The 115,343-nt window shown below is 57.8% G+C and carries 103 protein-coding genes, 2 other RNA genes and 2 pseudogenes (1 of these 107 running past the window's edge); 39 read left to right on the top strand and 68 right to left on the bottom strand.

Translation table 11 applies throughout. The annotated features are described in order from the left end of the window. From ACQZ51_RS08690 to ACQZ51_RS08670, 5 genes are all read right to left on the bottom strand, one after another. Positions 1–191: the 5' portion of a hypothetical protein gene (locus ACQZ51_RS08690; protein ID WP_448776446.1), read on the bottom strand. Its footprint begins 481 nt before the window's first position; 191 of the gene's 672 nt are visible here — the first part of the coding sequence; it begins with the start codon at positions 189–191; the stop codon falls past the left edge of the window. A 173-nt stretch (positions 192–364) separates the two neighbouring features. After that, entirely contained in the window at positions 365–715 is a 351-nt protein-coding gene (locus ACQZ51_RS08685) for a helix-turn-helix domain-containing protein (RefSeq protein ID WP_448776445.1), read from the bottom strand. Between the two features lie 344 nt (positions 716–1,059). After that, the gene (gene ilvC, locus ACQZ51_RS08680) at positions 1,060–2,079 is read right to left on the bottom strand and encodes a ketol-acid reductoisomerase (RefSeq protein ID WP_042616040.1); all 1,020 of its coding nucleotides are present in this window, start codon (positions 2,077–2,079) and stop codon (positions 1,060–1,062) included. A gap of 46 nt (positions 2,080–2,125) precedes the next feature. Continuing rightward, positions 2,126–2,782 carry a TetR/AcrR family transcriptional regulator gene (locus tag ACQZ51_RS08675; protein WP_448776642.1) on the bottom strand — a complete coding sequence of 219 codons (657 nt, stop codon included), beginning with the start codon at positions 2,780–2,782 and terminating at the stop codon, positions 2,126–2,128. Positions 2,783–2,954: 172 nt separating this feature from the next. After that, on the bottom strand, positions 2,955–3,362 hold the full coding sequence (locus tag ACQZ51_RS08670; RefSeq protein WP_192064073.1) for a winged helix-turn-helix transcriptional regulator: 408 nt from the start codon (positions 3,360–3,362) through the stop codon (positions 2,955–2,957). 135 nt (positions 3,363–3,497) lie between these two features. On the opposite strand from ACQZ51_RS08670, the gene ACQZ51_RS08665 reads away from it, so the two are divergent. Further along, entirely contained in the window at positions 3,498–4,385 is an 888-nt protein-coding gene (locus tag ACQZ51_RS08665; RefSeq protein ID WP_448776443.1) for an SDR family oxidoreductase, read from the top strand. Between the two features lie 73 nt (positions 4,386–4,458). Here the strand turns inward: ACQZ51_RS08665 and ACQZ51_RS08660 are convergent, their stop codons facing one another. Both ACQZ51_RS08660 and ACQZ51_RS08655 read right to left on the bottom strand, forming a co-directional pair. Further along, the gene (locus ACQZ51_RS08660; protein ID WP_448776442.1) at positions 4,459–5,724 is read right to left on the bottom strand and encodes an NAD(P)/FAD-dependent oxidoreductase; all 1,266 of its coding nucleotides are present in this window, start codon (positions 5,722–5,724) and stop codon (positions 4,459–4,461) included. Between the two features lie 77 nt (positions 5,725–5,801). Then, positions 5,802–6,557: a pyridoxine 5'-phosphate synthase gene (locus ACQZ51_RS08655; protein WP_448776441.1), complete on the bottom strand. Its 756-nt coding sequence runs from the start codon at positions 6,555–6,557 to the stop codon at positions 5,802–5,804. Between the two features lie 146 nt (positions 6,558–6,703). Here ACQZ51_RS08655 and ACQZ51_RS08650 point away from each other — a divergent pair, with 146 nt between their 5' ends. After that, positions 6,704–7,507: a MerR family transcriptional regulator gene (locus ACQZ51_RS08650; RefSeq protein WP_448776439.1), complete on the top strand. Its 804-nt coding sequence runs from the start codon at positions 6,704–6,706 to the stop codon at positions 7,505–7,507. A 30-nt stretch (positions 7,508–7,537) separates the two neighbouring features. Here the strand turns inward: ACQZ51_RS08650 and ACQZ51_RS08645 are convergent, their stop codons facing one another. Then, positions 7,538–8,665: an ATP-dependent DNA helicase gene (locus ACQZ51_RS08645; protein ID WP_448776438.1), complete on the bottom strand. Its 1,128-nt coding sequence runs from the start codon at positions 8,663–8,665 to the stop codon at positions 7,538–7,540. A 343-nt stretch (positions 8,666–9,008) separates the two neighbouring features. Between ACQZ51_RS08645 and ACQZ51_RS08640 the strand changes: the two genes are divergently transcribed. Continuing rightward, positions 9,009–10,997: a methyl-accepting chemotaxis protein gene (locus ACQZ51_RS08640; RefSeq protein WP_448776437.1), complete on the top strand. Its 1,989-nt coding sequence runs from the start codon at positions 9,009–9,011 to the stop codon at positions 10,995–10,997. Positions 10,998–11,136: 139 nt separating this feature from the next. Then, positions 11,137–11,982, top strand: coding sequence for an aldo/keto reductase (locus ACQZ51_RS08635; RefSeq protein WP_448776436.1), 846 nt, complete (start codon positions 11,137–11,139; stop codon positions 11,980–11,982). A 30-nt stretch (positions 11,983–12,012) separates the two neighbouring features. Here the strand turns inward: ACQZ51_RS08635 and ACQZ51_RS08630 are convergent, their stop codons facing one another. The 3 genes from ACQZ51_RS08630 to ACQZ51_RS08620 all read right to left on the bottom strand — a co-directional run bounded on the left by ACQZ51_RS08630 (position 12,013) and on the right by ACQZ51_RS08620 (position 14,851). Continuing rightward, positions 12,013–12,333 carry a hypothetical protein gene (locus tag ACQZ51_RS08630; protein ID WP_448776434.1) on the bottom strand — a complete coding sequence of 107 codons (321 nt, stop codon included), beginning with the start codon at positions 12,331–12,333 and terminating at the stop codon, positions 12,013–12,015. A 168-nt stretch (positions 12,334–12,501) separates the two neighbouring features. Beyond that, positions 12,502–13,074 carry an acetolactate synthase small subunit gene (ilvN, locus tag ACQZ51_RS08625; RefSeq protein ID WP_042616048.1) on the bottom strand — a complete coding sequence of 191 codons (573 nt, stop codon included), beginning with the start codon at positions 13,072–13,074 and terminating at the stop codon, positions 12,502–12,504. 19 nt (positions 13,075–13,093) lie between these two features. After that, entirely contained in the window at positions 13,094–14,851 is a 1,758-nt protein-coding gene (locus tag ACQZ51_RS08620; RefSeq protein ID WP_446737666.1) for an acetolactate synthase 3 large subunit, read from the bottom strand. 424 nt (positions 14,852–15,275) lie between these two features. Here ACQZ51_RS08620 and ACQZ51_RS08615 point away from each other — a divergent pair, with 424 nt between their 5' ends. Next, entirely contained in the window at positions 15,276–17,246 is a 1,971-nt protein-coding gene (locus ACQZ51_RS08615; protein ID WP_448776432.1) for an ATP-binding protein, read from the top strand. A 17-nt stretch (positions 17,247–17,263) separates the two neighbouring features. Here ACQZ51_RS08615 and miaA read toward each other — a convergent pair whose 3' ends face one another. After that, positions 17,264–18,190 (bottom strand): tRNA (adenosine(37)-N6)-dimethylallyltransferase MiaA, encoded by a 927-nt coding sequence (miaA, locus tag ACQZ51_RS08610; protein WP_448776430.1) that lies wholly within the window; start codon positions 18,188–18,190, stop codon positions 17,264–17,266. Between miaA and serB the strand changes: the two genes are divergently transcribed. Then, entirely contained in the window at positions 18,189–19,079 is an 891-nt protein-coding gene (gene serB, locus ACQZ51_RS08605; protein ID WP_448776428.1) for a phosphoserine phosphatase SerB, read from the top strand. The genes miaA and serB overlap by 2 nt on opposite strands. Continuing rightward, a complete protein-coding gene (locus tag ACQZ51_RS08600) occupies positions 19,076–19,633 on the top strand; it encodes a GNAT family N-acetyltransferase (protein WP_448776426.1) in 558 nt (185 codons plus the stop codon). Before serB ends, ACQZ51_RS08600 begins: the two co-directional genes overlap by 4 nt. 14 nt (positions 19,634–19,647) lie before the next feature. Here the strand turns inward: ACQZ51_RS08600 and ACQZ51_RS08595 are convergent, their stop codons facing one another. The 3 genes from ACQZ51_RS08595 to ssrA all read right to left on the bottom strand — a co-directional run bounded on the left by ACQZ51_RS08595 (position 19,648) and on the right by ssrA (position 20,917). Further along, entirely contained in the window at positions 19,648–19,860 is a 213-nt protein-coding gene (locus ACQZ51_RS08595; RefSeq protein WP_042616117.1) for a DUF4169 family protein, read from the bottom strand. 27 nt (positions 19,861–19,887) lie between these two features. Continuing rightward, positions 19,888–20,397 (bottom strand): SspB family protein, encoded by a 510-nt coding sequence (locus ACQZ51_RS08590; protein WP_042616054.1) that lies wholly within the window; start codon positions 20,395–20,397, stop codon positions 19,888–19,890. Positions 20,398–20,546: 149 nt separating this feature from the next. Further along, positions 20,547–20,917: a transfer-messenger RNA gene (gene ssrA / locus ACQZ51_RS08585) on the bottom strand. 186 nt (positions 20,918–21,103) lie between these two features. Between ssrA and ACQZ51_RS08580 the strand changes: the two genes are divergently transcribed. The 6 genes from ACQZ51_RS08580 (at position 21,104) to ACQZ51_RS08555 (ending at position 26,899) form a co-directional block, all read left to right on the top strand. Next, the gene (locus tag ACQZ51_RS08580) at positions 21,104–21,898 is read left to right on the top strand and encodes a thymidylate synthase (RefSeq protein WP_448776424.1); all 795 of its coding nucleotides are present in this window, start codon (positions 21,104–21,106) and stop codon (positions 21,896–21,898) included. After that, the gene (locus ACQZ51_RS08575; protein ID WP_448776422.1) at positions 21,895–22,422 is read left to right on the top strand and encodes a dihydrofolate reductase; all 528 of its coding nucleotides are present in this window, start codon (positions 21,895–21,897) and stop codon (positions 22,420–22,422) included. Before ACQZ51_RS08580 ends, ACQZ51_RS08575 begins: the two co-directional genes overlap by 4 nt. A gap of 147 nt (positions 22,423–22,569) precedes the next feature. After that, positions 22,570–23,724, top strand: coding sequence for an FtsH protease activity modulator HflK (hflK, locus tag ACQZ51_RS08570; RefSeq protein ID WP_448776421.1), 1,155 nt, complete (start codon positions 22,570–22,572; stop codon positions 23,722–23,724). Position 23,725: 1 nt separating this feature from the next. After that, positions 23,726–24,664, top strand: a complete 939-nt coding sequence (gene hflC, locus ACQZ51_RS08565; RefSeq protein WP_448776419.1) for a protease modulator HflC — start codon at positions 23,726–23,728, stop codon at positions 24,662–24,664. A 246-nt stretch (positions 24,665–24,910) separates the two neighbouring features. Further along, positions 24,911–26,461: a Do family serine endopeptidase gene (locus ACQZ51_RS08560; protein WP_448776418.1), complete on the top strand. Its 1,551-nt coding sequence runs from the start codon at positions 24,911–24,913 to the stop codon at positions 26,459–26,461. Positions 26,462–26,689: 228 nt separating this feature from the next. Further along, complete coding sequence (locus ACQZ51_RS08555) at positions 26,690–26,899, top strand: ribbon-helix-helix domain-containing protein (protein WP_042616118.1); 210 nt, start codon at positions 26,690–26,692, stop codon at positions 26,897–26,899. Between the two features lie 113 nt (positions 26,900–27,012). Here the strand turns inward: ACQZ51_RS08555 and ACQZ51_RS08550 are convergent, their stop codons facing one another. From ACQZ51_RS08550 to ACQZ51_RS08535, 4 genes are all read right to left on the bottom strand, one after another. Beyond that, positions 27,013–30,702, bottom strand: a complete 3,690-nt coding sequence (locus ACQZ51_RS08550) for an AsmA family protein (protein WP_448776416.1) — start codon at positions 30,700–30,702, stop codon at positions 27,013–27,015. 90 nt (positions 30,703–30,792) lie between these two features. Further along, the gene (locus tag ACQZ51_RS08545; protein ID WP_448776415.1) at positions 30,793–32,205 is read right to left on the bottom strand and encodes an FAD-binding oxidoreductase; all 1,413 of its coding nucleotides are present in this window, start codon (positions 32,203–32,205) and stop codon (positions 30,793–30,795) included. Between the two features lie 120 nt (positions 32,206–32,325). Beyond that, on the bottom strand, positions 32,326–35,478 hold the full coding sequence (locus tag ACQZ51_RS08540; protein ID WP_448776414.1) for an efflux RND transporter permease subunit: 3,153 nt from the start codon (positions 35,476–35,478) through the stop codon (positions 32,326–32,328). Then, positions 35,475–36,632 carry an efflux RND transporter periplasmic adaptor subunit gene (locus tag ACQZ51_RS08535; protein ID WP_448776412.1) on the bottom strand — a complete coding sequence of 386 codons (1,158 nt, stop codon included), beginning with the start codon at positions 36,630–36,632 and terminating at the stop codon, positions 35,475–35,477. Before ACQZ51_RS08535 ends, ACQZ51_RS08540 begins: the two co-directional genes overlap by 4 nt. A 288-nt stretch (positions 36,633–36,920) precedes the next feature. Between ACQZ51_RS08535 and ACQZ51_RS08530 the strand changes: the two genes are divergently transcribed. Further along, positions 36,921–39,401: an ATP-dependent helicase gene (locus ACQZ51_RS08530; protein ID WP_448776410.1), complete on the top strand. Its 2,481-nt coding sequence runs from the start codon at positions 36,921–36,923 to the stop codon at positions 39,399–39,401. An 82-nt stretch (positions 39,402–39,483) separates the two neighbouring features. Here the strand turns inward: ACQZ51_RS08530 and ACQZ51_RS08525 are convergent, their stop codons facing one another. After that, a complete protein-coding gene (locus ACQZ51_RS08525) occupies positions 39,484–39,615 on the bottom strand; it encodes a hypothetical protein (protein WP_448776408.1) in 132 nt (43 codons plus the stop codon). 140 nt (positions 39,616–39,755) lie between these two features. On the opposite strand from ACQZ51_RS08525, the gene ACQZ51_RS08520 reads away from it, so the two are divergent. Beyond that, the gene (locus ACQZ51_RS08520) at positions 39,756–40,238 is read left to right on the top strand and encodes a DMT family transporter (protein WP_448776407.1); all 483 of its coding nucleotides are present in this window, start codon (positions 39,756–39,758) and stop codon (positions 40,236–40,238) included. Further along, positions 40,235–40,657 carry a DMT family transporter gene (locus ACQZ51_RS08515; RefSeq protein WP_448776405.1) on the top strand — a complete coding sequence of 141 codons (423 nt, stop codon included), beginning with the start codon at positions 40,235–40,237 and terminating at the stop codon, positions 40,655–40,657. The genes ACQZ51_RS08520 and ACQZ51_RS08515 overlap by 4 nt, the downstream gene beginning before the upstream one ends. A 5-nt stretch (positions 40,658–40,662) precedes the next feature. On the opposite strand, the gene ACQZ51_RS08510 is transcribed toward ACQZ51_RS08515, so the two are convergent. Then, entirely contained in the window at positions 40,663–41,928 is a 1,266-nt protein-coding gene (locus tag ACQZ51_RS08510; protein WP_448776403.1) for a tlde1 domain-containing protein, read from the bottom strand. Positions 41,929–42,356: 428 nt separating this feature from the next. Here ACQZ51_RS08510 and pncA point away from each other — a divergent pair, with 428 nt between their 5' ends. Further along, on the top strand, positions 42,357–42,983 hold the full coding sequence (gene pncA, locus ACQZ51_RS08505; protein ID WP_448776401.1) for a bifunctional nicotinamidase/pyrazinamidase: 627 nt from the start codon (positions 42,357–42,359) through the stop codon (positions 42,981–42,983). Positions 42,984–42,992: 9 nt separating this feature from the next. Here the strand turns inward: pncA and ACQZ51_RS08500 are convergent, their stop codons facing one another. Further along, positions 42,993–43,244, bottom strand: a complete 252-nt coding sequence (locus ACQZ51_RS08500) for a DUF2164 domain-containing protein (RefSeq protein ID WP_448776399.1) — start codon at positions 43,242–43,244, stop codon at positions 42,993–42,995. A gap of 129 nt (positions 43,245–43,373) precedes the next feature. Between ACQZ51_RS08500 and ACQZ51_RS08495 the strand changes: the two genes are divergently transcribed. Both ACQZ51_RS08495 and ACQZ51_RS08490 read left to right on the top strand, forming a co-directional pair. After that, a complete protein-coding gene (locus tag ACQZ51_RS08495) occupies positions 43,374–44,093 on the top strand; it encodes an AzlC family ABC transporter permease (RefSeq protein WP_448776398.1) in 720 nt (239 codons plus the stop codon). Further along, the gene (locus tag ACQZ51_RS08490; RefSeq protein ID WP_448776396.1) at positions 44,093–44,407 is read left to right on the top strand and encodes an AzlD family protein; all 315 of its coding nucleotides are present in this window, start codon (positions 44,093–44,095) and stop codon (positions 44,405–44,407) included. Before ACQZ51_RS08495 ends, ACQZ51_RS08490 begins: the two co-directional genes overlap by 1 nt. Here the strand turns inward: ACQZ51_RS08490 and ACQZ51_RS08485 are convergent. From ACQZ51_RS08485 to ACQZ51_RS08470, 4 genes are all read right to left on the bottom strand, one after another. Next, the gene (locus ACQZ51_RS08485; protein ID WP_448776395.1) at positions 44,397–46,232 is read right to left on the bottom strand and encodes an aminopeptidase P family protein; all 1,836 of its coding nucleotides are present in this window, start codon (positions 46,230–46,232) and stop codon (positions 44,397–44,399) included. The genes ACQZ51_RS08490 and ACQZ51_RS08485 overlap by 11 nt on opposite strands. Before the next feature lie 88 nt (positions 46,233–46,320). After that, a complete protein-coding gene (locus tag ACQZ51_RS08480) occupies positions 46,321–47,199 on the bottom strand; it encodes a 50S ribosomal protein L11 methyltransferase (protein ID WP_448776394.1) in 879 nt (292 codons plus the stop codon). Positions 47,200–47,294: 95 nt separating this feature from the next. Next, positions 47,295–47,894, bottom strand: coding sequence for an SCO family protein (locus ACQZ51_RS08475; RefSeq protein WP_448776393.1), 600 nt, complete (start codon positions 47,892–47,894; stop codon positions 47,295–47,297). A gap of 127 nt (positions 47,895–48,021) precedes the next feature. After that, entirely contained in the window at positions 48,022–48,156 is a 135-nt protein-coding gene (locus ACQZ51_RS08470; protein ID WP_448776392.1) for a hypothetical protein, read from the bottom strand. A 244-nt stretch (positions 48,157–48,400) separates the two neighbouring features. Between ACQZ51_RS08470 and ACQZ51_RS08465 the strand changes: the two genes are divergently transcribed. Continuing rightward, positions 48,401–48,868 carry a chemotaxis protein CheW gene (locus tag ACQZ51_RS08465; protein ID WP_042616074.1) on the top strand — a complete coding sequence of 156 codons (468 nt, stop codon included), beginning with the start codon at positions 48,401–48,403 and terminating at the stop codon, positions 48,866–48,868. 42 nt (positions 48,869–48,910) lie between these two features. On the opposite strand, the gene ACQZ51_RS08460 is transcribed toward ACQZ51_RS08465, so the two are convergent. Continuing rightward, positions 48,911–49,399, bottom strand: a complete 489-nt coding sequence (locus ACQZ51_RS08460) for a CreA family protein (protein ID WP_448776391.1) — start codon at positions 49,397–49,399, stop codon at positions 48,911–48,913. Positions 49,400–49,468: 69 nt separating this feature from the next. Beyond that, complete coding sequence (locus ACQZ51_RS08455) at positions 49,469–50,059, bottom strand: 3'-5' exonuclease (protein WP_042616121.1); 591 nt, start codon at positions 50,057–50,059, stop codon at positions 49,469–49,471. 155 nt (positions 50,060–50,214) lie between these two features. On the opposite strand from ACQZ51_RS08455, the gene ACQZ51_RS08450 reads away from it, so the two are divergent. After that, entirely contained in the window at positions 50,215–51,108 is an 894-nt protein-coding gene (locus tag ACQZ51_RS08450) for a DMT family transporter (protein ID WP_448776640.1), read from the top strand. A gap of 2 nt (positions 51,109–51,110) precedes the next feature. Here the strand turns inward: ACQZ51_RS08450 and ACQZ51_RS08445 are convergent. After that, positions 51,111–52,003, bottom strand: a pseudogene (locus ACQZ51_RS08445) (aminoglycoside phosphotransferase family protein). 61 nt (positions 52,004–52,064) lie between these two features. Beyond that, positions 52,065–54,236: an NAD-dependent DNA ligase LigA gene (gene ligA, locus ACQZ51_RS08440; protein WP_448776390.1), complete on the bottom strand. Its 2,172-nt coding sequence runs from the start codon at positions 54,234–54,236 to the stop codon at positions 52,065–52,067. Positions 54,237–54,350: 114 nt separating this feature from the next. Between ligA and ACQZ51_RS08435 the strand changes: the two genes are divergently transcribed. After that, positions 54,351–54,965, top strand: a complete 615-nt coding sequence (locus tag ACQZ51_RS08435) for a LysE family translocator (RefSeq protein WP_448776389.1) — start codon at positions 54,351–54,353, stop codon at positions 54,963–54,965. Here ACQZ51_RS08435 and recN read toward each other — a convergent pair. The 7 genes from recN to ACQZ51_RS08400 all read right to left on the bottom strand — a co-directional run bounded on the left by recN (position 54,962) and on the right by ACQZ51_RS08400 (position 63,964). Further along, a complete protein-coding gene (gene recN, locus ACQZ51_RS08430; protein WP_448776388.1) occupies positions 54,962–56,635 on the bottom strand; it encodes a DNA repair protein RecN in 1,674 nt (557 codons plus the stop codon). The two genes, ACQZ51_RS08435 and recN, sit on opposite strands and share 4 nt — an antisense overlap. 16 nt (positions 56,636–56,651) lie before the next feature. Further along, the gene (locus ACQZ51_RS08425; protein WP_192064105.1) at positions 56,652–57,518 is read right to left on the bottom strand and encodes an outer membrane protein assembly factor BamD; all 867 of its coding nucleotides are present in this window, start codon (positions 57,516–57,518) and stop codon (positions 56,652–56,654) included. Between the two features lie 201 nt (positions 57,519–57,719). Then, positions 57,720–58,682, bottom strand: coding sequence for a UDP-3-O-acyl-N-acetylglucosamine deacetylase (lpxC, locus tag ACQZ51_RS08420; protein WP_192064471.1), 963 nt, complete (start codon positions 58,680–58,682; stop codon positions 57,720–57,722). Between the two features lie 275 nt (positions 58,683–58,957). Beyond that, positions 58,958–60,703 carry a cell division protein FtsZ gene (gene ftsZ / locus ACQZ51_RS08415; protein WP_042616081.1) on the bottom strand — a complete coding sequence of 582 codons (1,746 nt, stop codon included), beginning with the start codon at positions 60,701–60,703 and terminating at the stop codon, positions 58,958–58,960. A gap of 89 nt (positions 60,704–60,792) precedes the next feature. Further along, positions 60,793–62,124 (bottom strand): cell division protein FtsA, encoded by a 1,332-nt coding sequence (gene ftsA / locus ACQZ51_RS08410; RefSeq protein ID WP_448776387.1) that lies wholly within the window; start codon positions 62,122–62,124, stop codon positions 60,793–60,795. After that, a complete protein-coding gene (locus ACQZ51_RS08405) occupies positions 62,121–63,050 on the bottom strand; it encodes a cell division protein FtsQ/DivIB (protein ID WP_052496720.1) in 930 nt (309 codons plus the stop codon). Before ACQZ51_RS08405 ends, ftsA begins: the two co-directional genes overlap by 4 nt. Next, positions 63,038–63,964 carry a D-alanine--D-alanine ligase gene (locus ACQZ51_RS08400; RefSeq protein ID WP_448776386.1) on the bottom strand — a complete coding sequence of 309 codons (927 nt, stop codon included), beginning with the start codon at positions 63,962–63,964 and terminating at the stop codon, positions 63,038–63,040. The genes ACQZ51_RS08405 and ACQZ51_RS08400 overlap by 13 nt, the downstream gene beginning before the upstream one ends. Before the next feature lie 525 nt (positions 63,965–64,489). Between ACQZ51_RS08400 and ACQZ51_RS08395 the strand changes: the two genes are divergently transcribed. Further along, a complete protein-coding gene (locus ACQZ51_RS08395; protein ID WP_448776385.1) occupies positions 64,490–65,794 on the top strand; it encodes an MFS transporter in 1,305 nt (434 codons plus the stop codon). Positions 65,795–66,131: 337 nt separating this feature from the next. Here ACQZ51_RS08395 and ACQZ51_RS08390 read toward each other — a convergent pair whose 3' ends face one another. From ACQZ51_RS08390 to ACQZ51_RS08300, 19 genes are all read right to left on the bottom strand, one after another. Continuing rightward, complete coding sequence (locus ACQZ51_RS08390; RefSeq protein WP_243255523.1) at positions 66,132–66,386, bottom strand: hypothetical protein; 255 nt, start codon at positions 66,384–66,386, stop codon at positions 66,132–66,134. Next, positions 66,386–67,357 (bottom strand): UDP-N-acetylmuramate dehydrogenase, encoded by a 972-nt coding sequence (gene murB / locus ACQZ51_RS08385; RefSeq protein WP_448776384.1) that lies wholly within the window; start codon positions 67,355–67,357, stop codon positions 66,386–66,388. The genes ACQZ51_RS08390 and murB overlap by 1 nt, the downstream gene beginning before the upstream one ends. After that, positions 67,354–68,769 (bottom strand): UDP-N-acetylmuramate--L-alanine ligase, encoded by a 1,416-nt coding sequence (gene murC / locus ACQZ51_RS08380; RefSeq protein ID WP_448776383.1) that lies wholly within the window; start codon positions 68,767–68,769, stop codon positions 67,354–67,356. The genes murB and murC overlap by 4 nt, the downstream gene beginning before the upstream one ends. Next, positions 68,766–69,902, bottom strand: a complete 1,137-nt coding sequence (gene murG, locus ACQZ51_RS08375; RefSeq protein ID WP_448776382.1) for an undecaprenyldiphospho-muramoylpentapeptide beta-N-acetylglucosaminyltransferase — start codon at positions 69,900–69,902, stop codon at positions 68,766–68,768. The genes murC and murG overlap by 4 nt, the downstream gene beginning before the upstream one ends. A gap of 4 nt (positions 69,903–69,906) precedes the next feature. After that, the gene (gene ftsW, locus ACQZ51_RS08370; protein ID WP_448776381.1) at positions 69,907–71,061 is read right to left on the bottom strand and encodes a putative lipid II flippase FtsW; all 1,155 of its coding nucleotides are present in this window, start codon (positions 71,059–71,061) and stop codon (positions 69,907–69,909) included. Between the two features lie 4 nt (positions 71,062–71,065). Further along, a complete protein-coding gene (gene murD / locus ACQZ51_RS08365) occupies positions 71,066–72,475 on the bottom strand; it encodes a UDP-N-acetylmuramoyl-L-alanine--D-glutamate ligase (protein ID WP_448776380.1) in 1,410 nt (469 codons plus the stop codon). 4 nt (positions 72,476–72,479) lie between these two features. Further along, a complete protein-coding gene (gene mraY / locus ACQZ51_RS08360; RefSeq protein ID WP_042617741.1) occupies positions 72,480–73,580 on the bottom strand; it encodes a phospho-N-acetylmuramoyl-pentapeptide-transferase in 1,101 nt (366 codons plus the stop codon). A 123-nt stretch (positions 73,581–73,703) separates the two neighbouring features. After that, positions 73,704–75,137, bottom strand: coding sequence for a UDP-N-acetylmuramoylalanyl-D-glutamyl-2,6-diaminopimelate--D-alanyl-D-alanine ligase (locus ACQZ51_RS08355; RefSeq protein WP_448776379.1), 1,434 nt, complete (start codon positions 75,135–75,137; stop codon positions 73,704–73,706). Further along, on the bottom strand, positions 75,134–76,594 hold the full coding sequence (locus ACQZ51_RS08350) for a UDP-N-acetylmuramoyl-L-alanyl-D-glutamate--2,6-diaminopimelate ligase (RefSeq protein ID WP_448776378.1): 1,461 nt from the start codon (positions 76,592–76,594) through the stop codon (positions 75,134–75,136). Before ACQZ51_RS08350 ends, ACQZ51_RS08355 begins: the two co-directional genes overlap by 4 nt. A 58-nt stretch (positions 76,595–76,652) precedes the next feature. Continuing rightward, complete coding sequence (locus ACQZ51_RS08345; protein WP_042617208.1) at positions 76,653–78,392, bottom strand: peptidoglycan D,D-transpeptidase FtsI family protein; 1,740 nt, start codon at positions 78,390–78,392, stop codon at positions 76,653–76,655. Then, on the bottom strand, positions 78,392–78,946 hold the full coding sequence (gene ftsL, locus ACQZ51_RS08340; protein WP_042617209.1) for a cell division protein FtsL: 555 nt from the start codon (positions 78,944–78,946) through the stop codon (positions 78,392–78,394). The genes ACQZ51_RS08345 and ftsL overlap by 1 nt, the downstream gene beginning before the upstream one ends. 1 nt (position 78,947) lies before the next feature. After that, positions 78,948–79,973: a 16S rRNA (cytosine(1402)-N(4))-methyltransferase RsmH gene (gene rsmH / locus ACQZ51_RS08335; protein ID WP_192064114.1), complete on the bottom strand. Its 1,026-nt coding sequence runs from the start codon at positions 79,971–79,973 to the stop codon at positions 78,948–78,950. Positions 79,974–79,987: 14 nt separating this feature from the next. Then, positions 79,988–80,428 (bottom strand): division/cell wall cluster transcriptional repressor MraZ, encoded by a 441-nt coding sequence (gene mraZ, locus ACQZ51_RS08330; RefSeq protein ID WP_448776377.1) that lies wholly within the window; start codon positions 80,426–80,428, stop codon positions 79,988–79,990. Between the two features lie 398 nt (positions 80,429–80,826). Then, positions 80,827–81,228, bottom strand: an RNA gene (rnpB, locus tag ACQZ51_RS08325) — RNase P RNA component class A. 59 nt (positions 81,229–81,287) lie between these two features. After that, positions 81,288–82,478, bottom strand: coding sequence for an NAD(P)/FAD-dependent oxidoreductase (locus ACQZ51_RS08320; protein WP_448776376.1), 1,191 nt, complete (start codon positions 82,476–82,478; stop codon positions 81,288–81,290). A gap of 10 nt (positions 82,479–82,488) precedes the next feature. Next, positions 82,489–83,676 (bottom strand): NAD(P)/FAD-dependent oxidoreductase, encoded by a 1,188-nt coding sequence (locus tag ACQZ51_RS08315; protein WP_448776375.1) that lies wholly within the window; start codon positions 83,674–83,676, stop codon positions 82,489–82,491. Between the two features lie 70 nt (positions 83,677–83,746). Further along, complete coding sequence (locus tag ACQZ51_RS08310; protein ID WP_448776374.1) at positions 83,747–84,283, bottom strand: lytic transglycosylase domain-containing protein; 537 nt, start codon at positions 84,281–84,283, stop codon at positions 83,747–83,749. 233 nt (positions 84,284–84,516) lie between these two features. Next, a complete protein-coding gene (locus tag ACQZ51_RS08305; RefSeq protein WP_448776373.1) occupies positions 84,517–85,284 on the bottom strand; it encodes an N-acetylmuramoyl-L-alanine amidase in 768 nt (255 codons plus the stop codon). Then, positions 85,281–86,021 carry a TerB family tellurite resistance protein gene (locus ACQZ51_RS08300; RefSeq protein WP_448776638.1) on the bottom strand — a complete coding sequence of 247 codons (741 nt, stop codon included), beginning with the start codon at positions 86,019–86,021 and terminating at the stop codon, positions 85,281–85,283. The genes ACQZ51_RS08305 and ACQZ51_RS08300 overlap by 4 nt, the downstream gene beginning before the upstream one ends. Before the next feature lie 334 nt (positions 86,022–86,355). On the opposite strand from ACQZ51_RS08300, the gene ACQZ51_RS08295 reads away from it, so the two are divergent. The 9 genes from ACQZ51_RS08295 (at position 86,356) to ACQZ51_RS08255 (ending at position 94,826) form a co-directional block, all read left to right on the top strand. Then, positions 86,356–87,567 (top strand): pyrophosphate--fructose-6-phosphate 1-phosphotransferase, encoded by a 1,212-nt coding sequence (locus ACQZ51_RS08295; RefSeq protein WP_448776372.1) that lies wholly within the window; start codon positions 86,356–86,358, stop codon positions 87,565–87,567. Between the two features lie 166 nt (positions 87,568–87,733). Then, on the top strand, positions 87,734–88,369 hold the full coding sequence (locus ACQZ51_RS08290) for a LysE family translocator (protein WP_448776371.1): 636 nt from the start codon (positions 87,734–87,736) through the stop codon (positions 88,367–88,369). Between the two features lie 122 nt (positions 88,370–88,491). Then, positions 88,492–89,529, top strand: coding sequence for a transglycosylase SLT domain-containing protein (locus ACQZ51_RS08285; RefSeq protein ID WP_448776370.1), 1,038 nt, complete (start codon positions 88,492–88,494; stop codon positions 89,527–89,529). 205 nt (positions 89,530–89,734) lie between these two features. Continuing rightward, positions 89,735–90,985, top strand: a complete 1,251-nt coding sequence (locus tag ACQZ51_RS08280; RefSeq protein ID WP_448776369.1) for a DUF3419 family protein — start codon at positions 89,735–89,737, stop codon at positions 90,983–90,985. Further along, positions 90,982–91,659 carry a class I SAM-dependent methyltransferase gene (locus tag ACQZ51_RS08275; protein ID WP_448776368.1) on the top strand — a complete coding sequence of 226 codons (678 nt, stop codon included), beginning with the start codon at positions 90,982–90,984 and terminating at the stop codon, positions 91,657–91,659. Before ACQZ51_RS08280 ends, ACQZ51_RS08275 begins: the two co-directional genes overlap by 4 nt. Positions 91,660–91,806: 147 nt before the next feature. Then, positions 91,807–92,598, top strand: a complete 792-nt coding sequence (locus ACQZ51_RS08270; RefSeq protein ID WP_448776367.1) for a glycoside hydrolase family 25 protein — start codon at positions 91,807–91,809, stop codon at positions 92,596–92,598. Further along, positions 92,565–92,966, top strand: a complete 402-nt coding sequence (locus tag ACQZ51_RS08265) for a DUF6678 family protein (RefSeq protein ID WP_448776366.1) — start codon at positions 92,565–92,567, stop codon at positions 92,964–92,966. Before ACQZ51_RS08270 ends, ACQZ51_RS08265 begins: the two co-directional genes overlap by 34 nt. 46 nt (positions 92,967–93,012) lie before the next feature. Next, on the top strand, positions 93,013–93,396 hold the full coding sequence (locus ACQZ51_RS08260; RefSeq protein WP_448776365.1) for a hypothetical protein: 384 nt from the start codon (positions 93,013–93,015) through the stop codon (positions 93,394–93,396). 203 nt (positions 93,397–93,599) lie between these two features. Further along, positions 93,600–94,826: a lytic murein transglycosylase gene (locus ACQZ51_RS08255; protein ID WP_448776364.1), complete on the top strand. Its 1,227-nt coding sequence runs from the start codon at positions 93,600–93,602 to the stop codon at positions 94,824–94,826. 435 nt (positions 94,827–95,261) lie between these two features. Here the strand turns inward: ACQZ51_RS08255 and metF are convergent, their stop codons facing one another. From metF to soxR, 3 genes are all read right to left on the bottom strand, one after another. Further along, positions 95,262–96,158: a methylenetetrahydrofolate reductase [NAD(P)H] gene (gene metF / locus ACQZ51_RS08250; RefSeq protein ID WP_448776363.1), complete on the bottom strand. Its 897-nt coding sequence runs from the start codon at positions 96,156–96,158 to the stop codon at positions 95,262–95,264. 1 nt (position 96,159) lies between these two features. After that, the gene (locus tag ACQZ51_RS08245) at positions 96,160–97,173 is read right to left on the bottom strand and encodes an ArsR/SmtB family transcription factor (protein ID WP_448776362.1); all 1,014 of its coding nucleotides are present in this window, start codon (positions 97,171–97,173) and stop codon (positions 96,160–96,162) included. A gap of 144 nt (positions 97,174–97,317) precedes the next feature. Then, complete coding sequence (gene soxR, locus ACQZ51_RS08240; protein ID WP_448776361.1) at positions 97,318–97,767, bottom strand: redox-sensitive transcriptional activator SoxR; 450 nt, start codon at positions 97,765–97,767, stop codon at positions 97,318–97,320. 99 nt (positions 97,768–97,866) lie between these two features. Between soxR and ACQZ51_RS08235 the strand changes: the two genes are divergently transcribed. After that, positions 97,867–98,325, top strand: coding sequence for a VOC family protein (locus tag ACQZ51_RS08235; protein ID WP_448776360.1), 459 nt, complete (start codon positions 97,867–97,869; stop codon positions 98,323–98,325). Positions 98,326–98,439: 114 nt separating this feature from the next. Here ACQZ51_RS08235 and ACQZ51_RS08230 read toward each other — a convergent pair whose 3' ends face one another. Continuing rightward, positions 98,440–100,776: a methyl-accepting chemotaxis protein gene (locus ACQZ51_RS08230; RefSeq protein ID WP_448776359.1), complete on the bottom strand. Its 2,337-nt coding sequence runs from the start codon at positions 100,774–100,776 to the stop codon at positions 98,440–98,442. A 296-nt stretch (positions 100,777–101,072) separates the two neighbouring features. Here ACQZ51_RS08230 and ACQZ51_RS08225 point away from each other — a divergent pair. Then, a pseudogene (locus ACQZ51_RS08225) lies at positions 101,073–101,252 on the top strand (hypothetical protein); the annotation flags it as partial. A gap of 130 nt (positions 101,253–101,382) precedes the next feature. Here the strand turns inward: ACQZ51_RS08225 and ettA are convergent. Then, positions 101,383–103,032, bottom strand: a complete 1,650-nt coding sequence (ettA, locus tag ACQZ51_RS08220) for an energy-dependent translational throttle protein EttA (RefSeq protein ID WP_448776358.1) — start codon at positions 103,030–103,032, stop codon at positions 101,383–101,385. A 120-nt stretch (positions 103,033–103,152) separates the two neighbouring features. On the opposite strand from ettA, the gene ACQZ51_RS08215 reads away from it, so the two are divergent. The 4 genes from ACQZ51_RS08215 (at position 103,153) to ACQZ51_RS08200 (ending at position 107,855) form a co-directional block, all read left to right on the top strand. Further along, entirely contained in the window at positions 103,153–104,094 is a 942-nt protein-coding gene (locus tag ACQZ51_RS08215) for an alpha/beta hydrolase (protein WP_448776357.1), read from the top strand. A gap of 92 nt (positions 104,095–104,186) precedes the next feature. Further along, positions 104,187–105,392: a succinate--glutarate CoA-transferase gene (gene caiB / locus ACQZ51_RS08210; RefSeq protein ID WP_448776356.1), complete on the top strand. Its 1,206-nt coding sequence runs from the start codon at positions 104,187–104,189 to the stop codon at positions 105,390–105,392. Continuing rightward, the gene (locus tag ACQZ51_RS08205; protein ID WP_448776355.1) at positions 105,389–107,041 is read left to right on the top strand and encodes a thiamine pyrophosphate-binding protein; all 1,653 of its coding nucleotides are present in this window, start codon (positions 105,389–105,391) and stop codon (positions 107,039–107,041) included. Before caiB ends, ACQZ51_RS08205 begins: the two co-directional genes overlap by 4 nt. 64 nt (positions 107,042–107,105) lie before the next feature. Beyond that, a complete protein-coding gene (locus tag ACQZ51_RS08200) occupies positions 107,106–107,855 on the top strand; it encodes a HugZ family pyridoxamine 5'-phosphate oxidase (protein ID WP_448776354.1) in 750 nt (249 codons plus the stop codon). A 306-nt stretch (positions 107,856–108,161) separates the two neighbouring features. Here the strand turns inward: ACQZ51_RS08200 and ACQZ51_RS08195 are convergent, their stop codons facing one another. The 3 genes from ACQZ51_RS08195 to ACQZ51_RS08185 all read right to left on the bottom strand — a co-directional run bounded on the left by ACQZ51_RS08195 (position 108,162) and on the right by ACQZ51_RS08185 (position 109,849). Further along, positions 108,162–108,503 (bottom strand): RidA family protein, encoded by a 342-nt coding sequence (locus ACQZ51_RS08195; RefSeq protein WP_042617234.1) that lies wholly within the window; start codon positions 108,501–108,503, stop codon positions 108,162–108,164. Between the two features lie 44 nt (positions 108,504–108,547). Continuing rightward, on the bottom strand, positions 108,548–108,886 hold the full coding sequence (locus tag ACQZ51_RS08190; protein WP_042617235.1) for a protein tyrosine phosphatase family protein: 339 nt from the start codon (positions 108,884–108,886) through the stop codon (positions 108,548–108,550). Between the two features lie 123 nt (positions 108,887–109,009). Continuing rightward, positions 109,010–109,849: a DUF4432 family protein gene (locus ACQZ51_RS08185; RefSeq protein ID WP_448776353.1), complete on the bottom strand. Its 840-nt coding sequence runs from the start codon at positions 109,847–109,849 to the stop codon at positions 109,010–109,012. A gap of 178 nt (positions 109,850–110,027) precedes the next feature. Here ACQZ51_RS08185 and ACQZ51_RS08180 point away from each other — a divergent pair, with 178 nt between their 5' ends. Beyond that, positions 110,028–111,389 (top strand): L,D-transpeptidase family protein, encoded by a 1,362-nt coding sequence (locus tag ACQZ51_RS08180; protein ID WP_448776636.1) that lies wholly within the window; start codon positions 110,028–110,030, stop codon positions 111,387–111,389. 80 nt (positions 111,390–111,469) lie between these two features. Here the strand turns inward: ACQZ51_RS08180 and ACQZ51_RS08175 are convergent, their stop codons facing one another. From ACQZ51_RS08175 to ACQZ51_RS08160, 4 genes are all read right to left on the bottom strand, one after another. After that, complete coding sequence (locus ACQZ51_RS08175) at positions 111,470–112,219, bottom strand: SDR family oxidoreductase (protein WP_448776352.1); 750 nt, start codon at positions 112,217–112,219, stop codon at positions 111,470–111,472. A gap of 83 nt (positions 112,220–112,302) precedes the next feature. Further along, a complete protein-coding gene (locus tag ACQZ51_RS08170; RefSeq protein WP_448776351.1) occupies positions 112,303–113,517 on the bottom strand; it encodes an MFS transporter in 1,215 nt (404 codons plus the stop codon). 49 nt (positions 113,518–113,566) lie between these two features. Then, positions 113,567–114,211 (bottom strand): TetR/AcrR family transcriptional regulator, encoded by a 645-nt coding sequence (locus tag ACQZ51_RS08165; RefSeq protein WP_448776350.1) that lies wholly within the window; start codon positions 114,209–114,211, stop codon positions 113,567–113,569. 66 nt (positions 114,212–114,277) lie between these two features. Further along, on the bottom strand, positions 114,278–114,991 hold the full coding sequence (locus ACQZ51_RS08160) for a ParA family protein (RefSeq protein WP_448776349.1): 714 nt from the start codon (positions 114,989–114,991) through the stop codon (positions 114,278–114,280). Between the last annotated feature and the right edge of the window lie 352 nt (positions 114,992–115,343).

The following is a 115,343-nucleotide window of genomic DNA, read 5'->3' as shown; positions in this document are numbered from 1 at the left end:
GCAAAATACTGCAAATTGACCTGGAATGTCAGGATCGAGCCGGTCGCATCGTAATTTCCCAACGACTGTGAATACAGGCTGTTGGAGTAGACGTCTCCACCGCCGGAATAGACGGCTGGCTGCTGAAAGAAGAAGAAGTTCTGGGTTGCCGACTGCAGGTTTTTCACGTTGATGGTCAGAAGCGTAGACATGGATAACAATCCTTGCGTGTTAAGAGTGAACTCAGGGGGCTGCCTGACTGGCCTGTTGTATTCAGTTTGTGCCAGTCCACCTCAGCGTCCCTGCGCTCGAATATCGCGATATCCGATGCTTACATCAACCTTGAGTTGTTAACCTGGGCGTGAATCTTCGCGTGGAATTACGCTCAGCGTTCTCCATGTTCCAGAGAGATGGCTTCCAGCAGGGAGAGAAGGCGTGACTGGAAAATCTTTGACCTGTTGCGCAACATCATGACCCCTTGCAGCTCCGTCGCGGAAATCGTCCTGTCGCTGTGCCAGTCCATCGTTCCCCTTCCCAGCAGCAGCCAGTCGAGAGATACATCAAGCACCTCGGCAAGGGAGCAGACGCTTTCCAGCGAAGCATGTCCGCCATTCTGCCAACGGGACACTGCCGCAACGGACACCTTGAGCTCTGCAGCCAGGGCATGGATCTTGCGGACTTTATTCTTTGATATGGCTTCGCGTATACGCTTGCCGCGTGCAGGATCGTGAGCCATCACCACGCCTCCTGCATATGCCGTGCGCGGCAAGATATCACCCCGACTGAGCATGGGTCGGAGCTGGAAACATTTAGCGAGGCAAGGGGCCACCAAGGCTGAAAGAGAAAAGAACCCGACGACCAGATTTTTGCATAAATAGTCAAAATGCAACCTCAGATATTTACATTTAATTTACCTACCCATTAGTTGCGCTCCCAAAAAATGAAAAGCTGGAAAAGAAAGTTATGCACATTTAGGTTGCATCAGGTTGTAAACACAGCCATTTTCCAAGCTTACCATTGCAAACGAAAAAGGCCGGAGCTTTCGCCCCGGCCTTCTTTCATTCAGTCTTGAATTGACGCTTAGTTGACAGCCTTGTCGACCAGCTTGTTCTTGCCGATCCACGGCATCATGCCGCGCAGCTTGGCGCCGACTTCTTCGATCTGGTGGGTGTCGTTCATGCGGCGGATGCCCTTGAAGCGCGAGCCACCGGCGCGGTATTCCTGCATCCAGTCCGAAGTGAACTTGCCGGTCTGAATGTCGGTCAGAACGCGCTTCATTTCTGCCTTCGTTTCGGCAGTGATGATGCGAGGACCGGTCACGTATTCGCCCCACTCGGCAGTGTTGGAGATCGAGTAGTTCATGTTGGCGATGCCGCCTTCATAGATCAGGTCGACGATCAGCTTGACTTCGTGCAGGCACTCGAAATAGGCCATTTCAGGCGCGTAGCCAGCTTCGGTCAGGGTCTCGAAGCCAGCGCGGATCAGCTCAACGAGACCGCCGCACAGAACGACCTGTTCGCCGAAGAGGTCTGTTTCGCATTCTTCGCGGAAGTTGGTTTCGATGATGCCGGAACGACCACCACCAACGCCGCAAGCGTAGGACAGCGCAACTTCAAGGGCGTTGCCCGATGCGTTCTGATGAACGGCAACGAGGCAAGGAACGCCGCCGCCCTTCTGGTATTCGCCACGAACCGTGTGGCCAGGGCCCTTTGGTGCGATCATGACGACGTCGAGCGAAGCCTTAGGCTCGATGAGGCCGAAGTGAACGTTGAGGCCGTGCGCAAATGCAATCGCTGCACCGTCACGAATGTTGTCGGCAATCTCTGCCTTGTAGATGTCGGCCTGAAGTTCATCAGGCGTTGCCATCATCAAAAGGTCTGCCCACTTGGCAGCTTCTGCAACCGTCATGACCTTGAAGCCATCGGCTTCGGCCTTCTTGATGGTCGGCGAACCGGCCTTCAGCGCGATGACGACGCCGGTCGCACCGCTGTCTTTCAGGTTCAGCGCGTGGGCGCGGCCCTGCGAACCATAACCGACGATGGCGACATTCTTCGCCTTGATGAGATTGAGATCGGCATCACGATCGTAATAGACGCGCATTTCGGTAGTCCTTCCTTGAAATATGTGACGTTGTTTAGACCGGAACTCAGGCGGTCCTTCCGCCGGTTTCCGAATGTACCTTCTCCGTGCCGTAAAGCGTTAGAAAGGCCGATACGGCCTTGCGCGCCCGCGCGGAGAAATCCTTGGCCTGCTGCGCTTCACCGAGAAGCATGCGCACATGCAGATCAGACACGATCAGGCCGTAAAAACTGCGATAAGCATCTTCGAGATCATCGAAGCGCAGATAACCGGAACGGCGTCCAGCTTCGATGAGGCCACGCGCCCGCTTGTCGATCTGGCGGCGGCCACGCTCCAGCAACAGATTGCCGAGCTTGGAGCCATCACGGCTGGCCTGACCGATGGCAAGACGGTTCAACGCCAGCGACACATCGCCCGCCAGAACGTCCAGCAGATCATGGGCAAAAACTTCGAGATGCTCTGTCAACTGCTGTGCAGAAACGCGGTCGCCAGCCTTCTCGAAGGTGCGAACCTTGCTCTGCTGAAAGGTGATCATCGCGGCCAGCAGGCCATCGCGATCGCCAAACCATTTGTAGAGGCTTTCCTTGGAACAGTTGGCAGCGCGCGCGAGACCAGAGGTCGTCAGCGCTTTTTCTCCGCCCTCGACCAGAAGACGCAAAGCCTGCTCCAGAACAGCGTTCTGACGCGGCGAAAACTCCTGCGCGGTGATCGGATCGGTCCCCACCTTACCCACTCCATTTGCTCAAAATGTACCGTACCGTACGGTTCGAGTCGTTTTAGGCGGAGCGTCGTGAAGGGTCAAGCATTTTTTTGACAGGAGAAGACGAATTGACGCATCGCAATATGAGCGTCATCGAATGAGCGCGGTTCTCTCGATGAGATATTCAGGCCAGCAATCAGGCTTGGTCCTCAAACCGCTTTCGCGCAGCCACAACAGCATTGTGGTTCTCAAGCGCCCAGTTGATAACCTCTGAAAGAGGCCGGTAAAGTGAGCGGCCCAGCGGGGTCATACTATATTCCACGCTGGGTGGCTTGGTGGGAAACACCTCACGGTGAATGTAGCCGTCACGCTGAAGATCGCGCAATGTCTGCGTCAACATGCGCTGTGAAATATCCGGGACCATGCGGCGAAGCTCACCAAAGCGATAGGGGCGCTCGGCGAGAGCCTGCAGCAGAAGTGTCGACCACTTGCCACCAATGTGACTGAGAAGATCACGCACCGGGCAATTGTCAAAATCCAGATTGGCAAAGTCCGGCAGGGGCGCGGAGGCCGTGGGTTTCAGTCTGGCAATTGTCGCACTCATGCTGGTTCCCTTTTGGTAACGTAGAGCGGAAAAAATGCCTTCTTTACACCAGCTGGTCAATTCCTATTTTAGACTTACTCTCTTTTTGAGACCAGCAATCCGTACCACCGTCAAATTGCAAAAAAGGAATATCTTATGAGCAAAATTCTTGTGACCGGCGCATCTGGCCAGTTGGGTCAGGCCGTCATACGCCACCTTCTGGAAACCTGTGGCGTCAAGGCATCCAACATCGTTGCTGCGAGCCGAGACACATCCAGGCTTTCTGCGCTGGCCGCAAAGGGTGTAGAAACCCGAACAGCGGACTTTGATGACGCAGCCTCTCTCGACGCAGCCTTTGCAGGCATCGATACGGCGCTGCTTATTTCCACAGATGCTCTTGCCGTTCCCGGCCAGCGCCTGACGCAGCATAAGGCAGCCGTTGCCGCCGCGACAAAGGCTGGCATCAAGCATATTGCCTACACATCCATGCAGAAGCCGGACACATCGCTGGTCACCTTCGCGCCGGATCATCTGGGAACGGAAGAGGCCATCAAGGCAAGCGGTGTGCCTTACACCATCCTGCGCAACGCATGGTATCATGACAACTACCTGCACGGCATGCCGCATAATGTTGAGGCCGGTCAGTGGTTCACTGCAATGGCTGACGGCAAGGTTCCGAACATTTCCCGCGACGACTGCGCCCGCGCTGCGGCTGCGGTTCTGGCCAAAGGCAAGGCTGAAAACAAGACTTACGACATCACCGGCCCGCAATCACTGAACGCTGACCAGATTGCCGAGATGATCTCGAAGGTCACCGGCAAAACGCTCGCCGTCATCAAGGTTTCACCAGCCGATTTGCAAAAGGGCATAGAAGGCGCAGGCCTTCCTTCCTTCGTTGCACAGATGCTCGCATCAGCCGATGCCAACATTGCTGCTGGTAACTTTGATATCGTCACAAATGATTACGAAACGCTCACGGGGCAAAAGCCACAGATGCTCGAGGCTTTCTTTGAAGCGCACAAAGCAGCATTGCTGCCAGCCTAAGCAGGTAAAACCATATGAAGGAGGGCCAGGTCAGGCCTTCCTTTTTCCGTCAGCGCCTCGGAGAACTTGCCAATCACCCCTCGTCCTTCAAGGTCTCTTTCTGCGTAATCAACCGCGCGCTGTGCTGTCCGCTGAGATAAATCCACAACCAGCTCCAAGCCACTGCCAGACGGGAACGCGTGCCGATGAGGAAGTAGATATGGGCAAGGCCCCATATCCACCAGGCTAACACGCCGGTGAGCTTGATCTTGCCGAAATCCGCTACAGCCGCGCTCTTGCCGATGGTGGCGAGATTGCCCTGATGGCGGTAGCGGAACACAGGTTGCTCCGCCTTGCCGGTAAGCCGCGCCTTGATAACCTCGGCCACATAGGCACCCTGTTGCTTTGCGGCGGGCGCGACACCCGGAACCGGCTTGCCATTCTTCTGCATGACGGCTGCGGTATCTCCGATAACGAAAATATTCGGGTCGCTGGCTATGTTCAGATGCGGGCCAACTTCCGCACGCCCTGCCCTGTCGGCTTCGGAACCAAGCCATTTGGCAGCCGGTGAGGCCTGCACACCTGCGGCCCAGATCATGGTGCGGGCGGGCGTAAACACGTCCCCAATCGTCACGCCGTCTTCGGTGCAAGCGGAAACAGGCGTGCCGAGCAGAACTTCCACGCCAAGCCGTTCCAGCGCGCGCTTGGTGTAGGCCGAAAGGGGTTCGGTAAAGGCAGGCAGAACCCGCGGCCCCGCCTCGACCAGCAAAACCCGCGTCTTGCGCGTATCCACATTGCGAAATTCTGGTGGCAATACCCGGTGGGCAAGCTCTGCGATCATGCCCGCCATCTCAACGCCGGTTGGACCGGCGCCAATCACCACGAATGTCAGGTGTGCCTGTATCTCTTCAGCGGTCTTGGCCAACTCGGCGCGCTCGAATGCCAGCAACAGACGGCGGCGGATGGTCGTGGCATCCTCCAGCGTTTTGAGACCGGGTGCATGCTTTTCCCAGGCGTCGTTGCCGAAATAGGCATGGCGGGCACCGGTGGCCAGCACCAGCGTATCGAAGGGCACGACCTCACCCGATTTCAAAAGCACGGTACGGCTTTCGCGATCAATGCCGCCAACTTCCGCCAGCAGCGTGGTGACCTCCGCCCGGTCGCGGTACAGCCGCCTGATGGGCCAGGCAATTTCGGAGGTCGCAAGCGCCGTGGTCGCAACCTGATAGAGCAGCGGCTGAAACAGATGATGGTTGCGACGGTCGATCAAGGTGATGCGAACCGGGGCACCTTTAAGCCCGTGAACGACTTGCAGGCCGCCAAAACCACCTCCAACAACGACCACGTGGTGATTTTGCATGATATCCGCCTTCCAAAACAAACAAGCCGTGCAAACTGTGCACGGCTTAGCAGTATAATGGCAAAAATTGACGATAGTTATGAAATCGACTGACCGCAGGCGCGACAAAAACGCCGTACCGTTTCCGCCATGCCATACTCCAGGGCGTCTGCCGTCAGCCCATGGCCGATGGAAACCTCCGCCAGATAGGGAATTCTTTCCATCAGGGCTGGCAGATTGGCAACCGTCAGATCGTGACCGGCATTCACACCAAGTCCCAAGGCCTTGGCGTAATCGGCAGTCGCTCCCAGTTTCTCAAGCCACATCTGCGCTGCCTCTGGCTTGTCGTAACCGCCACCGTAGGGGCCGGTATAAAGCTCGATCCGGGCGGCACGCGTATCGGCGGCCAGTTGCACCGCGTCCTTGTCGCCATCACCATCAGCAAACAGCGAAACGCGCATTCCGCCAGCGGTCAGGCGCGCAATGGTTTCCTTGAGAAACGTAGAATGCTTTCGAAAATCCCAACCGTGGTCTGATGTCGCCTGGGAGGGGTCATCAGGCACAAGCGTCACCTGCTCGGGCTGGGCTTCCTCACACAACAGCAGAAAATCTTCGGACGGATAGCCCTCGATGTTGAATTCGGCATCCGGATATTCGTCGTCGATCAACGCGCGCAAGACCGGCAGATCGGAAAAACGGATGTGGCGTTGGTCCGGACGGGGATGGACCGTCAGCCCGCTGGCACCGGCCGCCAGCGCGATGCGGCCGAAATTCGCGACGTCAGGCCAAGGCAAATCCCGGCGGTTGCGAAGCATTGCGATGGCGTTGAGATTGACGGAAAGTTTGGCTGGCATGGTCGAACCGCTTTTTTTCAATGTGGGAGCCCACTGTTTCCCCCACTCTGCCGTTTGCCGCAAGCGACTTGCCGAAAATAATTGAAAACTTCGGAACCAAGTTCTGCTGCCCGCATTGTAGAGGCAGTTGGGGCTGGGAATATATTATGTCTGACGAATATTTTGATGCGGTCATAGACCGCGAACAGCATAGCCAATTTGGTGTCGTCATCGAAGCGGGGAATACTGCCGGCTGGAAAGCGACGCCCATAAGCGATGCAGGAAAGCCCAGAAAAATGCCAAACAGGGATGTATCTGCTGTCAGCGCGAAAAATTTTCTCCCTGACATCCGTATGCCTTCAAACATGCCGCCGGAGCCTGTCGGCATTGCCGATATGGCGAAAATGTTCGACGTTACCCACAGAACGCTGCATTTTTACGAGGAGAAAGGCATCATAGCCTCGCGCCGATCCGGCATCATGCGCGTCTATTCGCATGCCGATATACGCCGCATGGCGGTCGTGAACTTCTGCCGCGATATCGGCATCCCGATCGCCACAGTGCAGTTGATCATGCAGGATCTTTCGACAGCATCAACGCAAGTTGAAGCCGATGATCTCTTTCAAGCCGCTCTTTCCGCACGCAAAAAAGAAGTGAATGACGAGCTTTCAAAGCTTCGTGTGCAAATGCAGAAGATCAACAATGCGCTTGCCCCCGACGATCAAAACGCGGTTGGCGCAGCGCAGACAAAAACAACCTCCGACGTCAAACTCACGACGCGTGAGCGCGAATGCCTTGAGCTGATGGCGGAAGGCTATGCGCCTGCAAGGCTTGCGCGCACTTTGGGCGTTCCTGTGGAAGAGCATGAGCGACTGGAAGCTATGATTCTGGAAAAAGTCGGCGCAAGCGACAGATATCAAGCGGTAGCAAAAAGCCTGCAGCTGGGCCTGATCAGCCAGAACGAGGAATAGCACTCACGAAAGTGAGTGCGCTTCCGCCGGTCAGCGCACGATCGTCAATGTTTCAGCGGCACGCGTGATGGCGGTATAGAGCCATCTCTCTCGCGAATCACGAAACGCGAAACTTTCGTCGAACAGAACAACATTATTCCATTGCGATCCCTGCGATTTGTGGACCGTCAACGCATAGCCATAATCAAACTCGTCGTAGCGCTTACGCGTGGTCCAGGGTATCTCGGTCTCGCTCTCTTCGAAAGCTGCTTTGAGCAACTTTATCTTGGCCGCGCCGCGATCCATATCATCGTCTTCTGGACGGATCATCAGGTTGATGCCTGGTTTCACCGTCTCGCGCGATGAACTCATGACCTGCCACAGAGAGCCATTGAGCAGGCCCTTTGCGGGATCATTTCGCAGGCAGACCAGCTTGTCACCGGATTGCGGATAATCGGCGCTGAAACCCTTGAGCTCACGCAAACGCTGGTTATACCGCTTGCGGGTCCGGTTGGTACCGACCAGAACCTGATCTGCATCCAGCACAAGCCCCTGCGTGACCTCATCCTTGGAAATGACCTGGGCTGCACCATAGTCGCCGCGCATGATTTCCTTGCCTTCACGCACATCCATGGCAAGCTGGATGATGGGATTATCCTTCGCCTGACGATGGATTTCAGACAGCAAGAAATCCGGCTCCTGCTCGGTAAAGAACCCGCCACCAGATATCGGTGGCAATTGGCCCGGATCTCCCAGCACCAGAATAGGTGTGCTGAAGCTCATCAGGTCGCGGCCAAGCGCCTCATCTACCATCGAGCACTCATCGATGATAATAAGCGCGGCCTTGGCAAGCGGGCTCTGGCGGTTGATGGAGAACATAGGCGAGATGGATGTCTTGCCCGTCTCTTCATCTTCGACGGCTTCTTCGCCCCGGGGGCGATAAATCAGGGAATGGATCGTGCGGGCATTCGTTGCACCGCGGGAGCGCAAAACCTGCGCCGCCTTGCCGGTAAAGGCCGCAAAAAGCACTTCCCCGTCCACATGTTCGGCAAAGTGCTTTGCAAGCGTCGTCTTGCCAGTTCCGGCGTAACCAAACAGCCTAAAAACCGGCGTCCGGCCTTCCTTCAGCCAGCGCGAAACAGCCTTCAGGGCTTCATCCTGTTGTGGAGAAAATTGCATGTGCTCTCTTCGCAGGATTCGAGCGTAACGCGCAACAGAAAAAGAAGGAAAGAGCAAGATGGCGCACCTGCATAGATCTCCACCCCTCCAATCCAACCAGAGACAACCAGACCAGTTTAGAAATATTCTAATTATTAAAATCTGATGCTGAGATGTTAACGAACGTTCAATTCGTTTGAACTAATAAATGTTTTAGTGGGTTCTCTATTAGGGATAGTTGACCCCATACCATGTAACGGATGAGACTTGTGCGACGGATTTCCAGAGGAAATCGAAGAGATTTTGTTCGGTATGACGCCATGGTGATTGAAACTATATAACATGAACTAGGGGTCGACGAATTATGTTTTCTTTCAAGAACCTTTCGACAAAATCGAAAGTCATAGCAGGTACAGCGGCACCTGTTTTACTGGCAATTGCCATCGGCGCTATTTCGCTGAACAATATCGCCGCAATGGACAAAAGCACGCACTGGGTTGAACACACCTATAAAGTCTTGCAAATAACAGATAGCATCACAGCAGCAGCCGTTGACATGGAAACCGGCATGCGTGGCTTTATCATCACCGGCAAGCAGAACTTTCTCGAGCCTTACCGGAACGGCGAACAGGCCATTTATAAGACAATCACTGATCTGAAAAAAACAGTCAGTGATAACCCAACTCAGGTTGGTCGCCTCGACAAGATCGAGAAGGCAATCGGTGACTGGCAAAAGATGTTCGCCGAACCTCAGATCAAGGCGCGTGGCGCATTGCCTGACACGACAACCGTTGGCGATATGAACCAGCAATTGGATGCATCCCAGGGCAAGACCTATTTCGATGGCCTCCGCGGCTTCATCAAGGAGTTTCAGGCTGAGGAAAGCGCTCTGCTGGTAAAACGTACCGATGCCAACGAGGCATCCGTCTCATCGGCCAAGACCATGATCTGGGGCAGCATGGGTGCCGCAATCGTCATAGCACTCATCGCAGGCCTGTTGGTTGGTAGCGGAATTTCCAGACCGTTGCTGGCAATGACTGCCGCCATGAAGCGTTTGGCCAATGGTGAAACGCAACTGGAAATTCCCGGTGTCGGCCGCAAGGACGAAATCGGCGAGATGGCGGAAACCGTGCAGGTCTTCAAGGACAACGCAATCGCCAAGATTAACATGGAGCGCGAGGCGCAGGCAAACCGCTCCATGAGCGAAAAGCAGCGCCAGGAACAGGAAGCACAGAAGGCGCAGGAAGCGGCAGAAATTCAGCTGGCTGTCGATGAATTGGCACAGGGCCTCGGGCAGCTATCCGATGGCAATGTCGCATATCGCATCACAACTCCGTTCGCCGCCCATCTCGACAGGCTAAGGGGCGACTTCAACAACTCGGTCGCAAAGCTGAATGAAGCCCTTGTATCGGTCGGCAAAAATGCCCGTGGCATCGATGCCGGCGCCAATGAAATCCGCTCCGCCGCCGACGATCTTTCCAAGCGCACCGAGCAGCAGGCGGCCTCCGTCGAAGAAACGGCAGCGGCACTGGAAGAGATCACCACAACGGTGAAAGATAGCAGCCGCCGTGCAGAAGAAGTCGGCCATCTTGTTTCCAAGGCCCGCCAAGGTGCCGAAAAGTCCGGCGACGTCGTACGTCAGGCCGTCACTGCGATGAACGAGATCGAACGCTCCTCGGGTGAAATCACCAACATCATCAGCGTCATCGATGAAATCGCGTTCCAGACCAACCTCCTTGCCCTGAACGCAGGTGTCGAAGCTGCGCGTGCCGGTGAAGCAGGCAAGGGCTTTGCGGTTGTTGCGCAGGAAGTTCGCGAACTGGCTCAGCGTTCCGCCAAGGCCGCCAAGGAAATCAAGGCGCTGATCACCACATCCGGCGAGCATGTCCGCTCTGGCGTCAACCTCGTTGGCGATACCGGTCGTGCGCTTGAGGTGATTGTCGGAGAGGTTCAGGAAATCAACCGCCACATCACCGCGATTGTTGAATCCTCGCGTGAACAGTCGGTCGGTCTTCAGGAAATCAACACCGCCGTCAACACGATGGATCAGGGCACGCAGCAGAACGCGGCCATGGTCGAGCAATCAACCGCAGCCAGCCATAGCCTTGCCAAGGAAGCCGCATCTCTGAACCAGTTGATATCGCGCTTCAATCTGGCTTCGTCAGATAGCAATAGCTGGACGGCACCGCCGCATGTATCGGCATCCACACAGGCCGCCCCGGTCAGAGCCGCCTCAACCGCGTCCAGACCCGCTCCATCCCCTGCCCGTGCGCTCGGCCGCAAAATAGCCGGCGCTTTCGGCGGTGGCGGTTCCTCTGCCGCTGCCGCTCAGAGCAACTGGGAAGAGTTCTGATCCATCCCAATCCACAAAAGGCCCAGGGGAAACCCTGGGCTATTTTTATGTCGCGCTGAGATAAAGCTCCCAATTTTTATGGATCGACCTCGTGGCTCGTGGGTTTAAGATGCAGATGACATCAACCCGGAGCGCTCACATGTACGACGACATCCCAACCATCACCCTGCCATCCGGCAGAACGGTTTCGGCTTTGGGCATAGGCACATGGAATATGGGCGATGACAGCGCAAAAGCCGCTGACGAAATCGCCAGTATCCGCAAATCTGTGGAACTGGGCATGTCCGTTGTCGATACTGCTGAAATGTATGGAGACGGCAAATCGGAGGAGATCGTCGGCAAGGCGATTGAAGACCTGCGTGACGATGTGTTTCTCGTCAGCAAGGTCTACCCATTCAATGCCAGCGCCAAGGGTACGATTGAAGCCTGCGAGCGCAGCCTGAAACGCCTTGGAACCGAGCGTCTCGACCTCTATTTACTGCACTGGCGCGGCTCCTACCCGCTGGAAGAAACGGTTGATGCCTTCGAGAGATTGAAAGCCGACGGCAAGATTGCCGATTGGGGCGTCTCCAACTTCGATACCGATGGCATGGAAGAACTTTTTTCGATAGCCGAAGGCAAAAACTGTGCGGCCAATCAGGTGCTTTATAACCTTTCTCGCCGAGGACCGGAATTTGACCTTCTGCCTTGGTGCCAACAGCATGGCGTGCCGGTGATGGCTTACTCTCCTATCGAGCAGGGGCGAATTCTTGCCAATCACGAATTGATCCGCATCGCCAAGGCCAATCAGGCGACATCAGCGCAAGTCGCACTTGCCTTCCTTTTGGAGCGCGATGGCGTGATGGCCATCCCGAAATCCTCCAACGCCCATCGTGTTGAAGAAAACAGGGGCGCGACTGATCTGGAGATCAGCGACGAAGATTGGGAAGCGCTCGACGCCGTCTTTCCGCCACCGGTGAAAAAGACCGCGCTGGAAATGCTCTAAATTCAGCGCTTTACCATTTCTCGATTGTCGTCACCGCCGGTGGTAAAACTGCTTCAGGATCAGGTAGGTCGGGTATGATATCGCCATCAGGATGATGCTAGCCTCATGGGTGGAGGCTGCGTCAGCCCACTTATCGAGGCGTGAATGGCTGCCGAAAAGCCCCACTCCGAAAAGTGCCACACCGCAACTTGCCACAACGGCAGCCACGGCAAGGCCCCACCACGGCCAGATAATTGATCCACTATGGACGAGATAGAGCGAAAAAAGCGATCCTGCCAAGAGCAGAAAGCCAACTGTGAGAAGGTAACTTCTGCAGTACAACGCCCATGTTTCGCGTGATTTGCGTTTCACATCCACCCTTCCATAAACAGCCTCAGGAGGCAGAGACACATCGAAGCGCGTAGGCCATGTGTCGGCAAACGAACCTCTACCGACAAGCGGCGCACCTCTCAACCCACATCAAACAAAAATGCCCGCAGCAGATGCAGCGGGCATTGTCGTCTTCTATCAAGGCAGAGATCACATTCCCTGCGGGCCACGGTTCATCGCAGCGATGCCCGTGCGGCAAACCTCGATGAGACCCAGTGGCTTGATAATGGTCAGGAACTGGTCGATCTTGGACGACTTGCCGGTGATTTCGAAGATGAAATGCTCCAGCGTGGCATCCACCACCTTGGCGTGGAAGGCATCGGCAAGACGCAGCGTCTCGGCGCGGTCTTCACCCTTTGCTGCTACCTTGATGAGCGCAACTTCGCGCTCGATGGGGCGATCCTGACCATTCTGGCGGGCGCGGACGGTCAGGTCCACAACGCGGTGAACGGGCACGATGCGCTCAAGCTGCGACTTGATCTGCTCGAGAACACCCGGCGTGCCGCGCGTGACGATGGTGATGCGCGACAAGTGCGCCTCATGCTCCGTTTCCGAAACCGTCAGGCTTTCAATGTTGTAACCGCGGCCGGAAAACAGGCCGATCACGCGGGCAAGAACACCCGGTTCGTTGGAAACGAGAACCGATAGCGTGTGGTTTTCAACCGTTTCGGTTTCCTTCTGGATGAAGTAGGCCGAACCGGTGGGCTGTAGATGTGCGTTCATATCCGTGTTCCTCTCCCGATCAGACTAGCTGACGGCCCTTTGCGTCAATGGCGTTGGCAACGGCTTCGTCGGTGGCTTCATCCGGCAACAGCATCTCGTTATGCGCCTTGCCCGATGGGATCATCGGGAAGCAGTTGGCGAGATTGGCCACGCGGCAATCGAAGATGACAGGCTTGTCGACGGCAATCATCTCGGCAATCTTGCCATCCAGTTCCGCCGGGTCATCGCAATACATGCCAACGCCGCCATAGGCTTCCGCCAGCTTGACGAAATCAGGCATGGCTTCCGTGTAGGAGTTGGACAGGCGGTTGCCGTGCAGCAATTGCTGCCACTGGCGCACCATGCCCATATACTGGTTGTTCAGGATGAAGATCTTGACCGGCAGATTGTACTGGATCGCGCAGGACATTTCCTGAATGCACATCTGGATCGATGCGTCTCCGGCAATATCGATAACCAGCGCGTCCGGGTGGGCAACCTGCACGCCGATGGCGGCGGGCAGACCATAACCCATGGTGCCGAGACCACCCGATGTCATCCAGCGGTTTGGCTCCTCAAAGCCGAAGAACTGCGCCGCCCACATCTGGTGCTGGCCCACTTCCGTGGTGATGTAGGTTTCGCGGCCCTTGGATGCCTCGTAAAGACGCTGGATCGCATATTGCGGCATGATAACGTCTTTGGACTGGGTGTAGGCAAAGGACTTGCGCGCACGCCAACGCTCGATCTGCTCATGCCAATCCTGCGTCTGCGCCTTGTCCGGGCGCTGCGGCAGCGCACGCCACAGGCGAACCATGTCTTCCAGAACATGGGCGATATCGCCAACAACAGGAATATCCACGCGGACGTTCTTGTTGATGGAGGATGGATCGATATCGATATGGATTTTCTTGGAATTGGGCGAAAACGCATTCAGGCGACCGGTGATACGGTCATCGAACCGCGCACCGACGCAGATCATGACATCGCAATCATGCATGGCCATGTTTGCTTCGTAGGAACCGTGCATGCCCAGCATGCCCAGCCACTTCTCACCCGATGCCGGATAGCAGCCGAGGCCCATCAGGGTCGAGGTGATTGGGAAACCAGTCAGTTGAACCAGTTCGCGCAACAGGCGTGTCGCGTCAGGGCCGGAATTAATAACGCCGCCGCCGGTGTAGAGCACGGGACGTCGGGCCTTCGACATCAGCTCAACGGCTGCATGAATGGCGTTGATATCACCCTGAACACGCGGCTTGTAGCTCTTCTGCTGGACGGCAGCGGATGGCGGCGTATAGGTGCCGGTCGCAAACTGAATGTCCTTGGGAACATCGACAACCACAGGGCCGGGACGACCCGTCTGGGCAATGCGAAACGCTTCATGGATGACGCCAGCCAGTTCGTTGACGTCCTTGACCAGCCAGTTGTGCTTGGTGCAAGGGCGCGTAATGCCAACGGTATCGCATTCCTGGAAGGCATCGGAGCCAATCAGCGATGTTGGAACCTGACCGGAGATGCAGACGAGCGGGATGCTGTCCATCAACGCATCCTGCAACGGGGTCACGGCATTGGTGGCACCTGGACCGGACGTTACGAGCATGACGCCAACCTTGCCGGTTGAACGGGCGTAACCTTCCGCGGCATGGCCTGCACCCTGCTCGTGGCGCACCAGAATGTGCTGGATATCGTCCTGCTGGAAAATCTCGTCATAGATCGGAAGAACTGCACCGCCCGGATAGCCGAAAATATGCTCGACGCCGTTGTCTTTCAACGCACGCAGAACGATTTCCGCGCCCGTCATGGTGTTGCTGTTTTCCGTATTGTCCTTATCCGTCATTGCCTGTTCCATCCCGATTTGGCTTTGGATATCGTTGGGCCATGTGGCCCGAGTGAAAGACATAAAAAAAGGCCCCTGGAGGAGCCTCGTTCAGCGCATGGGTGCTTTCGCCGGATGGTTACACCATCCTGCCCATGCGCCGTCCCACCACGATAAGTACGTTAAGATTTTTCATGGGTCGGAGTGTTAGCCACAAAGTTAACGTCCGTCAACGCACGCTACGGAAAAAATTTCATTTATTGCGGGAATCGATCCGTAAGCGAAACAAAATTTCGCCTTTCCTATACAAGTTGTTAAAGGCAACCATCTAAATTCAGGGGGCAATGGCTGGACGAACCCGGAACGTCCAGACGATAAAAACAGACAAGACCTATGACAGGGGCGAAACGTGTTCAACGACGACCTTCGCAAATCGGCACATGCGGGCGAGCAAGATCGCCGCGACGAGTTGATGGCTGCCAATCGCCTGCTCGGGCGCGTCATTTCCTGCACCGGTTCCCGCGCCACCATTTCAGCCACCACCGAACCCGGCAAGACCGACCTTGCGGAACTCTGGTCGGTGGGCCGGCTCATTTCCATTGATCTGGGCGAAACACGGGTCGCGGCCCTCACCTACGCCATGCGAACCGATCAAGTTGAATGGTCGAACGAACGCCACAATACGCTCCTGATCGAGGTGGAGCTTCTGGGCGAAATCCGTCCAACGGCTGAAGGTATCGAACGCTTCTCGACCGGCATCTCGCGCTACCCTTATCTCGGCGCTGTTGCCCATCGCATCCGATCCAGCGATCTAATGCGGATTTACGAAACGCAGGAAGCGGGCGCATGCGTCGTCGGGCGCCTGACGCAGGATGACACGATCGATGCCACGATCAGCATTCCGCAGATGCTGTCCAAGCACTTCGCCGTCCTCGGCTCCACCGGCGTCGGCAAATCGACCGCCGTGTCGCTGCTGCTCAGCAAGGCGATTTCCAAAGACCCGAAGCTGCGCGTCCTTATTCTTGATCCGCACAATGAATATGCCGCAGCCTTCCCGATGACCTCTGTGGTCATCGATACGGATACGCTCGACCTGCCCTTCTGGCTGATGAAGCTGGAGGAGTTTACGGAAGTTCTCTATCGCGGACGCAAGGCCGTGGCCGAAGAGCTGGACGTTCTGCGCGACCTGATACCGGAAGCCAAGCGCGCCTTTCGCGGCGCCGATAACTCGGTCATGCGCCGCGCCTCGGAAAAGTCCTCGCTGACAGCCGATACGCCGGTGCCCTACCGTATAGCCGATCTTCTGGCGCTGATCGACGAGCGGATCGGGCGGCTGGAAGGCCGGGATGAGAAGCCTGCGCTGCGAACCCTGAAGATGCGCATCATGGCCGCCATCAATGATCCGCGCTACCATTTCATGTTCTCCAACAGCACGATCACCGATACGATCATGGAAACGGTCGCGCATATCTTCCGCGTGCCGGGAGAAGGCAAACCCATCTCCGTGTTCCAGCTCGCAGGCATTCCGTCCGAAGTGGTGAATTCCGTCGCCTCAGTCCTCTGCCGCATGGCGTTTGAGTTGGCCTTGTGGAGCCAGGGCGCCATTCATACACTGGTCGTCTGCGAAGAAGCCCACCGTTACGTCCCGGCAGATCCCGCTCTCGGCTTTTTCCCAACCCGTCAGGCCATTGCGCGTATCGCCAAGGAAGGCCGCAAATACGGCGTGTCACTCGGCATCATCACCCAGCGCCCCGGAGAGCTGGACCAGACGATCCTGTCGCAGTGTTCCACCGTGTTTGCCATGCGGCTTTCCAACGAAAACGACCAGGAGATCATCCGCTCGGCCATCCCCAACTCGTCCGTTTCCACCACCAGCTTTTTGTCGTCCATCGGCAATGGCGAGGCGATTGCCTTTGGTGAGGCGATCAGCGTGCCAATGCGTATCAAGTTTGATCGCGTCGCCGCCCACAGCCTTCCCAAAGCCAATGGCGTCATGCCGCATATCGCTGAAGATACGCCTGATACGGTTGACCTTCGCTCCATCGTCAAACGCATGCGCGCAGTCACCGGCCCGGATATTTCCGGCTTCCGCCAGAGCTATGACGCAACAATGGCTCAGGATGCAGAAGAGGAAGAGTTCGATAGCTGGAAAAGCACGCTGAACGAAGAGACCAGCGGCAACGAACCCTACCGGCCAGAAATGCTGCCGCGCAGCTCGGGCTTTTCCCCAAAGCCGCAAATGCCCCAGCGACCGGCTGCAACAGAACCACAGTCGAGGCTCGGGGCCACTGCGCCGCAGCCTTACAGCCAGGAGCAGCGACCATCGTTGCGCGACAGCTTGCTGAAGACGCCGCTCGGAAGTCTCTATAAGAAAGACTGAGGCAGCAGGTTTCCTATTTATCTGCTCAGTGTCACGCCGCCGCCGCGCAACGGGTCCAACCTCTCCCAGTCCTCACCCATCTGGTTGCGGAACCACGTCATCTGTCTCTTTGCGTATTGGCGCGTCGCGGCAGCGGACTTTTCAATCACCTCCGCCTGCGTCATCCTTCCTGCCAGCATCTCGGCAATCTGGGAAACGCCAATGGCCTTCATGGCCGTTGCGTCGGAAGAAAGCTCCTGTGCCAGAAGCGCCTTCACCTCTTCCACCGCGCCACTCTGCATCATCAAACCGAATCGATGATTGATTCGCTCATGCAGCAAGGCTCGTTCCGGCAGCACCACGAATTTCTTCGCCCGGTCGGGATCGATAATCATGGGGCCACGCGCCTGCTGAAAGGTGCGGATGGATTGGCCCGTCACTTCCAGAACCTCCAGCGCACGCACAATGCGTTGCCCATCGGTCGGTCGCAGGCTGGCGGCAGTTTCCGGGTCGCGCTGAGTAAGCTCTTCGTAAAGCTCAGCCGGTCCATCTTCCACCAGACACGCCCGATACTTCTCGCGGATCTCTGCCGGAATGGCGGGCATATCGGACAGGCCGCCCGTCAAAGCCTTGAAATACAGCCCGGTCCCGCCGACAATCACCGGCAGACGCTTTTCGCCCCGCAGCCTCTCAACAAGGGCCGCCGTTTCACGCAGCCACTCGCCGGTGGAATAAAGCCGGGCGGCCGGAACGTGGCCATAAAGATGGTGCGTCACACCCTCCATCTCATCTGGCGACGGACGCGCGGTCAGCACCTGCAACGTGTCATAAACCTGCATGCTGTCTGCATTGATGACGACACCATTGTTCTCCCGCGCCCATTGAAGCGCAAGCGCGGACTTGCCGCTTGCCGTCGGGCCGGTTATCAGGATCGCATCGAAGTCGTCATCAAGGTTTCTCATCATGGCTCTCGTTGCCACGCTTATCGCCAATCCGTCAAATCCTGTTCTGAATTCTACCATTGCGGAAAGCGCGGCCAGTGCACTGAACGCGTCCGGGCTCTATTGGCTGGCGGATGGCATTGCCTGCGACCTAGTGTTGCGTGATGGCACGGATGTCGCTGCAGCCGAACGCGTGCTGCGCATGGCCATCGTCGACAGACCCATCGACATCGCCATTCAGGAGCAGGATGGGCGCCGCAAGAAAATCCTGATCGCCGATATGGACTCAACCATGATCGGGCAGGAATGCATTGATGAGCTGGCCGCCGAAGTCGGCCTGAAAGAGCAGGTGTCCATCATCACGGCCCGCGCCATGAATGGCGAAATCGCCTTTGAGCCAGCGCTGCGTGAGCGCGTCGCCCTGCTCAAGGGCCTGCCGATCTCTGTCGTGGATGAGGTTATCGAAAAGCGGATCACGCTGACACCGGGCGGTCTGGAGCTGATCGCGACCATGAAGGCCAAGGGGCATTACACAGCTCTGGTGTCCGGCGGCTTCACCGTCTTCACCAGCCGTATTGCGGCCACGCTGGACTTTGATGAAAACCGCGCCAACATTCTGGGCGAGAAAGACGGGCTGCTGGATGGCACCGTTGCCGAACCCATTCTCGGCAAGCAGGCCAAAGTCGATGCCCTGAACGACATCGCCACGAAGCTTGGCATTTCACCCGAGGACGCGATGGCGGTGGGCGATGGCGCCAATGATCTGGGCATGTTGCATCTGGCGGGTGCGGGCGTTGCACTTCACGCCAAACCGGCGGTGGCGGCAGAGGCGAAAATCCGCATCGATCACAGCGATCTCACCGCACTCCTTTATCTTCAGGGCTACAGAAAGTCAGACTTCGTCACTCCATGATTATCTGTGGAACACCGAGGCTCATTCTGCGCGACTGGAAGCCCGGAGATCGCGCTCTTTTTCGGCTCATCAACGCCGATCCAAAGGTGATGGAGTTTTTCCCAACCTGCCGCAGCCATGCCGAATCGGATGCTGCGATGGTGCGCACCAACGAGATGATCCACGCCACCGGCTATGGATTCTATGCCGTCCAATTGCGTGAAACGGGTGAAGCCATCGGCTTTTGCGGCATCGCACCCGCCAATCTGGACGGCATATTTGCCGACAGCGCGCTTGAAATAGGCTGGCGGCTGGCCCCGAGCTTCTGGGGCCATGGCTATGTCACGGAAGCGGCCAAATCATTGCTGGCAATGGCATTCGATGAAAAGAAGATACCGGAAATCGTATCCTTCGCCGTTCAGGACAATCACCGCTCGATTGCCGTTATGAAGCGCATCGGCCTCATCCGAGATGTCTCGCGGGACTTCATCCACCCGCGCGTGCCAGATACGCACCCTCACCTCATGCCGCATGTTACTTATGCGCAGACCATGGACGGGTGGAACGGGAAATAGACGGTGGGCTGGCTTCAGCCCTTATTGTCGTGGTCGCCCTCTGCATCGCCCTTGTCGAGCTTGCCCTGATCGAGCGCCCGGATTGCCTTGTCATTCAAGGCAGATGTCAGGTTTTTCTCGGCCTTTGTACGACCGAAAGTCAGGCGGTTCTGCTCCGCCTGCTTCTCTTTTTCAGATCTTGTCTTCTGTTTGCGAAACTGGCGCAGATTGACGATATCGCCTGTCAAAACAATCTCCTGATCCGCGCCGTGCTATCACTTGTTCTTGCGGAAAGCGTCCAGCGAAACAACAGAACCGGCCTTCTTTTCCTCGTCAGGCTTCGCCTCGTCAGAAGGTGCAGCCTTGGCTTCTGCCGAAACGGGATATGCAGTGATTTCCGCTTCCACGACCTCTTCCTCGTCCGCGAGCGGAACATCGAACTCAAGCTCGAAGTTCACGGAAGGATCGTAAAAGCCTCTGATGGCATTGAAAGGAATGACCAGCTTTTCCGGCGTATCCGAAAAGGACAGGCCAATCTCGAACTGTGTTTCAGTGACCTTCATGTCCCAGAATTGGTGCTGGATGACGATGGTCATCTGCTCGGCATATTTGGACTTCAAATGCTGTGAAATCCGAACGCCCGGCGCGCCAGTCAGGAAGGTGATGAAAAAGTGATGGTCGCCCGGCAGCCTCGTCGTCGCCGCAACTTCGCTCAATACCTTGCGAATAACGCCGCGAAGGGCATCCTGTGCGAGAATGTCGTAACGGATATGATCCTGCCCCATACGGTCCTGTCTTTCCTATTCGAACGTCTTTTAACCAAGTATACGCAATGTCTTACATCGCAGCAACGGAAAAGCCCCGTACTGCCCGAGTCATTTCACCACATAAGCAATTCTGGTTATCTTATAAACAATTCTGGCGAAATGGAGAAGGTGGAGGTTTCTGTTGCCAGGTACCTCCGAACCCCGCCTTACGGGGCTAACCGTAAGGGCTTAAGTCGGAATTCCCACACCGCCATTAGGCAGCGAGAGCGTATTCCTTAGCGTTGTTGTCATTTGCAACTACACTTGTGACCCGATAACGGCGGTATCATGCCGAGCAAAAGTTCGATCTTTACACCCTTGTCGATCCTATTTCGCCCCCATCAAAAGCGGGCCACCCAAAGCGGAGGCCAGTTTTTGGTGGAGGCGCCGGGTACCGCCCCCGGGTCCAATAGGCTTATTCCATCGACCGTTTATCGCCATAGCCGGATTTGCACCCGGCAAGGCTCATATAGGCGTATAACGCGCCCGAGAAAAGGGGCTTCGTGACATTTCCATGAAGCGATCAGCGCAAATCCCGACAAGCCATGCGTTTCAGCGCGCAAACCGCCCTCTGACAACGCAGCATTTGCGAAACCAGAATCCGGGGGACGAGACTTTCTAAGTCTGGTCCCGTCGCCGCAAAAGCTTATAATGCGAGTATATATGGAATCGGTGGCGGACTGTTATGAAGCAATATCTCGATCTTCTTGCGCATGTGATGGATGCTGGCAGCGACCGTGGCGACCGTACCGGCACCGGTACGCGCTCCGTCTTCGGATACCAGATGCGCTTTGATTTGTCGGAAGGCTTTCCGGTTCTGACCACCAAGAAGCTGCATCTTCGCTCCATCATTCACGAACTGCTGTGGTTCCTCAAAGGCGATACCAACATTGCCTATCTGAAGGAAAACGGCGTCTCGATCTGGGATGAGTGGGCGGATGAAAACGGCAATCTCGGGCCTGTCTATGGCGCGCAATGGCGCTCCTGGCCAGCACCCGATGGCCGCCACATCGATCAGATCGCGCTTTTGATCGAGAGCCTGAAGGTCAATCCGAATTCACGCCGCCATATCGTGTCCGCATGGAACCCGGCGCTGGTCGATGACATGGCGCTGCCGCCCTGCCACTGCCTGTTCCAGTTTTACGTGGCCGATGGCAAACTGTCCTGCCAACTCTACCAGCGCTCGGCAGATATTTTCCTCGGCGTCCCCTTCAACATCGCCTCCTATGCCCTGCTGACGATGATGGTGGCGCAGGTGACGGGCCTAAAGCCCGGAGATTTCGTCCACACGCTGGGGGATGCGCATATTTACGCAAACCACTTCGAGCAGGCAAAGCTGCAAATGACGCGCACGCCGAAGCCACTGCCCACCATGCGCCTTAACCCCGACGTGACGAGCCTGTTCGATTTCAAGTTCGAGGATTTCACGCTGGAAAATTATGAGGCCGACGCCTCCATCAAGGCACCGATCGCCGTATGAGCAAGCCGCGCATCACGCTCATCGCCGCTGTTGCAGAAAACGGTGTTATCGGTCGCGATCTCGACATGCCGTGGAAGCTGTCCTCAGATCTCAAGCGCTTCAAGGCGCTGACCATGGGCAAGCCGATGATCATGGGGCGCAAGACATTTCTCTCCGTCGGCGAGCGCCCCCTGCCCGGTCGCCCTCACATCATCATCAGCCGCAACCGGGATTATCGCCCCGCCGGCGTGGACGTGGTGTCGTCGCTTGAAGATGCGCTTTCGCTTGCCGCAGACAAGGCAGCAGAGCTTGGTGTCGATGAGGTTTTCGTGGCCGGTGGTGGCGAAATCTACCGTCAGGCCATGCCCTTCGCCGATCAACTTTCCGTCACCCATGTTGAGGTCTCTCTGGAAGGCGATACGTTTTTCCCCGAGATCGACCCCGCGCTTTTTGAAAAAATCGACGAAATAGCCTTGTCTGCCGGGGAAAAAGACAATTATCCGGTCAGATTCACGACCTATCGCAGATATCACGCATATCAGTGAAGTATTTACCGTGATTGGGTATTAAGTTACCGCGTCTGCGTTGAAACACACCCTTCTCCTTCTTATAACTGAGAGCACAGTCCCGTCTGTTGTGCGAAAGCACTTCGGAGAGGGAGCGGGAGAGTTTTTTTAGCATAAGAGGTATGGATGCCCTGGAGCAATCAGAATGGCGGCGGCGGCGGTGGCGGCGGCCCGTGGGGTGGCGGCGGTAACGGCGGCAGCGGCGGCGGTGGTGGAAACAACCAGGGCGGCCCCTGGGGTCAGGGACCAAACCGTCCGCGTGGCGGCGGCGGTGGTGGTGGCGGCAATGGCGGCCCACCCGACCTAGAAGAGATCATCCGTCGCAGTCAGGACCGTTTCAGAAACGTGCTTCCGGGCGGCATCAACGGTGGCGTCATCGCCATCCTCGCACTTGTTGTCCTTGCCTTTGTCGGCATCCAGTCCGTCTACACGGTTCAGCCGGATGAACGCGGCGTTGAACTTCGCTTCGGCAAGCCGAAGGACGAAGTCTCGATGCCAGGCCTGCATTTCCACTTCTGGCCGATTGAAACTGTCGAGATCGTCAAGGTCACGGAACAGCAGCAAAACATTGGTGCGCGTGCAACATCGACAACAGCAGCAACCGGCGTGATGCTGACGGGCGACCAGAACATCGTCAACGTTCAGTTCTCCGTGCTTTATACGGTGTCTGATCCGAAGTCCTATCTCTTCAACGTCGATGCGCCTGCCCAGACCCTTCAGCAGGTTTCGGAAAGCGCAATGCGTGAAGTCGTTGGCCGTCGTCCGGCTCAGGACATCTTCCGTGATAACCGTCAGGCCATTGCGGCTGACGTTCGTGCCATTATTCAGGCTACGATGGACGGTTATGGCGCAGGCCTTTCCATCAATGCCGTGGCGATTGAAGATGCAGCCCCACCACGTGAAGTGGCGGATGCCTTCGACGAAGTTCAGCGTGCCGAACAGGATGAGGATCGTTTTGTTCAGGAAGCCAACCAGTACGCCAACCAGAAACTGGGTGCCGCACGTGGTCAGGCAGCACAGATCGTTGAAGAAGCCACTGCCTATAAGGGCCGTGTCGTCAACGAAGCTAAGGGTGAAGCCCAACGTTTCATCTCGATTTACGACCAGTACCGCTCTGCACCTGAGGTCACACGTGAGCGCATGTTCATCGAGACGATGGAGCAGGTTCTCAAGAATTCCAACAAGATCATCATTGATGAAAAGCAGGGAGTGGTGCCGTATCTGCCTCTGAACGAGATCATGCGCGGCAATACCGGCGCAGCGCAGCAGGGAGGGAACTGATATGAGCAATCGTCTAACCGCAATTCTCGTCGGCCTCGCCGTTGTTATGTTCTTCGTCTACTCGTCCTTCTTCGTGGTCAACGAACGCCAGCAGGCAATCGTCGTTCGCTTCGGTCAGATCCAGGACGTGAAGACCGATCCGGGCCTCTATTTCAAGCTGCCATTCGCCTTCATGGATGCGGACCGCGTACAATATGTCGAAAACCGCGCTTTGCGTTTCGATCATGACAACATTCGCGTTCAGGTCTCCGGTGGTAAGTTCTATGAAGTCGATGCCTTCGTAGTCTACCGCATCACCGATGCCCGCCGCTTCCGTCAGACGGTATCCGGCGATCAGCTGTCTGCCGAAATGCGTCTGCGCACACGTCTCGACGCATCTCTGCGCCGCGGCTACGGTCTTCGTGGCTTCGAAGCTGCTCTTTCGGACGCTCGCGCCTCGATGATGCAGGAAGTGCGTGACGACCTGCGTTCAGATGCAGAGTCACTTGGCCTCAGCATCGTGGATGTTCGCATCCGCCGCACGGATCTCACGCAGGAAGTCTCGCAGCAGACCTTCGAGCGGATGAAATCCGAGCGTCTGGCTGAAGCTGAACTGATCCGCGCTCGTGGTAACGAAGAAGGCCAGCGTCGCCGCGCCATCGCGGATCGTCAGGTCGTTGAATTCGAATCCGACGCCAATCGTCAGTCCGAAGTGCTTCGCGGTGAAGGCGATGCCGAACGTAACCGCATCTTCGGTGATGCCTTCCAGCGCGATCCAAGCTTCTTCGAGTTCTATCGCTCGATGACGGCCTACACGAATGCGCTGAACGGCAACGGCACGACGCTGGTTCTTTCGCCAGACTCCACCTTCTTCCGTTATTTCAATAACATTGAAGGTACGCCAACCGCGCAACCAGCGCAGCCCGCAGCGCCTGCGGCACCCGCTGCGCCCGCGAACTGACCTTAATGAATGACGCGAAAGGGCCGGTGGAAACATCGGCCCTTTTGCTGTTTTGTGGCATCATTCTGCAAGCCCTGATGCACTTGACCGAGAGATGAAAAAGCAGTCAGACGCCATCCACGCTTTAATCGTGGATGAAAGCCTGATTTTCTGCTTATTCACGAAAAGGTATTTTTACACTTCATCATTCCGCCTTATGCTTGGCTATTAAGCAGAGACCCGGTTAGCAATATGCGAGGACGCTGTATGCCCGTTACCACTCTTTCGCCTTTCCGCAGCAGCATAGCGGCGGTCGCGGGATTTGCAGTTTTAGCGGGCGGGCTTGCCGTGCCGTCGGGTGCCATGGCACAGAGCGCCGGTCCAGCTTCGGTCGCTGATCTTGCGGCACCTCTCATGGACGCCGTCGTCAACATCTCCACATCGCAGAGCGTGAAGGCGGAGGGCAAAGGCCCTACCCCACCCAATATTCCCGAGGGTTCTCCGTTTCAGGAATTCTTCAAGGATTACTTCGACAACCAGAGCCCCGATAGCGGCGGCAAGGTCAGTTCGCTAGGTTCGGGCTTCGTCATCGATCCAACCGGCTATGTCGTGACCAACAACCACGTCATCGAAGGTGCTGATGATATCGAGGTGATCTTCCCCAATGGCAACAAGCTGAAAGCCAAGCTTGTTGGCACCGATACCAAGACAGATCTTTCCGTGCTGAAGGTGGAGCCGAAAGCGCCGCTCAAGGCCGTCAAATTTGGTGATTCCCGCGCCATGCGCATTGGCGATTGGGTCATGGCCGTGGGCAACCCGTTTGGCCTTGGCGGTTCACTCAGCGTCGGCGTCGTGTCGGCACGCGGACGCAACATCAACGCCGGTCCCTATGACAACTTCATCCAGACGGATGCGGCGATCAACAAGGGCAATTCCGGCGGTCCGCTTTTCAACATGAAGGGCGAGGTTATCGGCATCAACACCGCCATCATCTCCCCCAGCGGCGGCTCCATCGGCATCGGCTTTTCCGTGCCGACAGAATTGGCGCAGAACATCGTCCAGCAGCTCATCGAGTTTGGCGAAACCCGCCGCGGCTGGCTCGGCGTGCGCGTTCAGCCTGTCACAGACGATATCGCCACAAGCCTTGGCATGGATGCGGCCCGCGGCGCGCTGATCTCTGGCGTGGTCAAAGGCGGACCCGTCGAGAACGGCCCCATTCAGCCGGGCGACGTCGTTCTGACATTTGACGGCAAGAAAATTCAGGAAATGCGGGATCTGCCGCGCGTTGTCGCAGAAAGCCCCGTCGGCAAGGAAGTGGATGTTGCTATTCTTCGCGATGGCAAGGAGCAGACCGTCAAGGTCAAGCTCGGCCAGTTGCAGGATACCGCCGAAGAAAAACAGCCCGGCGCCAGCAGCGATGACGCCATGCCTGATGATGGCGAAAACGGCGAGATGGCTGAACCGCAGGACAACAACGACAATCCGACAGAGCAGCAGGCACCAGACCAGCGCGCAGCCGCGCAAACGGTTCTGGGAATGAACCTCGTCGTCCTCACAGACGAGTTGCGCGCAGAAAAGAGCATCGCGGAAAGCGTCGAAGGCGTGCTTGTTGCGGGCGTCGAGCCCGGCTCCATTGCCGAGCAGAAAGGCGTCAAGGCTGGCGATGTGATTGTCGAAGTTGCGCAGGACTTCATGGAAGTGCCCGGCGATGTGGCGGTGCGCGTTAACGGCCTGAAATCATCCGGGCGGAAGAATGCCCATATGATGGTGGCAGATGCGCAAGGCAATCTGCGTTTCGTTGCCGTTCCGCTGGAATAGAGCTGGTTGGCGGGAGCGCCTTATCCTGACGCTCCCCGACCGCTTGTCTGCCTCGCATTTCTGAGCAACCACGCGAGGCGTCAGGAGATTTCCGCACCTGCGGAACCTCGCAGGCTTAACCGGAGTTACTCGACGTCACCGGAGTGAAACCGATTCAATATCATGAGCTTACGCGCAAGAAATGAATCCGGATGGCAGCGCGTTGAATCAGTTTGGAAAGCCGCAAATTTGATCCGCAAGCACTCCACCACACTCCACGGCCACCGCACCAGTATCTCGCTTGAAGACGCGTTCTGGGATGAGCTGCGCATCATAGCAGACAAGCGGAAGATGAGCTTTGCGGCACTGCTTGCCGAGATTGATGACAACCGCCCGGAAGACAGCAATTTGTCCTCTTCCCTGCGCGTCTATGTGCTGAACTGGCTGAAGAGCCAGTAGCGACCGACAGGTCCCAACCGCAACAGCGCGCTCTTAGCCGTATCACGGCATAGAGAAAATGGCACCACCACTGTGTCAGTAACCTTAGGGCACCGGAGCGTCTGTGACGGTGACTAGCGGAACACATCACCCGTCGGCGGCACGGAAAACACCGGAGGCGTCGCGGGCTTTGGTTGGGATTCCTGCTCGCGTTTCAAACGCTCTTGCGAGGCTTTCTCGGCCTCAAGCCGCTCTTGCGCCATCGCACGAATGCGATCTTCCTCAGCTTTGCGCAAACGCTCTTCTTCTGCCTTGCGCACCTTTTCGGCTTCCTCGGCACGCTTGATAGCGGCCTGTCTCTCGGCAGCCTGGAAACGATAGAGCGCCACTTCACGCCGCAGCCTCTGCTTCTCCATCACACTTGCCTGCAAGGCTTCCACCCGCCTGCGTTCGCGCTCGAAGGCCCGCAGCGATAGATATCCGGTCAGGCCCGATACATCTGTCGTCAGTGCGGGCTCGGCCAGTGGGCCGGTAAAGTTGAGGCGAAGCGATGGCTCGGCACCTGCCAACTCCTCGTTGCCGGCATTATAAGCAAGGCCCAAACCACCGGTCAGCGTCTTGTCGCCAATATCCAGCAACAGGTCACCATCAAAGGCGAGCTGTGGCGTGGAAGCCGCAACATTCTGCATGCGCAGATTTCCATCGCCCAGTGTGAACGGCATGGACACATCACCCAGAGGAATCTCTCCCTGCCAGAGATGCGCATCTACCAACGGACGCACTTTCGCCGCATCGATACTGCCCTGAAGATCATTGGCAGCCTGAAGCCACGGCTGGAAAGCGGATGCGTTCAACCCGCGCAGGACAAGACCCGTGCCACGAATTTCGCCCGATCCGCCCGCCGAAGACAGAATCTCGGCCACGCTCTTGCCAGTGGATTCAGCAGTTAAATCCAGACCGAACACGCCGCTCGCCACCGGCTTGTCGCCGCTTTTCCACATTACGGCGTCAGGGTTGGCACCCGAGACAGCAATCTTGGTTCGGAAAATGCCAGCACCATCGCCTGTTGCCATGGCGAGACGGCCCGATACCTTGCCGCCCATCCAGTCACCCGCCATGTCGTCAAGCGAAAGCGTACCATTGGCATGGTTGAGCGCAAAGGACAGACTTGTCACCGTGCCAAACGAGCCCGTGTCAAAATTGGCGGCCTTGATGGAAAGGGAGGTATCAAGCTTGGGAAAGGCCGGAAGAGAAACCGGCTTTGCGCTGAGTGCGCCCGTTTCAGGATCGATGACCGGCCCATACATCGTATCGCCGAGCCACGTCAGATCGACGCTGTTCAGCGCCAGATCGCCGGTCAGCTTGTAAGGTGCAGCCTTCGCAACAGCCAGATTGCCGGAAAACGCATTGCCGCCCGCTTGGCCCGAAAGAGCAGAAATCGTCGTTTTGTCCTTATCCGAGCTTAGCTTCGCCGTAGCCTTGGTGGACATGCCGCCACCCAGTTGCGGCAAGCCAACCGCATTCATAATGAGATATGGCTCAATATCCGCGCTTTCCAGCGACACATCGGCACTGCCTTGCGCAAAGTTTTCCGGCTTCAGGCCAAAGCTGCCATTGGCAGAAAAATGCGTGCGCTCGGTGGAGAAGCGAAATTCCGTCTGAACCGGAGAGCCGAGCGACCCGTTGAGCTTCAAGGACAACAGCCCCTCGCCATCAGCGTCGAAAGGCAGGGGATCAAGCCCCGCCTGCCCAAACAGAATGGCCGTGGACTGGTTCTTGAGAACAGCCTCAAGCGTCAGCGCCGTATCGTCAGTGTCCGTGAGAACGTCAGGCAGCTTCACCACGGCAGAAACGCGGCTGCCATTGATGGTGCCGGAAACGGCTGCGTTCGCGCCGCCATTGTTCTTATCAACAGCGAGATCAACGGCAATGTCGGAATTCGCATACCATGGCGCGCTTCTTACAAGCCGCTCCACCAGCGGATGGCTTGGAACTTTCTGCCGCAACAGATCAAGCAAAGGCTGCATATCGGCAGCGTGAAGATTGACTGTCCCCTTGCCGGAAAAATCATTGGCAGAGCCCTTCAACTGGCCCTTTGCCCGCACCTCTGCACCCGCGATGTTGCCGGCATTCATGGTTTCGAGTGAAAGAACACCACCCGCCGATGTAAACGCCGTTTCCACCTGATTGGCAGTCACGCCCGCCATGTTGATACGATCAGCCTTGAACTTGGCAGTAATCCGGTGATCGAGAACCGAGCTGCCGACCTGATCGCCCAGAATAAGGCCACCAAGCGCCTTCAAGGCGTCGAGATCAATCTCGTCGCCCGCCAGTTCCACATCGATGCTTGCGCCATTGGCTTCCGCCTGCCGCGCAAGGCGACCCTTGAGCGATGCCTGCCCGATGGCAAGCTCGAGGTTTTCAAAGCGCTGCGCCTGCGTTGTCAGCGACACGGTGGAGGAGAAACCCGCAGCATTCAACTGGCGAATGGCCGGATCGACCGTGCCGGACAGCCAGTTAGCAAGCCCCGAGGGCTGGTTGGAGGCAACGAGCATATCACCGTTGAAGGCTGGGCCACCAGTCAGCGTCAGAGAACCCTTGGCTTCAAGCTGGGTACGACCGGGCAGCACAGCAACCGCATTTTCCACCTGCCAGCCGGAACCGTTGGGCCTGATATCAAGGCGGATATCGCGGATGGTCGTGTCATCGGAAACCAGCGCGGGAAGCCGGATGCTGGCTTTTCCCGGAACCTGCGGCACCGGTATCCGCGCAATCAGGCTGGCAAATGCCTCGATGCGCTGGCGCACGGGCACAGTCGGAACCCGCGATGTTTTGCCGGTCTGCACGGGTGCTGGCGCAAAGCGGTTGAAATCGATCTGCTGGCCATCGGCCGTCAGCAGGAATTCCGGTGCGGTTCCGGTATCGAGCGTCGCCTCACCAGTCACGATATACGGATTGGCCTCGCCCCCGAGTTCCATGCGATAATTTGGCACGCGCACACGGCCATTGGTCAGCTCAAAGCTGCCCTTCGTCCGTGGCGCGGTGAAGATGGACTGGTTGGCATCTTTTTTCTGGTTTTCGTCCTGGCGGAAATTGAAGGCGAAGGAGCCGCTATAGACCGGACGCCCCTCAGTGGCGGCAATGGCGCCGTCCAGATCAATCTCAACCGGATGTTCATCAGGCATGAGGCGAAGGCGCAAACCCATACGGCCTGCATTGGCTTCCGGCTCACCGCTGGAAAGGGAAAACGACCCTGCGTGACCATCAACCGCCGCACGTCCTTTTGCGGTCCATGGGCCAGCAAGCGACTTGGCGGACATATCGGCAGTGAGGCCAGTTACCGTGCGGTTGCGACCCGATTGCTCGTCGATGAATTCAATTTGCCCGCCATCGATGCTGACATTTTCAAGAACGACGGTTTTGGCCGGGATGACGGCGCGGCTTCCGCGCGTCCAATCCAGCGTGCCGTCCTTCAACAAACGAATACGGGCCTTCGGCTCCTCGATCCGCATATCGAAAATGCGCGCTTCGCCAGACAGGAAAGGCGCAAGCTCGGCATCCATGGAAAAACGGGCGACCTGGATCTGCGGCGAACCGTCCGAATCCGTGCCAGCACGCACATCATGCAGCGTCACGGAGGGAAATGGCAGAAGCCGCGCTTCGACACGGCCATGCACCACGACCTTCTTGCCGAGAATCCGGCTTGCCTGATCTTCAAAATCGCGCCGGAAATCCGTCCAGTCGATGAAATAGGGTATGAGCAGCGCTGAAAACAGTGCCACCACAAGCAGTCCGCCCAGAAATACCAATATGCGTCCGAGCACGACCCGATGTCTCCCTTAACTGACGATGAAACCTATCTTTTTTCCCTGCCAGAGCAAGCTGCATTTCAGGTTTCACCCATATTCCTGCACCTACTGGGCGTGGAAAAGCTTACCCGGATTAAAGATGTTATCCGGATCAAGTGACCGCTTGATGGCAATCATCACATCGAGCGCACCACCAACCTCTTCGGCCAGAAAGCTCATCTTCCCCTGCCCTATGCCATGCTCGCCCGTGCAGGTACCATCCATCTCGATCGCGCGTCGGTTCAGGCGTGCCACGAAAGCTTCGGTATGGGCCACACTTGTCGGGTCCTTGCCATCAAACAACACAAGAACGTGGAAGTTCCCATCACCCGCATGACCCACAATCGGCGCCAGCATGTTGTTGGCGATGATATCCTGCTGGGTCGCGGTCACGCATTCGGCAAAGCGTGAAATCGGCACGCAGACATCAGTGGAAAGCGCATCGAGATGCGGCGCGAGCGCCTTGGATGCCCAATAGGCATCATGGCGCGCCTTCCAGAGTTTGGCACGCTCCTGCGCATCGCTGGTCCAGCGGAAGGCGCTGCCGCCGCATTCCTCGACAATCTCGGCAAATTGCGCCGATTGCAGCGCCGTCGTTTCTTCAGAGCCGTGAAACTCCAGAAACAGCGTGGGCTTTTCCTCATAGGAAAGCCCCGAATAGGCATTGCAGGCGCGGATCTGCACAGCATCCAGAAGCTCGATCCGGGCAACGGGAATGCCCATCTGCACCGTCATGATCACTGCATCGCAGGCCGCCGCAATCGTATCGAATGTGCATACACCGCCCGCAATCTTTTCAGGTATCCCCTGAAGACGCAGCGTGACCGATGTGATGACACCAAGCGTACCCTCGGCACCCACATAAAGCCGCGTAAGATCATATCCGGCAGAGGATTTGCGTGCACGCCGCCCGGTGCTGATCTCCTCGCCATCGGCCGTGACCACGGTCAACGCCAGCACATTGTCCTTCATCGTGCCGTAGCGCACGGCGTTGGTGCCGGACGCGCGTGTGGACGCCATGCCGCCAATCGACGCATTGGCACCGGGATCAATCGGGAAGAAAAGGCCGGTGTCGCGCAGATAGGTATTCAGTTGCTCGCGCGTCACGCCGGGCTCCACCGTCACATCAAGATCTTCTGCATTGACGGAGAGGATGCGGTTCATGCGGCTGAAATCGACCGAAATTCCGCCCATGGGCGCATTGACCTGACCCTCCAGCGAAGAGCCGACCCCGAACGGGATGACGGGCACCTTGTGGGCACCGCAGGCTTTGACGACGGCCTTCACGTCATCGGAATTTTCGGCAAAGACCACACCATCAGGCAATTGCGTGGTGAGATAGGTCGTCGTGTGCGCGTGCTGTTCGCGGAAAGACTGGCCGGTCTGGAGCTTGTCACCGAGTTGCTGTTTCAGAGTGTCCAGCACGGCTGCAATGCCCGCTTCGTTTCTCGCACCAGCCACCACATCCTTCAACGCCATGTTTCTCTCCCTGAAATGCAAAACCGGACTCAACCTTTTACGGCGAGTCCGGTTGATATGTGGCACGGCTTTGAGATTGTCCAGCACCGCCGCTTTGCAAAACGGCGGTGCGTCAGTTCATCACTCCGCAGCAAGCAGCGGCTTGTCTTCCTCAAGGGCACGGCGACGAATGGCCGTTTCAAGCTCCCTGTGCAGACGAATGTCGGCATCCGCCTGCGGTTTCGCAAAACGTGCGATCAGCAGGTAGGAGATTGGCGTAATGTAGAGGGTAACAAGCGTCGCCAAACCCAGACCACCGACGATGACCCAGCCAAGTGCAATACGGGCCTCGGCACCAGCGCCCTGCGCCATGACGAGCGGGACACCGCCCAAGATCGTGGCGATCATGGTCATCATGACGGGACGCAGACGAATGCTGCATGATTTTTCGATGGCCTCACGAACCGTGGCACCCTGATCGCGCAGATGATTGGCAAACTCCACGATGAGAATGCCGTTCTTGGCCATGACGCCAACCAGCAGCACAAGGCCGATCTGGCTGTAGACGTTGAGGCTGGAGCCGGTGACGAGCAAAGCGATGACCGCACAGGCCAGACCGAGCGGCACCGTCGACATGATGATGACGGAGCTGAGAACGCTTTCAAACTGCGCCGCCAGTACAAGGAAGATGATGGCGATGGCAAAGCCGAAGGTCAGCAGCATGCCGCTGGAGTTTTCCTGCAATGTCGCCGCTTCACCCAGCGGCAGCAAACGCGCACCCGCAGGCATCACGGTCGCCGCCATCTCATTGACCCGCGCAACGGCCTCGCCCAGCGACACCCCTTCCCGAAGGTTTGCGGTAAAGCCGACCGATGGCAATTGCTGCTCACGGTTCAGCTGCGGCGAAACGGCTGTTTCCTTCAGCGAAGCGATGGTGGACATCGGCACCATGCGCCCGTCCTTCGCCTTCATGAAGATGTTTTCAAGGTCGGTAGGGTCGTCGATGGGGCGCGTGGACGACAGAAGCCGCACTGGCACGGCGTCGCCATCAATAAAGACATCAACGATGGAGCGGCCCTCAAGCAAGGACTGCATGGCTGTGGAGAGGCCAGTAATGTCGATACCGAGATCGGACGCCTTCTCCCGGTCGATGGAGACCGACAATTGCGCCTGATTGGGTTCGTTTTCGAGACGCGGCGTATCGAAGAGGCCGCTTTCCTCCATGCCGGTCAGAAGCTTTTGCGTCGCTTCGTTCAGCGCCGCATAGTTGGTGCCGATCATCGCCATGCTGAGACCATTGCCAGCACCGCGAATACGAAGGCTGTTGGGCTGCGATGCCGAGGCCCGCAGGCCGGGCACCGTCTGCGCCGCAGCATTGATATCCTGCGCGATCTGGTTCTGCGTGCGCTCGCGGTCTGCCCATGGCGCCAGTGTCAGCACCACAAAGCCGGTGTTGGTTGAACCATTCATTCCGGAGATGGAATAGATATTGCGGATTTCGCCACTGTCGCGAAGCGGCTGCAGATTTTCCTCGATCCGCTGCAACTGGTCGCGGGTATATTCCAGGCTCACGCCCTGTGGCGCTGTCACGCGCAGCATCACCGAGGAACGGTCCTCGCGTGGCGTCAACTCGTTCTGCACCATGCCGAAAGCAACCCACGACGCGCCCGCGAAGGCAACAGCCACGATGACGACGATCAGCGGATTGTTGAGGCAGGCAGAAAGCGTGGTCTTGTAGGTGGACGCAAAAACATTGCCGAACCAGGCCAGCGGTCCCGTCGGTTCCTTCATCTCTTTTTTCAACATCCGCGATGCCAGCATCGGGCACAGCGTCAGCGCAACGATGGAGGAAAGACCGACCGCGAAAGCCAGCACGAAACCAAACTCGCGGAACAGACCACCCAATTGGCCGGGGAGGAACGACAGGGGAATGAACACGGCAGCAAGTGTTGCCGTGGTGGCGATGACCGCAAAGAATACCTCTTGCGTGCCGAGAACGGCTGCGGCACGCGGCCCCATGCCTTCGGACCGTCGGCGCACAATGTTTTCCAGCACCACGATGGCATCATCCACCACAAGGCCCGTCGCCAGAACAATGGCGAGAAGCGTCAGAATATTGATGGAAAAGCCGACCATGTAGATGGCAACGATGGTGCCGATCAGCGCGACGGGCATAGTGATGGCCGGTATCAACGTTGCGCGCCAATCGCGCAGGAAGAGGTATAGCACCACAACAACGATGAGCGCGGAAAGGCCGAGTGCAAGCTCCACCTCGTGCAGCGCGCCTTCGATGAACACAGCGTCGTCACTGGTAATGACGATACGCGTATTTTCGGGCATATTGGACGTCATGGCCTCGACAGCCGCCTTTACGCCGGTCGAAATGCTCAACGTGTTTGATTGCGCCTGGCGAATGACACCAAGACCCACGGCCTGCACGCCATTGGAGCGCAACGACGTTGTCTCATCATCCGCGCCCAGCATCACGCTGGCCACATCACGAAGGCGGACACGGTCTCTGACCATAAGATTTTCAAATTCGGCTGGCGTCGTCAGGTTGGCTGTCGCACGCACGACAATGTCCTGGGTCGAACTTTTCAGCGACCCTGCGGGCACATCGAGTGCGGCAGTGCCAAGCGCATTGGACACATCCGTCACCGTCAAACCACGGCTTGCCAGCGCGCTTTGATCGAGGTCGATGCGGAAGACCTTTTCCTGGTCGCCATAAAGCTCCACATCGGCAACGCCGTCCACGGCGGCCAGCCGATCGATGACTTCATCATCAACGAGCTTGGTCAGGTCTTCCATGCTGAGGCTGGTGGAGGTCACCGCAAGACGCATGATGGGCTGGCTGTCGGAATCCGCCTTGATAATCTGCGGCTCGTCGGCATCATCTGGCATCTGGTTGGCAATGCGGCCAATGGCATCGCGCACATCGTTCGAAGCCACCGCGATATCGACACTGTCGTTGAATTCCATCGTCACGCGGCTTGTGCCGAATTGCGATGACGAAGAAATGGATTTCACGCCGCTGACACGCGCAACAGCGCCCTCAATGGTCTGGGTGACCTCCTGATCGATGGTCTGCGGAGATGCGCCGTCATAGGTCGTGCGCACGGAGATGACCGGGCGGTCGACATCCGGCAATTCGCGCACATCGACGCCAACAAGGGCCGCCAATCCGGCAACCACCAGAAGCGTGTTCACCACGGCTGCCAGAATGGGTCGGCGCACGAAAAGCGCTGTAAACGTCGCCTTGGAATCATTTGCACTTGACGTGGTCTGGTCTGTCATCGGCTAGCGACCTCCGGTGCTTTCTTCTGTCCAGCCGTTCGCACGGCGCCGCCTTCGCGCACACGCTGCAAGCCTTCCGTCACGATCGGCTCATCCGCCGCAAGGTCAGCCTTGACCAGAACGGAATCGGGATTGCGCTGAACGACCTGAACGCGAACCTTATGGGACTTATCGTCCTTCACGCGCCAGACATAGGAGCCTTCGGCATCCCACTGCACGGCCAGCGGATCGACAGAGGGATAATTTTCGCCCGTGAAGCCCATGGTGACGGCAAAGGACATGCCAGCGCGCAGATCGTCTCTGGCATTCTCAAAGACAGCGCGCACACGCACCGTCCGGCTGGCCTCATCCACCCGGTTATCGACCGCCTCAACCTTACCGGAGAATTTCTCTCCCGGGCGGGAAATCGATGTCGCCTCCACCGGCATGCCAACCTTAATGGCCGTGGTAAAACGCTCCGGCGCCCAGAAGTTGACGAGAATTTTCGAACGGTCATCAATGCTGACAATACTGGTCTGCGTCGTTGCGTTATCGCCGATGTTGATCGCAACGATCCCAGCGATGCCATCGATAGGGGCAACAATATTGCGCCGTTTCAGATTGAGTTCGGCTGTGCTCAGCGCAAGCTTTGCCGCTTCCTCGGCAATCTGCGCATCCAGCACATCAAGCCGCGCAACCGAGCGCAAATTCGCATAGGATGTGGACTTCTCGACGGCGCTGCGCAGCGCGACCTGTGCCTTTTCACGCTCGATGACTTGCTCGTCATCATCCAGCCGCGCCAGCACATCGCCCTTTTTGACGCTTTGCCCTGAAGATACGAGAATTTCAGAAATCAGCCCCGAAGCCTGCGGCGTGACGACGACAGACTGGATAGCCTCACCGTTGCCAATCGCATTCAGGCGGTCATTCACGGTTCCGGACTTGACGGGTGCGAGTGCGACAAGCGTTGCGGTGTTGCCTCTTCCACCGCCCTGCCCGCGCTGCCCACCACCAGCGGCTGCCGTGCTGCCACCGGCCTCTGCAGCAGGCTTTTCCGGGCTTGCAAGTCCAACCTTGGCCAGCAAAACTTTGCCGTCTGGCGAATTATAGGCCCAAAGACAGAACCCCGCACCCACGACGGCCAGACCGACACCAAGCTGCTTCCAAACCCGCATACACGTCTCCGAATTGATTTCGACTGTCTCCGCATCTGGTTTTAGTGCGGACGCCTTGTATTCGCAGCAGTATCCTTGCTCACCATGAACAACGCAACGCACAAATCCGTTTCTTACATAATGGTAATTTACAACGCTTTTAAAAAACCACAGTTTGCCATGGCAGCTGCTGTGGCGCCTGCCCCCTGGTGTCAAAATCCCCCGAAACAGGCCTTTCGGCGGTTGAAAGAGGAATAAAAGCAGAACATGGTTCTGGCCTTTCCGCCCCGAATCACTACATTGGGCCGCATGAGCAACAGTTTCGACGATATGCCGTTCTTCGATGAGGAACCTTCCGAGCCACGCCGCCAGCCCGCCGCTCCTCCAGCGCCGGGCGGTTTGGGCATCGCGGCGCGTGCCATGGCAGCACGCGATCAGGGCCGTGCTGCGCCCGATTATCTGGCAGGCCTCAACCCGGAACAGCGCGAAGCCGTGGAGACGTTGGAAGGCCCCGTTCTGGTTCTGGCGGGCGCCGGCACAGGCAAGACCCGCGTGTTGACGACACGCATTGCCCATATTCTGGCAACGGGCCGCGTTTATCCGAGCCAGATTCTGGCCGTGACCTTTACCAACAAGGCCGCGCGCGAGATGAAGGAACGTATCGGCGTTCTCGTCGGTGGCGCGGTCGAAGGCATGCCTTGGCTTGGCACATTCCACTCCATCGGCGTCAAGCTTCTGCGCCGACATGCGGAAATGATGGGCCTGAAATCCGATTTCACCATTCTCGATACCGACGACGTGGTGCGGCTCTTGAAGCAGCTCATTCAGGCCGAAGGTCTTGATGACAAGCGCTGGCCCGCCAAGCAGTTCGCCGGCATGATCGATGGCTGGAAGAACAAGGGCCTGACACCGCCCGATATCCCCGAAGGCGACAGCCGCGCCTTTGCAAACGGCAAAGGCCGTGAGCTCTATGCCGCCTATCAGGCACGTCTGAAAACGCTGAATGCCTGTGACTTCGGGGATCTGTTGCTGCACCCCATCACTATTTTCCGCAACCACCCGGACATTCTAAAAGAATACCACAGCAAGTTTCGTTATATTCTGGTGGACGAGTATCAGGACACCAACACCTGCCAATATATGTGGCTGAGGCTGTTGGCACAGCGCCCCAAGGGCGAGCCGCAAAATGTCTGCTGCGTGGGCGATGATGACCAGTCGATCTATGGCTGGCGCGGTGCCGAGGTGGACAATATCCTGCGCTTCGACAAGGATTTTCCCGGCGCAAAGGTCATCAAGCTGGAGCGCAACTACCGCTCGACCGAACATATTCTTGGCGCGGCCGGTCACCTGATCGCGCATAATGAAGGCCGCCTCGGCAAGACGCTGTTTACAGACCGCAGCGAACCCGACGATGAAAAGGTCGTTGTTCACGCGGCCTGGGATTCGGAAGAGGAAGCCCGCGCCGTTGGCGAGGAGATCGAACAGCTCCAGCGCACCAAGCACCCGCTGAACAACATGGCCATTCTGGTGCGCGCATCCTTCCAGATGCGTGAGTTCGAAGACCGGTTTGTGACCCTTGGCCTCAACTACCGCGTCATCGGTGGTCCACGCTTTTATGAGCGCCTCGAAATCCGCGATGCGCTGGCCTATTTCCGTCTCGTCTGCCAGTCTGCAGACGATCTGGCTTTCGAGCGCATCATCAATACGCCGAAGCGTGGCCTTGGCGATACGACCGTTCGCAACCTGCATGATTATGCCCGCGCTCGCGACATTCCCATGCTGGCGGCAGCGGCTGACATTATCGAGACGGATGAGCTGAAGCCCAAGGCGCGCAAGGCGCTGTTTGATGTCGTGCAGGATTTCCGCCGCTGGCAGACCCTGCTGGAAAACACCGAGCACACGGTGCTGGCCGAACAGATCCTCGATGAGAGCGGCTACACCGCCATGTGGCAGGCGGATAAGACCGCTGAAGGCCCCGGCCGGTTGGAAAATCTGAAGGAACTGATCCGCTCCATGGAAGCCTATGAGAGCATGCGTAGCTTCCTTGAGCATGTGGCACTGGTCATGGACACCGAAAAGAACGCGGAGCTGGACGCCGTCTCGATCATGACGCTGCATTCCGCCAAGGGTCTGGAATTCGAAACAGTCTTCCTCCCCGGCTGGGAAGAAGGGCTGTTTCCGCACCAGCGTTCCCTCGATGAAGGTGGGCGCTCAGGCCTCGAAGAAGAGCGTCGACTGGCCTATGTCGGTATTACCCGTGCCAAGCGCCGTTGCCACATCTGGTTCGTTTCCAACCGTCGCATCCACGGTCTGTGGCAAGCCACGATCCCCTCGCGTTTTCTGGAAGAATTGCCGCCCAACCACGTCGAAGTCTCGGCGTCCGATAGCAATTACGGCGGCTATGGCGGGCGCGGCGGTTACGGCCAGTCTCGCTTTGATTCTGCCGATCCCTTCACCAACACCTATTCCACACCGGGATGGAAGCGGGCGCAGGCCAACAAGTCGGATGCGACGCGTGACAATTGGGGCAGCCGCTCCGGCCACGCTGTCGAGCGCATCGGCTATGGCGAAAGCGGCCCAAAAACGCGCACGATCGATGGTGAACTCGTCGCCAAATCGGTGGCCGATACGCCATCGAAATTCTTCGTTGGCGACCGCGTTTTCCATCTGAAATTCGGCAACGGCAATGTCGCAAACGTCGAAGGCAACAAACTCACCATCGACTTTGATCGCGCCGGACAGAAACGCGTGCTGGATGGTTTTGTCGAACGGGCAGAAAAGCCTGCCTGATCTGGCTCAGGCCTAACCAGCGAACACGCAAAAGCCGCGCTTGCAGACATGCAGAGCGCGGTTTTTAACTATTCAAAACAGATTATTGCGCGACTGGTGTTTCGCCGGGGGTAAAGCCGATCAGGTAAACGGCGGCCACGACGATGGCCAGAGCGAAGATGGAGATGACGAAAACCGTCATGCGGTTCAGAGGCTTGCGGGTCGTTTTTTTCATGCCGCGATAACGATCGAGACGCGTATTCGTTCCAGCGAAAATTCGTTCACAGCATCTGAGGTCATACATCAAGGAAAATCATTTCCGCTTCAAACCCATATCGGCTAAGCTTCGCCCATCTCCTCAGCATTCGGCGCATCATGACCAGCGACACACCTTCCCGCCTCAACCCGCTCCACATCGCAGCCGCCTTTGCCAGCGGATGCCTCTTGACCCTCATGGTTCATTTCAACGGCATGCTTGCCCATTATGGCAACGCGCTGTTTTCATCCTGGACGGCCCACGGCACCGGCACGGTAGCGGCGCTGATTTACATTGCCATCCTCTCGAAAAAGACCGTTGGCGAAACGCCGGTTCGGCCCAAGGCACCGATCTGGGCCTATTTCGGCGGCGTCTTTGGCGCAGCCATCGTCATGCTGACCTCCACGGCGGTCAATTCGCCGCTTGCCCTTTCAGGTACAATCGCTCTTGGCCTTGCCGGCCAGGTCATCTTCAGTCTGATCGCGGATTTTTGGGGAATGTTCGGGCTGCCCAAACGTCGGCCGGACGCAATCGGTCTTTGTGCAGTCGCCCTCATTCTGGGCGGTAGCGCCTTGATTACACTCGTGGGGAGAGCACCATGATCCTCTGGGTTTCCATGGCCTTTGCGGGCGGTGTCTTCGTGGCGCTCAGCCGCCAGATCAACGGACGGCTGAGCCTCTCCAACTCGCCTCTCATCGCATCCTTCTGGAACCACATTGTCGGTTTTATCGTGCTGACGGCACTCGGCCTTGCGCTGGGCGGCCTGTGGCCGGAAGGCGCAGCCGATGCCCCATGGTACGCCTTCATCGGCGGCCCCATCGGCGTCATCTTCATCGCTTCGGGAAGCTGGCTCATTCCACGCATCGGTGCGGTCAACACCGCGCTTCTCGTCATCAGCGGCCAGATGGTGTCGAGCGTGGTGCTGGATCTTTTCAGCGAACACCCACCGAAACTATGGGCCAGCGCCGCAGGTGTCTTTCTCATCCTGTGCGGAATGGCGTTGACGCAACGAAAGCGTTAATCAGATCAGCTATCGGTGCCACGGCTCGAGAACATACCGAAAAGCGTCTTGCTGTTGCTCTTCGAAGCACCGCTCGCCGTCATGGCAGCGCGCCCGGAAAGTTTCGGCACGACCACGATCCGCTTGACCTCGCCGCGCTTGAAAGCTGCCAGGAAACGATTGTAATCCTTGAACACAACGCAGCCATTGGACTCGCCGCGCCGTGCCAGCATGTAGGTATGCGCCAGAAGTCCGTCACGGCCATGCGGGTTGACGCCGCTTTCCGGCGTCAGGCGAATGGCCTCGACGCCATGAAACGGCGCTTCGCGCATCGTCAGCCGGTAGCTGGAAGGCGGCGTGGAGCCACGCATCTTCACATGCACGAAATCCGGGTTGTCGCGCATCTTGCCGATGCCGGAATGCGCTTCCAGCTTCTCGCCGCTGGGCAGATGGACTACGCCTGCGGAAATATCATAGATCGCCGTGCCATTGCCGCGATCAGGCCATGGAACCGCATCCATCTTGGTTTCGCGCATCGGATTATCAGGCCGCGCAAAGGCCACCATCGTGTTGGTTGGCGGGCTTTTTGGCGCAGGTGTCGGAACGGAAGCGGGAGCGACAAGCTGATTGTCTACGGATGAGGATCTGGCCGGACGCGGTGTCGGTTCCACATCTGCAGCGCGCGCAATTTCGGGGCGGAAGCTCGGCAGCGGAACGGTTTCCGGCAGCAGATCGATCTCTGCATCGGCAGTGGCTTGCGGCCTGCCAAGCGCCACTTCAAATGCCGGATGCTCCTTCGCCTGCGTTTCCAGCATGGCGAGTTCGGGCGCATCTGCCGTGCGTCCCAGCGCCGAATCGACGATGGCGGATGGTTTTAGCGCGGCAAGAGCCTGCGCGGTGGCCTGTGCATGCGCGTTCATCGCAACGGTCGCGCCGTAGCGGTCGGCAAAAGCCTTGGCGCCAATGTGGTGTTCGGCGGCCAGACGCACAGCCTTTTGGCTGCCATGGCCGGTTGCCGCAAGGCGGGAGAATTTGCGAATGTGAACATTGCGCTCGACCACGTCGAGCGTCGTGCGCTCCAGACCTGACACCAGCATCTTGTCGAAGCGCTGCACCCCGTGGGAGGCCTGCGCCATGCCGTGAAGAGATGCAAAGGCAGTGACGGCGCAAACGCTTGCCAGCAAACCGCCGCCCAGCAGAGCCGAGAACTTGCCCAGGCCAACGGACTTGCGTTTCTTGGGGAAAGCGCTGCCAACGCGCGCATCGTTACAGGCCACGGAAAATGACGCCATGATACACTTTACTCAAACCATACGCAAGACCGGACAACACCGGCCATCGGGTTAGGGCCATGAAGAACAGGTGCAGCGGGCACCCACTTCATGGTGAACAGGTTTTGAGCATGCCGAATTATGGTAACCAAAGTCTTTACAAATCCCCTGAAACTGAAGTCTGTGAAGCTTGAATGCGTATATTCGAGGCAGCGAGTACCGGCTTACCACACCAAATTCGGTGGCTGCGGCCAGATAACCTATCGCCTTGATTTCGATGGGCACGGCAACCGATTCGCTCATCGATAATGCTTCGGCTATCTGCGGATTTGGCTATAATTGCGGCGTCTCGAAATCACGCCATGATCAATATCAACAGCGCTCATGTTTAGGCTTGCACCGCGTCGGTTCGCTTGGCATCTTCCACGCTCCATCTCGGAGGACACGATATGAAAGCGCTATTGTTGGTCGATATCCAGAATGGCTTCTGCCCGGGCGGAAATCTGGCCGTGGCGGATGGCGATGCGATCGTGCCCATTGCCAATGCGCTCATCGCCAACGGCGGTTATGATCTCATCGTCGCCTCGCAGGATTGGCATCCGGCCAATCACGGCTCTTTCGCCTCTCAGCATCCAGGCAAACACGCTTTTGAGATGGGCGAGCTTTCCGGCAAACCTCAGGTCCTCTGGCCCGATCATTGTGTCCAGGGCACCGTGGACGCCGAATTCCACCCGGATCTCAACACCGATGCCTTCGATTACGTCCAGCAGAAGGGTGAAAATCCCGCCGTCGACAGCTACTCCGCCTTCCGCGACAATGACCAGCTGGCAACAACAGGCCTTGCGGATTATCTGGAACGGCAGGGCGTTGAGGTGCTCGATATCTGCGGAATTGCAACGGACTATTGCGTCTGCTTTTCGGTGCAGGATGCGCTGGAAATGCTGCCTGATGTCAAGGTGCGCTTCATCGAAGATGCCAGCCGCGGGATCGATCCCGAAGGCATTCGAAAGGCCGTGGCCGCGATGAGGGCCAAGGGCGTCGCTGTCGTCAACAGCAGCGATATCCTAGGCAACTGATCTCGTGCCTCACCCTCGCGGCACCGTCCGCTCCAGCAAGTCGATATCGGCTGCGGCATACTCCATGCGCTGCAGCACCGCCTCATGCGCGTCGCGCAGGCCCTTGTTGTAGAACACAGGACCAATGACCTCGGCGAGATGGTCCACCAGCATATCGACCTGAAGCGCACCAATATCCACGTCAAGTTCGTCGGTGAGAAACCCACGCAGCGCCTTGACCATATCGGCCTTTTGCTGCTTTTCAAGCTTCAGGTCTTTCATCACGGGCTCCTTCGGTTGCTGCAAACGTAATCGATACTTCAATGAAATCAATCTGATCTATTCCAGCAATTCGTTTGTCAGAAGTGCCAGAGGACGCTAGGAGCAGTAAAAATTCGGAGCTTCTAACATATGTCGGCGCACATCTTTCAAACCGGTCTCAAGCGCGGCCTCCCCGTCACCCTGTCCATATTGCCATTCGGCGCCCTCTTCGGTGCAGTGGCGATTGATAACGGCTTGACGGTCGCCGAGGCGATTTTGATGAGCGGCGCCATGTATGCCGGCGCTAGCCAGCTGGTCGGTATCGAGCTTTTCAATCAGAATCTCCCGGCCTGGCTCGTGATTCTGTCCATCTTCGCCGTCAACTTCCGCCATGTGCTTTACTCCGCAGCCATGGTGCGCATCGTGCCTGAATGGTCGCTTGGTCGAAAGGCAATTGGCTTTTTCTTCATGGTCGATCCGCAATTTGCCGAATCCGTGCGCCAGAAGGAAATTTACGGCAAGGTCGATTTTTCTTGGTACATGGGGTACGCGACGGTCGTCTATGTCGGCTGGATGCTCTCCACCATTCTTGGTGCGTCGCTGGGCAACCTGATAGGAGATCCCAAAGCGGTGGGCTTCGATGTCCTGCTGCCAATCTATTTCATGGGAATGGTGATGGGTTTTCGCACTCGCACCAACTTTTTCCCCGTCATGCTGGCCAGTGCCGTCGGCGCCACCGCTGCCTATCATTTCGTCGGCTCGCCGTGGCATGTCAGCATAGGTGCCATGACCGGAATCCTGCTTGCGATCATACTGCCGCCAGCACCATCTGCGCCGCAAGCCAGTGCCGACAGCGAGGAAACCGTATAATGAACGGCCTCTTTGATCCCCAGACATTACTCATCATCGTTGCCGGTGCTGTCGCGACATATCTCACCCGCATCGGCGGTTATGTGCTGATGGTACGGATGAAGACCATCCCTCCCCGCGTAGAGGCCGGTCTCAACGCCGTTCCCGTCGCCGTACTCACCACGCTCGTCGCACCCGCCTTTTTCGAAGGCGGATACGACGTTAAGGTCGGCATGGTTCTGGCACTAATCGTCTGCCTGCGCTGTCCCGGCCTGATCATGCTGGTATCAGGCTGGGCGCTTGTCGTGGCTCTGCGCTACTTCGCTATCGTGTAAGCGGCTGCGTGGCGGCATCAAGCCATTGCTGCACGTCCGCATCCTCAATCAGCGGCGTCAGCTTCTCCCGCACCTGCGCATGGTAGGCATTCAGCCAGTCCAGCTCTTCCTCGGTCAGAAGTGAAACGATGATCAGGCGGCGGTCGACCGGGCACCAGGTCAGCGTCTCGAACGACAGCATCGGCAACTCGCCACCCTCGATCGCCTCTGCGGGCCGCACATGGACGAGGTTTTCAATACGAATTCCGAATGCGCCGGGGCGGTAATACCCAGGCTCGTTCGAAAGGATCATGCCGGGCAGAAGCTCCTGCTGGGAAACGCGGGAAATGCGCTGCGGCCCCTCATGCACGGAAAGATAAGAGCCGACGCCGTGGCCCGTGCCATGGGCGTAATCCGCGCCCGCCTTCCACAGCGCGATACGCGCCAGCGGATCAAGATCGCAGCCGCGTGTGCCGACCGGGAAGCGCGCAACGCTGATGGCAATGAAGCCCTTGAGAACCAGCGTGAAGAAACGCTTCTGCTCCTCCGGCACCGCACCAATGGCGACCGTTCGGGTAATATCGGTCGTGCCGTTGATATATTGCGCACCGGAATCGATGAGGAACATTTCACCCTCATTCAACGCACGGTCACTGTCCGTCGTCACGCGGTAGTGCATGATGGCGGCGTTTTCGCCAGCGCCTGAAATCGTATCGAAAGATATGTCCTTGAGCGGGTTCTGCATCATCTGCCCCACCCGTGCGCGCACCTCTTCAAGCGCTGTAACGGCCTTTGTTTCGGTCAGCGTGCCGGGCTGCTGCTTGTCCAGCCATGCCAGAAACTCCACCATCGCAACGCCGTCCTGCACATGGGCGGCAGCCGAACCCGCAATTTCCGCCTCGTTCTTGCAGGCACGCGGCAGCTTGACCGGATCGGGAGCTTCGACAACCTCCCCACCCGCTTCGTTGATGGAGCGTGTCAGCGCAATCGGCGTGACATCCGCGTCGGCCAGAACACGGCCTGCCGCACTGGCAATGGCGTGAAGCCGCGCTTCAATCTCTTCCGGTGGCAGAAGTGTTGCAATCGGCGCGAGGTGCGCTCTGACTTCATCACCCACCTTGCGCTCATCCAGAAACAGATCGGCACTGCCATCGGCATAGACAATGGCGCGGGCCAAGGGGTGTGGCGTGTGCGGAACATCATTGCCGCGAATATTGAACGCCCACGCAATGGAGGACGGGTCGGTCATGAGAACGGCATTGGCACCGCTCGCCGTAACGATCTCACCGATGGTCGTGATCTTCATCTGCGCGTGAATGCCGGTGACGCTATCCGGCTGGATCGTGACTGGCTCCATCGGCGCAGCGGGGCGATCTTCCCAAAGCGGATCAAGCGGATTGCTTTCCAACAGAACGACAAAACCGCCCTTGTCGGACAAAGCCTTTTCAAAGCGCTTCAGCTCAGCGCCGGTGTGCAGCCATGGGTCCAGCCCAAGGCGGAACCCCTCCGGCGCGTTATCTGCAAGCCACTTCGAAGGCGGCGCGCCCACCAGATCACCACCCCGGAATGCGGATGGGTCCACCTGCGAGACAAGCTGCGTGGTGTAGCGCCCGTCGACAAACACAATCGCTTCATGGCGGGTAACCAGCACCACGCCTGCGGAACCGGTGAAGCCGGTCAGCCACGCCATCCGTTCAGCGCATGCCGGCACATATTCGCCCTGATATTCATCCGCACGTGGCACCAGAAAGCCATCGATACCAAGGGTGTCAAAGGTGGCGCGAAGCGCCTCCACACGTGCCTTGCCGAATTGTGGAGTGGATTTGTTTTCGAATGACTGGAACATGCTCTGCTTTCCGAACGCCTGATATCGAAGCGGACCTTATCGCGTCACACTCGTCAACGTCCAGCCGAAAGGCATGTCTTTACAACACTCAATCCTTGCGCAGATGGATCGTAACCCAGCCATTGCGCCACAATGTGCGCACATGGGAAAGCTTCATGCCATTATAGGCCGAAAGCACCTTCCAGCGTTGCGAGGCCAGAATGCCGGACAGAATGACCGTGCCGCCGGGGGCCAGATGCGTGACAAGCTGCGGTGCCATCTTGATGAGCGGGCGCGCAAGAATATTGGCGATGATAAGGTCGAAAGGCCCGTGTTTGCGGAAAGCGTCGGAATGAAAACCCGGGGCCGTTTCCAGAGACATGCCAGATACGATGCCGTTCAGCTTCGCATTTTCCTTGGCCACCCGGATGGCGATGGGGTCGATATCCGTTGCCAGCACCGGCACCGGCCGCATCTTGGCAACTGCGATGGCCAGCACGCCGCTGCCCGTACCCAGATCCAGCGCATTGCGAATAGTGCGGGACCGCAGCACCTGCTCGATCATCTCAAGGCAACCCGCCGTCGTGCCGTGATGGCCCGTGCCGAATGCCTGGCCGGCTTCGATTTCAATCGCCAGATCGTTTATGCGGACCTTGTCGCGGTCATGTGAACCGTGAACGAGGAAGCGCCCTGCTCGCACTGGCGTCAGTCCCTCAAGTGATTTGGCAATCCAGTCCACATCGGGAATGATTTCACGCTCGACGGTCAGATGCGGAAATGCGGATGCCAACGCTTCCGTCACGCGGGCGCGAACATCCTCTTCATCGTTGGCGTAAAGATAGACTGATGTTTCCCAGATATCGCGCTTCTCATCCACCTCGGTATTGGCGATGGCAATATCTTCCTCGCCGAACACCTCAGACAGCAAATCCAGAACTTCACCGGACTGGACTTCGGTGGTGGACACATAAAGACGGATTTCGCTCACGGCTGAGGCTCTCTCTGCAGATGTTTCAAGCGTCAGCCTTTGCCATAAAAGCGGCTGTAGTCCAATGGATTTCAGGCGATATTGTTAGCCTGACATCAGCCCTTGGTCAGTTTTTCGAGCTTTTGCAGGGCAACATCGGGATTCTCGCCATAAGCGATGGTGCCCGCAAAGCGACCGTTACCATCCAGCAGGATCACGGATGCGGTGTGATCCATGGTGTAATCGCCATTGGGGTCTTTTTCGTCCACCGGCACTTTCTTGGCGTAGATGCGGTAGCCTTTCAGCGTCTGCGCAATCTTGTCGGCATCTCCGGTAATGCCGGTGATGCGCTTGGAAACATTGGAGACATACTGGTTGAGAATATCGGGTGTATCGCGCTCTGGATCAACCGAGACAAAATAGGCCTGCATCTTGGTTCCTGCAGGATCAACCTTCTCCATCCAGCCGTTCAGCTCAAAAAGCGTCGTGGGGCAGACCTCCGGGCAATGGGTGAAACCGAAAAACAGCGCCGTCGGCTTGCCCTGAAAGGCTTTCTCGGTAATGGGCTGTCCGTTCTGCGCAACCAGCTGGAAGGGCACGCCATAGACTTCCTCAACCATCTGGTCGCGGCTCTTGGTCAGTTCCATGGTCAGCCAGCCCATCACGCCAAGCAGGACTGCAACGGCGCCCCAAAGCGCAATACGGATGTTTTTCATAGCATTCCCCAATCAGCGACAACCCAGCATATTGGTCATGCTTCTATCCCAGACGCATTGGTTTCGGCAATTGTTGAAAGGTCGGATTACGCAAGCCGCGCTGTTTTGTCTCAAACCCCGCAGGGCTTCAGAAGCACCAGGCTACGCCGCTCTGCACGGCTGCGAGAAAAATGTCGGTTCCGTGCCGCATCCACCCCTGAAATGTCAGCACGACAGCCAGCAAAGCTGCACCCGTGGCAGCTGCTGCGCCAAGCATTTTCATCTGTGGTGTCAGTACAAACCTCATGGACATACATATACCGGCAAACAAACAGTCGCGAAACAAAAATAATGCGCCAGTCTTTGCTCTTGAAGGCTTCCGTTAGGGAAAGTTTAAATGGTTTTTGCGCACTATGATCGCCAGCGGTCGGTAAGCACTGACATGATGTCACCCGGAGTTTTTCGGACACCGCATATTCCCAGAATCGAAACGGCCTGCCAGAGAGCCGCCAGGAAAAGTTCAGAACATGTCAAACGCCATCAAGCAATCCGGCGCATATCTTGAAATCGTTTCCTTCCATCTCGGCGATCAGGAATTCTGCATCGACATCATGGTGATCCGCGAAATTCGCGGCTGGGCGCCGGTCACACCGATGCCGCACACACCACCATATGTTCTTGGCCTCATCAACCTGCGCGGTGCAGTGATCCCGGTCATCGACATGGCTTGCCGTCTTGGCATGAAAATGACCGAGCCATCCGAGCGCTCCGCCATCATCGTTACCGATATCGGCGGCAAGCTCGTCGGCCTTCTGGTCGAGCAGGTTTCCGACATGATGACCATCAAATCCGAAGACCTGCAGCCTGCGCCGGAAATCATTCCTGAAGAGCAGCGCGATTTCTGCCGCGGCATCGTCGCGCTGGAAAAGAGCATGGTCTGCTTCCTCAACCTCGATACGGTCATTGCAGACGAACTGTCGCGCGAAGCCGCTTAAGGCCACGCTGCACCATCATTGATTTCCAAGAAACGGCGAGCCTTACGGCTTGCCGTTTTTCCATGTCACGGTCTGCCCGTAAAGCGGCACCGTCGAAATCGCCATCTTGGCCGAACCATCGGTCAATTCGCGTGTGTGCACGAGATAAACAAGCGTATCGTTGGCCTTGTCGTAAATGCGATTAACGACCATCTTCTTCCACACCAGCGACATGCCCTGCCGGAAGACTTCCTCGCCCTTTGTGCCAAGATCGATATCGCCCACTTCCACGGGGCCGGTCTGGCTGCATGAAATGGCATTGTTGGATGGATCTTCGAACCAGTTGCCGTTCTTCAGCCGGTCGATCACGCCGCGATCGAAATAGGTCACGTGGCAGGTCACACCCTTGACCTCAGGATCGGCAATTGCCTCGACAACGATGTCATTGCCCGTCCAATCCACTCCCACCTTGCCGACAACATCAGCATAGGCGGCCGTTGACAGCACAGCCGAAGCGGCGACACCAAGTGTGCAAAGTACCTTTGAAACCATAACCCTAGCCCTCATTGATAGAACATTAGAGATAGGTGCTGCGGCGCAGACAACAAGCCCACCTGGGGGTCAGCGTTTGCGCATTGTGCAGGGCGCATAGCCTGAGGCATGCAAGCGCCCGGCCACCATGCCTATCTTTTCGGGAATATGGTGGATGTGCTCCACCTCAACGGCCTTGGCCACGGCAATGGCCGCAGCAGCGCACACCACGGCATCTTCCGCCGCATTGTGGTGCACGAAGCGCAATTGCAAATGGTGGGCGATGATGTTGAGCTTGTGCGATGGCAGCGTCGGCCACACCCGCTGAGACATCTTCACGCTGCACAGATAGGAAAGCTGCGGATAGGTCTGTCGATACTTGTCGAAGCTTGCGCGCATCACGCTAAAATCGAAGGCGGCATTGTGCGCGATCATCGTCGCATCCCTGAAGTCGTCGATGAACTCTTCCATCACCTCGGGAAACTCGGGCGAATCTTCCACATCGCGTGGCTTGATGCCGTGAATGGCGACATTGAAGGGCGAAAAGCGCATATCCTTCGGGCGAATCAGCCGCTCTTCAACCCGCACGATCTGACCATTCTCGATCCAAGCCAGACCCACGGAACAGGCACTGCCCCGCTCCTCATTGGCGGTTTCAAAATCGATGGCGATGGTTTTCAAGAGGCGATTCCCGTTTGGTATTGCCATGGCATAAAGGAAAACGCCGCGAAAATGAACCATGCGTCAGGAAACGGGTGGTAGAGGGCAAAGGGCGACACTAGACCGATAATCGGACTGATCATTGGGGGATAAAGAACGTGGCAGTGCGCAGACACATGAACGCAACCGAATGGGCATTGCTCGTCGCTCTCTCGGTCCTGTGGGGTGGCTCCTTCTTTTTCAACGGCATCACCGTCAGGGAACTGCCGCCCGTGACCATCGTCACCCTGCGCGTGTCCATCGCCGCCGTAGCGCTTTTCATGATCTGCCGGTTGATGGGCCACCGGTGGCCAACGGACAAGCGCGTCCTACCGGCCTTCTTCGGCATGGGCCTGCTCAACAACATCATCCCCTTCTGCCTGATTGTGTGGGGACAGACCCAAATCGCAAGCGGCGTCGCCTCCATTCTCAACGCCACCACGCCCCTCTTCACCGTCATCGTCGCCCATATGCTGACTGCGGATGAAAAGCTCACCATCAGCAAGCTTGCGGGCATCATCATCGGCTTTGCAGGCGTTGCCACCATGATCGGCCCATCGGCGCTGACAGGGGAAAGCTCCAGCCTCTGGGGCCAGTTCGCCATTCTCGGCGCTGCGATCTCCTATGCCTTTGCAGGCATATTCGGCCGCCGCTTCAAGGCCATGGGCGTGCCGCTGCTGGTCACCGCAACTGGCCAGATTTCCGCATCGTCCCTCGTCCTCATTCCCATTGCGCTTGTCATCGATCAGCCCTGGTCACTCGCCATGCCAAGCGGCGCAGCCTGGGCAGCGCTGTTTGGCATTGCCCTTCTCTCCACCGCGCTCGCCTATCTGATCTTCTTCCGCATCCTGTCATCCGCAGGTGCAACCAACCTGGCGCTGGTCACCTTCCTCATTCCCGTCAGCGCCATTCTTTTGGGTTCGCTGGTGTTGGGAGAGCAACTAGAGGCCAAACACCTCATCGGCATGGCGATGATCGCGTCAGGCCTTGTGGCCATTGATGGGCGCTTGTTTCGCCGCAGGTTGGCTTAGCTTCATTCCCTGTGGTCAGAAAAGACCTCGCGGAGGGTTCGCCTTGACCATTCAGCTAGTGGTGTGGCTTGAGACCGTTGTGCGGCAAGAGTGATATCAGCGCCTTCCACAAGGCCCATCCACGCGCCCGCTCCCACGCCTCAGCCGTGTACGGAAGAAGCTGGCGGAACAGGTGTCGACTGTCCCTATCCAGCAGGTTCCAAGCGAGAACAAGATCAAACGAGGGATCGCCAACCGCGCAACTGCCGAAGTCGATGACCGCTGACAGCCGACCATTTTGGACCAACAGATTGCTTTCCGTAACATCACCATGGACCCAAACCGGCGCAGCCTGCCATTTGCTGGCGAGGGCTCTTGACCAGATCTCACGGGCCATATCCACGTCGATTTCATCAGACACGGCCATGATCGCCGCCTCCGTCTCATCGCTGTAAACATTCAGCGACCCGCCACGATGGAAATTATGCGTTCCAGCCGCAGGGCCCGAAGATGCATCTACGGCTTGCAGCGCCGTCAGGAAGCCCGCAACATCGCGGGCAACCGAGTTGAGGTCCGTTTGGGCAAGCGCCAAAGCGAGAGTCGTGCCTTCGATCCAGCGATAGATGGACCAACACCAAGGAAAACCCTGTCCGGGCTGCCCCAGTGCGAGCGGTTCTGGAACCGGCAGCGGAAGACGCGCGGCCAGATACGGCAGCCACTGCTGCTCTTTATCCACCTGCGCAACATAGCGCACAGCGCTTGGCAGGCGCACGATCATCGTATCCCCCAGTCGAAAGCTGCGATTGTTCCAACCGCTGTGCTCGACAGGCTTCACTGGCAGATGAACCCATTGGGGAAACTGCTCCGCAACCAGTGCGCGGACCGTTTCCGGCAAAACCTCTATGCGATCATCCATGCCCTGCATCCCGTTGAATGCACGTCACATAAATCGCAGTTGCAAAACGAATATGACGGGGCTACCCACCGATCAGCGCCAGCCACTCATCCTCATCCATGGTCTGCACGCCAAGCTCCCTAGCCTTGTCCAGCTTGGAACCCGCACCCGGACCTGCGACCACATAATCGGTCTTTTTGGAAACGGACCCCGCAACTTTCGCGCCAAGCCCTTCGGCGCGAGCCTTTGCCTCATCGCGGGTGAATTTTTCAAGCGAGCCGGTAAAGACCACCGTCTTGCCCGCCACGGGGCTTCCCTCGGTCGCCGGCTTTTCAGCCTCCTTGGGACGCAATTCGCTCATCAGCCTGTCGATGACATCAAGATTGCGCGGTTCGCGGTAGAACTCCACAATCGCGCGCGCCATCACCTCGCCGATGCCTTCGACGCTGTTCAGCTCCGCCCAGGCATCGCCGCTCGCATCGGCAGCCTCTTTCATCGCGGCTTCGAAATGCTCGTAAGTGCTATAGGTCCGCGCCAGCAGCTTTGCCGTCGTTTCCCCCACATGGCGGATGCCGAGTGCGAAGATGAGCCGGTGAAGTTCGATTTCACGGCGCGCATCGATCGCGTCGAACAGCTTCTTCACGCTGGTCTTACCGAAGCCGTCGATATTCTCCAGCTTGGCCAGCGATTTCTCCTGCCGCGCCTTCAGCGTGAAAATGTCTGGCGCAGTTCGGATCATCAGCGCCGGGTCTTCACTCTCAAAGAAGAAATCGATCTGCTTGGTGCCAAGCCCCTCAATATCGAAGGCATTGCGTGAGACGAAATGCTTGAGATGCTCCTTGGCCTGGGCCGAGCAGGCAAAGCCGCCGGTGCATCGCGTGACCGAATCAAGCTTGCCGGTTTTCTCGTTGCGCTCGCGCACCGCGTGGCTGCCGCATACAGGGCATTGCTTTGGAAATTCGTAACGCGTCGAACCGGTATCCCGCTTTTCCACCAGAACATCCAGCACCTGCGGAATAACATCGCCTGCCCGCTGCACAATCACCGTATCGCCCACACGAATATCGTGATCATCGGGGCGAATGCGCTCGCCATTATTGCCGATGCCTTCAATGTAATCGGCATTGTGCAGCGTCGCATTGGTCACGACAACACCGCCAACGGTGATGGGCGTCAGCCGTGCAACGGGCGTCAACGCGCCGGTGCGGCCCACCTGTATCTCGATTTTCTCAACGGTCGTGAAAGCCTGTTCCGCCGGAAACTTGTGTGCCGTTGCCCAGCGCGGGCTGCGGGAGCGGAAACCGAGGCGCTCCTGCAAATCCAGCCGGTCGACCTTATAGACCACGCCGTCAATATCGTAATCGAGATCGGGTCTGGCTATCCCGATTTCGTTATAATGTTCAATCAGTTCCTGGCCGGATGTGAATCGCTTCATGAAGGGGTTCACGGGGAACTTCCATTCCCGGAACGTGTCGACGATACCGGACTGCGTATCGGCGATGCGCGTCGGCTGCCCGCCATTGGAAACCTCACCCAGCGCATAGGCAAAAAACCGCAGCTTGCGCTTGGCCGTCACATTGGCGTCGAGCTGCCGCAGCGAGCCGGAGGCCGTGTTGCGTGGGTTGACATACGTCTGCTTGCCGTGCGCTTCCATCTGCTCGTTCAATGCCAGAAAGTCGCTCTTGGCCATATAGACCTCGCCGCGCACCTCCACCACATCAGGCACACCCTTGGGCAATGTATTGGGAATTTCGGTGATGGTCAGAATATTGGCCGTCACATTCTCGCCCGTCGTGCCATCCCCACGGGTCGCCGCCGTTTTCAGCCTGCCGTTCTCATAACGGATCGACATGGAAAGCCCGTCGATCTTTGGCTCGGCGGTAAAAGCAATCGAATCATCCGGAAGGTTCCCAAGGAAGCGATAGACGGAGGCCACGAAATCACGTACGTCCTCATCGGAAAACGCATTGTCCAGCGAGAGCATGGGCCGCGCATGAACGATGGGCGCAAAAGTTGGCAGCGGGGTGAAGCCCACTTTTTTGGAAGGGCTATCGGCGCGAACCAGATCAGGAAACGCCGCCTCGATGGCATCGTTACGGCGCTTCAGCGCATCATAGTCTGCATCCGAAACTTCAGGTGCGTCCTTGCCGTGATAAAGCGCATCATGCCGCGAAAGCTCAGCAGCCAGAAAGGCGAGCTCAGCAGAAGCCTCAAGCTCGGACAATTTTTCCACCGGGATTTGATCTTGCGACATCGAACAGGCCTCATGCTGAAACAGACTTCGTTTTTAACGAAGGCGGGCCACTTTTCAACGCCCCGCTTTCGCGTAACATCACAATTCAGATTGTTTCTAACGCGGAGCATACTGATGGATTCGATGACGCTGTTCGCCTTTGCTGCCACCTTCTTCGTATTCGCGGCAAGCCCCGGCCCCGACAATATGACGATTGTGACCCGCACCATCACCCATGGCGCAGCTTCCGGTCTGGCCTATGGTGCAGGCACGGTTGCGGGCATTTTGGTTTTCCTCACCCTCGCCGCCTTTGGCCTATCGATGCTTGCAGCTGAAATGGGTTCAGTCATGACCGTGCTGCGCTACACCGGTGCGGCCTATCTCATCTGGATGGGTTTCAAATTATGGACGGCGGAACCTGTGGTGCCGGATCTGCAATCCGTCAAAGCCCGTGGAAATCTGTTCTCCATCTTCGCAACCGGCATGGCGCTCAATCTGGGCAACCCCAAAATGCCGCTGTTCTATGTCGCCCTTCTCCCGAATGTCGTGGGTACCTCACTGACCGTGGATCATCTGGCAGCACTGGCGTTCGTCATTCTCGCGGTTGAAGCTCTGGTCATTGGTGGTCATGTGGCGCTGGCTGTACGCGCCCGCGCATTGTTGCGCTCGCCCAGCATCGTGCGGAGGGTCAACCGCACGGCTGGCGGCGTGATGATCGGTTCTGGCGTGGCAGTTGCCGTCAGCCGTTAATCCTTGGCCGCCAGCAGACGTGCTGCCGCTGCCCTCGCCTCATCCGTCACGGATGCGCCGGCCAGCATGCGGGCAATTTCTTCGGTGCGGTGTTCGGGTAGCATCGTTGTCACGCGGGTCGCGATTCGCTCTGTGCCATCGCCGGATGGACCCTTGGAAATCAGCAGATGCGTGGCGGCGCGGGCGGCCACCTGCGGCGCGTGGGTCACAGACAGCACCTGCACGGTTTTCGACAGCCGCCTCAGACGCTGGCCGATAGCATCCGCCACAGCACCTCCGACGCCTGTGTCGATTTCATCGAAGACCAGCGTCGGCGCTGAACCGCGATCCGCAAGCGCAACTTTCAGCGCCAGCAGGAAGCGCGAAAGCTCGCCGCCGGACGCCACTTTCATGATCGGCCCTGGGCGCGTGCCGGGGTTGGTCTGGACATGGAACTCCACGACATCGATACCATCAGCCGTCGCAGATGCCTCGCCGCTGGTCACTTCCACGCTGAAACGCGCGCGCTCCAGCTTCAACGCAGGTAACTCTGCCATCACGGCTTCAGACAAGGCCGATGCCGCGTTATGGCGCTTTTCCGAGAGGGAATTGGCAGCACGGTCAAAGTCTGTTTTTACGATGCCGAGATTCTTTTCCAACTGGGCAAGCTTTTCCTCGCCCGCATCCAGATCGGCAAGATCGGCCACCATGCGCTCGGCCAGCGCAGGAAGCTCTGTCACCGGAACGGAATATTTGCGGGCCGCAGCACGCAGGCCAAACAGGCGCTCCTCGACGCGCTCGAGCTCACGCGGGTCGAACTCGGTGCGGCGAAGCGCGCTCTCAACTTCCATCTGCGCGTTGGAAAGATTATCGAGCGCCGCATCCAGCAACTGCACGGTTTCTTCCAGAAGGCCGGGCGCTTCGTGGCTCTTGCGCTCCAGACGTCGCATCATGGAGGCGATCACCGGCACGGGAGATGCGTTGCCGTTCAGAAAATCGCTCGCCTCGGCAATATCGCCTGCAATACGCTCGGATTTCTGCATCACGGCACGGCGTTCGGCGAGTTCGTCCTCTTCGCCATCCAGCGGCGCCAGAACTTCCAGCTCTTCAACAGATGCGCGCAGATAATCCGCCTCGCGGGCCGCTGCTTCCACCTTGGCGCGGTGAACTTTGAGGCCGCGCTCGGCGTCCTTCCAGGTACGGTAAAGCGATTGCACGGAGACGACTTCATCCGTCAATCCCGCAAATGCGTCGAGAAGTGTGCGGTGCGCGTTGGTATCGACCAGTGCCCGGTCATCATGCTGACCGTGGATTTCCACCATATGCTGGCCAAGCTGGCGCATCAGCTGCACGGAAACCGCCTGATCGTTGACATAGGCCTTCGTGCGGCCATCGGCGGATTGAACGCGCCGGAAAATCAGGTCGCCATCGTCGTCGAGGCCATTGTCACGCATCAGAAGGCGGGCCGGATGCTCCATGCCCACTTCGAATGTTGCTGTGACCTGCCCCTTGTCTTCGCCATGGCGCACAAGGCCGCCATCGCCGCGCCCGCCGAGCGCCAGCGAAAGGCTGTCGAGAAGAATGGATTTGCCCGCACCCGTTTCACCGGTGAGCACAGAAAGGCCCGCCTCGAACCCTAGGTCGAGCCGTTCGATCAGAACGATGTCGCGGATCGATAGCTGGACCAACATGTCTTATGCTCTATTCTCAGGCACCCACGATTTTCTTGCCGGCGCGGGAAATCCAGGATTCCTTGTTCTCGCGTGGCTCAAGCCCCTGCCCCTTCAACAGCTTGTAGGTATCGCCGTACCATTGGCTGTCAGGGTAGTTGTTGCCAAGAACGGCAGCAGCTGTCTGTGCCTCATCCGTCAGGCCCATGGCATAATAGGCTTCAGTCAGACGCGCCAAAGCTTCTTCGATCTGGTTAGTGTTCTGGTACTGCTCGACAACGATGCGGAAGCGCGAAACGGCAGCAAGATATTCCTTGCGCTCAAGATAGTAACGGCCGACCTGCATTTCGCGGCCAGCCAGCTGGTCGCGCGCAAAGCGGATCTTAACCTGCGCATCCGGCACATATTCAGATGTTGGATAGTCGTTCACGACCTTGTTCATCGCATCGATCGTGCGTTGTGCAGCGCGCTGATCCTGCGTCACGTCGGCAATCTGCTTGGAATAGGCGAGACCAATCATGTATTGAACGTAGGCTGCATCCTTGGCGCGCGGATATTGCTTGAGGAAGCGCGAGCCGGATGTAATGGCAGCTTCGTTCTGATTCTGGCGTGTTGCAATGAATGTGTTCATCACCAGCGCCTTCTGGCCCCATTCGGTAAACGGGTATTGCTTGTCAATAGCGGAGAACTTGCGACCGGCTTCCGTCATGTTGCCAGCATTCATGTTGGCAAGGCCCTGCTTGTACAGCACGTCAGGCGGGTCGGTCTCAACGCCAAGCTTGGTAATGTCGATATCGGGATCGGACTGGCAAGACGTTACAAGCGTTCCGGCGCCGATCAGCATTAGCGATACGAGTGCTCCCCGTACCGTTCCATTCATTGCACCAGACACTACACGCTTCATTCGTCAGTTCCCACTTCCTGCGTCAATACAGAACATCGGCTTCTACAAGGCGTTTCTAGCCATAAAAGCGTTAGTAGGGCAACGCAATGATGAAGCAATAACGCATTTTTATGGCGCGGCACCCTGTCGTTGATGATTATCTTTGACCCGCACAGAAAAAAGCCGCCCCAAAGGACGGCTCTTCTTTCAATAATTCAGTGTTCACGCAGACCAGGGCGCAAATTCCAGCTGCTGCTGCACAGGAACAAACTCCCGCGCGCGAACAACAGGGCTGCGCGCTGCTGGCGCTTCCACGATTTCATAGGCCGTTGGATCGCTCAACAGCGCCTTCAGCGCGTTGGCATTGACCTTGTGGCCACCGCGATAGGAACGATAGCAGCCGATGAACTGCGCGCCTGCAAGAGCCAGATCACCAACGGCGTCCAGCGTCTTGTGGCGCACGAACTCGTCTTTCTCGTAACGCAGGCCTTCCATGTTGATGACCGTATGGTCATCAGAAATCACAACGGAATTCTCGAGCGACGAACCCAGCGCGTAACCTGCAGCCCAAAGGCGCTCGACATCACGCATGAAACCGAAGGTGCGGGCGCGGGAAAGCTCGTTCTTGAAGGTCTCAGCCGTCAGATCGCCCTTCCATGTCTGGCGACCAATCAACGGTGTGTCGAAATCGATCTCGACTTCAAACCGTGTGCCGTCATAGGGGCGGAACTCCGCCCATGATGCACCAGCCTCGATCCGCACAGGCTTTACCACGCGGATGTAGCGGCGCTTCACACCAAGATTGACGGTGCCAACTGATTCGATGGCTTCGATGAAAGGCGCAGAGCTTCCATCCATGATCGGAACTTCGGGACCATCGACTTCAACGATCAGGTTATCGATGCCCATGGCGTAGATACCGGCCATGACATGCTCAACCGTCGCAACGGACTGAGCCGCCGAACGACCGATGACGGTGCAAAGATCAGTATTGCCGACATTGGCCGAAACGGCTTTCAGTTCGGTCATGTCGCCATTGTCATGCTGGCGGCTGAATACGATGCCTGTGCCCGCTTCCGCCGGCTGGAACGTCATCGAAACCGGGTTGCCGGAATGCACGCCAATGCCGTTGAGTTGAACGGAGTTGGCGATTGTTGTCTGGAAACCGAGCAGTCCGATGGTCATGCGAGTAAGCCTTTTCATGTGAACCTGCGCGATATACAAGCACGATCCAAATTTCAACCGGGGATGATAACCGCAGGCTGTGCCGCGTTACCCTCTCGCCTCAGGGTCATACATACGCACTGTCAGACGCTATCTCAAATCACTGTTGATTTCGCTTTGTAACAGACCCAAGCATTTGAAATTACTAAATTAACTGGCAGCGAAGCCACCTCTTTATAACAGAAATACCCGGGCCTTTCGGACCCGGGTATCGCTTGGTAACAAGAATCGACAGATCAGTTCGACTGGCGGCGAAGGAATGCCGGAATTTCGAGCTGGTCGTCATCATGCTGGCTGGCAGACGATGGCGTCTGACGGCCGTGGTCATCCAGGTTGCCACGACGTGGTGCGTAGAGGCTGGCTTCCTGCGACAGCGGGCGACGCTGTGCAGCAGCGCTCGGCGCGTCCGTCATGTCGGATGGAACGGCTTCATCTTCATCACGGCGACCAAGAGAATTGGTGATCCGCTTCAAAAGACCCATTGGGCCACGCTCTTCCGGAACAGCAGAAGCCGGGTGGGCGCGATGGTCCATCTCAGCCTTTACGACCGGCGGGAAGTCCTCGACCTTTGGCATGCGAACTGGCTCAGGCGCACGGGCGACTGGAGCTGGTTCCTGGTAGACCGGAGCCGGAGCCTGCATGCGAGGAGCAGGTGCTGCGACCTGTTCTGGAGCATGGTAGGCTGGCGCAGGTGCAGTGTGCACCGGTGCTGCGGGGCGAGCAGCAACCGGTGCTTCCGCTGGAGCAGCTGCGAACAGCTTGCTCTGAGGCCGGAATTCGGCTTCTGCCTGGGCCTGACGAAGCCGCTGTTCAGCAGCTGCCAGTGCCAGTTCCCGTTCCATTTCGGCTTCGCGAATGGTCTGGGCAACAGGGTCGATAGTCGTCTTTGGTGCCTGCATCACTGGGGCAGGCTGCACTGCGGCCGGAGCAGAAGCAACGGCCGCGGAAGGACGGATAAGTGGCTTTGCAGCAGCAGCCTGGCGCAGTTCTTCTGCGTTGCGCTCCATCTGGCCAGGAACACGGTCGATGCCCGTGGCAACAACCGACACACGGATGAGGCCTTCCAGAGCTTCGTCGAATGTCGCGCCGAGGATGATGTTTGCATCCGGATCGACTTCTTCGCGAATACGGGTCGCAGCTTCGTCGACTTCGAACAGGGTCATATCGCGACCACCGGTGATGGAGATCAGGAGACCCTGCGCACCCTTCATCGATGTTTCGTCCAGCAGCGGGTTTGCAATGGCCGCTTCGGCAGCCTGCATTGCACGGCCCTGGCCGGAAGCTTCGCCTGTACCCATCATTGCACGGCCCATTTCGCGCATTACGGAGCGAACGTCAGCGAAGTCGAGGTTGATAAGACCTTCCTTCACCATCAGGTCGGTAATGCAGGCAACGCCGGAGTAGAGAACCTGGTCAGCCATTGCGAAGGCATCGGCAAAGGTCGTCTTGTCGTTGGCAATACGGAAGAGGTTCTGGTTTGGAATGACGATCAGCGTATCGACGGACTTCTGCAGTTCCTCGATGCCCTGTTCGGCCAGACGCATGCGGCGACCGCCTTCGAAGTGGAAAGGCTTGGTCACGACGCCAACCGTCAGAATGCCCTTGTTGCGAGCAGCCTGTGCAACGACTGGAGCAGCACCGGTGCCGGTACCGCCGCCCATGCCGGCTGTTACGAAGCACATGTGCGTGCCGTTCAGGTGGTCGATGATTTCATCGATGCACTCTTCAGCAGCAGCGCGACCGACTTCTGGCTGCGAACCTGCGCCCAGACCTTCGGTAACATTGACGCCGAGCTGAATGACCCGGTCTGCCTTCGTCATGGTCAAGGCCTGTGCGTCCGTGTTGGCGACAACGAAGTCGACGCCCTGAAGACCTGCCGTGATCATGTTGTTGACAGCATTACCGCCGCCACCGCCAACGCCGAAAACGGTGATACGTGGCTTCAGCTCGGTGATATCAGGCTTTTGCAGCTGTATCGTCATTTTAACATTCCTTCTTTCTCTGGCCGCATCGCCCCGCAGACCAATTCATCTCAACTTTGCTCAGTCCCCTGCCTGTGGGCAGACAGAGGTCAGAAACTTTCCTTCAGCCATTGCCCGACACGGGCTATCCGGCCACCACCTGTTCCGAACGGCGAGAACATTCCGCTCTGCGCCGCGTGGATTTCTATGTCCGCGATCTGCGGATAAATCATCAGCCCGCAGGCTGTGGAAAAGGCCGGGCCTTTGGCCGCGACCGGCAGGCCGGACACGCCCATGGGGCGGCCGATGCGCACGTTGCGGGCAAGAATGCGCCGCGCCGTTTCCGGCAGGCCGGTCAGCTGACTGGCACCTCCGGTCAGAACCACACGCTTTCCAACAATCGGGGAGAAGCCCGATTTCTGAATACGATCGCGGATCAGCTCCAATGTTTCTTCAATGCGGGCCCGCACGATACGGCTGACAAGCGCGCGAGACACCTGGGAAGGCTGGTCGCGGTCATCTTCGCCAATCGGCGGAACAGCAATCATGTCACGGTCGTCGGAACCGTTGGCCAGTGCCGAACCGTGAACGACCTTCAGCCGCTCGGCATCTTCGATGCGTGTAGAAAGACCACGCGCCAGATCCGTGGTGACATGATGACCACCAAGACCAATGGCATCGGTGTGAACCAGACGACCCTCGGCAAAAACCGAAATAGTCGTCGTGCCGCCGCCCATATCGATGGCCGCGCAACCCAGCTCGACTTCATCATCCACCAGTGCCGCAAGGCCGCTGGCGTAAGGTGTGGCAACGATGCCCTCGACAGACAGGTGAGCGCGGTTGATGCACAGTTCGAGGTTCTTCAGCGCCGTGCGCTCAGCCGTCACCACATGCATGTCCACGCCCAGCATATCGCCATACATGGACAATGGGTCACGAATGCCGCGCTCTCCATCCAGCGAATAGCCTGTTGGCAGCGAGTGCAGAATGGCACGGTCCTGCCGCAGCGATTGCTGGCTGGCCGCAATCAGAACCTTGCGCAGATCGCCCGATTCCACTTCCTGGCCGCCCAGATCGATGCTGGCGGTGTAGATATCGCTGGCCAAACGGCCTGCGGAGACATTGACGATTAGGCTGTCCACCGTCAGGCCCGCCATGCGCTCGGCTGCATCGACAGCCAGACGAATGACGCCTTCCAGCGCATCCAGATCAGCAATCACGCCGGATTTCACACCGCGCGAACGCTGGTGGCCAATGCCGATGACTTCAACCTTGTGCGTGCGGCCCGGCAGCACTTCGGTTTCCTCACGCGGAGTGAGGCGACCAATCATGCAGACAACCTTGGTGGAGCCGATATCGAGAACCGAAACCACGTGACTGCGCTTAGAAGACAAAGGCTTCAACCGCGGAAGACCGAACTGGGAAGAACCAAAAAAGCTCATGTGTTCTTCTCCGCCAGTTTGATCGCCTTGGTGCGTGCTTCGACAGCCTTCTGACGACGCTCAGCCGCACCCTCAGTCAGCTGCACGGTCGTGCGGTCTGAAAGACGCAGATCGACAGCGGCAACATCCCGCGAGAGAACTTTTTCTTCCATGTCCATGCGGGCCAGAAGCTGCAGCGCCTTTGGCACGTTTTCTTCCGGCAGCTTGACGACGATACCGTTGTCCAGATGCAGATCCCAGCGACGACCGGCAATGCGAACATAGGCACGGACGCGGTTGCGAATTTCCGGCCAATCGGCCAGTTCTTCTACAAAGCCTGCGGCACCCGTTTCAGCATCACGACCCACAAACAGCGGCAAACCGGCATATTTGTTGTCACGCAGAGGCGCGATGACGCTGCCGCTCTTTTCGATGAGTGAAAGCTCAGAACCATGCTGCCAGATGCCGAAGGCTTCACGCTCCTTCAGGCGCACTTCGATGGTCTTGGGATAGATCTTGCGAACATCCACATCTTCCACCCAGGGCAGTTCCGTCAGCTTCTTGCGCGCAGCATTCACATCCAGCGCGATCAGCGACGTTGCGCCATCGAGGCCCAGAAGCTGGAACACATCGATTTCGGATGTCTGGATATTGCCGGATACCTTGACGTCTTCAATGGCGAAGCCAGCCGCAGATGTCGTTGCCTGCGTTACCACGTTCGTGTGGCCACCCAGCGACATGCCGTAAAGGCCAACGCTTGCGAAAAACAAAGCCGTAGCCAGCGTGCCGGTATGTGCGGGAATGTGGACGCGCCCTGTCGCCAGCGAAACGCCGAAGCGAAACGCTCTGCGCAACCGGCGCGGCAAGACCATCCGTTCATCACCGGAAGCAGCAGCGAATTGCTCGCGCTTTTTAACTGACGACTTTTTGCCTGCTATCGCGAACACGAAGCGTCCTCCACCATCCAGCGGACAAACTCGCCAAAGGAGCGTCCTGCATGAGCTGCCATTTCGGGCACGAGGGAGGTCGGCGTCATGCCCGGCTGAGTGTTAATCTCGAGCCAGATCAATTCACCTTCTTCTGAGAAACGGTCGTCGTAGCGGAAGTCGGAACGGCTTACGCCACGGCAGCCAATCACCTGATGCGCCATCACCGCCAATGATTGGATTTTTTGGTAAATTTTTGGTGAAATTTCCGCAGGAATGACATGCTTTGAGCCACCCTTCGCATATTTCGCGTCATAATCGTAAAAGGCGTGGCCCATAGGTACCACTTCGGTAACGGCCAAAGCCTCACCATTCATCACGCCGCAGGTGAACTCGCGACCGTGAATATAGCGCTCAACCATCACGGCATCACCGTAACGCCATTCGCTGGAACCGAGGATCTGTGGCGGGTGCGACTGGTCTTCCTTGACCATCACAACACCGAAGCTCGAACCTTCGCTAACGGGCTTGACGACATAGGGCGGCGCAAGCGGATGCTCGTTGCCGATGTCAAAACGGTTCATCACCTTCTCGACAGCAACAGGAATGCCCGCGGCAGCAGCAACCTTCTTGGCCTGCGATTTGTTCATCGCCAGCGAAGACGCCAGAACGCCGGAGTGTGTGTAGGGAATTTCAAGATATTCGAGAATGCCCTGAATGGTGCCATCTTCGCCGTAAGGGCCATGGAGCGCGTTGAACACGACGTCAGGGCGCAGCGCAGAAAGCGTCGCTGCAACATTCCGGTCCACGTCTACACGCGTAACCTTGTAGCCCTCGCCTTCCAGAGCTGTGGCGCAAGCCTCTCCCGATGAGAGGCTGACCGGCCGCTCTGAAGAAAACCCACCCATAAGAACAGCTACGTGTTTGCCGCTCATGAAACCCTCTGACACAAAAATCACCTGAACAAAAATTGCAGAACGTTAGCCAGCTCTGCGATTCTCTCGTCCGCTTCGTCACCAATCACTAAGCGCCATTAAGGTTAATGAAGTGTTTACTTTCGTTAACCGATGGCACCGATGACGTGATTTTTGTTAAAGAATCACTGATGGTGCGAATTCCTCCCTTGGAATCAGAGAGTTGCGGCCATTGCAAGATTCAGATTACCAGCTGGATAAAATAAAATGGCGGCATGCGCGCCAGCAATGGCCAGCAATAGCAAGGCCAAACAGTTAACGGCGCCGCGTTTTCCCCAGCCATTTCTGGCGAAAATCGGTGCAAAAACCGGCCCCGAAGAACTCCGCTGAGCGCGCCCGCGGCGCGAGCCAATATGAAACATTGCAGAAAATCGGGCTTTTTTTCGCAATATTGCGTCTGGATCGTTCCAAAGGACAAAAAATTGCGTTAACCCACCGCAATCCCTCCCAAGAGTGATAAGTGATACTTAACAACGGATTCAAAAAATGACCGACGCGATATCTCCCATATCGCCGCCCGCTGACAATGCGAACGATGTAAAGACAAATTCGCCTGCACGAGTTCTTACTGCCAGCGTGGTCGGCACGACCATCGAGTTCTTCGATTTCTACGTCTACGCGACCGCCGCTGTGCTCGTGTTCCCGACGTTGTTCTTCCCGAACAATGACCCGATGACAGCGCTTCTGGCGTCTTTCGCCACCTTCTCCATCGCCTTCTTCGCCCGCCCGCTGGGTGCCGTGGTCTTTGGCCATTACGGTGACCGCGTTGGCCGCAAGACGACACTTGTCGCCGCCCTTCTGACCATGGGCGTTTCCACCGTCATCATCGGCCTGCTGCCTTCTTACGAAACGGCTGGCGTTCTGGCGCCGCTGCTTCTGGCACTGTGCCGATTTGGTCAGGGCTTTGGCCTTGGTGGTGAATGGGGTGGCGCGGTTCTTCTGGCAACGGAAAACGCACCTCCTGGCAAGCGCAGCTGGTACGGCATGTTCCCGCAGCTGGGCGCTCCGCTCGGCCTCTTCCTGTCTTCGGGTGTGTTCTGGATCCTGCTTCACTTCATGTCTCAGGAAGCCCTGCTCAGCTGGGGCTGGCGCATTCCTTTCGTCGCCTCAATCATTCTGATTGCCGTTGGCCTGTGGGTTCGTCTTTCGATTACGGAAACACCTGCCTTCCAGAAAGCAATCGACAAGGATGAGCGCGTGGCCGTGCCTGTGGCGGAGCTTTTCCGCAACCACAAGCGCAGCCTGGCGCTTGGCACATTCGTGGCGCTTGCCACTTTCGTGCTGTTTTACATCGGCACTGCCTATCTTCTGTCCTACAACGTCAAGATCCTGAAAATCCCGTTCCTGGACGCACTCGAAGTCCAGATCGTCGGCTCGATCGTTTTCGGTATCTTCATTCCGTTCGCAGGTAAGCTTGCGGAGCGCTTCGGACGTCGTGAAATCCTCATCCTCACCACGGTGCTGATTGCAGGCTTCTCCTTCTTCCTGCCCGGTCTGATGAGCGGTGGTGAAGGCATGATCTTCCTGTTTGCTGCCCTTTCCATGGCGCTGATGGGCATGACCTATGGCCTGATCGGAACGGCACTCGCCGCCCCCTTCCCGACCTCGGTGCGCTACACCGGCTCATCCATCACCTTCAACATGGCCGGCATTTTCGGTGCGTCGCTCGCACCCTATATCGCCACATGGCTGCAGGTGAATTACGGCATGGCCTATGTCGGCTATTACCTCTGCGCCGCCGCCATCATCACGCTGGCCTGCATCCTGCTGTCGCGCAAGGATGAAGTCTAAAGGTTTGAATCAAACCCAAAGTAAACCCGCGAAGTCATTGGCTTCGCGGGTTTTTTTAGTGAATTCGCATCATTCAACGATGTGTGGCTGATCCCGCCGGGCGCGGTGCGCATAACTGATCCATATTGCCGACCAGACGCCAGCGCAAAGGAGTAGAGGCAGAATGTAGAGAAAGAAAAAGTCGCGGAATTCATGGAGGATATGTCCCGGACGAGAGGATCGCGCAGAGCGATAGCCTGCTATCGCTCGCGGTGTACGTACTTGTCGTATACCAGCCAGCAAAGGCCGGATCCCGTTACCAACCAGGGAAAAACGTACCAGAAAAACTCTTGAGAGTTCATGCCTTCAGACCTCCGAGGACGCGTCTTGCAATCAAATGTAATATAACAGCGCCCGAAATCCAACCGGCCATCACATAAACGTTCAAAATAGTCGCGGAAGTCGGTGTGAGTGACAATATCTGGCCCACCACACCGATCGCAAGGAACGCCGTCGAGAGGCGGTCCAGTGCATTTGCCAACAGTTTCCTGCGCTCGTTTGCGACAAGATCATGTCTACGACGATCCTGTTCGCTCACGCCGCCATCAGACATTACTGCGCGTGCCCAAGAAACGGCTCAACCTCACGACCCGGCATGAACAAGCCCAGACGCTTGATTTCCCATTCCAGGCGAATGCCGGAATGTTCGAATACGCGCTTGCGCACCGCTTCGCCCAGATATTCCAGATCATAGCCGGTCGCGTGGCCGGTATTGATCATGAAATTGCAGTGCAGCGAGGACATCTGCGCACCGCCGATGACCATGCCACGACCGCCCGCCTCATCGATGAGGCTCCAGGCCGAATGACCCTCAGGGTTCTTGAAGGTCGAACCACCCGTCTGTTCGCGGATCGGCTGAACCGTTTCGCGGTGAAGGCGCACGGCATCCATATCGGCGCGGATTTTGGCGCGGTCTTCCGGGTAGCCTTCAAACAGCGCACCGGTGAAGATCAGGTCCTTCGACGCTTCCGAATGACGATAGCTGTAACCCATATCGGCATTGGAAAGCACATGGCTGTTGCCTTGGCGGTCAACGGCATAAACCTCGATAACCCGCTCGCGCGTTTCGCCGCCATTGGCGCCCGCATTCATGCGAAGCGCACCGCCAATCGAGCCGGGAATGCCGTAATAGAAGTGGAAGCCACCGATGCCATTATCCATCGCCATGGCGGAAATATGCTTGTCCGGGCAGATCGCGCCAGCCTTGATGCGGTTCTCACCAGCCAGTTCAACCTGACCGAAGCCCTTGGCGGACAGGCGCACGACAACGCCCGGAATGCCGCCATCGCGCACCAGCAGGTTGGAACCCACGCCGACGACGGTTAGCGGCACATCTTCAGGCAGAATCTTGAGGAAAGCGATGAGGTCGTCCACGTCATGGGGTTGGAACATCAGTTCCGCCAAACCACCAGCACGAAACCACGTGACGCGGTCCATTGGCGAATCCGGTGTCAAACGTCCCCTGAGTTCATTCACGCCATTGCCGAGTCTCTCCAGCAACTTTACCCCATCCACCTGTCTCATGCAGACTTTCCTGAAATGCTATCCAATTCCGAGGGCAGCGCCGCCGCCCATTGCGTGATGTTGCCAGCCCCCAGAAGAACCACGAAGTCACCCGATTTCGCAATGCCTGCGACGGTCCTGGCCAGATCGTCGCGGGAGGAGAGATGGCGAGCATCGCGGTGGCCGGCAGCCTTTGCAGCTGTTACGAGCGCCTCGGAGTTCACACCCTCGATTGCATCTTCACCCGCCGCATAGACCGGGGCAAGGAGAATTGTGTCCGCATCGTTGAAACAATGTGCAAAATCTTCAAACAGGCTGGAAAGACGTGAATAACGGTGCGGCTGGTGCACCGCAATGATACGCCCGCTGCACGCCTCACGCGCCGCTTTCAGCACGGCTTTGATCTCAACCGGGTGATGACCGTAGTCATCGAACACCTGAATGCCGTTGGAAGAACCGGTTAGCGTGAACCGGCGCTTGACGCCACCAAAGGAGGCAAGGCCTTTCTTGATGTCTTCAACTGAAATGCCCAGACGGTTTGCCACCGCAATGGCCGCCGTTGCATTGGATACGTTATGGCGGCCCGGCATGGGCAGAACCAGATCGGTGAAGGTGAAGATCTTGCCCGTACGGCGACGACGGATTTCCACATCGAAAATCGACTTGGTGCCATCGATACGAACGTTGGAAAAGCGCACATCCGCCTGCGGGTTTTCGCCATAAGTGATGACCTTGCGGTCTTCGATCTTGCCCACCAGCGTCTGCACTTCCGGGTGGTCGATGCACAAAACGCCAAAGCCGTAAAACGGCACATTTTCCACGAACTGACGGAATGCGGCCCGAACCGCATCGAAGTTGCCGTAGTGATCGAGATGCTCGGGATCGATATTGGTCACGACAGCCACATCGGCGGGCAGCTTCAGGAAGGTGCCGTCGGACTCGTCGGCTTCCACCACCATCCACTCACCTGCACCCATGCGGGCATTGGTGCCGTAAGCATTGATGATGCCGCCATTGATGACGGTCGGATCCAAATTACCCGCGTCCAGAAGCGTGGCGACCATGGAGGTCGTTGTCGTCTTGCCGTGCGTTCCGCCGATGGCAATCGCGTTGCGAAAGCGCATGAGTTCGGCCAGCATCTCTGCACGGCGAACGATCGGCAGGGACTTTTCGCGTGCCGCGATCAGTTCCGGGTTGTTCTTCTTGATGGCGGTCGAGACCACGACAACTTCGGCATCGCCAAGGTTTCCAGCCGCCTGGCCAACGAAAACCTCGATGCCCTTGTCCCGCAGACGCTGCACATTGGCGCTGTCTGCCTGGTCGGAGCCCTGAACGCGGTGGCCGAGATTGTGCAACACCTCGGCAATGCCGCTCATGCCGATGCCGCCAATTCCGATAAAATGGACAAGACCTATGGCTTTCGGCATCTTCATGAATGCACTCCTTTGTTTTTTGTTTTGAATTGTGCGACCGGCACTCCACGCGCAATGGCTTCGACCAGATCAGCGAGAGCGCCAGCCGCATTCGGCTTGCCAGTTGCTTTCGCAGCCGCCGCCGTTTGCGCCAGACGATCAGGCTCGTTCATGGCCTCCAGCAGCAGCGAAGACAGCTTTTGCGGCGTAAGCTCGGATTGCTTGATGACGCTGGCACCACCTGCAGCCGAAAGGGCTGCGGCATTGGCGGCCTGGTCATGGTCTAGGGCATGCGGATAGGGAATCAGAACAGACGGACGACCGATGACCGAAAGCTCAGAGACTGTCGAAGCACCGGAACGGCTGATAACGAGATCGGAACCTGCAATGCGCTCTGCCATATCGCCAAAGAACGGCGAGACATCAGCGGCCACACCAAGCTTCTTGTAAGACGCTATGACACTGTCCTTGTCTTCCGGGCGCGCCTGTTGTGTCACGGAAACGCGGGCGCGAACCTCGTTCGGCAGCAGGCAGATTGCGGCGGGAACGGCAGCAGAGAAAAACTGCGCGCCTTGGCTTCCACCGAAGACCACAAGCTGGAACGGCTCACCCGCATGCGATGGCGTGTAGGCAACATCGGCGGCGGCCAGAACAGCGGGGCGAACGGGGTTGCCCGTCGCCACTGTCTTGGCGGCATATTCACCTTGCGTCTCAGGCAGAAAGCCGCCTGCTATCGCCTTCACTCGCTTGGCAAGCGCCTTGTTGGCGCGGCCCATGACGGCATTCTGCTCGTGGATCAGCGACGGCACACCAAGGCCCGTGGATGCCAGAAGCGGCGGCACGGTGGGATATCCCCCAAAGCCCACAACAGCCACCGGCTTCAACTTCGTGACCAGACGGCGCGCAGCACGAAGGCCTTTCCACAGGGTCAGCAACGCTTTCGCAACCGCTATGGGATTTTTCGAGCCGATGGTGGCGGATGGCACGACGTGAATCTCATCGGCTGGAAACTTGCCCGCATAACGCTCGGCACGGCTGTCCGTCACCAGATGCACGGCGTAACCGCGCGCCTTCAACTCATAGGCCAGCGCCTCGGCCGGAAACACATGGCCGCCGGTTCCCCCGGCGGCTAGCAGAACAATACCCTTGCTCATATTTTTACTCCGCAGGAAGGCCTGCATTGACCCGGAAGAAACTGCGCTCCTGCGCACGCTTTTCCGGGCGATGGCGGGTCAGCGCCAGCAGGAAACCCGCTGTCACGCAGATCGCCATCATGGACGAACCACCATAGGAAATCAGCGGCAGCGTCATGCCCTTGGCGGGCATGAGTTCCAGATTAACGCCGATATTGATCATGGACTGCATGCCAAGCTGTAGCACCAGACCAGCAACCGCAAAGCGGACGAAATCATCCTTTTCCTTGAAAGCGTGGCTGAGGCCCCGCAATACGATGAAGGCAAAGATCGCAACCAGCAGCATGCAGAACAGAATGCCGAATTCTTCGGCGGCCACGGAAAAGATGAAGTCGGTGTGGCTGTCGGGAATGATGCGCTTGACGATGCCCTCGCCCGGACCCTGACCGAACCAGTTGCCACGAATGATGGCCTCGCGGGCGGTATCGACCTGAAACGTATCGCCCTCACCCGTCCAGAACCGGTCTATACGACCGGCCACGTGCGGCAGCATGAGATAGGCGGTGATGATGCCACCCACACCAAGGCCACCCAGCATGATGATCCAGAACCACGGAATACCCGCCATAAAGAACATGCCACCCCAGACGACCGACGTCAGAATGGTCTGGCCGAAGTCTGGTTGGGCAATCAGGAGGGCCGCGACAATACCAAAGGTGATGATGGCAAAGAGATTGCCGGGAATTTCAGGATGGCGGGCGCGTTCGGCAAAAAGCCAGGCGCAAACGATCACGAAGGCGGGCTTCATGAATTCGGATGGCTGGATGGAGAAGGTGCCAACCGAAATCCAGCGACGCGCACCCTTGACCTCAATGCCGAAAAACAGCGCAAAGATCATCATCAGCAGTGATGAAATCAATATGATAACCGCCACGCGGCGCACCTGCCGCGGAGACAGAAAGGAAAGCCCGAGCATGATGGCCACAGATGGCACCATGAACATGGCCTGACGCTCCACGAAGAAGAAGCTGTTGAGGCCGATGCGCTCCGCAACCGCAGGAGACGCGGCAAAGGATAGCATCAACCCGATACCCATCAGCGCGATGAACGCGGTGAGGAAAAAACGGTCGATGGTCCAGAACCATTCCGCAACCGGCCCACGGTCTATACGGCTTACCATCTCGTCAGCCTTCCTTTTTCAACCCAATCAGCATCGTCACACCTTCAAGTGCTGCGACATGCGAGACGAACGAATCACCACGTATTTCAAAGTTCTTATATTGGTCGAAGCTTGCGCAAGCCGGTGATAACATCACGACATTGCCTTCGCGGCCATCGCTCTGCGCATCGGCTGCAGCATGTTCAACTGCCTTTTCCAGCGTTCCGGCAATCTCGTAGGGCACAGCCTCACCCAGCGTAGCGGCAAATTCGGCAGCCGCTTCGCCAATCAGATAGGCCTTGGCAATGTGCGAAAACAGCGGCGAAAGGCTGGAAATGCCACCCGCTTTCGGCAGGCCACCGGCAATCCAATAGATGCGATCATAGCTGGAAAGTGCGGGCGCTGCGGCCTCCGCATTGGTCGCCTTGCTGTCATTGACGAAGGTGACATTGCCGCGACGACCCACCGGCTGCATGCGGTGCTTGAGGCCGGGGAAGGATGTAAGCCCTGCCTTCACCTCATCCACCGAGACACCCAAGGCAATGCAGGCCGCAATGGCGGCTGCCGCGTTCTGGGCATTGTGGCTGCCCCGCAGCGTCGGAATGCCCTCCAGATCGGCCAGCAGTGAAGACGTGCCGCCTTTGGCCTTCATGATCCGGCTGCCCTCGGCATAAAGACCATTGGCCACAACATTACGCTTTGAAATGCGGGAAACCTTGACGCCAGCGCGCTCGATGCGGTCAGCAATCAATGTGCAATAGCTGTCATCGACGCCCACAACAGCCGTATCACTGCCCGCGACCAACCGTTCCTTGATATCGGCATAATGCTGCATCGTGCCGTGACGATCCAGATGGTCAGGCGTCAGGTTGAGCAGAATGCCAGCACTCGGGTTCAGCGTCGGCGCAAGATCGATCTGGTAGGACGAGCATTCGACCACGTAGAACCGCTCAGCCTTCGGTGGCTCGAGGCTGAGGATCGCCGTGCCGATATTGCCGCCAAGCTGCGTATCGCGGCCAGATGCTGTCAGGATGTGAGCAATCAGTGCCGTGGTGGTAGATTTGCCGTTGGTGCCGGTAATGGCAATGAACGGGCAACCCGGCGCATGCGCACGGCGCTCGCGCACGAAAAGTTCAATATCGCCGATCACCTCAACGCCAGCGGCACGGGCCAGATCGACAGACCAATGCGGTTTGGGATGCGTCAGCGGCACACCGGGCGCCAGAACGAGCGCTGAAAGCTTTGACCAATCCAACCCGCGAAGATCCGCCGTTGGAATGCCTTCGTCCTGCGCTTTCGCGACACTTCCGGGATTATCGTCAAAGGCCGTCACCCTGGCACCGCCAGTCACCAGCGCCCGCGCGGTCACAAGGCCCGAGCCACCGAGACCGAAGAGCGCAACGTTTTGACCGGCAAGCGAGGTGACAGGGATCATCAGATTATCTCAGTTTCAGAGTGGCAAGGCCCAGCATGGCAAGACCGACGGAGATGATCCAGAACCGGATCACGACCTGGCTTTCCGTCCAGCCCTTCTTTTCGAAATGGTGGTGGATGGGCGCCATCAGGAATACGCGTCTACCGGTGCGCTTGAACCAGAACACCTGAATGATGACCGACAGCGTTTCCATGACGAAGAGGCCACCGACGATGATCATGACGATCTCGTGCTTGACGGCGACCGCGATGGAGCCAATCAGGCCGCCGAGCGCCAACGAACCAGTATCGCCCATGAAGATGGCGGCAGGCGGCGCGTTGAACCACAGAAAACCAAGACCGCCACCGATGACGGCACCGACGATAACCGCAAGCTCACCCGTGCCGGGAACGAAATTGATCTGGAGATAATTGGCGAAAATGGCATTGCCGACCAGATAGGCGATCACGCCGAAGGTCGCCGCCGCAATCATCACCGGCACGATAGCAAGGCCATCGAGACCATCGGTCAGGTTCACCGCATTGCCCGCGCCAACGATGACGAAGGCACCGAACAACACAAAGAAGTAGCCGAGATTGACCACGAAATCCTTGAAGAAGGGAAAGGCAATTGAGCTGCCAAGCGTCCCGCCATGTGGCGCGGTGGCCAGCGCCACCTTCATCATGAAGAACACGGCAATGGCTGCGATGACGAATTCGATGCCCAGACGCGCCTTGCCGGAAAAGCCCTTGTCGCTCTGCTTGGTGACTTTCAGATAGTCATCGTAAAAGCCGATGGCACCAAAGCCAAGCGTCACCATCAGCACGGAAACGACGTATACGTTGGACAGATCGCCCCACAGCAGCGATCCGCCGAGAATACCCGCAAGGATCATCAACCCGCCCATGGTCGGCGTACCCGCCTTCTTGAAGTGGGTCTGCGGTCCATCGGCGCGAATAGGCTGACCCTTGCCCTGGCGAATGCGCAGGGAATTGATGATGGCGGGGCCAAAAAGGAAGACGATGAGGGCAGAGGTAAACAGTGCCGCACCGGCCCGGAACGTAATGTACCGGAACAGATTGAAGATTTGGACGTGGTCCGACAGTTCAACGAGCCAGATCAGCATGTTTGCCCTTTCAAAAGGCCGATTGAAGCGGCGGGCAGATAGGTTAAGCCGCCACCGCTCCATGTTTTTGTTTCAGAAGATCTCAAGGAAGGATGCCTGTGCATCCCGGCCCCTCAATGCTCTCTATGTTTGGCGTTCCGTCTCGGGGAATGCAGGATACTTGTCAAGAAGTGCCGTTACGATCTTGCCAAAACCAATGCCCAGTGATGATTTTATCATCAAGACATCGCCCGGCTGCACCCATTTCAGCACGAATTCATTCAGTTCTGCGGTTGTGGGGAACCATGCAACATTGACGCTTTCCGGCAAGGCATCGCGAAGCGAAGCCATCGACTCACCCGCAAGCCAGACATGCTCGATGCCAGCCGATAGAAGCGGGCCGGACAATTCCTCATGCACCTGCGCCGAGAACTCGCCCATCTCCAGCATGTCGCCCAAAATAGCGACGCGCCGTCCGCTGCCCTTCACTTCAGCCGCAGCCAGAAGCGCAATCGCGGCACGCATGGAGGCCGGGTTGGCATTGTAGCTTTCATCGATCAGCAGGAACGAACCCTCACCGACAGACAGACGGTGGCGTTGCCCCCTGCCCTTAACGGCCTCAAGTGTTCCAAGTGCTGCAAAGGCCTTGTCGAGATCAGCGCCTGTCACAGCAACCGTGCCCAATGCAGCCATGGCGTTTTCGGCAATGTGGCGACCAGCCGCACCGATGTGCAACTCGCTGGTCTCGCCGTTTATGATGGTCCAGATGGTCGAACCGTCAGGTGTGTTTTCAAAATCGGCAAGGCGGAAATCGGCCTTGGCGTGCTGCCCGAAGGTCAGGACATGCTCGATGCCAGCATCGAAAGCCGCGCGCTCCAGCTGCTCGAACTGCTCATTGTCGCGGTTGAGAATAACGGCTCCGCCCGGCAACACACCGTCGAAGATTTCCGCCTTGGCAGCGGCAATCTCTTCCAGATCTTTGAAGTTGCCCAGATGGGCAGCGGCAATGGTGGTGATGATGGCCAGATGCGGCTTGACCTGTTTGACCAGCGGGCTGATCTCACCGACGTGGTTCATGCCAACTTCGAAAATGCCGAATTCCGTATCGGCAGGCATGCGCGCCAGCGTAAGTGGCACGCCCCAATGGTTGTTGAACGAGGACACCGCCGCATGAACCCGGCCCGATGGGGCCAGCACCTGCCGCAGCATTTCCTTGGTCGTCGTCTTGCCCACTGAACCGGTAATCGCGATGATACGCGCCGATGTCCGTGCTCTGGCGGCAATACCCAGCTTGACCATGGCGGCAAGAACATCTTCCACCACGATCATCGGCACCGTCAGCCGCCCAAGGGCGGGCAGCTTGGATTCGGACACCACCAGAAGTCCCGCGCCATTAGCAACGGCAAAGCTTGCATAATCATGGCCGTCCACCCGGTCGCCCTTGATGGCGAAGAAGGCTTCGCCCGCCTGCACCGTGCGGCTATCGATGGAAATGCCTGTGATGCCTTGCGGCAGGTTGCCCACCGGACGGCCTGCCATAACGGCGACCAAATCCGGGACTGTCCATAACCAGTTCAAATCTTCAATCCTTCCAGCGCAGTTCGCACCTGTTCATGGTCTGAAAATGGCAGCGTTACGCCACCAACAATCTGACCCTCCTCATGCCCCTTGCCCGCTACGATCAAAGTATCGCCATGTCCCAAAAGCGAAACGGCATGGCTGATCGCCTTGGCGCGATCACCGATTTCAAGAGCACCGGGCGCCGCAGCCATGATTTCGGAGCGGATAGTCTGCGGCTCTTCCGAGCGCGGATTGTCATCCGTCACGATGACGATATCGGAAAGCCGCGTCGCGACTTCGCCCATGATGGGGCGCTTGCCCTTGTCACGATCCCCACCGCAACCGAAAACGGTAATGATGCGGCCCGATGTAAAGGGCCGCACGGATGTCAGCACATTTTCCAGCGCATCCGGCTTGTGGGCATAGTCCACATAGGCCAGCGCACCGTTTTTCGTCTGGCCGATCAACTCAAGACGGCCAGCGGCACCCACCAGCTTTTCCAGCGCCTTCAGCGCCACCGCTGCCGGAACGCCGGTGGAAATCGCAAGACCTGCGGATACCAGCGCATTGGCCACCTGGAAATCACCAGCCAAGGGAATATCGACCTCGTAAATCTTGCCCTGATGATGCACTTCGATCATCTGCTTGTGGCGGAAATGCTCGACGCGCTTCAGCGCCAGATAATCGCCCTTGCGGCCAACGGTGCGCACCTCATGGCCTGCTTCGCTCGCGGCCTTGATAGCGCGGTCCGACCACGGATCATCCGCATAGATCACAACAGGCGAACCCTTCGGAAGCAGCGTATCGAACAGCCGCATCTTGGCGTCCATGTAGTCTTCCATCGTAGGATGGTAGTCCATGTGGTCACGGCCAAGATTGGTGAAGGCAGCAGCAGCCAGCTTCACGCCATCCAGACGGCGCTGGTCGAGACCGTGGCTGGACGCTTCCATCGCCGCATGGGTCACGCCTTCAGATGCAAGCTCGGCAAGAAGCGCATGCAGAGAAACGGGATCAGGCGTGGTCAGAGAACCATAGTCTTCGCGACCCGGCGCAATCACACCCGTGGTGCCAATCTGCGCCGCGGCATGGCCAGCAATCGCCCATATCTGGCGTGTGAAGGATGCAACTGAGGTCTTGCCCGCAGTGCCGGTCACGGCCACCATGGTTTCGGGCTGTTTACCGTAAAAACGGGCGGCGGCAAGGGAGAGAAAACGGCGCGGATCAGAGACAACGAGAACCGGCACGCCAGCATCGATGGCATGGCTGGAAACAACCGCAACCGCACCCTTTGCCACGGCATCCGCCACATATGTGCTGCCATCGGCCTTGGTGCCTGCCACCGCTACGAACAGCGATCCCGGCGCAGCCTTGCGGCTATCTGCCGTAATCCCGGTAATATCCAGCGCGCCGGCATCAGTGCCAAGCAATTCATTCAGTTCCGGGAACTCAGTCCCGGAGAGATCTCGCAAATTCATCGATGTGTCCGTCTTGTCCCCCCGGCGCGATTCGCCGGTCCGTCATAAGCTGTACCAATCAATAAGACACCAGCAAGGCCGAACCGTCCTTGCCGAACTTGGGTTTCACGCCAAGAATGGCTGCCGAGCGGGTAATGATGTCATGCACCATAGGTGCGGCAGAAGAACCGGCCAGTGCTGCGCCATTGCCTTTGTCCGTCTTCGGCTCGTCAATGAAGGACAGAACAACATATTCCGGCTTGTCCATCGGGAAGGCCGAGAGGAAGGCGTTGAAGTTCTTGTCGTGCACGTAACGACCATTGACGACCTTGTCGGCTGTGCCGGTCTTGCCGCCAACATTGAAGCCTTCAACGCGCGCATTGCGGCCAGAACCGTTCACGCCGTTCCATTCGAACAGAAAGCGCATGTCCTTGCTGGCACCGGGCTGCAACACCTGCTTTGCCACTTGATCCGCCTGCCCGACCGTGCGTGGCAGGAAAGTCGGCTCGATAAGCTTACCGCCATTCACCAGCGCTGCACCGGCAATCGCCGTCTGCAACGGGGTGGTAGAGACGCCGTGACCGAAAGAAATGGTCACCGAGTTGATCTTTTTCCACACACGCGGCTGCGATGGCATTGCCACCTCAGGCAGTTCCGTCTGCATCTTGGTCAACAGGCCAAGCCGCGTCAGAAATTCCTTGTGGCCTTCAATGCCAACCGTGTCGGCAATCTTTGCCGTACCGATGTTGGATGAATACTGGAAGATTTCAGGAACAGAAAGAACGCGGCCCTTGCCGTGGAAGTCCTTGATGGTGAAGCCGCCAATGCGGATCGGCGCACGCGCATCGAATGTATCGTTGATGTGGACCTTGCCGGAATCCAGACCCATGGCAATGGTGAAGGATTTGAAGGTGGAGCCCATCTCGAACGTTCCGTTCGACATGCGGTTCAGCCAGCCCTCTTTCGCACCTTCGGCAGGGTTGTTGGGATCGTAATCCGGCAGAGATGCCATGGCGAGAATTTCGCCGGTGTGGACATTGATTACAACGGCACCGGCGCCAATCGCCTGGAACTTCTGGATGGCGGAGGCCACCACTTCACGCACAATGGCCTGAACCCGCAGATCGATCGAAAGCTTAACCGGCTCAAGCGGCTGGTCAGACGTCATGCCGAGCGCCGTCAGGTCGGCCAGACCCTGGCTGTCAAGATAGCGCTCCATGCCGGCAACGCCGCGGTTGTCGATATTAACGTGACCGACGACATGCGCAGCCGTCGAGCCACCGGGATAGAAGCGGCGCTTTTCAGGACGAAAACCGATGCCGGGAATGCCGAGCGCAAGAATCTGGCTCTGCTGCTTCGGCGTCAGCTGGCGGCGCAGCCATTGGAAACGTGATTCGGATTTCAGCTTCTGGTAGGTGCCACGCGTATCGAGATCGGGCAGAACCGTTTGCAGCTTCTCAATCGCTTCATCGACATCGACGATGCGGTGTGGCTCGGCAAACAGCGAAACAGTCCTGATATCGGTGGCCAGAACTTCGCCATTGCGGTCCAGAAGGTCGGGACGAGATGCCATCAACCGGTCTGCGGGCGCAATGCTGGAAACGGTTTCCGGCTGCGTCAGTCCATATTGAATCAACCGCCCGCCAACGACACCATAAAATGCGATAAAACCGAAGATAAGCAGACCAACACGGGTCTTGGCCTGGGTGGCACGGCGTTTGCGCGCACCTTCAAAGGCAGCATGGTCGGCAAAGCCACTGGTGCTTGCGGAAAAATGAGCCCTGCTTTTCAGAACCATGACGCGAGACAGAAAAGACATCAGTCCACCGATCCAGTTATCGTTTCATCCATGTCACCGGTTTCGTCACCCTGCTGGGCGCGCGCCACCGGCATGGGCTGCGCTGACCGCGCAACCTTTGCGCGTGGCTGCGGAACAGGCACCCCACCACTCACCGCGATTTGACCTGCGGGCGGTGATTTGGGTTTTACACCACCCAATGTTGCGCCAGGCTTGGAGCCACTCATGGCGGCTGCAATTACATCTTCCACGCTCATGCCCACCGGCTCGGGCGGCTGCGGCAATTGCGAGCGCAGCATCGGCAATTCCTTGGGCTGGGAAAGCTGGTTCGGCATTGTCGGTGCCAGCGCCAGATCGCCCTGATAGGCGTTGACCAGCCGGTGCAGACGGTTCGGCTGCGTCAGCAGCGCCCAGTCGGCACGCAGAAGGTCAATCGTGTCCTTCTCCAGCTTGATCTCGGCTTCCAGCTTGCGCACGGAATCCAGCTTCAAATCGGCCTGATGCTTGATCGAATAGGTCACGACAGCCGCAGCCACCATCACACCCATCAGAACGAAGTCGAAGGTTCTGAGCATATCAACCTCCCATCTTTGCAAGACTTGCGAGATCGGGCAGATCGAAGATCGAAAGATCGGCAGGCCGGGCGGCAGCGTTCGTGCGAACACCGGCGCGCAGCTTGGCGGAACGAGCCCGCGGATTGATCTCTGCCTCCTCGTCGCTCGCCGCAATCATCGACTTGCCCACGGCATCGAAAATCGCAGGCGTGTCCGCCACCATCGGCATGTGACGGGAGCCCGCCGCACGACCGGAACGATCCGCGAAATACTTTTTGACGATGCGGTCTTCCAGCGAATGGAAGGTCACGATGACAAGCCGGCCGCCCGGCTTCACCGCACGCTCGGCTGCAAACAGCGCCTGCGCCAACTCGCCCAACTCGTCATTGACGAAGACGCGAAGCGCCTGAAACACGCGCGTTGCAGGGTGGATTTTGTCCTTGGCCTTGCGAGGGGTCACGATTTCAATCAACCCGGCCAGATCGCGAGTGGTGCGGAACGGCTCCTCGGCACGCTTCTTCTCAATGGCGCGGGCAATACGTCCCGGCTGCTTTTCTTCACCCAGAAAACCGAAAATACGGATGAGGTCCGAAACCTTTGCGCGATTCACCACATCGGCGGCCGAAACGCCTGACGCGGACATGCGCATGTCGAGCGGCCCGTTTCTCTGGAACGAGAAGCCGCGCTCGGCCTCATCGATCTGCATGGAAGACACGCCGATATCGAGCACCAGACCATCGAGGCCACCGGCAGGCACATGGGCGGAGAGATTGGAAAACTGAGACTGGATGAGCGTGAGGCGTCCGCCATTGGCTGCAACCATGCCCTGCCCGCCTTCGATAGCATTGGGGTCACGGTCGAGTGCGATCACATCAGCACCCTGATCGAGAATGGCCTGCGTGTATCCGCCTGCACCAAAGGTGCCATCGAGAATGATTTTGCCGGGCGCTGGCTCAAGCGCGCCTAGGACTTCATGGAGAAGAACCGGAATGTGGCGAACCGGTCCGCCACCGGCTTCAGAAGATCGTCCGCCAGAATTCGCCGCCATTCCGTTTCCCCGTCCTATCCGGGGCGAACAGCGGTAAAGCCGCGCCCCGATCTTGCTGCCTTCTGCGCCTCGTAAAACGCGTCCGGCTGCCACAACTGAAAATGATCCGCCCGACCGACAAAGGTAACTTCCGCGCTGATGCCAGTGAATTCCCGAATGAAATCCGTGACCATCAGACGCCCTTCGCCGTCCAGCTTCATGAAAACGCCGCCACCGTGAACCAGCAGCGACATCGCGTTCGCTTCCGGCGAGAACGCATCCATGGAAGCGATCTGCCGTTCGTATCGTTCCAGCAAGTCCGGACCGCCCACGCTGATGGCCGGAAATGCAAAATCCTGGAGACAATAAAGCTCCTGAATGCCCCGCTCCGCCAGCACCGAACGAAACAGCGACGGAACCGAAACGCGCCCCTTGGCGTCGATTCTGTTCGTCACGTTCGATAAAAAGCGACCCATTTTTAAACTCGCCAAAACCGCCGAATGCAGGGCATGAACCCGCCTCGACAGGCAACACCGTTACGCACGACACATCGCTGACCGGCAGGACATAATGCCCATCGGACCCTTGCAGGCCTCTCCGTCTCATTGATTGCGGGTCAAAAACACGACCCTTTGTGGTGTGCATTTGGGATATCATGGGACACTTTGGGCGTCAATGGGAGAAGCCAGCGGGATGCTGCCTTCGGATCGAACATTCATATCCCGTTAAGATTAACGAATGGTTTACCGTGTCCATTCAAGCACTTGGCGCGCGGCCACCAGAAACCGCCCATCAAAACTTGCTTTATCAGCAATTTCAAATACTTAACCGCGCGCGCCGAGCGCGCACCAAGGGCCTGATTTAAAAAAGGAAATTTGCCAGTTGGCCTGTAAGCCGGGTTCTGTATGGCCCCGGTTTGACCCGGAACGTGGCAGCCATTCATCTGGGACGGCATTTGCACACCGCCTCTTGCAACCCACCCGGATGACTCGCCCAAAAACCGGCTGTAGGTCCGCTTGCGCGCACCCCACGTCATCCCTATTCGGTCTTGCTCCCGGTGGGGTTTACCATGCCACCCCTGTTACCAGCGGCGCGGTGGGCTCTTACCCCACCCTTTCACCCTTACCATCTGATAGATGGCGGTCTACTCTCTGCGGCACTTTCCCTAGGGTCGCCCCCGCCGGACGTTATCCGGCACCGTGTCTTTGTGGAGCCCGGACTTTCCTCACCCTACCGTCTTTCGACATTGGTAAAGCGCGGCTGCCCGGCCAACTGGCACCGGCTCCTTAGACGGGTTCCACGGCGAATGCCAACAGAAAATCGGCCACAGGCAAATTACATCGAGAAAACCGGCTTGAAATCCGCATCATAGCCTTCATCACCAATCGCGCCGTCCACGATCAGCTTTGCACCCAGCCGCCCGATTTCATCACAGCTTTTGGCCGCCGCGCCGCAGCCTCCGGTCAGCACGGCAATATTGGGCGAGCTCGTATAGCCGATGGCAGGAAACCCACTCGGCGTATAGGATGTGACGCAAGCCGCCATGGATATGCGCGCGCGGTCAATGGATGGGATCAGCGTTTCAATAATACCTGAAAAATCATCGCGAACACTGGCATTCCCGCCAGAGCGGAACCAGTCGCGGATCTCCTGGTCGCTTGCCAGCGGCACATCCACCGGCTCACCGCCGATCTTGAGATAGAATTTCCCATCGGGATAGCGCACCGGCGGCAAAAGATAGATGTGTTTGCTGGCATCGGCAGGCTCATAGATCAGCGATGGCATGCCGGCGTAAAGATGCAGCTGGTCTTCCGGAATTTCGAAGAAGGCAACGGTGCGGGCATAAACCTCCATTTGAAGCGTCTGCGGCAAAAGCCCCTCGGCAATGGAAAAACCACCCGCCGCGACCAACACTTTCTCTGCCGTGTAGCTATCGCCCGAAGCGGTCGTTATCGTCGCAATGCCGCCGTCTTCGCGCACGCTGACGACGGTATCATCGATGCGCGTCACACCGCGCTTTTGTCCAATCGCGATCTGCGCCCGCACCAGTTCACGCGGATTGACGAAACCAGCATCGTTCCTCTCGAACACGCCTTCGCATCCACTCTCGAAGGAAAAGTAGGGGAACCGCTGCGCAAGTGCTGCATCGTCGAGCACATCAGTCTCGACACCCAACGTGTCAGCGGCTGCACATACATTCTCGATATAGGCAAAGCCCGTGCCCCGCGCCTTGCCGACGATGAGGCAACCGACCTCCCCGTAGAACTCAACGCCACTCTCACGCTCGATCTCGCCATAGCGCGCAATAGAACGGTTGGCGAGCCGCGCCCAATCCGCATTGCTATCGATCGTGCGGGTTATCCGCGCCGCATCATAATGGCTGGCAAAAACACCGTCGTGGTTCTTGATGTCATGTGGCTCGCCGGGACCGATCAATGCGACGCTATCGGAACTTTCAGCCAGATGCCTGGCAGCAGATGCCCCCATCATGCCCGCACCCACCACGATATATTGGAACGTCTTCATTCTCTCAGCCTCAGCTAAAAACCGGTGTCATGTGAGCGGCAAAATCGCTTTCCGTCAATTGCCCGTCCAGCAAAAGCACCGCACCCAACCGCCCGATTTCATCGGACGATTTCGCCGCGACAAAGTTGCCACCGGTCAGCACGGCGATGTTGGAAGACTGCGTATAGCCAATATAGGGATATCCCGTGCGGGTAATGGAGGCGACGCAGGAGCCTGACGTCACGGGGCAACCTTCAAGCCCCGGCATCAGCTCAATGGCGCGTTTCACCAGAAATGCCACTTCGCTTTCCGTCCCATCGGAATGGAACCATGACACCGCCTGAGCACGAGTCTCCAGCCTGCCCTTCTCGCTCTCCCCGCCAATTTTCAGGTAAACCTTGCCATCGGGATATTGCACCGGCGGCAGGATATAGACGATGTCATCAGCATTTTCCGCCAGCACGATGGTGGAAGGCATGGCGGCAAAGTCCCGCTGCTTTTCCTCATCCAGCTCGAAAAACGCAATCGTCCGGCCCGTCGCGGCCATATCGACTGTCGAAGGCAGAAGATCAGCCATATTCGTGAACCCGCCCGCCGCGACAATCACCTTGTCCGCCGTGTAGCGCTGGCCCGCATCCGTCACCACCTCGACACCGGAGGCAGTGTCCGTAATCCGCACCGCCGTCTCGCGGATCAGCTTTGCTCCCTTTTGCTCGGCAATGGCGATCTGCGCCTTCACCAGCGCACGCGGATTGACGTAACCGGCATTGCGCGCCTCGAACCAGCCATGGTGATCGTCAGGCAAATCAAACATCGGAAAGCGTGCGTTGAGGCCGGATGTGTCCAGCACATCAATTCCACTATTTACAGCCGGGCGCGCGGCCATGGCGGCGGTCACGTAGTCACCGCCCAGCCCCTTGCCATTACCGGCAAACAGGCAACCCGCCTCGTGATAAAACCGGATGCCGCTCTCTGCTTCAATCTGCGCATAGCGCTCGATGGAGCGTTTCGCCAGTTCCGCCCAGACGGGATCGCCATCGAACCCGCGTGTGATTCTAGCTTGGTCATAATGGCTGGAAAACACGCCCTCATGGCTCTTGCGGTCCACGGGCTCGGCAGGGCCAATCAGCGCCACACCGTCAGTCGCGCCTGAAAGGTGGCGCGCCGCAGCAGCCCCCATCATGCCTGCACCGACGACGATATATTTGAAATCCGGCATGATCTGCTCCCGCAATGCTATGCCTCTGCCTAGCAAAGTCAGGCCGCGTGCAAAAGCGGCAAATCGGCCATCAGCCCTGCAACAGCGCCTGCACCTTGCCGCAATATTGTTTGGAAACCGGGTTCATGCGCTTTGCGGCGTGGCCCGCATTGTAGCGCAAAATCGTATCGCAGACCTGCCCGCCGCCCAGTTGATGCGCCATGGCCAGATATTGCATGCCCCAGCGAATATTGGTCTCGGGATCATAGAGCGCGTTGGTCGTGCCGCGATAACCGATCATGCGCGCCGTGGCTGGCTTGATCTGCATCAGCCCCACCTCTCCGGCACTGCCCCTCGCCCTGGGATTAAACTTGCTTTCGACGGATACTACCGCATGGGCCAGATTGGTCGGCACCCCATAGCGCGTGGCATATTTTACGATCAGTTCGGAATAGCCATTGTGCAGCTTTTGCGGAAGAGCCCTTTCGGGAATGGGATAACCCGGCTTGCGAATGAAGGTTTCCAGCGTGACGGTCTTGGTTTTAACCCCTTCTTCGGCAAAAGCGGGACCACTCTGTGCGGCAAGCATAACAAGGCAAGCCGAAACAGCAATATAGGCAATTCTCATGGGTATGAAACGTCTCCGGGCTGAAGACCGCGAACGGCAGCGTTAATGCGCGCCACATGGGAAGGTCATCGGGACAATCCGTCGCAGGTCTTCATCATTGATACTGGCAATGACCGTTTCAAAATGAAACAGATCATCGGTTGATGAGGTGCATTAAGTGAATCAATGAGGATATACTGTGGCAACACGCAAAAAACCGCGTCACGCATCCGTGTAGGGAGGCCGCCATTCAATCAGACGCCGCTAAACCTTGGCAGCGCCGATATCAGCCGGTGCAACGTGTCGATGGTCGAAAAATCTGCGATACCATCCACCAGAAACGGCCTGAAATGCCGCTGGAAAGCCGCAACAACGCCCTCTGTTTTTTCGCAATAAATGCCCGTTATTTCAACGCCGTAACCATAGAGAGACAGCATCGACTGAAGGGCCTCGACCGGCTGTCCGCTATCGCCGCGCTGGAAAAACCGTCCGCCACCAATGGGTGCCGCCTCAACCCAGTGCCCGACGCCATGCTGCGACAGAGTATCCCATGGGAACTTCTCACCCGGATCGATCTTGCGCACCGGCGCGATATCGGAATGTCCCAGCACCTTTTCAGGCGCAATGGACCACCGTTGCGCACAATCCCGACACAATTGGATAACAGCCTCGATCTGCGCATCGGGAAAGTCAGGTAACCCAGCCGGATGCCCAGCATTGGCAATCTCGATACCAATCGAGCGCGAATTGATATCGACGGCACCATCCCAGAAGCTTTTTCCGGCGTGCCATGCGCGCTGGCTCTCAGGAACGAGCTGCAAGATCCGCCCGTCTTCGAAAACGAAGTAATGGCTGGAAACCTGGCTCTCTTCATTGCACAGCCAGGAAAGCGCGCTATCGGCGGTGCCCATGCCTGTGTAGTGAAGAATGATCATGTCTGGGCCGGCAACACCAACCCGCTCGCCATGGTTGGGCGAAGGCGCGACAAGCGCACCGGCATAATCGGCTGTGAATTCACTCATGCGACGCGGCGTTCTTTCTCGATGGCCGCATAGGCGGCATTCAGAGCCGCCATGCGCTCATTGGCCGCTGCATGCAGTTCCATGGGAACGCCACGCGCAATCAGCTTGTCCGGGTGATGTTCGGCCACCAGCGAACGGTAGCGCTTGCGAATATCCAGAAAATCATCGGCAGGCGAAACGCCGAGAACACGATAGGGGTCGCGTCCATCCATATGCACATGCCGCGCCATGATGGTTTCGAAATGATCATCCGTGATTCGGAAGATTTCAGCGATGCGACCCAGAAACGCCATTTCACGCTCATGGATCAAACCATCCGCCTTGGCGATATGGAACAGACCATCAATCACGCTTTCCAGCATTTCGCAATTCTGCTCGCCAGAACCGCAAAGACCGGACAGGCGCTCGGCATAGGCCTCGTAACCAGCCACGTCCTGCCGCGCCAAATTATAAAGTCGGGCAACGTTCTGCGCTTCTTCTTCGGGAAAGTCGAAAATCTGGCGAAAAGCCTTCACTTCCGCATCATTCACCATGCCATCTGCCTTGGCCATCTTGGCAGAGAGCGCAATGATCGCAATGGAGAATGACACCTGCCGACGCGTCTCGGGATCGCCTTCAAAAACGGTCCTGACGGCCTCTATCACACGGCCAAGCACGTTGCCCGCCGCATCGCCAATTGCGCCGAGCAGTCGTTCCCAAAGCGAAGTCAGTTGCAAACAGGCGAAATCGTACATCATGAGTGCGATCATACGATGCCGCCGCATGAATGCAATATACATAAAGGTCGCACGTCATTAACTTTTATTCATCTTCAGATCACCATTTTCTGGCTCACTGAGACGCTCTGCGACGGCCACCGCCACTGTTTTCCACAGGCTGGCATCTTGCCTTCGCAGCAGTCAGCCAATTGAAACGATTATATCGGCCACTGCGCTCAAGGGGTTCGAAAATTGCCTCGAAATGCCCGATTTTCTTGAGAAATTCACTTTACATGCCCCATTGGCTGCTCCATCCATTTGCCCCAGCGGATCTTTGGCGAGATCGTTTGAACAAACACGAAGGAGTGCCACGATGGCCAAACAGAAAGTTGCAATGTTGACCGCAGGCGGTCTTGCACCATGCCTCTCCTCTGCCGTGGGCGGCCTGATCGAGCGTTACAGCGACATCGCCCCTGACATCGATATCGTGGCTTATCGCTCCGGCTATCAGGGCGTTCTGCTTGGCGATAGCGTCGAAATCACCAGCAGCATGCGCGAAAAAGCGCATCTTCTGCACCGCTATGGCGGCTCGCCCATCGGCAACAGCCGCGTGAAATTGACCAATGCCGCAGATTGCGCCAAGCGCGGCCTCGTCAAGGAAGGCGAAAATCCGCTGGCAGTTGCCGCAGATCGCCTGGCAAAAGATGGCGTCACAATTCTCCACACCATCGGTGGCGATGACACCAACACCACAGCGGCCGATCTCGCAGCCTATCTGGGCGCCAATGGCTATGACCTTACCGTCGTCGGCTTGCCCAAGACGGTGGATAACGACGTCGTTCCCATCAAACAGTCGCTGGGCGCATGGACAGCAGCTGAAGTCGGCGCGAATTTCTTCGATAATGTCAGCAATGAACAGAGTGCTGCGCCCAAGACCTTCGTCATTCACGAAGTCATGGGCCGCCACTGCGGTTGGCTCACGGCAGCAACCGCGCGTGCCTATATTCAGAAGACCAGCGGCAATGAATATGTCGAGGGCCTGCTGATGGGCGAGCAGTTGAAAAGCATTGATGGCCTCTATCTGCCGGAAATGGCCTTCGATATCGAGGCCGAGGCCGAGCGCCTCAAGAAGACAATGGAAAAGACCGGATTCGTCACGCTCTTCGTGTCGGAAGGCGCTGGACTTGATTCGATTGTTGCCGAGCGCGAAGCGTCAGGGGAAACCGTCAAGCGCGATGCTTTCGGCCACGTCAAGATTGACACCATCAATGTCGGCGGCTGGTTCCAGAAGCAGTTTGCGGGCCTCATCGGCGCAGAACGCACCATGGTGCAGAAGTCTGGTTACTACGCCCGCTCCGCCCCTGCCAACGGTCAGGACCTTCGCCTCATCCAGAGCATGGTTGATCTGGCCGTCGAAAGCGCACTGAACAAGGTATCCGGCGTCACCGGTCATGATGAGGATCAGGGCGGCAAGCTGCGCACCATCGAGTTTCCGCGCATCAAGGGCGGCAAGCACTTCGATCTGTCCACGCAATGGTTCGACGAAGTCATGAACCACATCGGCCAGCCCTATAAGGCAGCCTGAGCATAAAAGCGCCTCTTTGCGCCACATGATGCGGCAAACCGCACAGTGTGGCGCAAACACACCGCTCTGACGTTATGAACCTTCAGACCCATAAATCCGTTTCGGTTTCTGGGGCAATGCTGTAGGTTAACATAAAATACGTGCAGGGAGGGCAAGGAGGAAAGCAATGTCTGTGCAAGTCTGGCTCGTGTTCTGCTTGGCCTGTGCCATTCTTTTCACACTGCCCTCACTCATCTCGTTCAAGGTCGCCAGCTACGCTTCCATTCGTGGCAAGCGCGCCACGGTCGCTGCCGTCTCAGGCGCAACGCTTGGCATCGTCACCACCGTCACCGCCGCGTCCATCATCGTGGTCGGCGTCGAGCTGATGCCGTCGTCTCTCATCGATATCCTGCGCTGGACCGGAACCGCATGGCTGATGCTGTTCGTTCTCTGGACAATCGCCACCCCCGCTGCCCGTGAAGCCAATGCCGATAACGACAATCTGCGCGGAAAATCCTTCGGCACCGTGTTTTCCGATTGCTTCGTGACGGCTGCCCTGCGCCTGCGCTATTTCGGCTTTTTCGTCGCCTTCCTCATGCAGTTTTTGAACGGCACACGCGATGTGGCTGAAATGGTCACGCAGATGCAGGCTGTCCTTCTTCTCATCGCGCTTGTCTGCCTCAGCCTGCAGGCGGTATTCGCACGCTTTACTATCACATCCGTGCGGCGCATGTCTGTTTCCAAAAAGCCGGCGAATTCAAAGCGTAAGAGCTTTATTGCCGGTCGCGCCGTCACGGCGGGATACCGCAAAATCGCTGCATAAGAATTTGCTACTCAGTCCCCGCTTGCCCGAAACCTTACGATAGGTTAATGATCGCGCCACAGGGACTGCCCGTTTCGCTTGAATCTGGGCTTGAGACCGGCAGTGCAGTTAAAGGCGGCAGAATGAAAATTTCAGGCAATTTTCGTCGAAAATCGGCGCTGTTTCTGTCGTCCACCATGGGCGTGGCGCTCACACTGGCAGGATGCACCAGCGTCGAATACAGCCCCCGCCCGCAGATGACAGCGGTTACACCAGCATCTGAAAATACCGCCAGCCAAACACCCGCTACCACGCAGGAAGCTTCAGCACAGCCCGCTTCCGCCACCACCACAGCATCAGCAACGGCGCCCGCAGCTCCTCAGCTTGCCGCAGCAACCACCACCAATCCATTGCCGGCCGCCACCGCCCTCAAGGGTGGCCGCGTCGCACTTCCCCCAGCGTCCGAAATTGCAGCCGCAGCAGCCATCAGCGCGCAAATGCAGCCCCCTGTCACGCCGGTAGCACTTGCTGCACCAGCCGCAACAACCTCTGCCGCCGCAGCCGTCACCCAGCAGGCCGCTACCAGCGCCGCTCTTCCTCAGGTCGTCGCCCTCAAGGGTGGTTTTCCGGCAGCGCCAAGCGCGCCAGGCACACCCTCAGCGGCCGCCATTCCGCTGACGGAAGAAATGATGAAGCAGCAGAGCGTCATTCCTGTGCCAAAGCCGCAAGGCGCGATGTTGGCCTATGCGTCTGCTCCGCAAAACGCAGCCCTTGCCGCCATCAGCACCCGCGAAGGTCTAACAACATCTCCATTGGCCACCGCCCTGGGTGGACGTCAGCAGCTCAGCGGTCTCATTACCAAATATGCAACGATGTACGATGTGCCGGAAGATCTGGTCCACCGTGTGGTCATGCGTGAAAGCCGTTACAATCCGCGCGCCATCAACGGCGGCCACTTCGGCCTGATGCAGATCAAGCACGCCACAGCCCGCTCCATGGGCTTCGATGGCCCGGCCTCCGGCCTCTTCGACGCAGAAACCAACCTGAAATATGCTGTGAAATACCTGCGCGGCGCATGGATGGTGGCCGATAACGACCGCGACAATGCGGTTCGCCTCTATGCGCGCGGCTATTATTACGACGCCAAGCGCAAGGGCATGCTGCACGTTCTGCGCAAGTAATCCTGCCGCTCCATATTTCTGCATCTCCCCACAGGTCGGGAGATCGGTTCTTCGCATCCTCTCAGCCATTGACCGCCGGTCTCCCCATCCGTGGGGAAGGCGTTCTGTTGCGTAAATCTACGCCCGGCTTGCCCATACACACCCGTCATCAAACTGTTGCGTCCCGCCGCTAAACGCCTCTGAACCGAATGAGAGGTGGAATCAGATGACGAGTGTGGCGCCAAAGACCGGTTTCAGCAAAAACGTTAAGCTCAAGAGTGCCCTCCTCCAGCACAAGGCCCTGTCCACCAGCGGCCTTTCGGAACGCCTCTTCGGCGTGTTGTTCTCCGGTCTGGTCTACCCGCAGATCTGGGAGGATCCTGATGTCGATATGCGCGCCATGGAGCTGCGCGATGGCCACAGCATCGTCACCATCGGTTCCGGCGGCTGCAACGTTCTGGCCTATCTCTCCCGCAATCCATCGCGCATCGATGTGGTTGATCTCAATCCCCATCACATTGCGCTCAACAAGCTGAAACTGGCCGCATTCCGGCACCTTCCCAACCATGGCGATGTCGTTCGCCAGTTCGGCGTGGCTGATGTGCGCTCCAACAGCTCCGGTTATGACCGCTTCATCGCCCCCAATCTGGATGCGCAGACCCGCGCCTATTGGTCCAAGCGCACCTTGAGTGGCCGCCGCCGCATCACTGTCTTTGATCGCAATATCTACCGCACTGGCCTTCTGGGCCGCTTCATTGGCGTCGGCCACGTGCTGGCGCGCCTGCACGGCGTGAAGCTGACGGATATGGCCAATGCCCGCTCCATGGATGAGCAGCGCCAGTTCTTCGATCAGAAGGTCGCCCCCCTGTTCGATAAGCCAATGATCCGCTGGCTGACGAAGCGCAAGAGCTCGCTCTTCGGCCTCGGCATTCCGCCACGCCAGTATGATGAGTTGGCAAGCCTGTCGCACGGCAACACCATTGCCCCAGTTCTGCGCCAGCGCCTTGAGAAGCTCGCCTGCGATTTTCCGCTGAAGGAGAATTACTTCGCCTGGCAGGCCTTTGCGCGCCGCTACCCGCAGTCCCAGGAAGGCAATTTGCCGGATTATCTGCGCAGCGATTATTACGAAGCCATCCGCGAAAACGCCTCGCGCGTCTCAGTCCACCACGCCACCTTCACCGAGCTATTGGCCTCCAAGCCAGCCTCCTCGGTAGACCGTTACGTGCTTCTGGATGCGCAGGACTGGATGACAGATACGCAGATCAACGAATTGTGGTCGCAGATCAGCCGCACAGCGGCACCAGACGCCCGCGTCATCTTCCGCACCGCCGCTGAGAAGAGTGTCATCGAAGGCCGCCTGTCGCCTGACATCAGCGCGCAATGGACCTATCTGGCCGAACGTTCGCAGGAGCTGAACGCAAGTGATCGCTCCGCCATCTATGGCGGCTTCCACATCTATCAGAGGGCACAGGCATGAAGAGCATCGGCGATCACATCAGCCTTGGTGATGTCAACCACGCCAACCTCATGGACAAGATGTACCGCAACCAGCGGCACATCTATGATCTGACGCGCAAATACTACCTTCTGGGCCGCGATACGACCATCGCCAAACTCGATGTTCCCGTGGATGGCACTCTACTGGAAGTCGGCTGCGGCACAGGGCGCAACCTTTTGCGCGCCGCGAAACATTTTCCAAGCGCAAAGCTCTATGGTCTGGATATCTCGTCGGAAATGCTGACCACCGCCAGCGAGAACTTCGGCAGCCACCGCGAGCGCCCCATTCTGCGTGTGTCTGATGCCACCACCTTCAAGCTATCAGAATTTGGCCGCGCCACCGGTTTTGACCGGATCATGATTTCCTATGCGGTCTCGATGATCCCGGATTGGGAAAAGGCCGTGGAACGTGCCTTGTTGGCACTGGCACCAGGCGGCTCCCTGCACATCGTGGATTTCGGCCAGCAGGAGCATTTGCCAACCTGGTTTCGCAGCCTGCTTCAGGCATGGCTTGCCAAATTCCACGTCACCCCCCGCGCCAATATGCGCTATGTGCTGGAAACGCTAGCGGGCAGCCACGGTGCAACGCTGGAGTTCGAACCGATTGCTCGCGGCTATGCATGGCGGGCAGTTCTGACACTTCCCAAAGCCTGAAACGGCCTGACATCCGCGTGAGATAACGGAAATCGAAGGGGTCGGCGCTTGCCATAACACCTTGTTTACCCTGTTATGGTAAATGAGAGATTACGGCGCGCCCTTCTCCGGGCAGCGCGGACTGCCATTCGTATTTCTGGGATTATCATGCAGCGGCTTCTTCCGGCTATCTTATCGACCGTACTGCTGCTCAGTGGCTGCACGTCCACCAGCTACGATTTCCTCGAAACAGCGTCTTTGGCCCAGCCACGTTTCAAGGATAATGACCCCCACGAATTCGGCTCCAAATCCCCCCACAAGCATGAGGTGCATGGCATCGATGTGTCCAAGTGGAATGGCGAAATCGACTGGAGAACGGTGCAGAAATCCGGCGTTTCCTTCGCCTTCATCAAGGCAACCGAAGGTACGGACCGTCTCGATGCCCGCTTCCATGAATATTGGCGCAATGCGTCCGCCGCTGGCATTCCGCATGCGCCCTATCACTTCTACTATTTCTGTGCGACAGCCGATGCGCAGGCAGACTGGTTCATTCGCAGCGTTCCAAAGGAATCCATGAAGCTGCCGCCCGTGCTGGACGTGGAGTGGAACCCCTCCTCCCCCACCTGCAAGACGCGCCCCGCACCCGAAGTGGTGCGCTCTGAGATGCTGAAATTCATGCGCCGCATCGAAGCGCATTATGGCAAGCGGCCCATCATCTACACAAGCGTGGATTTCCACCGCGATAATCTGGTCGGCCAGTTCAAGAACTACCCTTTCTGGGTCCGCTCCACCGCCGCCCACCCGGCAGAAATCTACAGCGACCGGCAATGGTCCTTCTGGCAATATACCGGCACCGGCGTCATCCCCGGCATCAGCACCCCCACAGATATCAACGTCTTCGCTGGCTCCGAGAAAAACTGGCGTCAATGGATGGCGTCTGTCAATCAGGCAAGAAACTAACGGGTCAAAACCCAATCAACCATGATATCATTCTAGGTTTGAAAGGCAGTGACGTGCTCAATCCAGTGATGAACAATACAAAATGGAACGAGCTCGTGTTGGAGATGGACGAGCTAACGCCGAGCCCGGCATGGAGCACGCTTAGTATGAACGGCCACAACTACGGGCCTGATCGGGATTGGTTGTACCACTTTACAGAAGGCGGTTACGAAGACATTGTCTACGTCGATATTCACGTGGAAACACCCATGCAGCGTGAACTTGTCCTATCCGCACTCAGGAAAGTGCATGTGCCGGGTGAGGAAACGTCCGCAGGCTTTCGTGTATTCGGCCAAGTTCAGAATGGCCAGGGCGTCGACTACATTTGAATATTGCCCGCAGGACTGATTGAGGCACAGCCGCAGGGATAGAACAATGGCGAAACCAACAGCCAACGATAACGCGCTACCGCGCGTAGAATGCTCGACGTGGGTCGAAGTTGAAACGAAGATCAGCGAACTTGCCGCTGAATCACCCAACCTTGCCCAGAAAACACTCGAAAATGCACGGCTTTTCGCGAGGTTTGCCCCAGGGTTATATCAGACACCCGACGAGATTGGGTTGGGGTATTGGCCTACAATCTGTTTTATCTGGTCGTCGACGGTTCCGCCGATAGAGATCGAGATATTCGAAGATCACTACGAGTTTTACAGTTTCTCTGAGGGAGCGACCGACATTCAGCATGTGGCACATACGTCGGGAAACTTTCCCGAAGCCTTAAAGCTGCTTCTCGACGCGGCTGTATCCCAGACGCTCTGAGTGGAAATCAATAGCTAACTTTGTCAACTCAGCCTTAAGGGTCTCGGTGACCTTGATTTTCCTAGAAATTGTGGCAGATCACGTGTGAAATATTCGCATGTCCGGGAAACAAAACGTCACGTGGGGCTTTTCCCCGTGTCTGCTCACGCTTCTGCCACAAATTTTGGCGAACGCAGGGTCACAAGCTCACTCGAGGTATTTTAATGTCCAGCTTTTCCCCCCGCAGCATAGCGCTTGCTGCCACTCTCCTGACATTGTCCTGCGGCTCTGCGCTCGCTGTCACCCCCGCGGTCTCGCCAGATGATCCAAAGCAGGTAGCCTGCGGCGGCGACCTCGCGACGTTCCTTGCTGGCGTAAAGACTGACGCGGTCGCCAAGGGCGTGCCAGCAGCTGCCGTTGACAAGGCGCTATCAGGCGCGCAGATCGACGAAAAGGTTTTGTCACGGGACCGCGCCCAGGGCGTTTTCCGCCAGACCTTCCTTGAATTCTCCCAGCGCACTGTCAGCCAGGGACGGCTGGATATGGGCCGCAAGAAGATCCAGGAGTTCAACACCACCTTCAAGCGCGCTGAAGAAGAATTTGGCGTTCCCGCAGGTGTCATCGCCGCTTTCTGGGCCATGGAAACCGATTTCGGAGCGGTTCAGGGGGACTTCAACACCCGCAACGCACTGGTCACGCTGGCCCATGATTGCCGCCGCCCGGAACTGTTCCGCCCGCAGCTGATCGCGCTGACCGAAATGGTTCAGCACGGCGATCTCGATCCCGCCACCAACACCGGTGCATGGGCAGGCGAAATCGGCCAGGTGCAGATGCTGCCAAAGGACATCATTGCCTTCGGCGTGGATGGTGATGGCGACGGCCATGTCAACGTCAAGGCCAGCAGCCCGGATGCCATCCTGACGGCAGCAAAATTCATCCAGCACCTCGGCTTCAAAAAGGGCGAGCCATGGATCGAGGAAGTTTCCGTACCGGAAAACCTCCCGTGGGAAAAATCCGGTCTCGGCGGCACGATGACAGCGGGCGAGTGGTTCGACTTAGGCGTTGCTCCTAAGAACGGTGACAAGGCGTTTGCCGCCCTGCCCGCATCGCTCATCCTGCCACAGGGTCGCAAGGGCCCGGCCTTCCTCACCTACCCCAACTTCAACATCTATCTGGAATGGAACCAGTCCTTCATCTACACCACCTCGGCGGCCTATTTCGCAACCCGCTTCATGGGCGCCCCTGTCTACGCCAAGGGCAACCCGGAGCCAGGTCTTGATGATGCCGCGATGAAGGAACTTCAGACCAAGCTCGATGCCAAGACGCATGATGTCGGCAAGATCGACGGCATTCTCGGCTCTGGCACCCGCATCGCGGTCCAGCGTGAGCAGCAGCGCCTCGGCCTGCCCGCAGATGGCTGGCCAACCCGGGCCCTGCTGGACGCTCTTTAAGAACTTCAGTACACAGATTCCATCACATTAAGACAAACGGCCATGGCATTAACCATGGCCGTTTACGTTTTTTCACAATATGCACTCAATTTTACAGATCGTAATATAAGTTGTTTTTCAATGGATTGGCGCCAACGCCCTGAAATTGTGGCCGTTTTTGTGTGCGCCGCAATATAGATTTCGCTTTTCAACCGACACAAAAGGGTCATAATGCTTACTGTCAACGTAAAGGAGGCAGAGCATGGGACTTACAAATTCTCTTAATGCCTTAGCAGTTGGTGTGGCGTTCGCGTTTATCGGAGTGATGTTGTTCATCTGACACGCACCTTGGGGTTGTCGCCCACATCAAGCAGTTGATTATCAATCAAAGCAAAAAGCGCAGGTTTGGCAAAACCTGCGCTTTTTTCATTCCGGCAATTTGAAAGTCCACACCGCTTACGCGGCTGACCTGCGCAGCGGACGATAGCCCACATTTTCCAGAACAGCATTCACCAGCGGTGCGCGGTTCATGGTGTAGAGGTGGAATTCGTTGATACCGCGCCGTTGCAGGTCAAGGATCTGCTCGGCAGCAACATCTGCCGCAACCTTCGCCCGGCCCACCACATCATCGTCGTAACCGGCAAAACGGTCATCCAGAAACGACGGAACACTGGTGCCGCAACGGCCGGCAAACCGCTTCAACTGCGTCAGGTTCTGGATTGGCATGATGCCCGGCACCACGGGAATGGTGATGCCCGCCTTCGTCACGCGCTCCATGTAGCGCTCGAAAATATCATTGTCGAAGAAGAACTGCGTCAAGGCACGGGTCGCACCATTGTCAGCCTTGCGCTTGAGCATATCGATATCGACAGCATCGCTTTCGCTTTCCGGGTGCTTCTCGGGATAGGACGAAACCGAGATTTCGAAATCACCCAGTTCACGCAGCCCGCGCACCAGCGCCGCTGCATTCTCATAGCCCTCAGGATGCGGCTTGTAATCGGTGCCAACACCCGTGGAAGGGTCGCCACGCAGCGCCACGAAGTGCTTCACGCCCGCGTCCCGAAACTCGGCCACCACGTCATGAACGTCCTGCTTGCTGGCATCCACGCAGGTCAAGTGCGATGCGGTCGGCAATCCGGCAACGGAAATCATCCGCTGCACCGCTTGCAGTGTCGGCGCCTTGGTCGTGCCGCCTGCGCCATAGGTCACAGAAACGAAGTCCGGGTTCCAGCGCGCCAGTTCTTCAACCGTTTCCCACAGCTGAACATCCATGTCGGCACTTTTGGGCGGGAAAAACTCGAAGGAAAGCTTGAAGCTTTCGTTCACATTGCGGTCTGTGTCGGTCTTTGTCATCTCATGCCCTCCCGGCGGAAAGAAGCGGTGCGTCCATCGTCTCCTCGCCAGCCATCAGCAGGCGCGGATCGCGCGCGACCCATATTGTAACGTCAAGCGATTGGGCAGACGCATTTCCCGAATGCAGGTCAACAGCCGTTTCGGGCTTCAGACCGGTCTTTTTCAGCCACTCTTCCATCGTCTGGTGGGAGAAGCCGAGGCGCACATGTGCGTGCTCTTCCCGCAGATATTCCAGCGAATGCGGTGCCAGATCGATAATCACAAGACGACCATTGGGGCGCAGCATGCGCGCAGCCTCGGCAAGTGCCATCTGTGGGTGGTCGAGAAAATGCAGAACCTGATGCACCACCACAAGATCGAAATCCTGGCTTTCCAGCGGCAGGTTCAAGATATCGCCATGCCGCACGGAAGCATGCGCCACCCCGGCCTTGTCCAGATTGGAGCGGGCAACCGCCAGCATGTCACGGCTGGCATCGATGCCAATGGCGCGGCGGTAGATGCCGCTAAAAAGCTGCAAGATACGGCCCGTACCGGTGCCGAGATCCAGCATGGAATCAACCGGTGTTGTGCCGATGAGTTTTTGCAACGCACCTTCTACGGCGTCATCACTCACATGCAGACGGCGAAGCTCATCCCAGGCAGACGCGTTGCGAGCAAAATAATCCTGCGCCCGCTCGGCTCGCACCCGTTTGACAGCTGAAAGCCGCTCGGAATCCCGCAAAAGCACGGCGTCATTGCGTGACGCAGCCGCCAGCAACTGCTTCACCATCTCGGCAGCAATGCCATCCTGCTTCAGCCGGAAATAAGCCCATGCGCCTTCCTGATAACGGTCAATCAGGTCTTCTTCAGCCAGCAGCTTGAGATGGCGGGAAATGCGCGGCTGCGATTGCCCCAGAATTTCCGTCAGGTCCGTCACCGTCAGGTCGCCCGCGCCTAAAAGCGCAAGCAGCCGAAACCGCGTTGGCTCGCCCGCCGCCTTCAAAAGCCCCACCAGATTATCAAGCCCTAGAGCCAATGCATCAACCTCAACTCAATCAACATATAAAGATATCTTTATACGATTTGGGAGGAGATGCAAGATGGCAGAAACCGACAGAGCGACAAAAACCGATCGACACCGCCGCAAGTCCGCACAGGGTTAACAGCCTGCAACAGCGATCTATTTCAGAAGCACAGCTCCCGTACCCTCAGCACCCAGTCTGTCGCCAGGATTACGCAATGGGCAATCTGCCACTGACAGGCATCCGCACCCGATACAACCCTCAAGGTCATCTCGAAGCTGCATAAGCTTGTCGATCCGCTTTTGCAGAGCAGCGCGCCAGGATGTGGCCAGATTGTTCCAATCCTGCGCATTGGGCGTTCGCCCATTCGGCAGCGCGGCCAGTTCCCGGCCAATTTCGGCAAGCGGTATGCCAGCCTGCTGGGCAATCTTGATGATGGCTACTCGGCGCAGCACCTCTCGGGGGTAGCGCCTTTGATTTCCGGCATTGCGCAAAGGCGTCAAAAGCCCCTTCGCCTCATAAAAATGGATCGTGGAAATGGCAACGCCGCACCGCTTGGCAACCTCGCCAACCGACAGCTCCCGATGAATGTTCAATTCCGCCGTCATGCCTCTTGACCTCAACTATGGTTGAGGTCCTATGAACCCTGTCAGCCCATCAATCAAGCACCGCACGAAGGCGCGTTGAACGACCACAGGAGTTGACCCATGATATCCATCCAAGGACTGTATGAGACCCACCTGACCGTTTCGAACCTCGAACGCTCTATCAATTTCTACCGCGATATCGTCGGGCTTGAGCTGGCACACACCATCCCCGAGCGAAACGTCGCCTTCTTCTGGATCGGCGGCCGAGAAACCTCCATGCTTGGCCTCTGGTCCATCCACAGCAGCCCGCTCCAGATCAAGCTGCACATCGCATTCCAGACAACGCTGGATCAGGTCATCGCCGCGCCCACCTACCTGCGCTCAAAAGGGATTACCCCTCAAAGCGGGACCGGAGCAGAGATCGACGAACCCATCGTCTTTCCGTGGATGCCCGCCGCCAGCGTCTACTTCAACGATCCTGACGGCCATCAATTGGAATATATCGCAATCCTGCCAGAACAAGCCCGGCCAGACATTCCGGGCGTAACGACACTCTCAGCATGGAATGAGCGGGCGTAGAGGCTGCGACAGATCTATAGTCTCAAATTTCTCTAGCAATAAAGCCGCTGCATCATGAAATGCGGCGGCTTTATTCTAAGACTCAGAAGTCAGATCAACGTGGTAACGAGTGCCTCAAAACTCTTCCCATTCCTTCGTGGCCAGCGCGGCATTGCCGTGGCTCATTGGCACGCTGCGTGGCGCCGGGCGCGGAGCCGCCCTGCTTGGCGCCGGAGCAACCGAACGTGGCCCCGCAGCAACAGGCTGGGCACGACCCGGTTGTCCCAGCTGGAAATGCGAAAGCAGACCGTTCAGGTTTGCGCTTTCCTGCGCAAGCGATGCACCTGCGGCGTTCATTTCCTCAACCATCGCCGCGTTGCGCTGCGTTGCCTGGTCCATATGGTTCACCGCCGTATTGACCTCCGCAAGCCCAACGGATTGCTCATGCGCGGCTGTCGCGATTGCTTCCATGTGAACATTCACGGACTGAACCAGCTCGGCAATCTCGCCAAGCCCTGTGCCCGTATCATTCACCAGACGCACGCCCTCACCCACCGCAACTGCGGAATTGCTGATCAGCTCCTTGATTTCCTTTGCGGCCTTGGCCGAACGCTGCGCCAACTCACGCACTTCCTGCGCCACAACTGCAAAGCCCTTGCCGGCCTCACCCGCACGGGCGGCTTCCACACCGGCATTTAGCGCCAGAAGGTTGGTCTGGAAAGCGATCTCGTCGATGACGCCGATGATCTGGCCGATCTGCTTTGAGGAGTGCTCGATCCGCTCCATGGCGGCAACGGCGTTGCGCACCACATCGCTGGAGCTGCTGGCCTTTTCGCGGGCGTCGCGCACCACACTGCGGGCCTCAGTAGACCGCTTGGATGTCGCTGTCACATTGGATGTGATTTGCTCCAGTGCGGCAGCCGTCTCTTCCAGCGAAGCAGCCTGCTGCTCGGTCCGCTTGGCCAGATCGTCGGATGCAGAGGAGATTTCGTGCGAGCCGCCCGTAACGGTCGAGACCGAGACGCCGACACTCGCCAGTGTCTCACGCAGTTGCCGAACGGAGCTGTTGAAGTCCCCACGCAACATTTCAAACTGCGATGCCAGCGGCTCGTTCAGCTCACACAGCATATCGCCTGCCGCCAGCCGCTTCATGCTGGCCGCAAAGGTGTTGGTGGCCTGAACAAGACGCGCCTCAGCCTCTTCTTCAGCCTGCCGCTGCATCGTCACGCGCTCTTCTTCAGAGCGCTTGCGGTTAACCTCAGCATCAGCTTCCAACTGCTTGTTGCGAATAGCGGATTCGCGGAAAACTTCCACCGAGCGCGCCATGCCGCCAATTTCGTCCTGCCGACTTGCGCCATCGATTGTGACGTTCAGATCCCCATCCGCAAGTTTGCCCATGCAGCGCGTCAGGATCGAGATTGGTCCTGTCACACGGGTGACAACAATGAATATGCCGGCAATGCCGATCGCCATGGCGACAATCAGAAGCGCGGAATAGAAGATCAGGGACTGAAGATAGGTGGCTTCCTGGGCCGTGGCGAAGCGGTTAAGCTCATCCATTGCCAACGAGGCGACAGATGCGATACTGCCGAGCGCTGCGGTGATCTTTGGGCGCCACTCATCGATGGACACGCCAGCGTTCTCGCCCGCTTTCAACTTGGCGAGGATGCCGGAGCGCCACGTGGCGAAATCGCCCTTGAAATAAACGTTGTCAGCCTTGGTCAACTCGTCCTTCAATGTCTGAGCGACTTCGGGATGGTTGACAAGAACGCGTACGGACTTCCATGCGAACTCGACACCGGCGTCAGCCGTTGTGACGCTGCTCACCTCCGCCGGGTTGAGGCCACGGTTCGCAGCAATTGCGCCATTCACCACAACAGTGCCGGTACCACCCAGTGCGCGGGCGGCCCACGCCTGCGAACGGATTTGAATAAGCGCGACAGAACTCGGGTCCAGGCTGCGCATCTGGCTTTCAATCGCCAGCGAGGTAGTCTCGAGAGAATTGAGGAACTCGGTGCCGAGATCAAGGATGACCTTGTCCATTCCCTTTTCACGCTGGTCCAGTTCGATTGTCACCGCCTGGTCGATCTTCTTTCGCTGCTCCAGAAGACGGTCATAGACGGAGCGCGTAGCGGTCATCGCGCTGGTGATCTCCTTCGTCATGACCCTGTCGGAACCGCCGGTCGCCTGTGAAATGGCTGCATCGACCTTCGCGCGTGACTTCTGGACGCTCTCAAAGGACGCCGCACCGGCACTGCGAGACATCGTCAGCGCAGTCGCACTGTCGCCGCGCTCACTGCGGAAGTTGAGAAGGGTGTTGAACAGAGCGCGATCCAGATTGGCAAGCTCGTTCACCGAGCGGCTGACCTGATACTGCGAAAAGGCAGAATAGGTCGAAGACCCAACAAGACCGCAGAGCAAGATGCTAACGATGAGGAATGCGCTGACAAGAATATTTCGAATCGAAAACATGTAACCCCCAGATTACAAAGCAGCTTATTGAAAATTTATAATTCAAAATCCGCCGGAATTGACGACAATAAACATTGGCCTCTCCGTGCAGACGAGTCGCTGCAGAAAGATCTCTTTGTTTGAGCCTAGGCTGCACCACATAAAAATTCGTAAAAGATTTTAAGGCTTTGAAAAAAGAATTTGATCGAAATAAAGCTCGGCACAAACACGTAGGGCACCAGCTGTTGCTGATGCCCTAGGCTTTTCTCTATCGAGACCGAGAACCTGTTGGCGTGCCTTATTCAACGAGCAAGCCCCTGCCCGCTTCAGCACAACCTGCTGCCCTCGCGGCATTCGTCATGGCCGTTCTTCACGGAATGGCCGTTCAGGCAAAAGCTGGCTTCGACCGGGAGGCGCTGGAGATGGTTGCGGAACAGGCCCTGAATGCCTTCCCGGCAAAGTGCCCTCCTCAATCCATACTGACTGATCGAGGGTAAGCTGGCATACCGCCATCCTGCTAGGCACTGAACATTAGCCAGCGCCTTCTTTGGCGCTGGTATCAAGAAAAAAGCCGTTGCATCATTCGGATGCAACGGCTTTTGAGTTTCTGGTTATCTCACAGAGAGATCAACGCGTCAGGCGCTTGTAGGCCTGGCTGCCGGGGTTCAGTGCGTCTGCACCGAGGCGGCGGATCTTGTCCTGTTCGTAGTCTTCGAAGTTGCCTTCGAACCATTCCACATGGCCATCGCCTTCGAAAGCGAGAATGTGCGTGGCAAGGCGGTCGAGGAACATTCTATCATGGCTGATGATGATGGCGCAGCCAGCGAAGTTTTCGAGTGCTGTTTCCAGCGCGCCGAGTGTTTCGGTATCAAGGTCGTTGGTCGGTTCGTCGAGGAGCAGAACGTTGCCGCCGGCCTTCAACATCTTGGCAAGGTGCACGCGGTTGCGCTGACCACCGGAAAGGTTGCCCACCTTCTGCTGCTGGTCGCCACCCTTGAAGTTGAACGCACCGCAATAGGCACGTGAGTTCATGTCGAACTTGCCGAGCTTGATGATTTCAGCGCCGCCGGAAATTTCTTCCCAAACGGTCTTGGTGCCATCCAGCGCATCGCGGCTCTGGTCCACGTAGCCAAGCTGAACGGTCTCGCCGATGCGAACCGAACCGCTATCCGGCTTTTCCTGACCGGTAATCATCTTGAACAGCGTCGTCTTACCAGCGCCGTTAGGGCCGATAATACCGACGATACCGCCCGGTGGCAGCTTGATCGAGAGATCGTTGATCAGCGTGCGGCCTTCAAAGCCCTTCACGATGCCTTCCATCTCAATAACCACCTGGCCGAGACGCTCGGAAACCGGGATGATGATCTGTGCGTCGCCGGGGCGCTGCTTGTCGGCGGCATCCACCAGTTGCTCGTAGGACTTGATACGCGCCTTGGACTTGGCCTGACGTGCCTTCGGGCTGGATGCAATCCATTCCTGTTCGCGCGAAATGGCCTTCTGGCGGCCTGCATCTTCGCGGGCTTCCTGCTGCATGCGCTTGGCTTTCGCCGTCAGGTAAGCAGAGTAGTTGCCCTCGTAAGGAATGCCACGGCCACGGTCGAGCTCGAGAATCCAGCCGGTGACGTTATCCAGGAAGTATCTATCGTGGGTAATCATCATCACGGCGCCGGGGTAATCGCGCAGGTGCTTTTCGAGCCAGGCGATTGTTTCGGCGTCAAGGTGGTTGGTCGGTTCGTCGAGCAGCAGCAGGTCTGGCTGCGACAGAAGCAGACGGCAGAGCGCGATACGACGACGCTCACCACCAGACAGCAGAGAAACATCGCTGTCCTTCGGCGGGCAGCGCAGGGCTTCCATCGCCATCTCGACCTGCTGTTCCAGATCCCACAGGTTCTGGCTGTCGATGATGTCCTGAAGCTTGGCACCTTCATCCGCTGTTTCGTCGGAATAGTTCATCATCAGTTCGTTGTAACGATCAAGCACGGCTGTCTTCGAAGCCACGCCAACCATCACGTTTTCGAACGCGTTCTTGGTTTCGTCCAGATGCGGTTCCTGCTCGAGGTAACCAACGGTCGCACCTTCGGCCAACCAGGCTTCACCGGTGAAGTCCTTGTCCTGACCGGCGATGATGCGCAGCACGGTGGATTTACCCGCACCGTTTGGTCCGAGAATACCGATCTTGGCATCGGGGTAGAACGACAGGTTGACGTTCTCAAGGATTTTCTTGGCGCCGTAAGACTTGTTCAGCCCCGACATGTGGTAGATGAATTGACGTGCCATTGTAGCGAATGCTCCGCGTCAGATTTGAAAATTCGAATGGGAAATTTGCCGCTATGTAAGGTAATTAGGGGCCGGGAGCAACCTCTACCCCAACAATAAGCGTGAGCCGCGGAGAGATGAATGGACGATATGGCCTTCAGTGAAATCAATCGACTGGCAAGTCCTTCAGGTGCATCGGTCGCTTATCGGCACGAGCCAGCCGTGGGCACGGCACGCGGCGTTTTGATGATCTGCCATGGGCTGGTGGAGCATGCCGGGCGCTACCGCCGCTTCGCGCAGGCCATGGCGGCTCAAGGGCTTGAGGTCTACGCACATGACCACCGTGGCCACGGACGCACCAAGGCCGACGACGCGCCCATCGGGCGCTTCGCATGGAAAGACGGCGTACAAAAGGTCATGGCGGATGTCATGGCCATGCGCACCATGGTGGGTGAACGTCACCCCGGCCTGCCCGTCATTCTCTTCGGCCACTCCATGGGCGGCCTCATCGCGCTCAACACCGCCGTCAGCCACCCAGATCGTTTCGATGGCCTGTCGGTGTGGAACTCCAACCTCAACCCCGGCATTATGGGGCGTGTTGCGCAGGTCATTCTGCGCACCGAGAAGATGCTCAAGGGCTCGGATGTTCCCAGCGCCATCCTGCCCAAGGCAACCTTCCGCATCTGGAACAGCAAGATGCCGGAAAAACGCACTTCGGCGGACTGGCTGAGCCACGACAAAGCAGCCGTCGATGCCTATGTCGAAGACCCGCTCTGCCAGTTCGAAGCCAGTGTCTCGCTGTGGCAGGATGTGTTTGAAATGTCCTATCGCGGCCCCAAACTCATCTCGCGCCTGCCCAAAGCCATGCCCATCCTCCTCGTCAGCGGCAACGAAGACGCCGCCACCAACAATGGCCGCGAAATCGTCTGGCTGGCGGGGCAGTTCCGCTCCGCGGGCTTCAAGGATGTCACAGACCGCATCTACCCCGGCATGCGCCACGAAACCCTGAACGAAATCGGCTGGGAAGTCCCGGCTGCGGATTTTGCCGCGTGGACGCGGAAGGTGACAGAGACAGAGGGCTGATCGAAGTTCCAAAACGGAATAAGGCCATGAGATTATTTCACATGCACGCAGAAGTTTGCACGGCTATAGATTTCTGAAAATGTGAGAAAAACATGGCAGACATTTCCAGCAAAAAACAGCCGCCGCTTGCAGGCATTCGTGTGATTGAGCTTGCCCGCGTTCTGGCGGGCCCGTGGGCCGGGCAGATGCTGGCGGATATGGGGGCTGACGTCATCAAGGTGGAAAGCCCTGATGGCGGAGACGATACGCGCGCCTGGGGCCCTCCCTTTGTGGAGAGCAAGGATGGCGACAACTTGTCCGCCGCCTATTACCACTCCACCAACCGTGGCAAACGCTCCATCACCGTCGATCTGAAAAGCGATGAAGGCCGAGAAACCGTGCGCCGTCTGGTCAAGACCGCCGATGTCGTCATCGAGAACTTCAAGCGCGGTGGGCTGGAAAAATACGGGCTGGATTACCAGAGCCTGCGGGCGCTGAACCCCAAGCTCATCTATTGCTCGATTACCGGCTTTGGCCAGACCGGGCCTTACGCGGATTTCGCCGGTTACGATTATATCGTGCAGGGCATGTCCGGATTCATGTCCATCACCGGCGAGCCGGATGGCCAGCCGATGAAGGCGGGCGTAGCGGTGGCCGATATCTTCACCGGCATCTATTCCGTCACGGCCATTCAGGCAGCCCTTATCCACGCCATGCGCACCGGCCAGGGCCAGCATGTGGATATGGCGCTTCTGGATGTGCAATCCGCCGTGTTGGCCAACCAGAACATGAACTACCTCATGTCAGGCAAGGCACCGTCAAGGCTGGGCAATGCCCACCCCAATATATCGCCCTACGAGGTGGTGCCCACCGCCGATGGCTTCCTCATTCTGGCCGTTGGCAATGACGGGCAATTCCGCCGCCTGTGCAAAATCCTTGGCATCGAAACGGTGGCCGATGACGAACGCTATGCCACCAACAAAGCCCGCGTCGCCCACAAGGTCGAGGTCCGGCAGCTCGTTTCCACCGAGACGCTGAAATGGCTGAAGCGCGACCTGTTGACCGCCTGCGAAAGCAATGCCGTGCCCGCCGGGCCGATCAATTCCATCGAGGAAATGTTTGCCGATCCTCAGGTGCAGGCACGCGGCCTGCGGGTTGATCTTGAGGCCGCAGACGGCACCATCATTCCCGGCGTGCGCACACCCATCGTGCTCTCCGAAACGCCCTTACATTATAACCGCCCGAGCCCTCGCCTTGGCGAGCATCAGCAGGAAGTGCTGGCCGAGTTGATCGAGATTGAAAGGAACCTGACGCCATGAAGAGAACCGGTGGACAACTGATTGTCGAAGCCCTGAAAGCCAATGGCGTTTCCCGCGTGGCCTGCGTGCCGGGCGAAAGCTATCTGGCCGTGCTGGATGCGCTTTACGAGAGCGGCATCGAAACCGTGGTCTGCCGCCAGGAAGGTGGCGCTGCCATGATGGCAGACACCTGGGGACGGCTGACCGGCGAACCCGGCATCTGCATGGTCACACGCGGCCCCGGCGCCACCAATGCCTCTGCCGGCCTGCACATCGCCATGCAGGATTCGATCCCGATGATCCTGTTCATCGGTCAGGTCCAGCGCGATGCGCGTGAGCGTGAAGCCTTTCAGGAAGTCGAATATCGCCGCGCCTTTACCGAATTCGCCAAATGGGTCGGCGAAATCGATGATGCCCGCCGCATTCCGGAATTCGTAACCCGCGCCTTTGCCGTCGCCACCTCAGGCCGCCCCGGCCCGGTTGTTCTCAGCCTGCCGGAAGACATGCTGGTGGAACTGGTCGATGCACCGGAAGCCAAGCCCTACACGCCTGTCGAAAATCACCCCGGCCCGCAGCAAATGGCAAAGCTTGCCGAGCTGCTGGCGACTGCGCAGCGCCCCATGGTCATCCTCGGCGGCACACGCTGGAGCGAAGAATCCGTTGCCCAGTTCAAGACATTCGCGGAACGCTTCAAGCTGCCGGTCGGCTGCTCCTTCCGCCGCCAGATGCTGTTTGATCACCTGAGCCCGTCCTATGCGGGTGATGTCGGCATCGGCATCAATCCGGCGCTCTCGAAAGAGATCAAGCAGTCGGACCTCATCATTCTGCTCGGTGGCCGCCTGTCGGAAATGCCGTCATCAGGCTATACGCTGCTCGACATTCCCTACCCTTCGCAGACGCTGGTGCATGTCTTCCCGCAGGCCGAAGAGCTTGGCCGCGTCTACCGGCCAGACCTTGCCATTTGCGCCGCCCCCGGCGAATTCGTCGAAGCGCTTTCGATGCTTGATGTGCCTGAAAACCCCGTCTGGGCAGAGCGCACAGCCGCAATGCACGCGACCTATCGCACATGGTCCACCCCGCCAAAAACCGGCCCCGGCCCGGTGCAGATGGGACCGATCATGGACTGGATCGAAGCCAATGTGCCCGAAGATACGATCTTCACCAATGGCGCGGGCAACTATGCCACATGGGTGCACCGCTTCCACCGCTTCCGCCGCTTCAACACGCAGTCGGCCCCCACATCCGGCTCCATGGGTTATGGCCTGCCCGCCGCCGTCGCGGCCAAGCATCTGTTCCCGCAGCGCGAAGTGGTCTGCTTTGCAGGCGATGGCTGCTTCATGATGCATGGTCAGGAATTCATCACCGCCGTGCGCTACGGCCTGCCCATCATCACCGTGCTGGTCAATAATGGCACCTATGGCACCATCCGCATGCATCAGGAGCGGGAATATCCCGGTCGCGTCAGCGCCACGGATCTCGTCAACCCTGATTTCGTCGCCTTCGCCAAAGCCTATGGCGGCCACGGCGAGATTGTTGAGAAGACAGACGATTTCGGCCCGGCCTATGAGCGCGCCCGCGCCAGTGGCAAGCCTGCGATCATCGAGATCAAACTCGACCCGGAGGCCATCACCCCTGCCCGCACGCTGACGCAAATTCGCGAAGGCAACTAATATCAGGCAATGGAAATTGCCCTGCCATGATGTAAACCGTTCAAGCGAAAAGACGGAGAGCATCATGGCAGCAATCACCCCACGCGGCGCAAAAATCGAACCTTCCGCCGGTGCGCCCTTCGAGGCCATCCGCGTGGCCCGCGATGTGCTGCACACCTGCCGCGTCGTTGGCCTTGCCACGCTCGATCCTGAAAGCGGCTACCCCTACAACACCGCCACCAACATCGCCATCGAGCCGGATGGAACACCCTTCTTCTTCACCGCCCGCCTGGCACTGCACGCACGCAACATAGAGGCGGATGCGCGCATCTCGCTGGTTCTGGCCGCCTTCACCAAGGGTGATGCCCTGACGCTGCCGAGACTGACGCTTGTAGGAAAAGCCGAATTGATGGCTGCTGACGAGGTGCCGCTTGCCAAGGCGCGCTATATTGCCCGCTACCCCAAGGCCAAGCTCTATCTGTCCCTGCCAAATACGCAGCTTTACCGCCTCAAGGTGGAAGGCGTGCAGATCAATGGCGGCCCGGCCCGCAACGCCAGCAACATCACGCCCGCAGATCTGCGCACCGATCTATCAGGCGCAGAAGAACTGATGGCAGCCGCGGACACAGAAATCACCCGCCTCAATGCCATCAAGGGCGAAGCCTCCCGTCTCGCGGCCCTGGCAGGCAAAAAATCCGGCGCATGGAAAATCACATCGATTGATCCTGACGGCATCAACCTTGCCTCAGCCAGCGACCTCGCGCGGCTGTGGTTTGATGAGCGAGTGGTGGATGTGAATCAGTTTGGCAAGGCGTTGAATCAAACGCCAAGCTAAACCTTCCAAGCCATTTACATTGAAAGATAAATCGCGACAGTCGAGCAAAACCCCTCACCTAAAAAATCTACGACTTAGCAAAGCTAAGATCGTGATTTTCTTTCCTCTCCCACAAGGGGAGAGGTAAAGCGCGGTCGGCGCGCCATCCTTATCTCTCCCCTTGTGGGAGAGAAAGCGATTTCAAAATCTTGAGCAAAGCTCAAGTGTTAGAAATCGCAAGTGAGGGGTCCGAGACTTGCTCCGCCACCAGAATTCCAACAAAAAAGCCGGCCCCAAAGGACCGGCTTTCTGCAAATTTCAAACCGCTCAGATAGCGGCAGTCACAATGAACTCAACCTTATAATCAGGCGTTGCCAGTGCTGCTTCGCTGGTGGCGCGGGCTGGTGGGTTGGCAGGGTCGATCCAAGCTTCCCATACGGCGTTCATTTCGCCGAAGGTGGACATGTCGGAAATGTAGATGATCGTCTGGAGTATCTTCGACTTGTCGGAGCCAGCCAGCGCCAGAAGGCGATCGACTTCAGCCAGTGCGGACTTGCTCTGCTCCGTCACGGACGTGCCTTCGCCAACCTGACCAGCGAGATAAACGGTGTTGCCGTGAACGACTGCGGCGCTCATGCGCTTGCCGGGTTCGATACGCTTGATGCTCATACTGAAATCTCCTGTTGATCGTCTAATGTCTGAAAAGCTGAAACTCAGCCGCGCAGGTGGTGGGTCTTTTCGTAAATGGCTGTGGAGCGCGCGCCGGAGCGGCAGTAACCCAGCATGGGGCGTTGCAGCTCATCCAGAGCATCCACCATGCCAGCAACCGCATCGGCATCCACGCCAAACCGGCCGACCGGCACATGCGCAACAGCAATGCCCAGCGCCTCGGCCCGTTCTGCGATATCGGCAAACTGCGGCTGTCCCTCTTCTTCACCGTCGGGGCGGTGGCAGACGATGGATTTGAAGCCGAGCGCCTGGACCTCGTCGAGATCGGCAACGCTGATCTGGCCGGTTACGGAATATTCGTCGTCAATGCGCCTGATATCCATTTTCATGTCCTCCGGTGATGGCGGCAATCGGGTGTCTCAACCCTCGCCGTCCCAAATTCCGAACCCGGTGTAAGGGGTTAAAACCGGTGCGTCAATGACGCGCCTTTCCAAATAGAAGGCTGTTCAGAGAATGGAAAACCGCAAACCATAGGAGCGGCTTTCGCCAGGTTGCAGCATGATAAACTCACCCGCAGCCTCCAGCTCGCTGCGGTCCACCCAGCGGTGCGAAACCGGCTCGATGCCCATCACATGCGCCGGGTCGCTCTGGTTGCGCCACATCTGCAGGTGCGGCAGCGTATCGGTCCGAAATGCGACTTTCAGCGTTTTCTCGCCAATGGCGGCAATCGGCCCAAGCGTCATTTCAGCCCAGCCATCGGCACCCTTGCCAGCGGGCACACAGAACACGCCGCCCGGCTCCTCCCCAAACCGCCAGCCAAAACCGCCACCCTCAAACATGGCGCCGGAAAGCTTCACGCCGTCATCAAACAAACGTGCACCCACATTCATATGGTACATGTGAAAAACTGCTTGAGCGCCGTCACTGGTGTTGGTGACCACGTCTTCGAGACTGACCACACCCGTCGCCCCGTCAATCCGCCACTCGCGTTTCAGCAGCGCCGTTCCACCATCCGCCAGCCGCACGGGAACCCTTGCGGCTGCCAGCGCATTATCGTCCGACACCACCCAATCGGTTATCTCGGCTGCATGCGACGAAAAAGAACCGTGCAGCGGGTATTTCTTGCCACCTCCCGCCCCTGCTATGGGCTGCGGATGGCGAATATGGTCGGGACCACAGGTGAACAGAAAGCCTTCCAGGGAATGGTCGATCCGTGGGTCGCCATCATCGGGAATGGCTCTTCCGGGAGCGATATCGGTGCCATCGACAATGCAGGAGCCGATATCGAGCACAGACCTGTCGTCTAACAAGATGGTGGGGGATTTTCCGGCTTTCAGAGCACGCATGGAAGGTTCCTTCAATCATTCATCGACACGGCGATCACGCAAATGCTATCGCCGTGTTGTAAAATTAAGATTGCGTTAACTTCGAATTCACCTTTTTCACAATAGGGTCAAGATTAACGTGTGTGTATTGGGCAAGAACCCAAGGGATCGCAGAATCGTGAAACTTTTAATTAACGCAATGTTCTCTCTCGCTGTCGCGGCGACCCCTTTGCTTGTGCCTGTTCATGCACAGGCCCAGCAACCCATGCTGGTTTCGCCTGATGGTCGTGTGCTTGAGTTCATGCCTGAGCGTGGCGATATTGTGATCAGCCGAGACCGCATGGGTCGCACGGTCTATTATGATCGATACGGAAATCTGGTTGCGACCGAGATGCCAAACGGCGGTGGTCGTCGCGATCCCTATTATCCGCAGCAGCAGAACGACAATTATTACCCACCTGCCCCTGGCCAGATGCGCGAGCCGCAGCAGGAATATGGTGCCCGCGACTATCAGGGCGGCCAGGGTGGTCAGGATTACCGGGACTATCGTGGCGATGGCAGCGATATCGATCCCTATACCGGCTCTGTTTCCCGCCCCGGCGCGGTTGAAAGCGGCCCGTTGGGAGAGCCCATTCCCGGTGAAAGCACAACGGCTGCCGTGCCACAGCCCGATCATCTGATCGAGCGTAACCAGCCGGTCACAGCACCGGTCAACCGTTCGCGTCAGGAAATCGTGGCGCTTCAGGTCTTTCTGGACCGCGAAGGCATTTCGCCCGGCGTGATCGATGGCAAGATGGGCGATAATGTCGACAAGGCCATTGCCGCGTGGCAAGACATGACCGGCGAGCGCCTCGACCCGAATAACACCGAGGATATTCTGGAGCGCCTGCGCAACACCGGCGGCATGGCCATCGTGGATTACACGATTACGGCGGCAGACGCGGCCGGCCCCTATGTCGCATCCATTCCAGATGACTACGCCGAAAAGGCGCAGCTTCCAGCCATGGCCTACACTTCCACGTCAGAAGCGCTGGCAGAGCGTTTCCATATGGATGAGACCTATCTGAAAGAGCTGAACCCCGGCGTCGATTTCACCGTACCCGGCACCATCATCAAGGTTGTCAGCCCCGGCGAGACGAAAAAGGGCCAGGTTGCGCGCATCGTGGCGCATAAGGGCATCCGGCAGGTCTTCGCCTATGATGAAGGTGGGCTGCTGATTGCCGCCTACCCCGCCACCATCGGCTCTTCGGATACACCATCGCCATCCGGCACGCACACGGTGGAGCGCATCGCTCTCAATCCCGGCTATACCTATAATCCAAAGATCAACTTCACGCAGGGACAGAACACCCAGATCCTGCAAATACCGCCCGGCCCTAACGGCCCTGTGGGCACAGTCTGGATCGCGCTCTCCAAACCGACCTACGGCATCCACGGCACACCGGAACCATCCAAGATCGGCAAGACCAACAGCCACGGCTGTATCCGCCTGACCAACTGGGATGCGACGGAACTGGCCAAAATGGTCCGCCCCGGCGTGGTTGTCGAATTCGCCGAATAAGCAGACCTCCTTCCACTGATATCGCCAAGCGACTATGCGAGCGCTTGCCGATATCGGCGTGGGAGACGTAGATAGCATTGTTATTTGACGGCTGAGTTCCCACCATCTGCGAACAATGCGGAACCGGCGACAAAGCTCGACATGGAACTGGCAAGGAACAATGCGGCTCTTGCAATTTCTTCCGGTTGCGAAATGCGTTTCATCGCGTGCAAGCCTGCCGCCCACGCCTTCTGCGCTTCGTCGCCAGCCATGGCAGTATCAGAACCGCCGGGCATAAGTGCATTTGCCCTGATGCCCTTGCTGGCATAGTCCGCGGTGATGCCCTTTACGAGCCCCATCAATCCGGCCTTGGACGCAGCATAGACCCCCATGCCCGGAAGACCGACGCTCGACCCGACAAAACTGGACGTAAATATGATAGAGCCGCCACCTCTCTCCAGCATGGCGGGAATTTGGCTGCGACTTGCCATGAAGGCCGAAGTCAGGTTGGTCGCAAGCGTCTCGTGCCATTCTGCGAGATTGACTTCCGCAAGTGGCTTCAATGGTCCGACCATTGCTGCATTGTTGAAGGCGATATCGAGGCCGCCGAATAGTCGCAACGCATCAGTATTCAGTTCGTCGTGCGTTTCAGGCTGACTGACATCACCCACCACGATATGGGCTTTGCCGCCTTGGCCCCGTATCGTCTCCGCGACTTCTTCCAAGCCCTGCCTGCTTCTGGCATTGAGAACAACGGCAGCACCTTCGGCAGCAAACAGCAACGCTGCGGCACGTCCTATTCCTGATGATGCGCCAGTGATAACAGCAACTTTGTCTTCCAGCAGTCCCATGATTGGCTCCTTGTTCGGGAGCCTAGGCATAGGTGATTGCGTAATAGCGCGACCACCCGTTTCTTGCCGCAGTCATCGGGCATTCAGCCCAGACGCATACGGGCCTTCTCAGGCCGGCGCTCCGTGAGGAAAAAGGCGAAGGCGAGGGCTGGCAGCGCAAAACCGAGCCATGAGGCCGCGGTCCATTGTCCTGTCGCATAGGCCCAGCCACCCAGTGCGGAGCCAGCCGCGCCGCCCATGAAGATGCCATTTAAGCGGCTGCGGAACTCCGCACCCAGCGTGAAAATGGCGCGCTGGCCCAAGACCAGATTGGTGGTGACCGCGAAATCCAGCACGATGGCCGTAACGACAAGCAACGCCAGCGACAGGTGAGAGGCTTCCGGTGCAATGTGGGTGATGAGGAACGATGCCATTGCCGCCAGCAATGCAGCCAATGTAGCACTCCACGTCCAGCCACGATCGGCCAGACGACCGGCGATGGGTGCGGCAACCGCACCGGCAGCGCCCGCCAGCGCAAAGAGCGCAATTTCACCCTGCGACAGGCGGAAGGCTGGGCCGCTCAGGTAAAGGGGGGTAACCGTCCAGAACAGGCTGAATGCCGAAAACATGCCAGCATGATAGAGCGCGCGCCGCTGCAACAGCGGGGTACTGACGGCAAGCGTCCCCATGGAGGCAAGCAGGCTGCGGTAAGGAAGCTTCGCATCGGGCATCCGGCGCGGCAAAAGACGGTAAAGCACCAGTGCCAGCACGACCATAACGACCGCCGACATGAGGAAGACACCCCGCCATGAAACGAACTCAGACAGCACGCTGGAGACAGGTCGGGCCAGCATGATGCCGACCATCAACCCGCTCATGATGCTGCCGACAACGCGTCCGCGTGTGGCAGGCGGCGTCATATGCGCAGCCAAAGGCACGATCATCTGCACCGCAACGGAACTAACGCCAACGAGAAACACGGCGACAAGAAACTGTGCCGCATGCGGCGCTATGGCTGCCGCCACCAGCGCCGCAACGGCCATGAAAACCGTTGTGACGATCAGTTTCCGGTTCTCGATGAGATCGCCCAGCGGCACCACAAACAGCAAACCCAAGCCGTAACCGATCTGCGTCAGCGTCACGATCAACCCGGTTGCGCTTGGCGAAAGCCCAAGCTCCGCACCAATAACCCCTGCCAGCGGCTGGGCGTAATAAAGGTTGGCAACGACCAATCCACAGGCGCTAGCCAGCAGAAAAATCATGGCGGAAGAGATCGTCTCTTCCTGTGTGGGCTCTGCGCCAAGCGCTGTCGATGTCATCTCACGTCTCCTAATTAGGAAATATTCATTTCCAAAATGCGCAGCAAAATCAGTCAAAGACCTTCATGGCGATTTCGACGATGGCGCTTAATTGTTGTTTCGAGAGGCCCGTCTTGCCGACCACACGCATGCCGTAAAGAAGGCAGAGCGCCGTCTTAGCCAGCGCATCGGCATCCATGGTTTTCGTGACCGAGCCATCTGCCTGGCCTTCGCGGACCAGACGGGCGAGAATTTTTTCACGCGCATCAATGGCACCGCGAACCGCACGCGCCATATCATCATCCAGAGAAGCCAGATCGGCAGCGGCACCAACCACGAGGCACCCCTGCCCGCCGGAGCGGCCGACACAGGCATCCGCGTAGAAGTTCATGCCCCCCAGAAGCTTTTCGCGCCCGGTCTTGCCGGTTTGAACAGCGGCTTCAAAACGCTTTGTCTGCACCAGACGGTAGCGCTCGACAGCGGCGATGTAGATATCCTTCTTATCTTTGAACGCCTTGTAGAGACTGCCCTGCGTCAGCTCCATCGCCTCACTCAGATCCCCAACCGAGGTGGCGTGAAAACCGCGCTCGGCAAACACGCCGATGGCCTTATCGATGGCCGTGTCGACATCGAACTCACGCGGACGACCGCGTTGGCGCATGGAAGTTGAAGATGCCTGTGTGTTGCTCATGGCGGCAATATAGGAAACGATCATTTCCAAATCAAGCAAAATAATGCGCCCGGCTCCTCAAAGGGTCGGACGCATGGAAGTGCTTCGTTTTCAGGCCGCGCTGCGGCGGAAGAATTTCATGTCGCGGTCTGAGCGAATAACGCGGGCCGGCATCAGGCGCAGGACCTCGGTGGCGAAGCTGCGCACATTCTCCAGCGCCTTGTCGACATTGCTGACCTTGCGACAGTCCAGCGCCTCAAGCGTGCCGCCACAGTCGAAAACATCGCGAAATGCTGCGCGCTCGGCGATGGGTGTGTTGAGAACGCGCACGTTCTTTTCGGCCAGAAGCGCCTTGACCACGAGCATGGAGCGGGTGCTGATCATGGCATTGACGCGGGTCAACACGACGGAATGCTCCACCTTGATGCCCATCTTGCGATCCAGAAACTCGATATGCTCAATCACTTCGGCGGCACCACGCGCATCCATGGCAGAGCCCTGAACGGGGATCAGCACATGGTCGGAGATACCGAGCGCCATGGTCAGAAGCGGGTTCTTGGTGCCTGGCAGATCGATGATGAAGCAGTCGGTGTTGGCTTTGTTTTCGCGGATATGCGTCTCCAGTGACGCCGTTGTCACGTTGGAGATGATGGAGAGATTGCGCATCGGCCCCGACATGTCTGCCCAGCGCGAAATCCACAATTGCGGATCGGCATCAATCACAGTGACGCGGTGGCCCATGCGGGCAAGTTCGGTGGCAAGCAGCAAAACGGCAGTGGTTTTTCCTGCGCCGCCCTTCGTATTTGCGAATGTGATAACTGGCATAAGGCCCCCCGAATGCAGAGCCTGAAATCATCGCTCTTCAACGCACCGCCATATTCATGGTGCGTGATATATTGTTAACCAATATGGTTAACGAATTGGTAACGATGGATGCAATTTTAGGCATTCCTGCCAGCCACGTCGTTTCGCGCTGTCAAAAAACCGGACAAGCTTCGCCCGTCACGAGGCGCGGTGCACCCGTGATTGATCCGTCATTAGCCCCAGAGAAACCACGCAAATGCGGTGTTGTCTTTGGTATGGTTGTGTTGGCTGCGCATTTGCGTGGCCTCAAGGTCTCAAAGTCTATCCAGACCGGATCGTGAATGATCCGGCCCGGAGTGTCGTCCATTGCATT

The organism is Agrobacterium sp. CG674, from assembly GCF_053521645.1.
This window is presented reverse-complemented; position numbering and strand designations above follow the sequence as displayed.

What these genes read in the sequence shown, in the direction of transcription:
- ACQZ51_RS08685 (WP_448776445.1), bottom strand. Translation starts at nt 715, where the DNA reads ATGGCTCACGATCCTGCACGCGGCAAGCGTATACGCGAAGCCATATCA.
- ilvC (WP_042616040.1), bottom strand. Translation starts at nt 2,079, where the DNA reads ATGCGCGTCTATTACGATCGTGATGCCGATCTCAATCTCATCAAGGCG.
- ACQZ51_RS08670 (WP_192064073.1), bottom strand. Translation starts at nt 3,362, where the DNA reads ATGAGTGCGACAATTGCCAGACTGAAACCCACGGCCTCCGCGCCCCTG.
- ACQZ51_RS08665 (WP_448776443.1), top strand. Translation starts at nt 3,498, where the DNA reads ATGAGCAAAATTCTTGTGACCGGCGCATCTGGCCAGTTGGGTCAGGCC.
- ACQZ51_RS08660 (WP_448776442.1), bottom strand. Translation starts at nt 5,724, where the DNA reads ATGCAAAATCACCACGTGGTCGTTGTTGGAGGTGGTTTTGGCGGCCTG.
- ACQZ51_RS08655 (WP_448776441.1), bottom strand. Translation starts at nt 6,557, where the DNA reads ATGCCAGCCAAACTTTCCGTCAATCTCAACGCCATCGCAATGCTTCGC.
- ACQZ51_RS08650 (WP_448776439.1), top strand. Translation starts at nt 6,704, where the DNA reads ATGTCTGACGAATATTTTGATGCGGTCATAGACCGCGAACAGCATAGC.
- ACQZ51_RS08645 (WP_448776438.1), bottom strand. Translation starts at nt 8,665, where the DNA reads ATGCAATTTTCTCCACAACAGGATGAAGCCCTGAAGGCTGTTTCGCGC.
- ACQZ51_RS08640 (WP_448776437.1), top strand. Translation starts at nt 9,009, where the DNA reads ATGTTTTCTTTCAAGAACCTTTCGACAAAATCGAAAGTCATAGCAGGT.
- ACQZ51_RS08635 (WP_448776436.1), top strand. Translation starts at nt 11,137, where the DNA reads ATGTACGACGACATCCCAACCATCACCCTGCCATCCGGCAGAACGGTT.
- ilvN (WP_042616048.1), bottom strand. Translation starts at nt 13,074, where the DNA reads ATGAACGCACATCTACAGCCCACCGGTTCGGCCTACTTCATCCAGAAG.
- ACQZ51_RS08620 (WP_446737666.1), bottom strand. Translation starts at nt 14,851, where the DNA reads ATGACGGGCGCGGAAATCGTTCTGCGTGCGTTGAAAGACAACGGCGTC.
- serB (WP_448776428.1), top strand. Translation starts at nt 18,189, where the DNA reads ATGGCTCTCGTTGCCACGCTTATCGCCAATCCGTCAAATCCTGTTCTG.
- miaA (WP_448776430.1), bottom strand. Translation starts at nt 18,190, where the DNA reads ATGATGAGAAACCTTGATGACGACTTCGATGCGATCCTGATAACCGGC.
- ACQZ51_RS08600 (WP_448776426.1), top strand. Translation starts at nt 19,076, where the DNA reads ATGATTATCTGTGGAACACCGAGGCTCATTCTGCGCGACTGGAAGCCC.
- ACQZ51_RS08590 (WP_042616054.1), bottom strand. Translation starts at nt 20,397, where the DNA reads ATGGGGCAGGATCATATCCGTTACGACATTCTCGCACAGGATGCCCTT.
- ACQZ51_RS08580 (WP_448776424.1), top strand. Translation starts at nt 21,104, where the DNA reads ATGAAGCAATATCTCGATCTTCTTGCGCATGTGATGGATGCTGGCAGC.
- ACQZ51_RS08575 (WP_448776422.1), top strand. Translation starts at nt 21,895, where the DNA reads ATGAGCAAGCCGCGCATCACGCTCATCGCCGCTGTTGCAGAAAACGGT.
- hflK (WP_448776421.1), top strand. Translation starts at nt 22,570, where the DNA reads ATGCCCTGGAGCAATCAGAATGGCGGCGGCGGCGGTGGCGGCGGCCCG.
- hflC (WP_448776419.1), top strand. Translation starts at nt 23,726, where the DNA reads ATGAGCAATCGTCTAACCGCAATTCTCGTCGGCCTCGCCGTTGTTATG.
- ACQZ51_RS08560 (WP_448776418.1), top strand. Translation starts at nt 24,911, where the DNA reads ATGCCCGTTACCACTCTTTCGCCTTTCCGCAGCAGCATAGCGGCGGTC.
- ACQZ51_RS08545 (WP_448776415.1), bottom strand. Translation starts at nt 32,205, where the DNA reads ATGGCGTTGAAGGATGTGGTGGCTGGTGCGAGAAACGAAGCGGGCATT.
- ACQZ51_RS08540 (WP_448776414.1), bottom strand. Translation starts at nt 35,478, where the DNA reads ATGACAGACCAGACCACGTCAAGTGCAAATGATTCCAAGGCGACGTTT.
- ACQZ51_RS08535 (WP_448776412.1), bottom strand. Translation starts at nt 36,632, where the DNA reads ATGCGGGTTTGGAAGCAGCTTGGTGTCGGTCTGGCCGTCGTGGGTGCG.
- ACQZ51_RS08530 (WP_448776410.1), top strand. Translation starts at nt 36,921, where the DNA reads ATGAGCAACAGTTTCGACGATATGCCGTTCTTCGATGAGGAACCTTCC.
- ACQZ51_RS08525 (WP_448776408.1), bottom strand. Translation starts at nt 39,615, where the DNA reads ATGAAAAAAACGACCCGCAAGCCTCTGAACCGCATGACGGTTTTCGTC.
- ACQZ51_RS08520 (WP_448776407.1), top strand. Translation starts at nt 39,756, where the DNA reads ATGACCAGCGACACACCTTCCCGCCTCAACCCGCTCCACATCGCAGCC.
- ACQZ51_RS08515 (WP_448776405.1), top strand. Translation starts at nt 40,235, where the DNA reads ATGATCCTCTGGGTTTCCATGGCCTTTGCGGGCGGTGTCTTCGTGGCG.
- ACQZ51_RS08510 (WP_448776403.1), bottom strand. Translation starts at nt 41,928, where the DNA reads ATGGCGTCATTTTCCGTGGCCTGTAACGATGCGCGCGTTGGCAGCGCT.
- pncA (WP_448776401.1), top strand. Translation starts at nt 42,357, where the DNA reads ATGAAAGCGCTATTGTTGGTCGATATCCAGAATGGCTTCTGCCCGGGC.
- ACQZ51_RS08500 (WP_448776399.1), bottom strand. Translation starts at nt 43,244, where the DNA reads ATGAAAGACCTGAAGCTTGAAAAGCAGCAAAAGGCCGATATGGTCAAG.
- ACQZ51_RS08495 (WP_448776398.1), top strand. Translation starts at nt 43,374, where the DNA reads ATGTCGGCGCACATCTTTCAAACCGGTCTCAAGCGCGGCCTCCCCGTC.
- ACQZ51_RS08490 (WP_448776396.1), top strand. Translation starts at nt 44,093, where the DNA reads ATGAACGGCCTCTTTGATCCCCAGACATTACTCATCATCGTTGCCGGT.
- ACQZ51_RS08485 (WP_448776395.1), bottom strand. Translation starts at nt 46,232, where the DNA reads ATGTTCCAGTCATTCGAAAACAAATCCACTCCACAATTCGGCAAGGCA.
- ACQZ51_RS08475 (WP_448776393.1), bottom strand. Translation starts at nt 47,894, where the DNA reads ATGAAAAACATCCGTATTGCGCTTTGGGGCGCCGTTGCAGTCCTGCTT.
- ACQZ51_RS08470 (WP_448776392.1), bottom strand. Translation starts at nt 48,156, where the DNA reads ATGAAAATGCTTGGCGCAGCAGCTGCCACGGGTGCAGCTTTGCTGGCT.
- ACQZ51_RS08465 (WP_042616074.1), top strand. Translation starts at nt 48,401, where the DNA reads ATGTCAAACGCCATCAAGCAATCCGGCGCATATCTTGAAATCGTTTCC.
- ACQZ51_RS08460 (WP_448776391.1), bottom strand. Translation starts at nt 49,399, where the DNA reads ATGGTTTCAAAGGTACTTTGCACACTTGGTGTCGCCGCTTCGGCTGTG.
- ACQZ51_RS08450 (WP_448776640.1), top strand. Translation starts at nt 50,215, where the DNA reads ATGAACGCAACCGAATGGGCATTGCTCGTCGCTCTCTCGGTCCTGTGG.
- ligA (WP_448776390.1), bottom strand. Translation starts at nt 54,236, where the DNA reads ATGTCGCAAGATCAAATCCCGGTGGAAAAATTGTCCGAGCTTGAGGCT.
- ACQZ51_RS08435 (WP_448776389.1), top strand. Translation starts at nt 54,351, where the DNA reads ATGGATTCGATGACGCTGTTCGCCTTTGCTGCCACCTTCTTCGTATTC.
- recN (WP_448776388.1), bottom strand. Translation starts at nt 56,635, where the DNA reads ATGTTGGTCCAGCTATCGATCCGCGACATCGTTCTGATCGAACGGCTC.
- ACQZ51_RS08425 (WP_192064105.1), bottom strand. Translation starts at nt 57,518, where the DNA reads ATGAAGCGTGTAGTGTCTGGTGCAATGAATGGAACGGTACGGGGAGCA.
- lpxC (WP_192064471.1), bottom strand. Translation starts at nt 58,682, where the DNA reads ATGACCATCGGACTGCTCGGTTTCCAGACAACAATCGCCAACTCCGTT.
- ftsZ (WP_042616081.1), bottom strand. Translation starts at nt 60,703, where the DNA reads ATGACGATACAGCTGCAAAAGCCTGATATCACCGAGCTGAAGCCACGT.
- ftsA (WP_448776387.1), bottom strand. Translation starts at nt 62,124, where the DNA reads ATGAGCTTTTTTGGTTCTTCCCAGTTCGGTCTTCCGCGGTTGAAGCCT.
- ACQZ51_RS08400 (WP_448776386.1), bottom strand. Translation starts at nt 63,964, where the DNA reads ATGAGCGGCAAACACGTAGCTGTTCTTATGGGTGGGTTTTCTTCAGAG.
- ACQZ51_RS08395 (WP_448776385.1), top strand. Translation starts at nt 64,490, where the DNA reads ATGACCGACGCGATATCTCCCATATCGCCGCCCGCTGACAATGCGAAC.
- ACQZ51_RS08390 (WP_243255523.1), bottom strand. Translation starts at nt 66,386, where the DNA reads ATGTCTGATGGCGGCGTGAGCGAACAGGATCGTCGTAGACATGATCTT.
- murB (WP_448776384.1), bottom strand. Translation starts at nt 67,357, where the DNA reads ATGAGACAGGTGGATGGGGTAAAGTTGCTGGAGAGACTCGGCAATGGC.
- murC (WP_448776383.1), bottom strand. Translation starts at nt 68,769, where the DNA reads ATGAAGATGCCGAAAGCCATAGGTCTTGTCCATTTTATCGGAATTGGC.
- murG (WP_448776382.1), bottom strand. Translation starts at nt 69,902, where the DNA reads ATGAGCAAGGGTATTGTTCTGCTAGCCGCCGGGGGAACCGGCGGCCAT.
- ftsW (WP_448776381.1), bottom strand. Translation starts at nt 71,061, where the DNA reads ATGGTAAGCCGTATAGACCGTGGGCCGGTTGCGGAATGGTTCTGGACC.
- murD (WP_448776380.1), bottom strand. Translation starts at nt 72,475, where the DNA reads ATGATCCCTGTCACCTCGCTTGCCGGTCAAAACGTTGCGCTCTTCGGT.
- mraY (WP_042617741.1), bottom strand. Translation starts at nt 73,580, where the DNA reads ATGCTGATCTGGCTCGTTGAACTGTCGGACCACGTCCAAATCTTCAAT.
- ACQZ51_RS08350 (WP_448776378.1), bottom strand. Translation starts at nt 76,594, where the DNA reads ATGAATTTGCGAGATCTCTCCGGGACTGAGTTCCCGGAACTGAATGAA.
- ACQZ51_RS08345 (WP_042617208.1), bottom strand. Translation starts at nt 78,392, where the DNA reads ATGTCTTTTCTGTCTCGCGTCATGGTTCTGAAAAGCAGGGCTCATTTT.
- ftsL (WP_042617209.1), bottom strand. Translation starts at nt 78,946, where the DNA reads ATGCTCAGAACCTTCGACTTCGTTCTGATGGGTGTGATGGTGGCTGCG.
- rsmH (WP_192064114.1), bottom strand. Translation starts at nt 79,973, where the DNA reads ATGGCGGCGAATTCTGGCGGACGATCTTCTGAAGCCGGTGGCGGACCG.
- mraZ (WP_448776377.1), bottom strand. Translation starts at nt 80,428, where the DNA reads ATGGGTCGCTTTTTATCGAACGTGACGAACAGAATCGACGCCAAGGGG.
- ACQZ51_RS08320 (WP_448776376.1), bottom strand. Translation starts at nt 82,478, where the DNA reads ATGAAGACGTTCCAATATATCGTGGTGGGTGCGGGCATGATGGGGGCA.
- ACQZ51_RS08315 (WP_448776375.1), bottom strand. Translation starts at nt 83,676, where the DNA reads ATGCCGGATTTCAAATATATCGTCGTCGGTGCAGGCATGATGGGGGCT.
- ACQZ51_RS08310 (WP_448776374.1), bottom strand. Translation starts at nt 84,283, where the DNA reads ATGAGAATTGCCTATATTGCTGTTTCGGCTTGCCTTGTTATGCTTGCC.
- ACQZ51_RS08305 (WP_448776373.1), bottom strand. Translation starts at nt 85,284, where the DNA reads ATGAGTGAATTCACAGCCGATTATGCCGGTGCGCTTGTCGCGCCTTCG.
- ACQZ51_RS08300 (WP_448776638.1), bottom strand. Translation starts at nt 86,021, where the DNA reads ATGATGTACGATTTCGCCTGTTTGCAACTGACTTCGCTTTGGGAACGA.
- ACQZ51_RS08295 (WP_448776372.1), top strand. Translation starts at nt 86,356, where the DNA reads ATGGCCAAACAGAAAGTTGCAATGTTGACCGCAGGCGGTCTTGCACCA.
- ACQZ51_RS08290 (WP_448776371.1), top strand. Translation starts at nt 87,734, where the DNA reads ATGTCTGTGCAAGTCTGGCTCGTGTTCTGCTTGGCCTGTGCCATTCTT.
- ACQZ51_RS08285 (WP_448776370.1), top strand. Translation starts at nt 88,492, where the DNA reads ATGAAAATTTCAGGCAATTTTCGTCGAAAATCGGCGCTGTTTCTGTCG.
- ACQZ51_RS08280 (WP_448776369.1), top strand. Translation starts at nt 89,735, where the DNA reads ATGACGAGTGTGGCGCCAAAGACCGGTTTCAGCAAAAACGTTAAGCTC.
- ACQZ51_RS08275 (WP_448776368.1), top strand. Translation starts at nt 90,982, where the DNA reads ATGAAGAGCATCGGCGATCACATCAGCCTTGGTGATGTCAACCACGCC.
- ACQZ51_RS08270 (WP_448776367.1), top strand. Translation starts at nt 91,807, where the DNA reads ATGCAGCGGCTTCTTCCGGCTATCTTATCGACCGTACTGCTGCTCAGT.
- ACQZ51_RS08265 (WP_448776366.1), top strand. Translation starts at nt 92,565, where the DNA reads ATGGATGGCGTCTGTCAATCAGGCAAGAAACTAACGGGTCAAAACCCA.
- ACQZ51_RS08260 (WP_448776365.1), top strand. Translation starts at nt 93,013, where the DNA reads ATGGCGAAACCAACAGCCAACGATAACGCGCTACCGCGCGTAGAATGC.
- ACQZ51_RS08255 (WP_448776364.1), top strand. Translation starts at nt 93,600, where the DNA reads ATGTCCAGCTTTTCCCCCCGCAGCATAGCGCTTGCTGCCACTCTCCTG.
- metF (WP_448776363.1), bottom strand. Translation starts at nt 96,158, where the DNA reads ATGACAAAGACCGACACAGACCGCAATGTGAACGAAAGCTTCAAGCTT.
- soxR (WP_448776361.1), bottom strand. Translation starts at nt 97,767, where the DNA reads ATGACGGCGGAATTGAACATTCATCGGGAGCTGTCGGTTGGCGAGGTT.
- ACQZ51_RS08235 (WP_448776360.1), top strand. Translation starts at nt 97,867, where the DNA reads ATGATATCCATCCAAGGACTGTATGAGACCCACCTGACCGTTTCGAAC.
- ACQZ51_RS08230 (WP_448776359.1), bottom strand. Translation starts at nt 100,776, where the DNA reads ATGTTTTCGATTCGAAATATTCTTGTCAGCGCATTCCTCATCGTTAGC.
- ettA (WP_448776358.1), bottom strand. Translation starts at nt 103,032, where the DNA reads ATGGCACGTCAATTCATCTACCACATGTCGGGGCTGAACAAGTCTTAC.
- ACQZ51_RS08215 (WP_448776357.1), top strand. Translation starts at nt 103,153, where the DNA reads ATGGACGATATGGCCTTCAGTGAAATCAATCGACTGGCAAGTCCTTCA.
- caiB (WP_448776356.1), top strand. Translation starts at nt 104,187, where the DNA reads ATGGCAGACATTTCCAGCAAAAAACAGCCGCCGCTTGCAGGCATTCGT.
- ACQZ51_RS08205 (WP_448776355.1), top strand. Translation starts at nt 105,389, where the DNA reads ATGAAGAGAACCGGTGGACAACTGATTGTCGAAGCCCTGAAAGCCAAT.
- ACQZ51_RS08200 (WP_448776354.1), top strand. Translation starts at nt 107,106, where the DNA reads ATGGCAGCAATCACCCCACGCGGCGCAAAAATCGAACCTTCCGCCGGT.
- ACQZ51_RS08195 (WP_042617234.1), bottom strand. Translation starts at nt 108,503, where the DNA reads ATGAGCATCAAGCGTATCGAACCCGGCAAGCGCATGAGCGCCGCAGTC.
- ACQZ51_RS08190 (WP_042617235.1), bottom strand. Translation starts at nt 108,886, where the DNA reads ATGGATATCAGGCGCATTGACGACGAATATTCCGTAACCGGCCAGATC.
- ACQZ51_RS08185 (WP_448776353.1), bottom strand. Translation starts at nt 109,849, where the DNA reads ATGCGTGCTCTGAAAGCCGGAAAATCCCCCACCATCTTGTTAGACGAC.
- ACQZ51_RS08180 (WP_448776636.1), top strand. Translation starts at nt 110,028, where the DNA reads ATGTTCTCTCTCGCTGTCGCGGCGACCCCTTTGCTTGTGCCTGTTCAT.
- ACQZ51_RS08175 (WP_448776352.1), bottom strand. Translation starts at nt 112,219, where the DNA reads ATGGGACTGCTGGAAGACAAAGTTGCTGTTATCACTGGCGCATCATCA.
- ACQZ51_RS08170 (WP_448776351.1), bottom strand. Translation starts at nt 113,517, where the DNA reads ATGACATCGACAGCGCTTGGCGCAGAGCCCACACAGGAAGAGACGATC.
- ACQZ51_RS08165 (WP_448776350.1), bottom strand. Translation starts at nt 114,211, where the DNA reads ATGATCGTTTCCTATATTGCCGCCATGAGCAACACACAGGCATCTTCA.
- ACQZ51_RS08160 (WP_448776349.1), bottom strand. Translation starts at nt 114,991, where the DNA reads ATGCCAGTTATCACATTCGCAAATACGAAGGGCGGCGCAGGAAAAACC.